This window comes from Bradyrhizobium icense (assembly GCF_001693385.1).
Classification (GTDB): domain Bacteria; phylum Pseudomonadota; class Alphaproteobacteria; order Rhizobiales; family Xanthobacteraceae; genus Bradyrhizobium; species Bradyrhizobium icense.
In genome coordinates, this window is the sequence record NZ_CP016428.1 from 1 (window position 1) to 109,243 (window position 109,243).

118 protein-coding genes, 2 tRNA genes and 1 pseudogene (1 of these 121 cut by a window edge) are annotated in these 109,243 nt (G+C 63.6%); 61 read left to right on the forward strand and 60 right to left on the reverse strand.

Features of this window, described 5'->3' with window-relative positions:
• Genes LMTR13_RS00005 through dnaQ form a run of 4 tightly spaced genes read left to right on the forward strand, consistent with a single transcriptional unit; the run spans window position 1 to window position 2,816 of the window.
• Window positions 1-840: a pyruvate, water dikinase regulatory protein gene (locus LMTR13_RS00005; RefSeq protein ID WP_065726127.1), complete on the forward strand. Its 840-nt coding sequence runs from the start codon at window positions 1-3 to the stop codon at window positions 838-840.
• Between the two features lie 10 nt (window positions 841-850).
• Window positions 851-1,459, forward strand: a complete 609-nt coding sequence (locus LMTR13_RS00010) for a Maf family protein (protein ID WP_065726128.1) — start codon at window positions 851-853, stop codon at window positions 1,457-1,459.
• 27 nt (window positions 1,460-1,486) lie between these two features.
• On the forward strand, window positions 1,487-2,086 hold the full coding sequence (gene coaE / locus LMTR13_RS00015) for a dephospho-CoA kinase (RefSeq protein WP_065726129.1): 600 nt from the start codon (window positions 1,487-1,489) through the stop codon (window positions 2,084-2,086).
• A 28-nt stretch (window positions 2,087-2,114) separates the two neighbouring features.
• Window positions 2,115-2,816 carry a DNA polymerase III subunit epsilon gene (gene dnaQ, locus LMTR13_RS00020; RefSeq protein ID WP_065726130.1) on the forward strand — a complete coding sequence of 234 codons (702 nt, stop codon included), beginning with the start codon at window positions 2,115-2,117 and terminating at the stop codon, window positions 2,814-2,816.
• A 24-nt stretch (window positions 2,817-2,840) separates the two neighbouring features.
• Here the strand turns inward: dnaQ and secB are convergent, their stop codons facing one another.
• Window positions 2,841-3,329: a protein-export chaperone SecB gene (gene secB, locus LMTR13_RS00025; protein WP_065726131.1), complete on the reverse strand. Its 489-nt coding sequence runs from the start codon at window positions 3,327-3,329 to the stop codon at window positions 2,841-2,843.
• 428 nt (window positions 3,330-3,757) lie between these two features.
• Between secB and LMTR13_RS00030 the strand changes: the two genes are divergently transcribed.
• From LMTR13_RS00030 to LMTR13_RS00040, 3 genes are read left to right on the forward strand one after another with little or no spacing between them, the layout of a single operon-like run.
• Complete coding sequence (locus LMTR13_RS00030) at window positions 3,758-4,456, forward strand: Tim44/TimA family putative adaptor protein (protein WP_065732298.1); 699 nt, start codon at window positions 3,758-3,760, stop codon at window positions 4,454-4,456.
• A complete protein-coding gene (gene mltA, locus LMTR13_RS00035; protein WP_065726132.1) occupies window positions 4,434-6,023 on the forward strand; it encodes a murein transglycosylase A in 1,590 nt (529 codons plus the stop codon). Before LMTR13_RS00030 ends, mltA begins: the two co-directional genes overlap by 23 nt.
• Window positions 6,020-6,616: a Smr/MutS family protein gene (locus LMTR13_RS00040; protein ID WP_065726133.1), complete on the forward strand. Its 597-nt coding sequence runs from the start codon at window positions 6,020-6,022 to the stop codon at window positions 6,614-6,616. The genes mltA and LMTR13_RS00040 overlap by 4 nt, the downstream gene beginning before the upstream one ends.
• Before the next feature lie 13 nt (window positions 6,617-6,629).
• On the opposite strand, the gene hslU is transcribed toward LMTR13_RS00040, so the two are convergent.
• The 4 genes from hslU to hslV all read right to left on the reverse strand — a co-directional run bounded on the left by hslU (window position 6,630) and on the right by hslV (window position 9,645).
• Window positions 6,630-7,931 (reverse strand): ATP-dependent protease ATPase subunit HslU, encoded by a 1,302-nt coding sequence (gene hslU, locus LMTR13_RS00045; RefSeq protein ID WP_065726134.1) that lies wholly within the window; start codon window positions 7,929-7,931, stop codon window positions 6,630-6,632.
• A gap of 52 nt (window positions 7,932-7,983) precedes the next feature.
• On the reverse strand, window positions 7,984-8,526 hold the full coding sequence (locus tag LMTR13_RS00050) for a DUF2585 domain-containing protein (RefSeq protein WP_418219824.1): 543 nt from the start codon (window positions 8,524-8,526) through the stop codon (window positions 7,984-7,986).
• A gap of 65 nt (window positions 8,527-8,591) precedes the next feature.
• On the reverse strand, window positions 8,592-9,077 hold the full coding sequence (locus tag LMTR13_RS00055) for a GNAT family N-acetyltransferase (RefSeq protein ID WP_065726136.1): 486 nt from the start codon (window positions 9,075-9,077) through the stop codon (window positions 8,592-8,594).
• 16 nt (window positions 9,078-9,093) lie between these two features.
• Entirely contained in the window at window positions 9,094-9,645 is a 552-nt protein-coding gene (hslV, locus tag LMTR13_RS00060) for an ATP-dependent protease subunit HslV (RefSeq protein WP_065726137.1), read from the reverse strand.
• Between the two features lie 190 nt (window positions 9,646-9,835).
• On the opposite strand from hslV, the gene hisB reads away from it, so the two are divergent.
• The 7 genes from hisB to coaA all read left to right on the forward strand — a co-directional run bounded on the left by hisB (window position 9,836) and on the right by coaA (window position 14,550).
• Window positions 9,836-10,429: an imidazoleglycerol-phosphate dehydratase HisB gene (gene hisB, locus LMTR13_RS00065; protein ID WP_065726138.1), complete on the forward strand. Its 594-nt coding sequence runs from the start codon at window positions 9,836-9,838 to the stop codon at window positions 10,427-10,429.
• Between the two features lie 38 nt (window positions 10,430-10,467).
• Window positions 10,468-11,001 (forward strand): DUF2628 domain-containing protein, encoded by a 534-nt coding sequence (locus LMTR13_RS00070; protein ID WP_065726139.1) that lies wholly within the window; start codon window positions 10,468-10,470, stop codon window positions 10,999-11,001.
• A complete protein-coding gene (gene hisH, locus LMTR13_RS00075) occupies window positions 10,998-11,648 on the forward strand; it encodes an imidazole glycerol phosphate synthase subunit HisH (RefSeq protein ID WP_065726140.1) in 651 nt (216 codons plus the stop codon). Before LMTR13_RS00070 ends, hisH begins: the two co-directional genes overlap by 4 nt.
• A complete protein-coding gene (gene hisA, locus LMTR13_RS00080; protein WP_197520979.1) occupies window positions 11,636-12,385 on the forward strand; it encodes a 1-(5-phosphoribosyl)-5-[(5-phosphoribosylamino)methylideneamino]imidazole-4-carboxamide isomerase in 750 nt (249 codons plus the stop codon). Before hisH ends, hisA begins: the two co-directional genes overlap by 13 nt.
• 10 nt (window positions 12,386-12,395) lie before the next feature.
• On the forward strand, window positions 12,396-13,172 hold the full coding sequence (gene hisF / locus LMTR13_RS00085) for an imidazole glycerol phosphate synthase subunit HisF (RefSeq protein WP_065726141.1): 777 nt from the start codon (window positions 12,396-12,398) through the stop codon (window positions 13,170-13,172).
• 82 nt (window positions 13,173-13,254) lie between these two features.
• Window positions 13,255-13,578: a phosphoribosyl-ATP diphosphatase gene (locus LMTR13_RS00090; protein ID WP_065726142.1), complete on the forward strand. Its 324-nt coding sequence runs from the start codon at window positions 13,255-13,257 to the stop codon at window positions 13,576-13,578.
• Between the two features lie 15 nt (window positions 13,579-13,593).
• Window positions 13,594-14,550, forward strand: a complete 957-nt coding sequence (coaA, locus tag LMTR13_RS00095) for a type I pantothenate kinase (RefSeq protein ID WP_065726143.1) — start codon at window positions 13,594-13,596, stop codon at window positions 14,548-14,550.
• A 59-nt stretch (window positions 14,551-14,609) separates the two neighbouring features.
• On the opposite strand, the gene LMTR13_RS00100 is transcribed toward coaA, so the two are convergent.
• The 16 genes and pseudogenes from LMTR13_RS00100 to rsmI form a co-directional block, all read right to left on the reverse strand.
• On the reverse strand, window positions 14,610-16,841 hold the full coding sequence (locus LMTR13_RS00100) for an ATP-binding protein (protein WP_065726144.1): 2,232 nt from the start codon (window positions 16,839-16,841) through the stop codon (window positions 14,610-14,612).
• A 223-nt stretch (window positions 16,842-17,064) separates the two neighbouring features.
• Entirely contained in the window at window positions 17,065-17,532 is a 468-nt protein-coding gene (locus LMTR13_RS00105) for a hypothetical protein (RefSeq protein ID WP_065726145.1), read from the reverse strand.
• Between the two features lie 249 nt (window positions 17,533-17,781).
• The gene (locus tag LMTR13_RS00110; RefSeq protein ID WP_065726146.1) at window positions 17,782-18,474 is read right to left on the reverse strand and encodes a cytochrome c3 family protein; all 693 of its coding nucleotides are present in this window, start codon (window positions 18,472-18,474) and stop codon (window positions 17,782-17,784) included.
• Between the two features lie 8 nt (window positions 18,475-18,482).
• A complete protein-coding gene (locus LMTR13_RS00115; protein ID WP_065726147.1) occupies window positions 18,483-18,980 on the reverse strand; it encodes a nitrate reductase cytochrome c-type subunit in 498 nt (165 codons plus the stop codon).
• A complete protein-coding gene (gene napA / locus LMTR13_RS00120; RefSeq protein ID WP_065726148.1) occupies window positions 18,953-21,448 on the reverse strand; it encodes a periplasmic nitrate reductase subunit alpha in 2,496 nt (831 codons plus the stop codon). The genes LMTR13_RS00115 and napA overlap by 28 nt, the downstream gene beginning before the upstream one ends.
• A 3-nt stretch (window positions 21,449-21,451) precedes the next feature.
• Complete coding sequence (locus LMTR13_RS00125; protein WP_065726149.1) at window positions 21,452-21,715, reverse strand: chaperone NapD; 264 nt, start codon at window positions 21,713-21,715, stop codon at window positions 21,452-21,454.
• A complete protein-coding gene (locus LMTR13_RS00130; protein WP_065726150.1) occupies window positions 21,712-21,993 on the reverse strand; it encodes a 4Fe-4S dicluster domain-containing protein in 282 nt (93 codons plus the stop codon). The genes LMTR13_RS00125 and LMTR13_RS00130 overlap by 4 nt, the downstream gene beginning before the upstream one ends.
• A 6-nt stretch (window positions 21,994-21,999) precedes the next feature.
• A complete protein-coding gene (gene napE, locus LMTR13_RS00135; protein ID WP_065726151.1) occupies window positions 22,000-22,197 on the reverse strand; it encodes a periplasmic nitrate reductase, NapE protein in 198 nt (65 codons plus the stop codon).
• Window positions 22,198-22,400: 203 nt separating this feature from the next.
• The gene (locus tag LMTR13_RS42085; protein ID WP_335622107.1) at window positions 22,401-22,823 is read right to left on the reverse strand and encodes a magnesium chelatase subunit ChlI family protein; all 423 of its coding nucleotides are present in this window, start codon (window positions 22,821-22,823) and stop codon (window positions 22,401-22,403) included.
• Window positions 22,812-23,886: pseudogene (locus LMTR13_RS00140) on the reverse strand (YifB family Mg chelatase-like AAA ATPase); the annotation flags it as partial. The pseudogene LMTR13_RS00140 and the gene LMTR13_RS42085, both read right to left, overlap by 12 nt.
• A 155-nt stretch (window positions 23,887-24,041) precedes the next feature.
• A complete protein-coding gene (locus LMTR13_RS00145) occupies window positions 24,042-24,224 on the reverse strand; it encodes a hypothetical protein (RefSeq protein ID WP_156795371.1) in 183 nt (60 codons plus the stop codon).
• A gap of 190 nt (window positions 24,225-24,414) precedes the next feature.
• Window positions 24,415-25,398: an MBL fold metallo-hydrolase gene (locus tag LMTR13_RS00150; protein ID WP_065726153.1), complete on the reverse strand. Its 984-nt coding sequence runs from the start codon at window positions 25,396-25,398 to the stop codon at window positions 24,415-24,417.
• Window positions 25,399-25,551: 153 nt separating this feature from the next.
• On the reverse strand, window positions 25,552-26,427 hold the full coding sequence (locus tag LMTR13_RS40150) for a hypothetical protein (protein ID WP_156795372.1): 876 nt from the start codon (window positions 26,425-26,427) through the stop codon (window positions 25,552-25,554).
• Window positions 26,428-26,730: 303 nt separating this feature from the next.
• On the reverse strand, window positions 26,731-27,678 hold the full coding sequence (gene gshB / locus LMTR13_RS00160) for a glutathione synthase (RefSeq protein WP_065726155.1): 948 nt from the start codon (window positions 27,676-27,678) through the stop codon (window positions 26,731-26,733).
• A 29-nt stretch (window positions 27,679-27,707) separates the two neighbouring features.
• Window positions 27,708-28,121 (reverse strand): YraN family protein, encoded by a 414-nt coding sequence (locus LMTR13_RS00165; protein WP_065726156.1) that lies wholly within the window; start codon window positions 28,119-28,121, stop codon window positions 27,708-27,710.
• Complete coding sequence (rsmI, locus tag LMTR13_RS00170; RefSeq protein ID WP_065726157.1) at window positions 28,108-29,073, reverse strand: 16S rRNA (cytidine(1402)-2'-O)-methyltransferase; 966 nt, start codon at window positions 29,071-29,073, stop codon at window positions 28,108-28,110. The genes LMTR13_RS00165 and rsmI overlap by 14 nt, the downstream gene beginning before the upstream one ends.
• 233 nt (window positions 29,074-29,306) lie before the next feature.
• Between rsmI and LMTR13_RS00175 the strand changes: the two genes are divergently transcribed.
• On the forward strand, window positions 29,307-30,518 hold the full coding sequence (locus LMTR13_RS00175) for a penicillin-binding protein activator (RefSeq protein ID WP_065726158.1): 1,212 nt from the start codon (window positions 29,307-29,309) through the stop codon (window positions 30,516-30,518).
• 137 nt (window positions 30,519-30,655) lie between these two features.
• Here LMTR13_RS00175 and hemW read toward each other — a convergent pair whose 3' ends face one another.
• From hemW to rph, 3 genes are read right to left on the reverse strand one after another with little or no spacing between them, the layout of a single operon-like run.
• Entirely contained in the window at window positions 30,656-31,825 is a 1,170-nt protein-coding gene (gene hemW / locus LMTR13_RS00180) for a radical SAM family heme chaperone HemW (RefSeq protein ID WP_065726159.1), read from the reverse strand.
• Complete coding sequence (gene rdgB, locus LMTR13_RS00185) at window positions 31,818-32,447, reverse strand: RdgB/HAM1 family non-canonical purine NTP pyrophosphatase (protein ID WP_065726160.1); 630 nt, start codon at window positions 32,445-32,447, stop codon at window positions 31,818-31,820. Before rdgB ends, hemW begins: the two co-directional genes overlap by 8 nt.
• A gap of 11 nt (window positions 32,448-32,458) precedes the next feature.
• The gene (gene rph / locus LMTR13_RS00190) at window positions 32,459-33,172 is read right to left on the reverse strand and encodes a ribonuclease PH (RefSeq protein WP_065726161.1); all 714 of its coding nucleotides are present in this window, start codon (window positions 33,170-33,172) and stop codon (window positions 32,459-32,461) included.
• A 277-nt stretch (window positions 33,173-33,449) separates the two neighbouring features.
• Between rph and hrcA the strand changes: the two genes are divergently transcribed.
• Entirely contained in the window at window positions 33,450-34,538 is a 1,089-nt protein-coding gene (hrcA, locus tag LMTR13_RS00195; protein WP_065726162.1) for a heat-inducible transcriptional repressor HrcA, read from the forward strand.
• Between the two features lie 118 nt (window positions 34,539-34,656).
• Window positions 34,657-35,271 (forward strand): nucleotide exchange factor GrpE, encoded by a 615-nt coding sequence (grpE, locus tag LMTR13_RS00200; protein WP_065726163.1) that lies wholly within the window; start codon window positions 34,657-34,659, stop codon window positions 35,269-35,271.
• Window positions 35,272-35,475: 204 nt separating this feature from the next.
• On the opposite strand, the gene LMTR13_RS00205 is transcribed toward grpE, so the two are convergent.
• From LMTR13_RS00205 to LMTR13_RS00220, 4 genes are all read right to left on the reverse strand, one after another.
• Window positions 35,476-35,904, reverse strand: a complete 429-nt coding sequence (locus LMTR13_RS00205) for a VOC family protein (protein WP_236843252.1) — start codon at window positions 35,902-35,904, stop codon at window positions 35,476-35,478.
• Between the two features lie 81 nt (window positions 35,905-35,985).
• Entirely contained in the window at window positions 35,986-36,837 is an 852-nt protein-coding gene (locus tag LMTR13_RS00210) for a helix-turn-helix domain-containing protein (RefSeq protein ID WP_065726165.1), read from the reverse strand.
• A gap of 31 nt (window positions 36,838-36,868) precedes the next feature.
• Complete coding sequence (gene pncA / locus LMTR13_RS00215; RefSeq protein WP_065726166.1) at window positions 36,869-37,582, reverse strand: bifunctional nicotinamidase/pyrazinamidase; 714 nt, start codon at window positions 37,580-37,582, stop codon at window positions 36,869-36,871.
• A 97-nt stretch (window positions 37,583-37,679) separates the two neighbouring features.
• Window positions 37,680-38,633 (reverse strand): hypothetical protein, encoded by a 954-nt coding sequence (locus tag LMTR13_RS00220; protein WP_065726167.1) that lies wholly within the window; start codon window positions 38,631-38,633, stop codon window positions 37,680-37,682.
• Between the two features lie 579 nt (window positions 38,634-39,212).
• On the opposite strand from LMTR13_RS00220, the gene dnaK reads away from it, so the two are divergent.
• The 8 genes from dnaK (at window position 39,213) to LMTR13_RS00260 (ending at window position 46,464) form a co-directional block, all read left to right on the forward strand.
• The gene (dnaK, locus tag LMTR13_RS00225; RefSeq protein WP_065726168.1) at window positions 39,213-41,114 is read left to right on the forward strand and encodes a molecular chaperone DnaK; all 1,902 of its coding nucleotides are present in this window, start codon (window positions 39,213-39,215) and stop codon (window positions 41,112-41,114) included.
• Window positions 41,115-41,257: 143 nt separating this feature from the next.
• Entirely contained in the window at window positions 41,258-42,391 is a 1,134-nt protein-coding gene (gene dnaJ, locus LMTR13_RS00230) for a molecular chaperone DnaJ (protein WP_065726169.1), read from the forward strand.
• A 208-nt stretch (window positions 42,392-42,599) separates the two neighbouring features.
• Complete coding sequence (locus LMTR13_RS00235) at window positions 42,600-43,199, forward strand: class I SAM-dependent methyltransferase (protein WP_065726170.1); 600 nt, start codon at window positions 42,600-42,602, stop codon at window positions 43,197-43,199.
• Window positions 43,200-43,247: 48 nt separating this feature from the next.
• Window positions 43,248-43,826: an NADPH-dependent FMN reductase gene (locus LMTR13_RS00240; protein ID WP_065726171.1), complete on the forward strand. Its 579-nt coding sequence runs from the start codon at window positions 43,248-43,250 to the stop codon at window positions 43,824-43,826.
• Between the two features lie 6 nt (window positions 43,827-43,832).
• The gene (pyrF, locus tag LMTR13_RS00245) at window positions 43,833-44,543 is read left to right on the forward strand and encodes an orotidine-5'-phosphate decarboxylase (RefSeq protein WP_065726172.1); all 711 of its coding nucleotides are present in this window, start codon (window positions 43,833-43,835) and stop codon (window positions 44,541-44,543) included.
• Between the two features lie 31 nt (window positions 44,544-44,574).
• Window positions 44,575-44,877, forward strand: coding sequence for a DUF1330 domain-containing protein (locus tag LMTR13_RS00250; RefSeq protein WP_065726173.1), 303 nt, complete (start codon window positions 44,575-44,577; stop codon window positions 44,875-44,877).
• 124 nt (window positions 44,878-45,001) lie between these two features.
• The gene (dapB, locus tag LMTR13_RS00255) at window positions 45,002-45,817 is read left to right on the forward strand and encodes a 4-hydroxy-tetrahydrodipicolinate reductase (protein WP_065726174.1); all 816 of its coding nucleotides are present in this window, start codon (window positions 45,002-45,004) and stop codon (window positions 45,815-45,817) included.
• 23 nt (window positions 45,818-45,840) lie between these two features.
• Window positions 45,841-46,464 (forward strand): 2,3-bisphosphoglycerate-dependent phosphoglycerate mutase, encoded by a 624-nt coding sequence (locus tag LMTR13_RS00260; RefSeq protein ID WP_065726175.1) that lies wholly within the window; start codon window positions 45,841-45,843, stop codon window positions 46,462-46,464.
• A 106-nt stretch (window positions 46,465-46,570) separates the two neighbouring features.
• On the opposite strand, the gene LMTR13_RS00265 is transcribed toward LMTR13_RS00260, so the two are convergent.
• Together LMTR13_RS00265 and LMTR13_RS00270 are read right to left on the reverse strand one after the other, a co-directional pair.
• A complete protein-coding gene (locus LMTR13_RS00265; protein WP_065726176.1) occupies window positions 46,571-47,467 on the reverse strand; it encodes a methylated-DNA--[protein]-cysteine S-methyltransferase in 897 nt (298 codons plus the stop codon).
• Between the two features lie 59 nt (window positions 47,468-47,526).
• Window positions 47,527-48,048 (reverse strand): DUF2244 domain-containing protein, encoded by a 522-nt coding sequence (locus tag LMTR13_RS00270; RefSeq protein WP_065726177.1) that lies wholly within the window; start codon window positions 48,046-48,048, stop codon window positions 47,527-47,529.
• Window positions 48,049-48,071: 23 nt separating this feature from the next.
• Between LMTR13_RS00270 and nth the strand changes: the two genes are divergently transcribed.
• Window positions 48,072-48,839 carry an endonuclease III gene (gene nth, locus LMTR13_RS00275; protein WP_065726178.1) on the forward strand — a complete coding sequence of 256 codons (768 nt, stop codon included), beginning with the start codon at window positions 48,072-48,074 and terminating at the stop codon, window positions 48,837-48,839.
• Between the two features lie 119 nt (window positions 48,840-48,958).
• Here nth and LMTR13_RS00280 read toward each other — a convergent pair whose 3' ends face one another.
• Complete coding sequence (locus LMTR13_RS00280; RefSeq protein ID WP_065726179.1) at window positions 48,959-49,705, reverse strand: sulfate transporter family protein; 747 nt, start codon at window positions 49,703-49,705, stop codon at window positions 48,959-48,961.
• Window positions 49,706-49,932: 227 nt separating this feature from the next.
• Between LMTR13_RS00280 and LMTR13_RS00285 the strand changes: the two genes are divergently transcribed.
• On the forward strand, window positions 49,933-51,102 hold the full coding sequence (locus LMTR13_RS00285) for a CaiB/BaiF CoA transferase family protein (protein WP_065726180.1): 1,170 nt from the start codon (window positions 49,933-49,935) through the stop codon (window positions 51,100-51,102).
• 7 nt (window positions 51,103-51,109) lie between these two features.
• Complete coding sequence (locus tag LMTR13_RS00290; RefSeq protein WP_065726181.1) at window positions 51,110-52,048, forward strand: beta/alpha barrel domain-containing protein; 939 nt, start codon at window positions 51,110-51,112, stop codon at window positions 52,046-52,048.
• A gap of 87 nt (window positions 52,049-52,135) precedes the next feature.
• On the opposite strand, the gene LMTR13_RS00295 is transcribed toward LMTR13_RS00290, so the two are convergent.
• On the reverse strand, window positions 52,136-54,538 hold the full coding sequence (locus LMTR13_RS00295; protein ID WP_269465886.1) for a heavy metal translocating P-type ATPase: 2,403 nt from the start codon (window positions 54,536-54,538) through the stop codon (window positions 52,136-52,138).
• A gap of 50 nt (window positions 54,539-54,588) precedes the next feature.
• Between LMTR13_RS00295 and LMTR13_RS00300 the strand changes: the two genes are divergently transcribed.
• Window positions 54,589-54,864: a metal-sensitive transcriptional regulator gene (locus LMTR13_RS00300; protein WP_065726183.1), complete on the forward strand. Its 276-nt coding sequence runs from the start codon at window positions 54,589-54,591 to the stop codon at window positions 54,862-54,864.
• A 74-nt stretch (window positions 54,865-54,938) separates the two neighbouring features.
• On the opposite strand, the gene nikR is transcribed toward LMTR13_RS00300, so the two are convergent.
• Window positions 54,939-55,385 (reverse strand): nickel-responsive transcriptional regulator NikR, encoded by a 447-nt coding sequence (gene nikR / locus LMTR13_RS00305; protein ID WP_065726184.1) that lies wholly within the window; start codon window positions 55,383-55,385, stop codon window positions 54,939-54,941.
• A 188-nt stretch (window positions 55,386-55,573) separates the two neighbouring features.
• Between nikR and LMTR13_RS00310 the strand changes: the two genes are divergently transcribed.
• Window positions 55,574-57,724, forward strand: coding sequence for a TonB-dependent receptor (locus LMTR13_RS00310; protein ID WP_065732300.1), 2,151 nt, complete (start codon window positions 55,574-55,576; stop codon window positions 57,722-57,724).
• Window positions 57,725-57,864: 140 nt separating this feature from the next.
• Here LMTR13_RS00310 and LMTR13_RS00315 read toward each other — a convergent pair whose 3' ends face one another.
• Window positions 57,865-58,848, reverse strand: coding sequence for a YiiX/YebB-like N1pC/P60 family cysteine hydrolase (locus LMTR13_RS00315; protein ID WP_065726185.1), 984 nt, complete (start codon window positions 58,846-58,848; stop codon window positions 57,865-57,867).
• Window positions 58,849-59,037: 189 nt separating this feature from the next.
• On the opposite strand from LMTR13_RS00315, the gene LMTR13_RS00320 reads away from it, so the two are divergent.
• Genes LMTR13_RS00320 through LMTR13_RS00335 form a run of 4 tightly spaced genes read left to right on the forward strand, consistent with a single transcriptional unit; the run spans window position 59,038 to window position 61,775 of the window.
• Window positions 59,038-60,435, forward strand: coding sequence for a flavin monoamine oxidase family protein (locus LMTR13_RS00320; RefSeq protein WP_065726186.1), 1,398 nt, complete (start codon window positions 59,038-59,040; stop codon window positions 60,433-60,435).
• Window positions 60,435-61,106 carry a Dph6-related ATP pyrophosphatase gene (locus LMTR13_RS00325; protein ID WP_065726187.1) on the forward strand — a complete coding sequence of 224 codons (672 nt, stop codon included), beginning with the start codon at window positions 60,435-60,437 and terminating at the stop codon, window positions 61,104-61,106. Before LMTR13_RS00320 ends, LMTR13_RS00325 begins: the two co-directional genes overlap by 1 nt.
• A 30-nt stretch (window positions 61,107-61,136) precedes the next feature.
• Window positions 61,137-61,379, forward strand: a complete 243-nt coding sequence (locus LMTR13_RS00330; RefSeq protein ID WP_065726188.1) for a type II toxin-antitoxin system RelE family toxin — start codon at window positions 61,137-61,139, stop codon at window positions 61,377-61,379.
• Window positions 61,380-61,388: 9 nt separating this feature from the next.
• The gene (locus LMTR13_RS00335) at window positions 61,389-61,775 is read left to right on the forward strand and encodes a helix-turn-helix domain-containing protein (RefSeq protein WP_065726189.1); all 387 of its coding nucleotides are present in this window, start codon (window positions 61,389-61,391) and stop codon (window positions 61,773-61,775) included.
• An 11-nt stretch (window positions 61,776-61,786) separates the two neighbouring features.
• Here the strand turns inward: LMTR13_RS00335 and LMTR13_RS00340 are convergent, their stop codons facing one another.
• The 6 genes from LMTR13_RS00340 to rpmI all read right to left on the reverse strand — a co-directional run bounded on the left by LMTR13_RS00340 (window position 61,787) and on the right by rpmI (window position 67,280).
• Window positions 61,787-62,557, reverse strand: a complete 771-nt coding sequence (locus LMTR13_RS00340) for a sulfite exporter TauE/SafE family protein (RefSeq protein ID WP_065726190.1) — start codon at window positions 62,555-62,557, stop codon at window positions 61,787-61,789.
• 6 nt (window positions 62,558-62,563) lie between these two features.
• Window positions 62,564-64,972 (reverse strand): phenylalanine--tRNA ligase subunit beta, encoded by a 2,409-nt coding sequence (gene pheT, locus LMTR13_RS00345; RefSeq protein ID WP_065726191.1) that lies wholly within the window; start codon window positions 64,970-64,972, stop codon window positions 62,564-62,566.
• A 9-nt stretch (window positions 64,973-64,981) separates the two neighbouring features.
• Entirely contained in the window at window positions 64,982-65,371 is a 390-nt protein-coding gene (locus tag LMTR13_RS00350; RefSeq protein ID WP_065726192.1) for an ASCH domain-containing protein, read from the reverse strand.
• A complete protein-coding gene (gene pheS, locus LMTR13_RS00355) occupies window positions 65,368-66,450 on the reverse strand; it encodes a phenylalanine--tRNA ligase subunit alpha (RefSeq protein ID WP_065732301.1) in 1,083 nt (360 codons plus the stop codon). Before pheS ends, LMTR13_RS00350 begins: the two co-directional genes overlap by 4 nt.
• Window positions 66,451-66,642: 192 nt before the next feature.
• Window positions 66,643-67,002, reverse strand: coding sequence for a 50S ribosomal protein L20 (gene rplT, locus LMTR13_RS00360; RefSeq protein WP_028347928.1), 360 nt, complete (start codon window positions 67,000-67,002; stop codon window positions 66,643-66,645).
• A gap of 77 nt (window positions 67,003-67,079) precedes the next feature.
• The gene (gene rpmI, locus LMTR13_RS00365; protein WP_008539890.1) at window positions 67,080-67,280 is read right to left on the reverse strand and encodes a 50S ribosomal protein L35; all 201 of its coding nucleotides are present in this window, start codon (window positions 67,278-67,280) and stop codon (window positions 67,080-67,082) included.
• A gap of 264 nt (window positions 67,281-67,544) precedes the next feature.
• Between rpmI and LMTR13_RS00370 the strand changes: the two genes are divergently transcribed.
• On the forward strand, window positions 67,545-67,970 hold the full coding sequence (locus tag LMTR13_RS00370; protein WP_065726193.1) for a hypothetical protein: 426 nt from the start codon (window positions 67,545-67,547) through the stop codon (window positions 67,968-67,970).
• Between the two features lie 62 nt (window positions 67,971-68,032).
• Here the strand turns inward: LMTR13_RS00370 and infC are convergent, their stop codons facing one another.
• Window positions 68,033-68,572, reverse strand: a complete 540-nt coding sequence (gene infC, locus LMTR13_RS00375; protein ID WP_028347926.1) for a translation initiation factor IF-3 — start codon at window positions 68,570-68,572, stop codon at window positions 68,033-68,035.
• A gap of 221 nt (window positions 68,573-68,793) precedes the next feature.
• On the opposite strand from infC, the gene LMTR13_RS00380 reads away from it, so the two are divergent.
• Window positions 68,794-69,588, forward strand: coding sequence for an alpha/beta hydrolase (locus LMTR13_RS00380; RefSeq protein WP_065726195.1), 795 nt, complete (start codon window positions 68,794-68,796; stop codon window positions 69,586-69,588).
• 169 nt (window positions 69,589-69,757) lie between these two features.
• Window positions 69,758-70,225 (forward strand): nuclear transport factor 2 family protein, encoded by a 468-nt coding sequence (locus LMTR13_RS00385; RefSeq protein WP_065726196.1) that lies wholly within the window; start codon window positions 69,758-69,760, stop codon window positions 70,223-70,225.
• 123 nt (window positions 70,226-70,348) lie between these two features.
• Here LMTR13_RS00385 and LMTR13_RS00390 read toward each other — a convergent pair whose 3' ends face one another.
• The 3 genes from LMTR13_RS00390 to LMTR13_RS00400 form a co-directional block, all read right to left on the reverse strand.
• Window positions 70,349-71,155, reverse strand: a complete 807-nt coding sequence (locus tag LMTR13_RS00390) for an acyl-CoA thioesterase domain-containing protein (protein WP_065726197.1) — start codon at window positions 71,153-71,155, stop codon at window positions 70,349-70,351.
• A 136-nt stretch (window positions 71,156-71,291) separates the two neighbouring features.
• Window positions 71,292-72,509, reverse strand: a complete 1,218-nt coding sequence (gene queG, locus LMTR13_RS00395) for a tRNA epoxyqueuosine(34) reductase QueG (RefSeq protein ID WP_065726198.1) — start codon at window positions 72,507-72,509, stop codon at window positions 71,292-71,294.
• Entirely contained in the window at window positions 72,458-73,150 is a 693-nt protein-coding gene (locus LMTR13_RS00400) for a glutathione S-transferase family protein (RefSeq protein ID WP_065726199.1), read from the reverse strand. Before LMTR13_RS00400 ends, queG begins: the two co-directional genes overlap by 52 nt.
• 290 nt (window positions 73,151-73,440) lie before the next feature.
• Between LMTR13_RS00400 and LMTR13_RS00405 the strand changes: the two genes are divergently transcribed.
• Window positions 73,441-74,247 (forward strand): undecaprenyl-diphosphate phosphatase, encoded by an 807-nt coding sequence (locus LMTR13_RS00405; RefSeq protein ID WP_065726200.1) that lies wholly within the window; start codon window positions 73,441-73,443, stop codon window positions 74,245-74,247.
• A gap of 47 nt (window positions 74,248-74,294) precedes the next feature.
• Here LMTR13_RS00405 and LMTR13_RS00410 read toward each other — a convergent pair whose 3' ends face one another.
• Complete coding sequence (locus LMTR13_RS00410) at window positions 74,295-75,275, reverse strand: complex I NDUFA9 subunit family protein (protein WP_065732302.1); 981 nt, start codon at window positions 75,273-75,275, stop codon at window positions 74,295-74,297.
• Between the two features lie 149 nt (window positions 75,276-75,424).
• On the opposite strand from LMTR13_RS00410, the gene LMTR13_RS00415 reads away from it, so the two are divergent.
• Window positions 75,425-75,511: transfer RNA gene (locus LMTR13_RS00415), tRNA-Leu, on the forward strand.
• An 88-nt stretch (window positions 75,512-75,599) separates the two neighbouring features.
• Here the strand turns inward: LMTR13_RS00415 and LMTR13_RS00420 are convergent.
• Complete coding sequence (locus tag LMTR13_RS00420; RefSeq protein WP_065726201.1) at window positions 75,600-75,839, reverse strand: hypothetical protein; 240 nt, start codon at window positions 75,837-75,839, stop codon at window positions 75,600-75,602.
• Between the two features lie 171 nt (window positions 75,840-76,010).
• Between LMTR13_RS00420 and LMTR13_RS41475 the strand changes: the two genes are divergently transcribed.
• The 9 genes from LMTR13_RS41475 (at window position 76,011) to LMTR13_RS00460 (ending at window position 84,822) form a co-directional block, all read left to right on the forward strand.
• Window positions 76,011-76,169 (forward strand): hypothetical protein, encoded by a 159-nt coding sequence (locus tag LMTR13_RS41475; protein WP_197520980.1) that lies wholly within the window; start codon window positions 76,011-76,013, stop codon window positions 76,167-76,169.
• A gap of 198 nt (window positions 76,170-76,367) precedes the next feature.
• Complete coding sequence (locus tag LMTR13_RS00425; RefSeq protein ID WP_065726202.1) at window positions 76,368-76,982, forward strand: ribonuclease D; 615 nt, start codon at window positions 76,368-76,370, stop codon at window positions 76,980-76,982.
• Between the two features lie 129 nt (window positions 76,983-77,111).
• A complete protein-coding gene (gene lptC / locus LMTR13_RS00430; RefSeq protein ID WP_418219746.1) occupies window positions 77,112-77,843 on the forward strand; it encodes an LPS export ABC transporter periplasmic protein LptC in 732 nt (243 codons plus the stop codon).
• A 5-nt stretch (window positions 77,844-77,848) separates the two neighbouring features.
• Complete coding sequence (locus LMTR13_RS00435; RefSeq protein WP_065726203.1) at window positions 77,849-78,523, forward strand: LptA/OstA family protein; 675 nt, start codon at window positions 77,849-77,851, stop codon at window positions 78,521-78,523.
• Window positions 78,524-78,718: 195 nt separating this feature from the next.
• The gene (gene lptB, locus LMTR13_RS00440) at window positions 78,719-79,729 is read left to right on the forward strand and encodes an LPS export ABC transporter ATP-binding protein (protein ID WP_065726204.1); all 1,011 of its coding nucleotides are present in this window, start codon (window positions 78,719-78,721) and stop codon (window positions 79,727-79,729) included.
• 206 nt (window positions 79,730-79,935) lie between these two features.
• Entirely contained in the window at window positions 79,936-81,585 is a 1,650-nt protein-coding gene (gene rpoN / locus LMTR13_RS00445; RefSeq protein WP_065726205.1) for an RNA polymerase factor sigma-54, read from the forward strand.
• A gap of 133 nt (window positions 81,586-81,718) precedes the next feature.
• Window positions 81,719-82,321, forward strand: coding sequence for a ribosome hibernation-promoting factor, HPF/YfiA family (hpf, locus tag LMTR13_RS00450; protein ID WP_065726206.1), 603 nt, complete (start codon window positions 81,719-81,721; stop codon window positions 82,319-82,321).
• A 234-nt stretch (window positions 82,322-82,555) separates the two neighbouring features.
• Window positions 82,556-83,017 carry a PTS IIA-like nitrogen regulatory protein PtsN gene (gene ptsN, locus LMTR13_RS00455; RefSeq protein WP_028347914.1) on the forward strand — a complete coding sequence of 154 codons (462 nt, stop codon included), beginning with the start codon at window positions 82,556-82,558 and terminating at the stop codon, window positions 83,015-83,017.
• A gap of 116 nt (window positions 83,018-83,133) precedes the next feature.
• Complete coding sequence (locus LMTR13_RS00460; RefSeq protein WP_065726207.1) at window positions 83,134-84,822, forward strand: methyl-accepting chemotaxis protein; 1,689 nt, start codon at window positions 83,134-83,136, stop codon at window positions 84,820-84,822.
• Between the two features lie 131 nt (window positions 84,823-84,953).
• On the opposite strand, the gene LMTR13_RS00465 is transcribed toward LMTR13_RS00460, so the two are convergent.
• The 8 genes from LMTR13_RS00465 to LMTR13_RS00500 all read right to left on the reverse strand — a co-directional run bounded on the left by LMTR13_RS00465 (window position 84,954) and on the right by LMTR13_RS00500 (window position 92,131).
• Complete coding sequence (locus tag LMTR13_RS00465; protein WP_028347912.1) at window positions 84,954-85,220, reverse strand: BQ00720 family protein; 267 nt, start codon at window positions 85,218-85,220, stop codon at window positions 84,954-84,956.
• Window positions 85,221-85,272: 52 nt separating this feature from the next.
• Entirely contained in the window at window positions 85,273-85,698 is a 426-nt protein-coding gene (locus LMTR13_RS00470; protein ID WP_057850485.1) for an Hsp20 family protein, read from the reverse strand.
• Window positions 85,699-85,946: 248 nt separating this feature from the next.
• Entirely contained in the window at window positions 85,947-87,029 is a 1,083-nt protein-coding gene (locus LMTR13_RS00475) for a sn-glycerol-3-phosphate import ATP-binding protein UgpC (RefSeq protein WP_065726208.1), read from the reverse strand.
• A 1-nt stretch (window position 87,030) separates the two neighbouring features.
• Window positions 87,031-87,879: a sn-glycerol-3-phosphate ABC transporter permease UgpE gene (gene ugpE / locus LMTR13_RS00480; protein WP_065726209.1), complete on the reverse strand. Its 849-nt coding sequence runs from the start codon at window positions 87,877-87,879 to the stop codon at window positions 87,031-87,033.
• Window positions 87,879-88,760, reverse strand: a complete 882-nt coding sequence (gene ugpA / locus LMTR13_RS00485) for a sn-glycerol-3-phosphate ABC transporter permease UgpA (protein WP_065726210.1) — start codon at window positions 88,758-88,760, stop codon at window positions 87,879-87,881. The genes ugpE and ugpA overlap by 1 nt, the downstream gene beginning before the upstream one ends.
• A gap of 83 nt (window positions 88,761-88,843) precedes the next feature.
• Window positions 88,844-90,157, reverse strand: a complete 1,314-nt coding sequence (gene ugpB / locus LMTR13_RS00490) for a sn-glycerol-3-phosphate ABC transporter substrate-binding protein UgpB (RefSeq protein ID WP_065726211.1) — start codon at window positions 90,155-90,157, stop codon at window positions 88,844-88,846.
• A 179-nt stretch (window positions 90,158-90,336) separates the two neighbouring features.
• Complete coding sequence (locus LMTR13_RS00495; RefSeq protein ID WP_065726212.1) at window positions 90,337-91,533, reverse strand: CaiB/BaiF CoA transferase family protein; 1,197 nt, start codon at window positions 91,531-91,533, stop codon at window positions 90,337-90,339.
• Window positions 91,534-91,705: 172 nt separating this feature from the next.
• Complete coding sequence (locus LMTR13_RS00500; RefSeq protein WP_065726213.1) at window positions 91,706-92,131, reverse strand: organic hydroperoxide resistance protein; 426 nt, start codon at window positions 92,129-92,131, stop codon at window positions 91,706-91,708.
• Between the two features lie 168 nt (window positions 92,132-92,299).
• Here LMTR13_RS00500 and LMTR13_RS00505 point away from each other — a divergent pair, with 168 nt between their 5' ends.
• The gene (locus LMTR13_RS00505) at window positions 92,300-92,758 is read left to right on the forward strand and encodes a MarR family winged helix-turn-helix transcriptional regulator (RefSeq protein ID WP_065726214.1); all 459 of its coding nucleotides are present in this window, start codon (window positions 92,300-92,302) and stop codon (window positions 92,756-92,758) included.
• 4 nt (window positions 92,759-92,762) lie between these two features.
• On the opposite strand, the gene LMTR13_RS00510 is transcribed toward LMTR13_RS00505, so the two are convergent.
• From LMTR13_RS00510 to LMTR13_RS00520, 3 genes are all read right to left on the reverse strand, one after another.
• Window positions 92,763-92,999 carry a GIY-YIG nuclease family protein gene (locus LMTR13_RS00510; protein ID WP_065726215.1) on the reverse strand — a complete coding sequence of 79 codons (237 nt, stop codon included), beginning with the start codon at window positions 92,997-92,999 and terminating at the stop codon, window positions 92,763-92,765.
• A 185-nt stretch (window positions 93,000-93,184) separates the two neighbouring features.
• Window positions 93,185-93,260: transfer RNA gene (locus tag LMTR13_RS00515), tRNA-Ala, on the reverse strand.
• Window positions 93,261-93,325: 65 nt separating this feature from the next.
• Window positions 93,326-93,751, reverse strand: coding sequence for a TIGR02300 family protein (locus tag LMTR13_RS00520; RefSeq protein ID WP_065726216.1), 426 nt, complete (start codon window positions 93,749-93,751; stop codon window positions 93,326-93,328).
• Between the two features lie 143 nt (window positions 93,752-93,894).
• Here LMTR13_RS00520 and aroA point away from each other — a divergent pair, with 143 nt between their 5' ends.
• The 12 genes from aroA to LMTR13_RS00585 all read left to right on the forward strand — a co-directional run bounded on the left by aroA (window position 93,895) and on the right by LMTR13_RS00585 (window position 106,725).
• Window positions 93,895-95,232 carry a 3-phosphoshikimate 1-carboxyvinyltransferase gene (gene aroA, locus LMTR13_RS00525; protein WP_065732304.1) on the forward strand — a complete coding sequence of 446 codons (1,338 nt, stop codon included), beginning with the start codon at window positions 93,895-93,897 and terminating at the stop codon, window positions 95,230-95,232.
• A 467-nt stretch (window positions 95,233-95,699) separates the two neighbouring features.
• Window positions 95,700-96,332, forward strand: coding sequence for a (d)CMP kinase (gene cmk, locus LMTR13_RS00535; RefSeq protein WP_065726218.1), 633 nt, complete (start codon window positions 95,700-95,702; stop codon window positions 96,330-96,332).
• A gap of 428 nt (window positions 96,333-96,760) precedes the next feature.
• Window positions 96,761-98,464 (forward strand): 30S ribosomal protein S1, encoded by a 1,704-nt coding sequence (gene rpsA, locus LMTR13_RS00540; RefSeq protein WP_065726219.1) that lies wholly within the window; start codon window positions 96,761-96,763, stop codon window positions 98,462-98,464.
• Window positions 98,465-98,657: 193 nt separating this feature from the next.
• The gene (gene sppA, locus LMTR13_RS00545; RefSeq protein WP_065726220.1) at window positions 98,658-99,638 is read left to right on the forward strand and encodes a signal peptide peptidase SppA; all 981 of its coding nucleotides are present in this window, start codon (window positions 98,658-98,660) and stop codon (window positions 99,636-99,638) included.
• Between the two features lie 171 nt (window positions 99,639-99,809).
• Window positions 99,810-100,115 carry an integration host factor subunit beta gene (locus LMTR13_RS00550; RefSeq protein ID WP_057844774.1) on the forward strand — a complete coding sequence of 102 codons (306 nt, stop codon included), beginning with the start codon at window positions 99,810-99,812 and terminating at the stop codon, window positions 100,113-100,115.
• A 71-nt stretch (window positions 100,116-100,186) separates the two neighbouring features.
• Window positions 100,187-100,579 carry a LapA family protein gene (locus LMTR13_RS00555; RefSeq protein ID WP_065732305.1) on the forward strand — a complete coding sequence of 131 codons (393 nt, stop codon included), beginning with the start codon at window positions 100,187-100,189 and terminating at the stop codon, window positions 100,577-100,579.
• A 62-nt stretch (window positions 100,580-100,641) separates the two neighbouring features.
• Window positions 100,642-101,301: a phosphoribosylanthranilate isomerase gene (locus LMTR13_RS00560; protein ID WP_065726221.1), complete on the forward strand. Its 660-nt coding sequence runs from the start codon at window positions 100,642-100,644 to the stop codon at window positions 101,299-101,301.
• Complete coding sequence (gene trpB / locus LMTR13_RS00565; protein ID WP_065726222.1) at window positions 101,298-102,515, forward strand: tryptophan synthase subunit beta; 1,218 nt, start codon at window positions 101,298-101,300, stop codon at window positions 102,513-102,515. The genes LMTR13_RS00560 and trpB overlap by 4 nt, the downstream gene beginning before the upstream one ends.
• On the forward strand, window positions 102,512-103,348 hold the full coding sequence (gene trpA / locus LMTR13_RS00570; RefSeq protein WP_065726223.1) for a tryptophan synthase subunit alpha: 837 nt from the start codon (window positions 102,512-102,514) through the stop codon (window positions 103,346-103,348). The genes trpB and trpA overlap by 4 nt, the downstream gene beginning before the upstream one ends.
• A 102-nt stretch (window positions 103,349-103,450) precedes the next feature.
• Complete coding sequence (accD, locus tag LMTR13_RS00575; protein ID WP_065726224.1) at window positions 103,451-104,392, forward strand: acetyl-CoA carboxylase, carboxyltransferase subunit beta; 942 nt, start codon at window positions 103,451-103,453, stop codon at window positions 104,390-104,392.
• Complete coding sequence (locus LMTR13_RS00580; RefSeq protein ID WP_065726225.1) at window positions 104,389-105,729, forward strand: bifunctional folylpolyglutamate synthase/dihydrofolate synthase; 1,341 nt, start codon at window positions 104,389-104,391, stop codon at window positions 105,727-105,729. Before accD ends, LMTR13_RS00580 begins: the two co-directional genes overlap by 4 nt.
• A 255-nt stretch (window positions 105,730-105,984) precedes the next feature.
• Complete coding sequence (locus tag LMTR13_RS00585; RefSeq protein ID WP_065726226.1) at window positions 105,985-106,725, forward strand: metallophosphoesterase family protein; 741 nt, start codon at window positions 105,985-105,987, stop codon at window positions 106,723-106,725.
• 90 nt (window positions 106,726-106,815) lie between these two features.
• On the opposite strand, the gene LMTR13_RS00590 is transcribed toward LMTR13_RS00585, so the two are convergent.
• The 3 genes from LMTR13_RS00590 to addA all read right to left on the reverse strand — a co-directional run.
• A complete protein-coding gene (locus LMTR13_RS00590) occupies window positions 106,816-107,826 on the reverse strand; it encodes an ATP-dependent DNA ligase (protein ID WP_065726227.1) in 1,011 nt (336 codons plus the stop codon).
• A 140-nt stretch (window positions 107,827-107,966) separates the two neighbouring features.
• Window positions 107,967-108,287 (reverse strand): thioredoxin, encoded by a 321-nt coding sequence (trxA, locus tag LMTR13_RS00595; RefSeq protein ID WP_016847387.1) that lies wholly within the window; start codon window positions 108,285-108,287, stop codon window positions 107,967-107,969.
• A gap of 101 nt (window positions 108,288-108,388) precedes the next feature.
• On the reverse strand, window positions 108,389-109,243 hold the 3' portion of the coding sequence (gene addA / locus LMTR13_RS00600) for a double-strand break repair helicase AddA (RefSeq protein WP_065726228.1). 2,643 nt of this gene lie beyond the right edge of the window; the window shows 855 of its 3,498 coding nt (coding positions 2,644-3,498); its start codon lies beyond the right edge, outside the window; the stop codon is at window positions 108,389-108,391.

The following is a 109,243-nucleotide window of genomic DNA, read 5'->3' on the forward strand; positions in this document are numbered from 1 at the left end:
GTGCCCACGACCGGCAACTATTTTCATCTTCATCTGGTCTCGGACTCGACCGGCGAGACGCTGATCACCGTGGCGCGCGCGGTCGCCGCGCAATATGCCAACGTGACCGCGGTCGAACATGTCTATCCGCTGGTGCGCAGCCAGAAGCAGCTCGATCGCGTGCTCGACGAGATCGAGGAAGCACCGGGCATCGTGCTCTTCACATTGCTGGAAAAGGATCTGGTCGCCCGGCTGGAAGCCAAATGCAGGGACATCAACATACCGAGCCTCTCCATCATTGGCCCGGTGATGCAGTTGTTCGAGGCCTATCTGGGCGCGGCGACGACGGGCAGGGTAGGCGCCCAGCACGTTCTGAACGCAGAATATTTCAAGCGCATCGACGCCCTGAACTATACCATGATGCACGACGACGGCCAGCATGTCGAAGGCCTGGAAGAGGCGGACGTCGTACTCGTCGGCGTGTCCCGCACCTCGAAGACGCCGACCTCCATCTATCTCGCCAACCGCGGCGTCCGTACCGCGAACGTGCCGCTGGTCCCGGGCATTCCGCTGCCGCACCAACTGCAGGCGTTGAAAAAGCCATTGGTCGTCAGCCTCCATGCGACGCCCGAGCGGCTGATCCAGGTCCGGCAAAACCGATTGCTGAGTATGGGCGCCGATACCCCCAATGATGATTACATCGATCGCCAGGCAGTGACCGATGAAGTTGCCTATGCCCGAAAACTCAGCGCCAAATTCAGCTGGGCGCAGCTCGACGTGACACGGCGTTCGATCGAGGAAACCGCCGCGGCGGTGCTGAAGCTGTTCACCGATCGGCAGCGGCAGCGATTTGCCGAATGACGCAGCCGAGATGACCATCTGGCGAGGACAACATCCGCTGATTCTTGCTTCGCAAAGCCGGGCGCGGCAGATGCTGCTTGCCAATGCCGGCATTTCCTTCGATGCCGTTCCTGCCGATATCGACGAACGATCGGTGCAGAAGAATTCGGGCCTTTCCGCGCCCGGTGAAATCGCAGGCCTCCTGGCGCGCGAGAAGGCGTGCTTCGTATCGTCGAAAAATCCCGGCCGTTATGTCGTTGGCGCCGATCAGACGCTCGCTTTGGGAAATCGGCTGTTCAGCAAGCCGGCCGGTCGTGCGCAGGCCGCAGATCAATTGCGGCTGCTTGCCGGCCAGACGCACGAGCTGTACTCCGCCGTTGCGGTTGCCCGTGACGGCAAGCTAGTGTTTTCCAACGTCAGCATTGCCAGAATGACGATGCGGCATTTGGGCGTGAGCGAGATCGAAGCCTATCTGGATCAGGCCGGGCAGGCGGTCACCACCAGCGTCGGCGCCTATCAGCTTGAAGGGCTAGGGGTGCATCTGTTCGAACGGATCGAAGGCGACCATTTCACCATTCTCGGTCTGCCGCTGTTGCCCCTCTTGGCATTCCTGCGCGGCGAGGGTTTGCTCAATGTCTAGAATCATCACTTTGGCAACGGCGATTTGATGCGGATCCTGGGACTCACCGGCTCGATCGGGATGGGGAAATCCACCACCGCAAAGCTGTTCAGCGAGGCGGGCGTTCCGGTTTACGACGCCGATGCGGCCGTTCACAAAATCTACGAAGGCGAGGCGGCGCCCGCGATCGAAGCCGCATTTCCCGGCACGACCGTTGACGGCAAGGTCGATCGCGCCAAATTGTCCGCCAAGGTGGTGCACGATCCTGCTGCGATCAAGCAGCTCGAGCAGATCGTTCATCCGATGCTCGGCGCCTCGCGCAAAAAGTTCCTCGACGACGCCGAACAATCCGGCGCGCCGGTTGTCGTGATGGACATCCCGCTGTTGTTCGAAACCGGCGGCGAGAAACGCGTCGATGCGGTGGTCGTGGTCACGACCGATCCGAAAACCCAGCGCGAACGAATTTTGGCGCGCGGCACCATGACACAGGAGGCGCTCGACGCCATTCTGGCGCGGCAGTTGCCCGATGCCGAAAAGCGCACGCGCGCGGATTTCGTGGTGGATACCTCGCATGGGCTGGACCCGGTGCGCTCGCGGATCCGCGACATTCTGGCCGAGGTCGTTAAGATGCCGCAGCGGCGAACCTGATTCGCCGAAACTTCGGTCTCTCACATCCATGCGCGAAATCGTACTCGATACCGAAACCACTGGCCTCGATCCGCTGCGCGGCGACCGCCTGGTCGAAATCGGCTGCATCGAGATATTCAACCGCATGCCGACAGGGCAGACGTTCCACCGCTACATCAATCCCGAGCGGGACATGCCGGTGGAAGCATTTAACGTGCATGGCCTGTCGACCGAGTTTCTTGCGAGCAAGCCGCTGTTCACCGAGGTGGTCGAGGAATTCCTGGAATTCATCGGCGATGCACCGCTGGTGATTCACAACGCCTCGTTCGACATCAGCTTCATCAATGCCGAGCTCGATCGCATCAAGCGGCAGCCGATTCTGCGCGAACGGCTGGTCGATACGCTGCTATTGGCGCGCCGCAAGCATCCGGGGGTGTCGAACCGGCTGGACGATCTGTGCTCTCGCTATGCGATCGACAATTCCCGCCGCACCAAGCACGGCGCGCTGCTCGACGCCGAGCTCTTGGCCGAGGTCTATATCGACCTGATCGGCGCGCGGCAGTCGCAACTGATCCTGGCGTCGGAAACCCGCATCACGGTTGCCAGCGGATTTGGCGAAACGCCGCGGCGACAGCGCGAGGTGCCGCTGGCGCCGCGAATCACGGACGAGGAGCGCGAGGCCCACCGCGCTTTCATCGCCACCTTGGGCGACAAGCCGATCTGGAACGATTTTCTGCCGGCAGCGGTCTAGCGGCGGACGAGCCGCCGCTTAGCTTTAGCTCGGCTTCGCGCCGGAAGCGGCCTGCGCCGCCGCCTGCCGCTCCATGTTCTGGCGGTAAAGGCCGACGAAATCGACGGGATCGAGCATCAGCGGCGGGAAACCGCCGTCGCGCACGGCGGTCGCGATAATCTCGCGCGCGAACGGGAACAACAGCCGCGGGCACTCGATCATGACCAGCGGATGAAGCTGTTCCTGCGGCACGTTGACGATGCGGAACACGCCCGCATAGGCGAGTTCGAAGCTGAACATCACCTTGTCGGCATTTTCTGCCTTGCCCTCGATCGAGAGCGTCACCTCAAACTCATTTTGCGCCAGATTGTTCGCCGAAACGTTGATCTGGATATTGATCGCCGGCTGCTGCTGTTGCGGCGCCAGCGAGGAGGGCGCGTTCGGATTCTCGAACGACAGGTCCTTGGTGTACTGCGCCAGCACGTTGAGCTGGGGAGGGGCCTGTTCGGGAGGCGCGCCGTTGCCGTTGGTCATGAAAATCTCTCCTGAAGCGCTCGCGAGCGCGGCCCGGGTTCGTCTGAAAATGCGTTTTCCGGGCGAGTGGCTATCATAGCCCCGGCTCATTCCACAAGGACGACGGTCCGGCGGCAGACCTGCCTGGCCGCCAATTGTGGCGGATATACCTAATACCGCCCGCCGACCGCCCGAAATGTATCCTAAATAATTGAATGTGCGTGATTTCCGGCAGCGATCGGGTTTCCCCTCGCCGCCAAAACGCGCTACAATTGGCCCGCGCCAAAACGCGCCATTGGCCGGGCGCAGTTTCATGCCTACATGCTGCAGTATGAATCGATGATGTAATCTCTGCCGTTCTCAGGGAAAACTCGTAAAAGAGCTTCTCAACAGGGAACGCTCGACCGCCGGGCCCGTTGCCGGCGCTGGAACCAGAAAGCGAATACGACGTGGATATTTACACCATCATCTTCCTGGCGCTGGCGGTCTTTATCTTCCTGCGCCTGCGCAGCGTCCTCGGACAGCGCACCGGGAGCGAGCGGCCCTATGATCGCGCCGCGCCCAATGTCGCGCAGCGGACGCAGGACAACAACGTCGTTCCCATGCCGGGCACCGTCATTGATCAGGCGCCAGCGGCGCCGAACGCCGACGTTGCGCCGGCCGATCGCTGGAAAGGCATTGCCGAGTCGGGCACGCCGCTCGCCGCGGGCCTCGACGCCATTGTTGCCCAAGACTCCTCGTTCGATCCCCGTCACTTTCTCTCCGGCGCGCGTAGCGCCTACGAGATGATCGTGCTGGCCTTCGCCAATGGCGACCGCCGGGCGCTGAAGGATCTCCTGTCCAGCGAGGTCTATGAGAGCTTCGAGGCCGTGATCAAGGATCGCGAGAAGCACGAGCAGAAAACCGAAACGCGGTTTGTTTCGATCGACAAGGCCGAGCTGGTGAGTGCGGAAGCCCGCGACCGCGCGGCGCAGCTAACGGTTCGCTTCGTGTCGCAGATGATTTCGGTCACACGCGACAAGACCGGCGGCATTGTCGATGGCAACCCCGATAAGGTCGCCGATATCACCGATGTTTGGACTTTCGCCCGCGACACGAGCTCTCGCGATCCGAACTGGAAGCTGGTTGGCACCGGAAGCGCGGGCTAAGACGCGGAGCCTTGTGGGGCTTGCGTTCGGCGTGCTCGCTTTGGCGTGCTCGATCGCGCCATCGGATGCTGCAGCAGTGCGCCATTCGCGTTCGCAAAAGCTTTCGCATCATCCGCCATCTGCCCGTCACCTCCCATATCCGCAACTTGAATTGCCGTTTCAGATTAGCGGCGGCCAGTATGCGCCGGTCGCCTGGTCCGAGATCGCGGGCTGGCGCGAGGACGATCATCTCGCCGCCTACAAGGCATTTCGCACGAGCTGCAGGCCGATAGCGGCGCAGAAAAAACCGCCCGCCGATCCGAAGGCGCTCGGCACGTCGCTGCGCGACCCCTGCCGCATCGCCAGGAGCCTCGAACTATTTGATGAGGCGAAGGCCAAGACTTTCTTCGAGGAGCACTTTCTGCCCTTGCGTATTTCGCGGCTCGGCGAAGGCGAGGGCTTTGTAACCGGCTATTATGAACCCATCGTCGACGGCTCACGGACGGAGAACGAGGTCTACAAGGTCCCGGTTTATCGCCGGCCGTCGAACCTGTTCGTTCGTGGCACCACGCAAAGCTCGGCCGGCTTGCCCAACAAGGGTCAGGTGTTCCGCAAGATCGGCCGCCGCAAGCTGGTGCCCTATTACGATCGCGCCGAGATCGAGGATGGCGCAATCGCCGGCCGCGGCCTCGAAATCTGCTGGCTGAAGGACCAGACCGACCTCTTGTTTTCGCAAATCCAGGGCTCGGCGCGGGTCAGCCTCGACGACGGCTCGACCCTTCGCATCAATTACGATGCGCATAATGGTTTTCCCTATACGCCGGTCGGCCGCATCCTGATCGAGCGCAACATCATCCCCAAGGATCAGATGTCGATGCAGAAGATCCGGGAATGGATGGAATGGAATCCTAATGAGGCCGACGAGCTGCGGCGGCAGAACAGGTCCTATGTCTTCTTCCGCGAGGTGCAGCTTTCCGACAAGGACGAGGCGGTCGGCGCCCAAGGCGTGCCGTTGACGCCGGGTCGGTCGATCGCGGTCGACAAATCCCTGCATGTCTATGGCACGCCGTTTTTCATCGAGGGCGAACTGCCGATCGAATCGGAACGATCGAAGACACCGTTTCGCCGCCTGATGATTGCGCAGGACACCGGCTCCGCCATCGTCGGGCCCGCGCGCGCCGACCTCTACTTTGGCGCCGGTCTCGACGCCGGCAAGGTATCCGGCCGCCTCCGCCACAATGCGCGCTTCGTGATCCTGGTGCCGAAGAGCCTTGATCCAGTGGCGCGTGGCCGGAAGATGCCGGTGCCCGACGAGCGACCGTCGGAGACGATCGCAAAACTGTTCCCGCAAACCGATCCGTCCAAGGATCCGAAGTATGCCGGAAAGCCGTCCGATGTCACGGCGGCGACCAATGCCAAGCCGGCAGCACAGACGGCGGCAACGCCCGCAGCGGCGCCTTCGCAAGCGCCGGCCGTTCAGGCTGCGGCGGCAAAGCCGGTGCCGCTTCCCGAGCCGCGGCCGAAGGTCGAAGCGGATTCGGCAAAGCCGCAGCCGCGTCACCTGCGCCGATATCGCCACCGTCGATGAAACGCCGGCCGTCGAGCTTGATTCCCGAACTGCCGGAGTCGCCACGCCGCAAGCGCGGCCTGAGCGAAGAGGAGCGCGCGCTGTGGGAGAGCGTCGCCAAGCAGGTCAAGCCGCTGCGCAAGCGGCACCGCGCCTCGAAACCGTCGGTCGTCTCGATGGAAGACCAGCCCAAAGCCGAGCCGAAAACTGCCGCTTCCCCGAGGCGTGTCACACCGGCGCGAATGGTTGCGCCTTCAAAGCCGGAACCACCGCCGCTGGCGCCGATCGGCCGCCGCGAACGGTCGCATCTGTCGCGCGGCCGCAAGGAGATCGACGCCAGGCTCGACCTTCATGGCATGACGCAGACGAGGGCACATCGGGCGCTGTTCGGTTTCCTGCAGCGCGCCCATCGTGACGGGCTGACCTTCGTGCTCGTCATCACCGGCAAGGGCAAGGCTGGCGCCGAGTCCGAGCGCGGCGTGCTGCGCCGTCAGGTGCCGCAATGGCTCGGCCTGCCGGAATTCCGCTCGCTGGTGGTGGGCTTCGAGGAGGCCCATGTCGGCCATGGCGGCGAGGGCGCGTTGTATGTGCGGGTGCGGCGCGCGCGTTTCTAATCTCGCTTGACGGCTACAAAATAAACCGGCTCAGATCCGAGTTCTTGGCGAGATCGCCGATATGCTTCTGCACGTATTCGGCATCGACCTTGATGGTCTCGCCATGGCGGTCCGGCGCGGCGAATGAAATCTCGTCGAGCACGCGCTCCATCACCGTCTGCAGCCGCCGCGCGCCGATATTCTCGACCGTCGAATTGACGGCGACGGCGATATCGGCCAGCGCATCGATCGCGCCGTCGGTGATATCGAGCGTCACGCCTTCGGTCTGCATCAGCGCGACATATTGCTTGATCAACGACGCCTCCGGCTCGGTCAGGATGCGCCGCATGTCGTCGCGGGTCAGCGCTTCCAGCTCGACGCGGATCGGCAGGCGTCCCTGCAATTCCGGCAACAGGTCCGAGGGCTTTGCGATATGAAACGCGCCCGAGGCGATGAACAGGACATGGTCGGTCTTGACCGCGCCGTGCTTGGTCGTGACCGTGGTGCCTTCGATCAGCGGCAGCAGGTCGCGCTGCACGCCCTCGCGCGAGACGTCGCCGCCGAGGCGGTTTTCGCGCACGCAAATCTTGTCGATCTCGTCGAGGAACACGATGCCGTTGTTCTCGACCGCTGAGATCGCCTCCAGCACCAACTGGTCATTGTCGAGCAGCTTGTCGGATTCTTCGTTGACCAGAAGCTCGTGCGAACCTTCAACCGTGAGCCGGCGGGTCTTGGTTCGCCCGCCCAGTTTGCCAAAAATGTCGCCGATCGAGATCGCGCCCATCTGCGCGCCCGGCATCCCCGGAATTTCGAACATCGGCATGCCGCCGGAGGACTGCGTCTCGATCTCGATTTCCTTGTCGTTGAGCTCGCCGGCGCGCAGCTTCTTGCGGAAGGAATCGCGGGTTGCCGGGCTGGACGCGGGTCCGACCAGCGCATCCAGCACGCGCTCTTCGGCGGCGAGCTGAGCGCGGGCCTGCACGTCCTTGCGCTTGCGCTCGCGCACCTGCACGATCGCAACCTCGACAAGGTCGCGGATGATCTGCTCGACGTCGCGGCCGACATAGCCGACCTCGGTGAACTTGGTAGCCTCGACCTTGATGAAGGGCGCGCTGGCCAATTTCGCCAGCCGCCGCGCGATCTCGGTCTTGCCGACGCCGGTGGGCCCGATCATCAGTATGTTTTTCGGCAGCACTTCCTCGCGAAGCGAACCGGTGAGTTTCAGCCGCCGCCAGCGGTTGCGCAGCGCAATTGATACGGCGCGCTTGGCGTCGGCCTGGCCGACGATGAAGCGGTCGAGTTCGGAGACGATTTCACGGGGAGAAAAGTCGGTCATGTTTCCCTAGGTAGGGGTCCAATGTTGCGAGAGCAAGCCGTAGATAAGGCCACTAAATGATCGGTGGCCCACCCTGCCATAGCTTGATCGCCTCGAAGGGGTGAATCAGCATGATGATATTGAGCGTCAGATTGTCGCGAATGTGAAGCGCCATCACGAGCTCGAACAGAAGCGCAAGGGCGACAGTAACGGCGACCGGAAGTTTCCTCGCCAGCAGGAAGCCGCCGATCATGGCGAACGTGTCGGAGACCGAGTTGACGATGGTATCGCCGAAATAGTCGAGCGAGATCGTGCCGGCGCGGTAGCGGTCGATGATCCAGTTGGAATTCTCGACCAGTTCCCAGCTACCCTCGACCAGCATGGCGATGATCAGGCGGCCGGGCCAGGCAAGGCGCGGGAACGCGAGGAAGGCCGCGCCGTAGAACAGGAAGCCGTGCAGGACGTGCGACAGCGTGTACCAGTCGGCGATGTGCTGCGAGTTCTCCGAACTCTGCACCACACCATGCCACAGCTTGACATAGCCGCAGGCGCAGATCGGAAGCCGGCCCATCGCGTACAGGGTCGCGGCCTGAAGGACGAGGATGCCGGCCGCCATCAACAGCCAGTGCCATACTGAAAGGATCCGGATGACCGGAGCTTGCTCGATGCTGCTGGTGGAGGTCATGCGTTGCGGACCATCAATAGGGCGGGACCATCGGGAGTATCGACCATACCAGCTTTTTCAAAGCCCGCCTTCGCATAGGCACGTACAGCCCGGGTATTGGCCGGATCGGGATCAGTAACGATGCGCGGCGCGCCGCGCCTCAACCGGTCCTCGACGAAGGCGCGGATGAGCGCCGAACCATGGCCGCGCTCGATCATGCCCGGCTCGCCGATGAAAAGGTCGATGCCGCGAGTGCCGCGCGGATGCTCGCCAAAGCCCGAATTCCACGCCGTCAGGTCGTAGCACTGCAGGTAGCCGAAATCGTTGCTTCCCGCCGACACGATGAACTGATCCATCGCCGGTTCATCGAGATCGCCGCTGACCAGCTCATATTGTTCGGAGGGATCGCCCCACCATTCGCGCACATGCGGTCGCGCGAGCCACTGCCGAATCAACGGCAGGTCGGCCACAGCCATCGGGCGGAAGACATATTCCGGCGCCATTGGACCGGCGGCTCCCTCAGAGCGTTTCGATCGTGACGTTCCGGTTGGTGTAGACGCAGATGTCGGCGGCGATGTCGAGCGCGCGGCGCACGATGGTCTCGGCGTCCTTGTCGGTATCGACCAGCGCGCGGGCGGCGGCCAGCGCGTAATTGCCGCCGGAGCCGATCGCCATCACGCCCGCCTCCGGCTCCAGCACGTCGCCGGTACCGGTCAGGACCAGCGAGACGTCCTTGTCGGCGACGATCATCATCGCCTCCAGGCGGCGCAGATAGCGGTCGGTCCGCCAGTCCTTGGCGAGTTCGACCGACGCCCGGGTCAACTGCCCCGGATACTGCTCGAGCTTGCTTTCCAGCCGCTCGAACAGGGTAAAGGCGTCGGCAGTGGCCCCGGCGAAGCCGCCGATCACATCGCCCTTGCCGAGTTTCCGGACCTTTTTGGCGTTGGATTTCATGACGGTCTGGCCGACCGAGACCTGGCCGTCGCCTCCGATCACCACCTTGCCGCTCTTGCGGACCGTCAAAATCGTGGTGCCGTGCCAGATCGGCAGGTTGTTTTCTGATGCTTGCATGAATTGCCCTCGTTCCCGTCAGATTTAGGGGTTGAGGGGAAGGGTTACAATCGTGCCGTTTCACTCCCGAATCCGGTCACCATGGGCCGAAGTTCAGCCCATTAAACGTCATCCCGCAGTAGCGAAGGTGACATCCGCCTGTTAAAAGGGCCGCGTTTTCGGCCCAAGCGGCCAAAGGGAAGCAGTTTTCATGCGCACAGCGTCCATCAAGCGCAAGACCAAGGAAACCGACATCGAGGTCGCGGTGAACCTCGACGGTACCGGCGTGTCCCAGGTTTCGACCGGGATCGGCTTTCTCGACCACATGCTCGATCTCTTGGCCCGGCATTCCCGCATCGATATCACGGTGAAGGCGGATGGCGATCTGCATGTCGACCACCACCATACGACCGAGGACGTCGGGATTGCGCTGGGGCAGGCGGTGAAGCAGGCGCTCGGCACCATGGCCGGCATCACGCGCTATGCCTCGATCCATATGCCGATGGACGAGACGCTGTCGCGCGTTGTCATCGACATTTCGGGCCGGCCGGTGCTGGTGTTCAAGGTGGATTTCCCGCGCGACAAGGTGGGGCAGTTCGACACCGAGCTGGTGCGCGAGTGGTTCAACGCCTTCACCATCAACGCCGGCGTGACTTTGCACGTCGAGACACTATATGGCGAGAACAGCCATCATATCGCCGAGTCCTGTTTCAAGGGTCTGGCGAGGGCGCTCCGTTCCGCGGTTGCGATCGATCCGCGCGCGGCGGGCGAGGTGCCTTCAACCAAGGGTCAGCTCGGCGGCTGATTTCTTGTTCGCGTTTTCGTTCGCGGCGGAGAGGTTCGATGCCGGTCTACACAGTGCATGCTCCCGTGGCCAATGGCGCCGATCTTCCGGCGACCGACAAGTTCGTCTTTGTCCGTGACGGCTTTCATTTCTGGGCTGCGGTCGCGAGCGTGATCTGGCTGCTGTGGCATCGGCTGTGGCTGGCGCTGATCGGCTGGATCGTTCTGATGATTGCCGTCCAGTTTGGGATGTCGGCGCTGGGCGCCAGCCGCGGTATGATCTTCACCGTCGATCTGCTGCTCGCCATCCTGATGGGCCTCGAAGCGGCCAGCCTCCGGCGCTGGACGCTGTCGCGGCGCAAATGGCGCCAGCTCGATATCGTGGTCGCCGACGATGAGGAAGCGGCCGAACACCGCTTCTTCGAACGCTGGGCGGCCAAGCAGCGCGGTCTCGCCAACGACCAATGGGCGGTCGATCGCGGCGCGCCGCCGCCGACTCGCCACGTCCCCGGGCAGTCGTTCTCGAAACCGCCGCCGCCGCTGCCGCAGGGTGGGATCATCGGGTTGTTTCCGGAGCCGGGAGGGCCGCGATGACCGTTGCGATCGTCGACTACGGCTCCGGCAATCTTCACTCGGCGGCAAAAGCCTTCGAGCGCGCCTCGCGGAGCATGGAAGATCCGCAGACGGTCATGGTCACGCGCGATCCGGATGCGGTCTACCGCGCCGATCGCATTGTGCTGCCCGGCGTCGGCGCCTTTGCCGATTGCCGCCACGGCCTCGATGCGGTGGACGGCATGCTGGAAGCGATGACCGAAGCAGTACGCGTCAAGGCGCGGCCCTTTTTTGGCATCTGCGTCGGCATGCAGTTGATGGCGACGCGCGGCAAGGAGCACGTCACGACCGACGGCTTCAACTGGATCGAGGGCGACGTCGAGAAGATTTCCCCGCGCGAGGAAAATCTGAAAATTCCGCACATGGGCTGGAACACGCTCGACCTGGTCCGCGAGCACCCGGTGCTGGAGCGCCTGCCGCTCGGGCCGAAGGGCCGCCATGCCTATTTCGTGCACTCCTATCATCTCAACGCTTCCAACGAGGCGGATGTGCTGGCGCGCGCCGATTACGGCGGGCCGGTGACGGCGGTCGTGGGCAAGGACACCGCGATCGGCACGCAGTTTCACCCCGAGAAGAGCCAACGCTTCGGCCTGGCCCTGATTTCGAACTTTTTGAAGTGGACGCCGTGATCCTCTTTCCCGCGGTCGACCTGAAAAACGGTCAGTGCGTGCGCCTCGAGCAAGGCGACATGGCGCGCGCCACCGTGTTCAACCTCGATCCCGCCGCGCAGGCCCGCGCCTTCGCCGCGCAGGGTTTCGAATATCTGCACGTCGTCGATCTCGACGGCGCCTTTGCCGGCAAGCCGATGAACGCGCTTGCCGTCGAGGCGATGCTGAAGGCGGTCACCATGCCGGTGCAGCTCGGCGGCGGCATCCGCGATCTGAAGACCGTGGAAGCCTGGCTCGACAAGGGCATCGCGCGCGTGATCATCGGTACCGCTGCGGTGCGCGATCCCGAACTGGTGAAGAGCGCGGCGAAAAAATTCCCAGGCCGTGTTGCGGTCGGGCTCGATGCGCGCGACGGCAAGGTCGCCGTCGAAGGTTGGGCCGAGACCTCGCAGGTGACCGCGCTCGAAATCGCGCAACGGTTCGAGGATGCCGGTGTCGCTGCCATCATTTTCACCGACATCGCGCGCGACGGCCTGTTGAAGGGCCTCAACCTCGATGCCACGATTGCGCTTGCAGAACGCATTTCCATTCCCGTGATCGCATCCGGCGGGTTTGCTTCCATCGAGGACGTCAAGGCGCTGCTCGAGCCGCGTGCCAAAAAGCTCGCCGGTGCCATTGCCGGCCGCGCGCTTTATGATGGGCGGCTGGATCCCGCCGCCGCTTTGACGCTGATCCGCAACGCGCGCGCCGCGGCCTAGGAGACTTCGCATGTTCAAGGTTCGCGTGATCCCCTGTCTCGACGTCAAGGACGGACGGGTGGTCAAGGGTGTCAACTTCGTTGACCTGCGCGACGCCGGCGATCCCGTCGAGGCGGCGATCGCATATGACGCGGCCGGCGCCGACGAATTATGCTTCCTCGACATCACGGCCACCCATGAGAACCGCGGCATCATGCTGGATGTCGTGCGGCGCACGGCGGAAGCCTGCTTCATGCCGTTGACGGTCGGCGGCGGAGTCCGCACCATCGAAGACATCAAGACGCTCTTGCGCTCCGGTGCCGACAAGGTCTCGATCAATTCCGCCGCGGTCTCCAATCGCGAATTCGTCAAGCAGGCGGCGGAAAAGTTCGGCGAGCAGTGCATCGTGGTCGCGATCGACGCCAAGCGGATCAAGCGCGGCGGCGGCTCCGACCGCTGGGAAATCTTCACCCATGGCGGACGCAACTCTACCGGGATCGACGCCATCGAATACGCACAGGAGGTGGTATCGCTCGGCGCCGGCGAGATCCTGTTGACCTCGATGGACCGCGACGGCACCCGCCAAGGCTTCGACCTGCCGCTGACGCAGGCCATCGCCGACAGCGTCCCCGTACCGGTCATCGCCTCCGGCGGCGTCGGCAATCTCGACCACCTGGTCGACGGCATCCGCCAGGGCCACGCCACCGCGGTGCTGGCCGCCTCGATATTCCACTTCGGCGAATTTACCATACGCCAAGCCAAGGAGCACATGGTGCGCGCCGGGCTACCGATGCGGCTCGATCCCTGACGACTCCCTGTCACAAAAGTGCTAAGTCCTTGGCCGGGACGGCGTCCGGGCCTTCGGCGGGCGCGAGTGTTGAGTTCGGTTGATGTCGCGTTTCACGATCCATGATCTGGCCGCCACCATCGATGCACGGGCCGCATCGGGAGGAGAGGCGTCCTATACCCGCAAATTGCTCGACAGGGGCGCGGAGCACTGCGCCAAGAAGCTGGGCGAGGAGGCGGTCGAGACCGTGATCGCGGCGGTCGAGGACGATCGCGGCCACCTGATCGCCGAGAGCGCCGACCTGTTGTTTCATTTGCTGGTGCTTCTGAAGGCGCGCGGCGTCAAGCTTGAAGAGGTCGAGGCCGCGCTGGCGCAGCGGACGTCGATGTCCGGGCTTGAGGAAAAGGCGTCGCGCAAGCGCGACTAGCCGAGAGGGCAGCTCATGGATATCCGGACCCCCGACCAGCAATACAATCCCTACCGCATCTTCACCCGCGAGCAATGGGCGCGGTTGCGCGACGACACGCCGATGACGCTGGAGCCGGGCGAATTCGAGCGGCTGCGTTCGATGCACGACCGCCTCGACCTGCAGGAGGTCGAGGACATCTATCTCCCTCTATCGCGCCTGCTGTCGATCTATGTCGATGCGACCGATCGGCTCTTCCGGGCGCAGCGTCAGTTTCTCGGCATTCGCGACCGCAAGGTGCCCTATATCATCGGCGTTGCCGGTTCGGTCGCGGCCGGCAAATCGACCACCGCGCGCGTGCTGCAGGCGCTCTTGGCGCGCTGGTCGCCGCGGCCCAAGGTCGACCTGGTGACGACCGACGGCTTCCTGTTTCCCAATGCCGTGCTCGAGCGGCAGGGGCTGATGCAGAAGAAGGGCTTTCCCGATAGCTACGACCTGCCGATGCTGCTGTCGTTCCTCTCCGACATCAAGGCCGGACGCCGGCCGGTGCGCGCGCCGGTCTATTCGCATCTGGTCTACGACATCGTGCCGAACGAGTGGATCGAGGTCGACCGCCCCGACATCCTGATCGTCGAGGGCGTCAACGTGCTGCAGACCGGCCGCCTGCCGCGCGACGGCAAGGCGGTGCCCGTGGTGTCCGACTTCTTCGACTTCTCCGTCTATATCGATGCCGAGGAACCGGTGCTGCGCGAATGGTATGTGCGCCGTTTCCTTGCGCTCAGGGACACTGCGTTCCACGATCCCAAATCCTACTTCCATCGCTACGCGGTGCTCTCCGACGAGGAGGCGACCGCGACCGCGATCGCGATCTGGGAGCGCACCAACCTCGCCAATCTCGAGGACAATATTTTGCCGACCCGTCCGCGCGCGACGCTGATCCTGAAAAAACGTGCCGATCATCTGGTCGAGACGGTAGCGCTGCGGCGGTTGTGATTGCTGTCGTCCCTGCGAACGCAATGCGCACGCAGGGACGACGTCGAGTCGTTTCGATCTCACGCCGCGATGTGCCGTGATGCGACCAGCCCCGCGAGCGCCTCGGCGAGTTTTTCGCGGTCGAGCGGCTTGATCAAGAATCCGTCCATGCCGGCTTCGAAGCAGGCGTAGCGATCTTCCACCAGCGTGTTGGCGGTGAGCGCAAGGATCGGCGTCCGGTTACCCGGCTCGCCGGATTCGAGGGTACGAATCCGCTTGGTGGTTTCGATGCCGTTGAGCTGCGGCATCTGGATGTCCATCAGGACGAGGTCATAGGGGCTGCCCGCGGATTTCGCCGAGAGCCAGGACTCCAGCGCCTCGGCGCCGTCGGTGGTGATGACGGCGTGATGGCCGAGCCGGCCGAGCAGCGATCGGATCAACAGCGCATTGATCTGGTTGTCCTCGGCGACCAGGATCGACAGGCCCTTGTCCGCCGCGGCCGGCGTCTCGCTCGGGTCGATGGCCGGATCCAGGCTCGGCGCGGCCACTTCCGGCGCGGCCATCAGGCGGGCCGCGAGCGAGGCCGCGCGTAGCGGCTTGACCAGATAACCGGTGAGGGCGGAAGCGGCGGACGGCTGCATTTCGTGCCGCGTCGCCGGCGTGAACATCACGATGCGCTGATTGGCATGAAGGCTTGCGGCTTCGCCGAGCCGTTCGATTTCGGCCAGCCCCAGCGCGTGATCGATCAGCACGGCGTGCCAGGGGCGCTCGGGCAGCAGGGCCTCTGCGACATCGGCGTCTGACACCATGCAGGTCTGCCCGCCCCAGCGCTGTAGCCGCCGCGCGGTCAGCGAGGCCTCGATGCTCGCGGGCGAGACCAGCATGATCGAGTGGCCGGAAAGGTCCGGCGCCGCAAAAGAGGTTTGTTCGCCGCCTGCGGCGGCAAAGGGAAGCGACACTTCGAATGTCGAGCCCGTGCCCGGCGTGCTCTCCAGCGTGATGCGGCCGCCCATGCGCTTGACGATGCGGTCGGAGATGCTGAGGCCAAGACCCGTGCCGCCATAGCTGCGGGCGATCTTGTCGTCCGCCTGCTCGAACTCGCGGAAAATCCGCTCGCGCGCCTCGGGGGCGATACCGATGCCGGTGTCGCGCACCAGGAAACTGATTTCATTGGGCCAGATGCCGGGCTCGACGATCAGCGCGACACCGCCGGTCGAGGTGAACTTGATCGCGTTGCCGGCGAGATTGAGCAGCACCTGCCTCAAGCGAGCTGCGTCGCCGATCACGTGCGTCGGCAGCCGGTCGTCGACATAGGCGGCCACCTCGATCTTCTTGGTCTCCGCGCGCGGCGCCAGCAATTCGGTGATGTCCTCGATCAGGCCCGACAAGGCGAAAGGACGATGTTCGAGATCGATCTTGCCGGCCTCGATCTTGGAATAATCCAGCAGTTCCTCGATCAGCGAGAGCAGCGCGTCGCCGGAGGTCTTCACCGCCTTGACATAGGTCGCCTGTTCCGGCGTCAGCGGCGTATCCATCAACAGGCCGCTCATGCCGATGATGCCGTTGAGCGGCGTGCGGATCTCGTGGCTCGCCATGGCGAGGAAGCGCGACTTGGCGCGGCTTGCCGCGTCCGCCTGGTCGCGGGCCTCGGTCAGCGCGCGTTCGCTCTCGGTGCGATCGGTAACGTCGCGGCCGACGCTTTGCATTTCCGCTCGCTCTCCGGCGTCGTTTCGGACGAACCCTTCGCGCCACGCGATCCAGCGCGGGCCGAGCGGCCCCTCGATCCGCTGGTCGTGAACGCGGGTGCCGTTCGGCTCGAGCGCGGTATCGCCCTGTTCGAGAACGGAAAGCGTGAAGCGGCTGCCGGTCAGCGCGTCGCGCGGCATTTGCGCCAGCTCGCAATAGGCGTCGTTGGCGTAGGTGATGTGGCCCTCGCCGTCGCGCAGAACGATCAGGTCGCCCTGCGATTCGAACAGCCGCCGGGTACGCTGCTCGGCTTCCTGCAATTCCCAGTTCCGGTCGGCCAGCGCCTCATTATGCAGCGCGACCTTGCGCATCTTCTTGCGCAGCAGGCGGAGCCGGACGCTGAACGTGGCAAGCGCGACGCAGGCGATCGCAAACAGGAAGGCGACGCCGATCGCAAAGGAGTGCGGGTCGTAGCCGGAATTTTCCGTCGTGGCTCCGGCGATGAAGCCAAAGGCGCTGCCAAACACGACCGAGAAGATCATCAAGGAGCGCAGCGCGAAGACAAGCCAGGGATGCCGGCGGCCGAAACGGCGAAAGCGAAGTTTGATCCGGAAAGTCCGCCCCATCGCCAATGACCCTGAGCTTGCTGCTTGAATTGAACCGGCTTGCTTCGCCGCCTCTCCGGGCAGACGATGCGTCGCCGATGTTGCAAAGTGCTTGAGGCTCCCAGCGCGTCATGGCCGCGATGAGAACAGGGTGAACGAAACGTTAACAGAGCATGGTCCGGACCCGGAGGGCCGCGCTCGCGCAAAGTGGAAACCGGCTTTCCGAAAAGACCATGCTCCGAATTTAGAGTAACGCCGCTTCGATGCGGTGGCGCTCGCCGCGGGCGCCGACGATCAGGGCGGCGGCATCGAGCAGCGAAAAGTTCTTCGAGGACACGAAGATCCGGTAGTCGGCTGGTCCATCCCTGGACAGATAGATCACCGGATCGGAACCCGAGGGCTTCCGGGAGATCGCAACCAGAAGCGGCGGTGCGTTGCTCTCGCAGGCGCCGGCTTCGGCCGTATCGATATCGTCGATCACCGCAAAGTCGGCCGCTTCCGCGTTGTCAGAAATCTGGACCCGCACCGTCGCACGGCCTGGATCGGCGGTGAAACTGACATACCGGTGCGCCTGCCAGGAGAGGGCGGCGATCTGGACGGAAGTGCCTGATATTTCGATGCAGGGTCGCGGACCGGCCAAAAATTCGTCGCGCGCGAACAGGGCGACAATTGCCAGCGGGATCACCGAGGCCAGGATCTTCAAACGCAACATGACACGCTACTCGCTCGCCGTAAGCCCGCGACATGGGACTTATGGTTGGCAGAGGGTAAAGGAAACTAGTTACCGCTGTGTTGACGCGGGTTGTTTTGTGTGGCGGCAGCATCCTTGATGCGAGCGAGGCGAAGGGATTTGGTGCGGCAGCAGCCGCGCGTCGAATGTTCGCTTGTGCGCGCGGCAAATCACTCGACCGAGGGCCGGTTAGCGATGTCGAGATCGCCACGTAGGCTCTGCTCGGGCGCGCTATTGTTCGGCTTCGGTGACGGCGAGGTATCGTGCAAGCTCGTCCCGCGGATTGCCGCGAAAACTCTGACGGTCCCTCAACTCGGGTGGCGCTCGCCAGCCCGGCTCGATGCCCGTCATGTCGGGCAGTTCGTGGGCGATGCCCTTGTGACAGTCGATGCAGGTCTTTTCCTTCGTGACGAGAAACTTGGAGTGGATTTCCGCAGCGCGCCGCGTCTGCTTGTCGAAGTCCATCGCCGCCGAGGAGTGGCAGTTGCGACACTCAAGGGAATCGTTGGCCTTCAGCCTCGCCCATTCGTGCTTGGCGAGCGCGAGCCGATGATCCAGAAATTTTTGCCTGGTATCAATCACGCCGAAGATCTTGCCCCAGACTTCCTTTGAGGCCTGCATCTTTCGGGCGATCTTGTCGGTCCAGTCGTGCGGAACGTGGCAGTCGGGGCAAGTCGCGCGGACTCCCGAGCGGTTCGTGAAGTGGGGGGTGTGCTGCAGCTCCTCGAACACATTGGCGCGCATTTCGTGACAGGAGGTGCAGAACTTCTCGGTGTTGGTGACCTCGAGCGCGGTGTTGAAGGCGCCCCAGAACAGCACGCCGCATACAAAGCCTCCGAGCGCGAGGAAGCCCAGGCTCAAATGCGTGCTTGGGCGGCTCGCTATCTGCCAGAACCAGATCAGGAATGCCTTGAGCCGCTGCATCGACGCTCTCACTTCTTCCCGGGTTCGACGAGCAGCATATCCTTGAAGGTGCTCGGAACCAGCGGCTGCGCATCCGTTTGCTGAACGTGGCACGCGGTGCAGAAATATCGGCGGGGTGTAACGTCGGCGAGAACCTGTCCGTCGCGGTCCATGAAGTGGGTGACGCTGATCATCGGCGCACCTGAGCCTTCAGTGAACTGCCGCCGATGGCAGTCGAGGCAGCGGTTGGTCTTGAGCGTGAGCTGATAATTATCGATGGAGTGCGGAATGATCGGCGGCTGCTCCGGATAGTTGCGCATCAGCCGCTTGTCATCCGTGACCGGCCGCGCCAAAGGCGGCGCCGGCACGTCTCCCATCGGCGCTGCGGCTCCGGTCACGCGCGGCACGATCTGCGGCGCGTTCTGGGCGTAGATCGCACCGCAGACGAATACCAGCATGCCGCCGAGCAGCGCGCCCGCTACAGGACTTCGAAAGCTCTTCAGGCCGGGATGATCTTGACCGCGCATTTCTTGAAGTCCGTCTGCTTGGAAATGGGATCGGTTGCGTCCAGCGTTACCTTGTTGATGAGCTGGCTGGCGTCGAACCAGGGAACGAAGACGACGCCGCGCGGCATCCGGTTGCGTCCCTTGGTATCCACCCGGGTTCGGATTTCGCCGCGCCGCGACACCACCCGGACCTCGGCGCCCTGATTGATGCCTCTGGCGTAAGCGTCCTCGGCATGCATGTAAACTCTGGCGCCGGGATACGCCTTGTAGAGCTCCGGCACCCGCATGGTCATCGACCCCGAGTGCCAATGTTCGAGCACGCGGCCCGTGACCAGCCAGATGTCGTATTCCTTGTCGGGCGATTCGGCCGGCGGCTCATAGGGCACCGCGAGGATTCTCGCCTTGCCGTCCTTGTTGCCGTAGAACTCGACGCCCTTGCCCTTCTTGACGTAGGGATCGAAGCCTTCGCGATAGCGCCACTTCGTTTCCTTGCCGTCGACGACGGGCCAGCGCATTCCCCGATTTTCGTGAAGCGTGTCGTAGGATGCGAGATCGTGGCCATGACCGCGGCCGAACTGGGCGTATTCCTCGAACAGGCCCTTCTGCACATAGAACCCGAAAGCCTTCGCCTCGCGGTTTTCGTACTCGGCGGGAATTTCGCTGAGCGGGAACTTGTCCACATTGCCGTTGCGAAACAGAACATCGAACAGCGTCTTGCCGCGATAATTGGGATTGGCGGCCAGTATCTGCTCCGGCCACACCTCGTCGGTGGTGAACCGCTTGGAGAACTCCATCATCTGCCAGAGGTCGGAGCGCGCCTCGCCGGGCGCATCGACAAGCTGCCGCCATACATGGGTGCGGCGTTCCGCGTTGCCGTAGGCACCTTCCTTTTCGACCCACATCGCGGCGGGGAGAACGAGATCGGCGGCCATTGCGGTGACAGTCGGATAGACGTCCGAGACGACGATGAAATTGTTCGGATTCCGGTAGCCGGGATAGGTCTCGCGCGAATTGTTCGGCGCGGCCTGCATGTTGTTGTTCACCTGAACCCAGTAAAAGTTCAGCTTGCCGTCGTGAAGCATCCGGTCCTGTTCGACCGCGTGGTAACCCGGCTTCTCCGGAATGATGCCGTGCGGGATGCGCCAGATCTCTTCCGCGTGCTTGCGGTGTTCCGGGTTGTTGACGACCATGTCGGCCGGCAGGCGGTGCGCAAAGGTGCCGACCTCGCGTGCGGTGCCGCAGGCGGACGGCTGTCCGGTCAGCGAGAACGGCGAATTGCCGGGCTCGGAGATCTTCCCCGTCAGCAGGTGCAGATTATAGAGAAGCTGGTTGGCCCATACGCCGCGGGCGTGCTGATTGAAGCCCATCGTCCAGAGCGACATCACCTTGCGCTTGGGATCCGCATAGAGTTCGGCAAGCTCCTGCAGGAAGCCGCGTTCGACTCCGGTAAGCTCCGATACTTTCGCGAGCGTGTAATCCTTCACGAAGGCGGCGTAGGCGTCGAAGTCGATCGGCTGGGTTGCGCCGGGAGCGGCCGCGCCCTTCGCCTTGACCTCGAGCGGATGATCCGCGCGCAGGCCATATCCGATATCGACGGCGCCTTTCACGAAGGTGGTGTGGTTCTTCACGAAATCCTGGTTGACCCGGCCGGTCGTGATGATGTGGTTGGCGATGTAGTTCAGGATCGCCAGATCCGTTCCGGGCTTGAACACGATCGGGATGTCGGCGAGATCAGAACTGCGGTTCGTGAATGTCGAGAGAACCGCCACTTTGACATGCGGGTAGCTCAGGCGCCGGTCGGTGAGCCGCGTCCAGAGGATCGGGTGCATCTCGGCCATGTTCGAGCCCCACAGCACGAACGCATCCGCCGCCTCGAAATCGTCATAGCAGCCCATCGGCTCGTCCGCACCGAAGGTGCGCATGAAGGCGACCGCCGCCGACGCCATGCAGTGACGCGCGTTCGGATCGAGGTTGTTGGAGCGGAAGCCGGCCCGCATCAGCTTGGTGGCGGCGTAGCCTTCGAAGACGGTCCATTGCCCCGAGCCGAACATGCCGAGCGCCGTCGGGCCCTTGTCCTTCAGCACCGCCTTGGCGCGGGCGGCCATCACATCGAAGGCTTCGTCCCAGCTCACCGGCGTCAGTTCGCCGTTCTTGTCAAAGACGCCGCCCTTCTTGCGCAGCAGCGGCGTGGTCAGGCGGTCGCCGCCATACATGATCTTGGAGAGGAAATATCCCTTGATGCAGTTCAGTCCGCGATTGACCTCGGCGAGCGTATCGCCGTGGGTCGCGACGACCTTGCCGCCCTTGACACCCACCATCACTCCGCATCCGGTGCCGCAGAAGCGGCACGGGGCCTTCGACCATTTGATCTCCAGCGATCCGACGCCGCCCGCCACCGGTTGCGCCACGGCAGGAACAGTCATGCCGGCGGCCGCGGCGGCGACAGCGGCGGCCTGCGCCTTCAACAATTCGCGTCGCGAGAGTGACATGTTCTAGTCTCCGATATCGGCAAGCCGTTCAACCTGTTCGAACACCATGTTGGCGGACAGGACGCCCTGCCAAGTTGCGATCTGGGCGAGGCGGCCGCCGAGGATTCCGCTCTCGGCCGCCTCCATCACGATGACGATCTTCGAGGCGTCGCGTTGATGGATCTCAACGTCGGGCAGGGCAGCGAGCGCGCGCAGCACCTCATCCCGGCGTTCCGGCAGCACGGAGACGACCGCGCTCGAAATGTGAATGGTGGCTTCGCCTGTCATGCGGCGTCTCCACCGTGCGCAGCGCCCAGGGTGATCGTGGCGCCCGGGCAGGCATCGACGCATTCACCGCATCCGGTGCAGACGGCTTCGTTGACGATGGCCTGCGGCGGCAATCCAATTCTGGGGCGGAAACGAATAGCCGACGCAGGACATGCATCGCCGCAGGAGCGACAGACGATGCCGGCTTCGGCGAGGCACGCGTCACCGATCAGGGCGACCGGCCTGGAGAGGAGTTGTCCGCGAAACAAGGCGCGGCGCGAGGGTCCCTGGGGTTCCATGACGCCTCATCCTCCCGGGGGGCCGGGCGGTCCCAGGATCAATTGGGACATCCAGACGAGAAAACCGTATCCGCCGACCACGCCGACCGCCACGATCGGCCAGATGAAGGCTGCGATGACGGCGAAGACGATCAGCTCAGCACGACGACCGGTCTCAGGTGCCTTGCCCGGCTGCGCATCATGTTTCGTTGACGTGTCGACCATGTAATGACCTGCCGCCTCGGATTCGAACAACCAGCGAGCCGGCTACACCTTCCCCTTGTGCCAGCTATTCTGCCGCCGTCGGACGAAGGCGACGCCATTCCAGGGCTCACTCATTGATTTGGATCAAGCGAAGAATGATAAATGATTGAATTATTTTATGCTCTTTCGGCATTCCTCGCGCCGAGCAGGGATCGTGCGATGCACTACGCCGCGCGCCGCAAATCCTCCGCCAGCGCGCGATACGAAAGTGCTTCGGCGAGATGCAACCGGCCTATCTTTTCCGCACGATCGAGGTCGGCGAGCGTGCGCGCGACGCGCAGCACGCGGTGATAGCCGCGCGCGGTCAGCTTCATGGTTTCGGCGGCGTCGCGCAAAAGTTTTTGGCCCTGCGAATCTGGTTGCGCGATCGTTTCCAGAAGCGAGGCCGGCGCTTCGGCATTGGTGCGGATATGCGGCATGCCGGCCGCGGCATAACGCGCGAGCTGGATGTCGCGCGCGGCGGCGACGCGGGCTGCGACTTCGGCCGAGCCTTCGGACGGCGGCGGCAGGATCAGGTCGGCGGCGGTCACCGCCGGCACCTCGATGCGCAGGTCGATGCGATCCATCAGCGGGCCGGAGATGCGCATCTGGTAATCCGCGGTGCAGCGGTCGACCGGTGCGCGCCTGCAGGAATAGCCGGGATCATAGGCCTGGCCGCAGCGGCACGGGTTCATCGCCGCGACCAGCATGAAGCGCGCGGGGTAGGTGACGCGGTGATTGGCGCGCGACACCGAGACCTCGCCGTTCTCCAGCGGCTGGCGCAGCGAGTCCAGGACGCGCGGATCGAACTCCGGCAATTCGTCGAGGAACAGCACGCCCTGATGCGCCAGCGAAATCTCGCCGGGTCTTGCGCGCAGGCCGCCGCGCGGTCAATGCGCCGTCGCGGATTTCGCCGGCGACGGAGGCGATCATAGATACTTCGAGAAGCTCGGATGGCGACAGCGGCGGCAGGATCGAAGGCAGCCGCGCCGCCAGCATCGACTTGCCCGCACCGGGCGAGCCGATCATCAGCAAGTGATGCCCGCCGGCCGCGGCGATCTCCAGCGCGCGCTTGGCGCTTTCCTGGCCCTTGATGTCGCGCAAGTCGAGATGCGTCGCTTCCGGCTCGTGCACTTTCGGCTGTGGCCGCGATAGCACCTGTGTGCCCTTGAAATGGTTGGCGATCTGGATAAGCGATTTGGCCGCGATGATCTGGATGTCCGGGCTCGCCCAGGCGGCTTCCGAGCCGCACGCCGCCGGGCAAATCAGTCCTTCCTCGCGCCCATTCGCCCCGATCGCCGCCGGAAGCACGCCTGCAACGGGCGCGATCGAGCCGTCGAGCCCGAGTTCGCCGAGCACGGTAAAGCCGTTGAGCGCATCCGGCGGGATCGCGCCGATCGCCGCCATCAGGCCAAGCGCGATCGGCAGATCATAATGGCTGCCTTCCTTCGGCAGATCGGCCGGCGCGAGGTTGACGATGATCCGCCGCGCGGGCAGGGCCAGCCCCGAGGCGATCAGCGCCGAGCGCACCCGCTCGCGCGCCTCGGACACCGCCTTGTCCGGCAGACCCACGATCGCAAACGCCGGCAGCCCGGGCGCGACCTGCACCTGCACGTCGACCGCGCGGGCCTCGATCCCCTCAAAAGCTACGGTAGATACCCGCGCAACCATGCTGCCCCTCTTGACGCAATCGAAGGTAGCGGGGAACCGGAGAGCAAGTCAAGAACATTAAGAGAACATCTTGCGCCTGGGGTCTGTCAGCGCACATCCTGCATCGACATACCGGTGCTCAACCGATCGTCGACATTTCGACCCGCGCTGCCTGGCTAGCGCTCCGTTCGCATGTACGGGCTGTGCTCGGAAACAAGCTTCAGCGCCGGATCATCAGCGAGAACGCGCACCGCCTCTGTCTTTGCAGGGTTCTTATTCTCGGGGATACCCCGGACGCTCCACACCGCGAGCCAGACGACGAGCATTCCGGCTCCGATTGCCACCATATCCTTGGTCATTTGCCGGGCCTCCATACTGGCTGCCAAGCGCTGAGGAAGACCAATTTCGGCGAAGCGCGATGGTTCCTAATTTGGGCCCTTTCGATGAAGGCCCCTCGACGAAGCATCTCAGCCGCACGCATGCGGGTGTGCGGCAGCACTTGGATGATCCGGGGCCGACCACCGGCCGACCCCAAATCAGGCGTCCTTCTCAGAGCTGCATGTTCATCGGCTCGGGATAATACCGGAAGCCATCGCCGTTCTTGGCGACGTGGCCGTAGCCCGGCCAGGCGAAGTGATAGGACATCACGGGAATTTTGTTGGCCGCGAGCATGTCCAGCATCTTCACCCGTGAGGCGGCCGCCTGCTTCGGATCGCTGTCGTAGGAGAACTCCATCCGCGGCTTCTCCAGCAGCAGCACCGCGTGGTGCGAGAGGTCGCCGAGGAAGCAGAAGGATTTGCCCTTCGAACTGACCATGAAGATGGTGTGGCCGACGGTGTGGCCAGGAGCCGCGAGCGCGGTGACGCCGGGCAGGAATTCCTGGTTGTCCTTGATGAAGACGATGCGGTCGCGCACCGGCATCAGGTTCTTGCGGGCGTGGATGATGAAGTCCTTCAGCGGACTGCCGAGCTTGCCTTCATCGGTCCAGAAATCGAAATCGCTCTGGGCGATGTAGACCTGCGCGTTCGGGAATAGCGGCTTGTCGTCGGCGCCGACAAGGCCGCCGATGTGATCGATATGGGCGTGCGAGCACACCACGGCGTCGATGTCCGTCGGCTTGATGCCGGCCGCCATCATGTTCTTCTGCTGCTGGCCGGTGGTCGGGCCGAATGCCTTCGAGGTGCCCATGCCGGTATCGAACAGGATCAGCTTGTCGCCGGTGTTCACGATCGGCGAGTTCTGCTCGAGCACGACGTTGTCCGGGTTGAGGAAGTTGTCGGACAGCATCTTCTTCACTTCCTCCTTCGGCACGCCGGTAAACGTGCCGGAGGGATCGCCCAGCGGCAGCGGGCCGTCGGAGACCACGGTGACTTCGGCGTCGCCGAGAACGAAACGGTGCCAGTAGGGCGTCTGCGTGCCGAGTTTTGGCGCTTTGGCCAGCGCGCTGCCGCCGAGCATCGTTGAAGCGCCAAGACCCATTCCGAGTCCAGCACCGAGCGCAAGCAAAGACCGTCGCGAAAGATTCGTCGTCATGCGTCTTCCTCCACTAATTTTATTGATTGCAGTACGTGCCCGGACGGATTCATCCGTCGCTACAGGCTGCTCCCGCTTCCCGAAATTGGCAAGTGGGATGAAGGGACACGACAGGGATGTGAAAATGCGATGACGCGCCGCGGGACCGGACAGCTACCAATCGTAGTCGTCGTACATCCACTCCCTTGGGTATCGAGGCCGCGTTCTCGCTTGCGGCGGCGACCGCTCTGGTTTGCGCAAGGTCGGAGCCGGCTGCGCCGGACGCGCTGATGCCTTGGGCGAGTTCTGCTCGGAAACCTTCGCGAGATCGCGTTTCATCTCTTCCTGGCTCGTCTTCAGCTCCCCAATGGCTTTTGCATTGTCGCTGGCCATTTGTTGCTGGTTCGCCTTGAGCTGTTCGATGTTTCGTTCCAGGTTCGCGAGGTCGCGCGCGATCGTTTGCAGCAACTGAGTCTGGTCGGGAAGCGCCGCTGTAGCTGGCGGCGGGGCGTCTTGCGGTGGTGCGGCCTGAGCCAAGGTTGGTGCTTGCGGGGGTGCTGCTTGCGGTGAGGACGCTTGCGAGGGTGCTGTCTCCGCGGCCGCCAGTTGAACGGTGGATGGAGCGGGCTGCGCGGGAACCGGCGGATTTTCCGACGGCAATGACGGAGATGAAACGGGCTGCGGCGCCCACCAGGCGACAACCTGCTTGGCTCCGCCGCCATAGGACGACTGCAAAACCAGGGCAGCGACAATGATGAACGCCGCCAGGGGCAAGGCGGCGAGGGTGCGGAGCGTCAGCCTTCCTGGTGGTGATTGCGGGCCAGGTCGCGCCGACTGCGCGGCGGGTCGGGCCGAAGGCGGATGCGCGGCATCGCGCTCCATTTTTGCGACCTGTTCAGTCAAACGCGCAAGCTGCTCATCCGCGCTTTTTATCTGTTCGTGGGCATGCGCGAGCCGTTCGTCGGCGGGCCCGATTAGGGCATCGTGGGGTTCGGTTTGTTTTAGGGCATCGTGGGGTTCGGTTTGTTTCGGAGTAGGTGTGGAGTTCATTGGCGTTCCTTTCCGTCCAATGTCATCCGAAGGTGGCCGGTCGAGCATCCGGCAGCGCTCCGTGCAGTCTTGCCCAAAGAACGGCGGCATGATGATAGGATATGGGATCACATGGCGATAGCGTCCTGTAATCCAGCGTCGCCACTCCCGGCGGCGTAGCAGAACGGTGCCGCGGCTCTCCTCGCCGGTTCCAATCGGCCGGCAGGAGGCGCACGCAATTCATCCGGCCGCATTCATCCGGCCCAGGTCCGGCCGCGTATGAGCGTGCTGCGAATGAACTGGTCGACAGCCCACGAGGGGAAATTACTTCCCGCCGCGCTTTTTCTCGATGGTATCCCAGATCTTTGCCGCGACGTCCGGTCCGCCGAGCCGCTGGATCGCGCGGATGCCGGTCGGGCAGGTCACGTTGATCTCGGTGAGGTTGCCGTCGATCACGTCGATGCCGACGAACAGCAGGCCGCGTTCGCGTAAGGCCGGGCCCAACGTGTCGCAAATCTCGCGCTCGCGCGGCGAAAGGTCGGTCGACTGCGCGGCGCCGCCGCGCACCATGTTGGAGCGGAGGTCGTCGGGAGCGGGGACGCGGTTGACGGCGCCGGCGAATTCGCCGTCGATCAGGATGATGCGCTTGTCGCCGTGCTTCACCTCGGGCAGGAAGCGCTGGATCACCCAAGGCTCCCTGAAGGTGACGGAAAACATGTCGAACAGCGAGCCGAAATTCATGTCCTGCGGCATCACGCGAAACACTGCCGCGCCGCCATGGCCGTGCAGCGGCTTCATGACGACCGCGCCATGCTCTTCGCGGAACGAATTGATTTCGTCGAGGTCGCGCGAGATCAGCGTCGGCGGCATCAGTTGAGGAAAGTTCAGCACGAACATCTTTTCCGGCGCGTTGCGCACGCTGGCGGGATCGTTGACGACCAGCGTCCTGGGATGGATTCGTTCCAGCAAATGCGTCGAGGTGATGTAGGCGATATCGAACGGCGGCTCCTGCCGCAACAGGATGACGTCGAAAGCGTTCAGCGGCTGGCGCTTGGGCTCACCGAGCGTGAAATGATTGCCGGCCTCGTCGCGCACGGTCACCACCTGCACCGGCGCCACCAACTCCTCGCCACGCAGCGATAGCTGGTCCGGCGTGAAATAGGAAAGCCCATGGCCGCGCTTTTGCGCTTCCAGCATCAGGGCGAAGGTCGAATCGCCGCGGATGTTGATACGCGCGATGGGGTCCATCTGGACGGCGACATTCAGTTTCATGAGTGAGGTCCGGGTCTCTGGAGGGAATCTTAAACGCTGGCGTCGAATGCCGCTAACAGATGGCGTGGCAGACGTCTGGGTGCAATCAGGACGGCGTCGAAACGAAGCTCGAATTCGGCATGCTCGGGATGCGCCATCAGCCAGGCCTGCGCTGCGTCGATGATGCGGGCCTGCTGGCGCGCCGTAACGGCGTAGGCGGCGTCATCGAGGCTGGCTCTGGCCTTGACCTCGATGAAGGCGACCAGATTGCGCTTCCTCGCCACCAGGTCAATCTCGCCATAGGGCGTGCGGAAGCGCTTTGCCAGGATGCGGTAGCCTTTTGCCATCAGATAGGCCGCAGCGCGGCTTTCGGCTGAAAGCCCGGTGCGAAAGGCCGCGACCCGCTCGGGGGCGGCGATTTTGGCGGTCGCATCGGGCGGCGTGGGGCCGTCAGCCTTCGCCATCGCCGCCTCGTGCTCGCCTGGGGGTTTCTTTGGCAAGCTCCAATGCGCGGGCATAGACTTCGCGGCGCGGGCGCCCCGAAAGCTCGACCGCATGCGCGACGCTGTCCTTGACGCTTTCGCGCGCCAGCGACGATCGCAGCAGATCGTCGAGGTCGTGCTGCGTCATGATATCGGCGTCCTTGCGCGGCGGGCCGATGACGAGCACGAACTCGCCGCGGGTTTCCAGCGTGCCTGCGGCTTTCGCCAGTTCTGATATCGGCGCGCGCTTGATGTCCTCGTGCAGCTTCGTGAGTTCGCGGCAGATCGCGGCGTCGCGCCCGGCCATGATCTCGGCGAGGTCGGCGAGCGTTTCCTGCACCCGGTTGCCGGATTCGAACATCACCAGCGTGGCGTCGATCCGGGAGAGTTCTGCGAGCCGACTCCGCCGCGAGACTTGTTTGGCCGGCAAAAATCCCTCGAAATAGAACCGGTCGGTGGGTAGTGCCGCGACCGAAAGTGCCGTCAGCACCGAGGATGCACCGGGCACCGCGATCACGGCATGGCCGGCTGCAGAGACCTCGCGCACCAGCTTGAAGCCGGGGTCGGAGATCAGTGGCGTGCCGGCGTCCGACACCAGCGCGATCGAAGCGCCCTGCGCCAGCCGCTCCAGGATTTTCGGCCTTGCCATCGCCGCGTTGTGCTCGTGATATGGCTTGAGTTCCGCCGAGATCGCATAGCGTTCGACCAGGCGGCGGGTGATGCGGGTGTCCTCGCAGGCGATGATGTCGACGCCGGCCAGGGTCTCCAGCGCGCGCAAGGTGATGTCGCCGAGATTGCCGATCGGGGTCGCCACCAGATAGAGACCGGGAACCGGCTTCGGAGCATTCAGAGTGTGGCCGCCAATCAAAAAAGTTCTGTTGGCCGAACCCGGTTCGGTATCAGAGCCATAGCTTGAACTGGGCTTTGCGCGCATCGTGACAATCTAAAGGGGTCTTGGAGCAAGCGCTATATCTGGCTGGGACGGCGGCAAAAACCGGAGTTCCCCGCGGCCAGCGATGTGTGGCGAGATCGTAATCCTTTTGTTTTGGTTAACTAATCCTCGACAATATGCAGAATCCCGAATGTAGGGTTCAGTAGCGGTTCAGGTGCTTCGGCCCAGAAAGCCGGAATCCTGACCGACGGCGGTCGGTCAAGAGAAGAGACAGAATGGTAGGCCCGCTCAATCGTAAGCCCGGATCCTCGGTTCCGTGCCCGTCAAGCCCGACCCGGCGGACGGCACTTGGCCTTATTCTCGGGGCACCGCTGCTCGGCGCCTGCGCCGGCGGCCAGGTTTCCAGCCCGTTCGGCCCGTCCGCGCCCGAGGGGCCGCCGGGCCCGCAGCAACAGCCGCTTGCGGTTGGCACCGGGCAGGTCAAGGTCGGCCTGATCCTGCCGCTCTCGGCTGCCGGCAATGCCGGCGTCGCCGCGCAATCGATGAAGAATGCGGCCGAGATGGCGCTGGCGGAATTCCAGAACCCGAACATTCAGCTTCTGATCAAGGACGACAGCGGCAGTCCGCAGGGCGCCCAGCAGGTGACCCAGCAGGCGCTCGACGAAGGCGTGGAAATCATTCTGGGGCCGCTGTTTGCGGCATCGGTGCCGGCGACCGCGCAACTGACGCGGGCGCGCGGCATTTCGGTGATCGCGTTCTCGACCGATTCCAGCGTGGCCGGCCGCGGTGTTTACCTCCTGAGCTTCCTGCCGGAGTCCGACGTCAACCGGATCGTCGATTATTCCGCCAGCATCGGAAAGCGGTCGTTTGCGGCGCTGTTGCCCGACAATGCCTATGGCAATGTGGTGGAAGCGGCGTTCAAGCAGGCAGCCGGCCGCAAGGGGCGCATCGTCGCCTTCGAGAAATACACCGCCGATCGCGCCGGGGCGGCGCGGACGGTGGCGCAGTCGCTCGGCTCGGCGGACGCGCTGTTCATCGCCGACGACGGCGAATCCGTCGTGGCGACGGCGGACGCCCTGACCGCTGCGGGCGCGAACTTGCGCAACATCCAGTTGCTCGGCACGGGGCTCTGGGACAATCCGCGCGTCTATGCGAACGCGACGCTGCAGGGCGGGCTCTATGCCGCGCCCGATCCGTCGGGTTTCCGCGCCTTCTCCGGCCGCTACCGCGCCAAATACGGCACGGACCCCGTGCGCACCGCAACGCTCGCTTACGATGCCGTCGCGCTGGTTGCTGCGCTGTCGAAGCAGCAGGGCGGCCAACGCTTTGCGCCAGAGACGCTGACTAACCCGTCCGGCTTCGCCGGTACCGACGGCCTGTTCCGCTTCCGCTCCGACGGCACCAACGAGCGCGGCCTTGCCGTGATGAAGGTCGCCAGCGGCGGCAGCACGCCGGTCGCCGGTTCGCCGAAGAGTTTTGGGGCGTGATCTCTCGTCGCCCCTGCGACCCGTCTACGCCGAAGGCTTCGCCAGGGTAGGAGCGAGGGGCGCCCATAGCCACCATCGTTGTTTTTGAGAGAAGCCGTCGCCGCTTGTGCCTCTTGCGGTCGCAGGAACGACGGCTGTCACGCGGCGAGATCCGCCACCACCGCGTCCAGCACCGGAAAACCGTCCTTCGTCACGCGCAGCCTGCCATCCGTATCGACAGTGATCGCGCCTTCCTCGCGCAGCACGGCGATGCGATGCGGATCGAGCGTGCGGCCTGACAATGCCGCATAACGTTCGGGATCGATGCCTTCGGCGAGGCGCAATCCCATCAGCAAAAATTCATCGGCGCGTTCTTCGCTGTTGAGGTAGTCGTCGGTGACGACGCCGTGGCCGTTGGCCTCGACGCGCATCAACCAGGCTTCCGGGCGCTTCTCGGTCGCGGTCGCGTGTCGCGCGCCGTCGATGTCGAGGCGGCCATGTGCGCCGGGGCCGATGCCGGCATATTCCTCGCCGCGCCAGTAGACGAGATTGTGCTGGCATTCCGCCCCTTCACGGGCGTGATTGGAAATCTCGTAGGCCGGCAAGCCATGATGTGCGCAGACTTCCTGCGTCACGTCGTACAGCGCACGCGCCACCGCCTCGTCTGGTGTCTTGAGTTTGCCCGCCGCGTGCAGGCCGAAGAACGGCGTGCCTTCCTCGATGGTGAGTTGGTAGAGCGAGAGATGCTCGGCGGCTTCAGAGATCGCGAGCTTCAGTTCATCCGCCCACATCTGCGGAGTCTGGTCGGGGCGGGCGTAGATCAGGTCGAATGAGTAGCGGTCGAACGCAGTGCGCGCGATCGCGACCGCATCGAGCGCCTCGCGCGCAGTATGCAGCCGTCCGAGCGCCTTCAGCGAGGCGTCGTCGAGCGCCTGTACGCCAAGCGAGACGCGATTGACGCCGGCTGCGCGGTAGCCGCGAAACCGCGTCGCTTCCACGCTGGTGGGGTTGGCTTCGAGCGTGACCTCGACATTGCCGGCGACGCGCCAGTGCTTGCCGATCGCATCCAAAATCGCGGCGACGGTCTGCGGCTGCATCAAGGACGGCGTGCCGCCGCCGAGAAAGATCGACGTCACGGTCCGCCCCGGTGCGCGCGCCGCCGTGGTTTCGATCTCTCGCGCGAACGCGCGCGCAAAACGTTGCTCGTCGATGGGTGCGTGGCGGACGTGGCTGTTGAAATCGCAATAGGGGCATTTCGACAGGCAGAACGGCCAGTGCACGTAGACGCCGAAGGCGTCCTTGGGGCGGGGGCGCTCGCGACTAGCCAAGGCAGATCTCCGCCAGTTTGACGAAAGCCCGTGCCCGGTGCGACAGGCCCAGTCCGAGCGGCGGCAGCCCGTGCTTTTCGATCGAACTCATCTCGCCAAAGGTCCGCGTATGCCCGTCGGGCAGGAATGCCGGATCATAGCCGAAACCGGCGGTGCCGCGCGGCGGCCAGACCAGGGTTCCATCGGCGCGGGCCTCGACCTCTTCGAGATGGCCGTCGGGCCAGGCGACGCAGAGCGCGGAAACGAAATGCGCCTTGCGTTTCTCGGGCGTGGTCGCGCCGCGCTCCTGCAACAGGCGCTCGATCCTTGTCATCGCCGCCATGAAATCCTTGCCCTCGCCCGCCCAGCGCGCCGAATAGATTCCCGGCGCGCCATCGAGCGCATCGACCACGAGGCCGGAATCATCGGCAAAGGCCGGCAATTGCGCGGCCTTCGCCGCCGCGATCGCCTTGATTGACGCGTTGGCCCGAAACGTCTTGCCGGTCTCTACCGGTTCGCCGAGGCCCAGTTCGCCCGCGGAGACCGCCTCAACCCCGTGCGGCGCCAGCAATTCCCGCATCTCGGCAAGTTTGCCGGGATTATGGGTCGCGATCACGAGCCGGCCGGTGATTCGACGGTGCATGTGCGATCAGACTACGCGACGGCCAGCTTCTGCAAGTCCACCAGGCGCGCGACACCCTTGCGCGCCAGTTCCATCAGCGCCAGGAACTCGTCTTGCGAAAACGGCGTCTTCTCGGCGGTGCCCTGTACCTCGATGATGCGGCCGTCGCCGGTCATGACGAAATTGGCATCGGTCTCGGCCTCGGAATCCTCGGCATAGTCGAGGTCGAGCACCGGCGTGCCCTGATAGATACCGCAGGAGATCGCGGCGACATTGTCGCGCAGCACGTTGGCTTTCAGCATGTTGCGGTTCTTCATCCAGCCGATGCAGTCGGCCAGCGCCACCCAGGCGCCGGTGATCGAGGCTGTGCGGGTGCCGCCATCGGCCTGGATCACGTCGCAATCCACCGTAATCTGACGCTCGCCGAGCGCTTCGAGGTCGACGGCTGCGCGCAAGGAGCGGCCGATCAGCCGCTGGATCTCGACCGTGCGCCCGCCCTGCTTGCCGGCCGCCGCCTCGCGGCGGGTACGCTCCAAGGTGGCGCGCGGCAGCATGCCGTATTCGGCCGTGACCCAGCCGCGGCCCTGCCCCTTCAACCAGGGCGGCAGCCGTTCTTCCAGCGTAGCGGTGACCAGCACATGGGTGTCGCCGAACTTCACCATGCAGGAACCTTCGGCATATTTGACCACGCCGCGTTCCAGCGACACGGGGCGCAACTGATCGGGCGCACGGCGGCTCGGCCGCATGAGAAATCCTTTCGAAAGTCGACGAAAATTCGTTCGCGGGTGCTTGTAGGAGGGGGAACGGGCAGCGGCAAGGGCTTTTGCCCTTGGGGGTAGAGGTTCGGTTCTGAATCAATCAGAACCGAACCTCTACCTTCTTGTTTTGACGCGTTTTCTTTACCCGAACCGGCGCCACCCCGGATCAAATCCGAGGGCATGCCTCGCTCGAAAACGCTATGCGAAGCGGACGCTTGTCATCGGCCCGCCGGATCGACAAATTAGGGGTATCAGGGAGTTAACAGTGGCCCACCACGATCCGATTGGCCTGATCGCGCCGCATGCGGGGCTCGCCCAGCTCAACGAGCGCTCGCGCGATATTTTTCGTCAAATCGTCGAGAGTTATCTCGCGACCGGCGAACCGGTTGGTTCGCGCAACATTTCGCGTCTGATCGCGGTGCCGCTGTCGCCGGCTTCGGTCCGCAATGTGATGTCGGATCTCGAGGCGCTCGGCTTGATCTATGCGCCGCATACCTCGGCCGGCCGCCTGCCCACCGAACTCGGCCTGCGCTTCTTCGTCGACGCCTTGATGCAGGTCGGCGATCTCACCGAGCCCGAGCGGGAATCGATCCAGAGCCAGCTTGCCTCCGTCGGCCGGGCGCAATCGGTCGAGGCGGCGCTCGGCGAGGCGCTGACGCGGCTGTCCGGCCTGACGCGGGCGGCTGCGGTGGTGCTGACCGCGAAATCCAATTCGCGGCTGAAGCACATCGAATTCGTCCGCCTGGAGCCGGAGCGCGCGCTGGTCGTGCTGGTCGGCGAAGACGGGCAGGTCGAAAACCGCGTGCTGGCGCTGCCGCCCGGCGTGCCTTCGTCGGCGCTGACGGAAGCGAGCAATTTTCTCAATGCGCGGATTCGCGGCCGTACGCTCGCCGAAGCGCGGCTCGAACTCGAAACCGCGATGGCGCAGAGCCGCATCGAGCTCGACCAACTGACGCAGAAGGTGATCGAGGCGGGCATCGCAAGCTGGTCGGGCGGCGAAAACGAGGACCGGCAATTGATCGTGCGCGGCCACGCCAACCTGCTGGAAGATTTGCACGCGCTGGAAGATCTCGAACGCGTCAAATCGCTGTTCGACGATCTCGAGACCAAGCGCGGCGTGATCGATCTGCTCGGCCGCGCCGAGCGCGCCGAAGGCGTGCGGATCTTCATCGGATCGGAGAACAAGTTGTTCTCGCTGTCCGGTTCCTCCACCATCATCGCGCCCTATGGCGACGCGTCGGGTCGCATCGTCGGCGTTCTCGGCGTGATCGGGCCGACCCGGCTGAACTATGCAAGGGTAATTCCAACGGTGGATTACGCCGCCCGGATCGTCAGCCGGATGCTGGGCGGCTGATCCGCCACGAATCGACCCCAATCCTGGCTGGTTGCGCTTGATTTTCGGCCCCTAAAGCACGATATCCCGCTCAGCAAATCCCCATCGAACCAGAACCGTTTTTTGAGAAGGCAGTCTTATGACCGATCCCAACCGGCCGAGTGATGACGCGGTGAACCCGGCCAACCAGACCGGCGAGCCCGTGGTCTCAAAACCCTACATCATGCCCGACGATCCCGAGGAAGGATCGGTCGAGGCGTTGATGAAGGAAGCGGCGGAAGCGCGCGACAAGATGCTCCGCACGCTGGCGGAGATGGAAAACCTGCGCAAGCGCACTGCCAAGGAAGTCGCCGACGCGCGCGCCTATGGCATCACCGGCTTCGCCCGCGACATTCTCGAAATCGCCGACAATCTGCAGCGCGCGCTCGATGCCATGCCGGCCGAAACCAAGGCCAGCGCCGATCCGGCGCTGAAGGCCTTCATCGAAGGCGTCGAGCTGACTGAGCGCTCGCTGCTGAACACGCTGGAGAAGAACGGCGTCAAGAAGTTCGATCCGTCGGGCGAGAAATTCGATCCCAATTTCCAGCAGGCGATGTACGAAGTGCCCGACCCTTCCGTTCCCGCAGGAACAGTGGTTCAGGTCGTGCAGGCCGGCTTCATGATCGGCGAACGCGTGCTGCGCCCGGCACTCGTCGGTGTGTCGAAAGGTGGCGCCAAGGCAGCGCCGGCCACTGCTCCCTCAGAGCAAAGCTAGCATCTCGTGTCCCGGACGCGGTGCGGCGTGAAACGCCGCTGCGCAGAGGCGGGACCCAAGCCGCAGCGTATGGACCCCGGATCAGCAGCGCACCACGCCGCATGCGCGGCGCGCTGCGCAGCATCCGGGGAACGCCCACAATAGGCGTTACAAAAACTGGATTCATCGGGCGCCCGACTGAATGCGCTCGACGCTGGCCTGCGCTTACAGCGGCTTCTCGTCCGCGTTCGGCCGGTACGTGCCAAAATTCCAGAGATTGCCTTCCGGATCCCGGCAGGCGAAATTGCGGCTGCCATAATCCGTATCGTGCAGTTCCATCTCGATCTTGACTCCGGAAGCCTTCACCTTGGCGTACAGCCCATCCGGATCGTCGACCGCGACGTAGAGCGCGTCGGTGCGGCGGCCATTGATATCGCCGACCAGTTTGCCGTATTCGTCGTCACTGCATTGGCCGAGCATCAGGAGCGAGGAGCCGTAGGCAAGTTCGGCATGTTGCACCGTGTCGCCGTTGCGGTAGATGACGCGTTCGGTGAAGCCGATCACGTCTTTCAGCCAGCCGATCATGGCCTCGTCATTCCGACAGCGCATCGTCGGATAGATGCGCGGCGCTTCGTTTTCGCTTCGTTGGGTCACGGAAAAACTCCTTGCGGACTGTTGCTGCGCCATTGTGCGCACGCACGGCAGTGTCGGCTTGAAGATTTGTTACCAGAGTGGTCAGGCGTCCAGTGCGTCCAGCGAGCGCAGCAGGCGGCTGTCAGTCAGCGCCAGCCGGTGGGCCCAGGCCGTTGGCGGTTCGCCGGCAAGGGTTGAAAATTCGCGGACGAGATGCGCCTGGTCGGCATAGCCGCTTTCGGCCGCTATCCCTGCCCAGCCGCTTGCCGCTCCCCTCCGCGCCAGTCGGCACGCTTCATGAAAGCGCATCATGCGGGCAACCGGCTTCGGCGCCAGACCAATCTCCGTTCGGAAGCGATCGACCAAATGCTTGCGGCTCCAGCCGATCTCTCTTGCAAGCGCAGCGATGCGCACGCCGCCCGTGCTGCGTGCCAGCCGTCCATAGGCGAAAGCGATCTCGGGCGAAGGCCGATGGCTGGCACGGCCTGCAACAAAATCCTCGACCAGATCGAAGCGATCCTGCCAGCGGGCTATAGCACCGAGCCGATCGCGCAGCTCACGCCCTTCGCGGCCCAGCACGTCGCCGATGTCGACCATGCGCGCGGCGAGATCGACGACGGCGCCGCCAAAGAAGCGATAGGCGCCGAGCGGCGTGAAATCGACCTGCACGCATTCGGCGCCGCCATCGGATTCGATATGAACCGGGCCGGCATAAAGCCCGGCGGCGAAGCTCGGCTGCCGGTCGGCGGCGTCAGGCTCGCGCCCGAGCGCAATCAGGAACGGCGTGCCGAAGCTGATGATCAGCGGCACCACCAGGCCGGCGGCTTCGCGCTGGACAAACCGGCCGCGCGCCGTTTCGCGATAACCGGTCATGCCAGTGATCAGGCCCGCGATGCGCTGTGACGGCGCACGACGGATTATCTCGAACGCGAATGGAGCCGCTGGACCTGACATCCCAAGCCTCTGAACTGGGCGAACGAACGCGCTAGCCTGCGATGTCCCCCGACTGAATGCGCTTGACGCCCGCCTTGGTCATGTCGGCCCAGGCTTGTGCGAGCGAGCCCTGGGTGTCGATGCCGCGGCAGGCGTCCTCGATCACATAGGTCTCGAAGCCCGCCTTGCGAGCGTCGAGCGCGCTCCATGCCACGCAGAAGTCGGTGGCGAGGCCGGCGAGGAAAACCCGCTTCACCTCGCGCGCCTTCAGGTAGGCGGCGAGCCCCGTCGTGGTCTTGCCGTCGGCCTCGGTGAAGGCCGAATAGCTGTCGATTCCCTTGTGAAATCCCTTGCGGATGACGAGGCCGGCATGCGGGATCGAAAGGTCCTTCGACAGCGAGGCGCTCTCGGTGCCCTGCACGCAGTGCTCGGGCCACAGCACCTGCCTGCCGTAGGGTAGATCGATGGTTTCGAACGGCTTCCGGCCGGAATGGGATGTGGCGAACGAGATATGGCCCGGCGTGTGCCAGTCCTGCGTCAGCACCACATTGGCAAAACTCTCGGCGATGCGGTTGATGACGGGAACGACCTGATCGCCGTCATTGACCGCGAGGCTGCCGCCGGGCAGAAAATCGTTCTGCACGTCGATGACGAGCAGCGCGGATGCGTCGTCAGGTTCGATCGGTGCGTTCCAAAGCGCCGTTGGAGCGAGGGCAGCGATGGACGTCGCACTGAGCGCTGTCAGAACCAGCCAGCGATCGAGCATCGTGCTTCTCCCGGTTGTGAACCCGACGGGGAAAGGCTAGTTCCACGCATGTGCGAACGAAAGCCCGAAATTGCGGCGCGGCCCGCAAATTTCGCGATCAGGTCCGCGGATGGATTCCGTCGCGCACGGCGCGGAATCGTGGAAAGGCCTTGGTCCAGTCGTCGCGCGGCGAAGAGCCGATGATGCGCATCGAGGTCTGCGAGCCGAACCGCAGCCACTGCACGATCGTCACCGGCGTGTTGTCCTTGCCGCTGATGGCATCGATGCGCGTCTCGTAGCCGGGCTGGCCATCGATGCGGACCGGCTCGGACATCGTGATGCGCCCGTCGCGTACGCCGGGAATGGTTGTCGCGATCTGCTGGGCAAAGCGGCCGCGATCGTCAGGCGATGCCGCCGTCGAGCCGATCAGGCCGATGATCATGAAGGGCGCGATCTCGAAGCCTTTCTTTTCGTCGCTGTCGGAAAGGATCAGGGCCGCTCCCGGCGCCAGTGTGCGGACGTTCTTGAAGCTCGAGAGTTCGCTGATCTTGAACGGCATCAGCCCGAGCTGCTCGTCGATCGGCACCTCGTTGCGGATCACGGCGGATGCAAACATCTGGCGCACGGCATCGTCGGTATAGATCTTCGAGGCGTTCTCCGGCACCTGCACGGCGACGTAGCCCGAGAAGGTGGGGCCGGGCAGGATCATGGAATAGCGGCGCACGTTGGTGGCGCCGTCCTTGGCATTTTCGGCGGTGTAGTAGGCGAGTCCCGCTTTGGTCTCGATGCTCTCCGGCTTGATGCCGCCAGTGCCGCCGGGATTGGCCTTGAAGGCATTGGCGACCTCGCCATAGGCTTCCGCGGGCAGGTCCGCGACCAGCACCTTGACGCCCTTATCCTCGGTCTCGAAGCCGATGAAGGATTTGGCCTTGTTGAGGCCGACCAGCGGCGTCATGCCGACCCTGGCGCCCGGCGGAAAGACCGGATCGGCGGCAAACGCGGAAGCGGCAACGGCAGAAGATATGGCGGCGACGATCAGGGCAACCGCAGCGAAGTAGCGAAGGGGCTTCATGGAGGATCTACCGGGTTTGCATGGAGGCCGCTCAGTGGGCCGGACGATGCAGCGCGTGGAATCTCTAGTCGTATCTCTGGGCCTGTTGGGTACGACAGCGTCGTTCCAGTCGGCCCGCTTTTAGCGGTTTTGACGTCCCTGCAACAGGGCTGGGTAGGCGTCCGTTCCCCCGTTACGTTCCGATATCTCGGCTTTTTTGCGGGTTTCTGCCCGGTCTTCGGGCTCTTTTTGAGGCGCCTCCAGCGGCCAAATACCGCTCCCCCTCGGACGCGTCCCGAGCCCACTCGATAGGCCGATACCCAATTGCTGCGCAACGTCTCCGCGGCGCGATCGACGAGCGGCCTTGCCGATTTCTTAATCGCGCTCCGGGCACAGGCCCCGAGCCGCCCGGGTTGACACATTCTTCCAAACGTCAGGCTTTTCAGGCCCTAAGCTTGCGTTCGGTCCTTGCAGGCCTAACCCACCCTCCTATATGAGGCTCACCGTCGCAATATCGCGAGTATTTGAACGTTGGGGGTTCGGTTAGGTGCGCCGTCCAGGGCCCAGCCAACCTGCCGCAAAAAGAAGGATATGAGGACCATGGGAAAGGTCATTGGGATCGATCTCGGCACCACGAATTCGTGCGTCGCCGTAATGGATGGCAAGACTGCAAAAGTCATCGAGAACGCGGAAGGCATGCGCACCACGCCTTCGATCGTTGCCGTCACCGATGACGGCGAGCGCCTCGTCGGCCAGCCCGCCAAGCGCCAGGCGGTGACCAATCCCGAGCGGACGTTCTTCGCGGTGAAGCGCCTGATCGGCCGCCGCTACGACGACCCGATGGTCGAGAAGGACAAGAAGCTCGTTCCCTACAAGATCGTCAAGGCATCGAACGGCGACGCCTGGGTCGAAGCCGACGGCAAGACCTATTCGCCCTCGCAGGTCTCCGCCTTCATCCTGCAGAAGATGAAGGAGACCGCGGAAGCCCATCTCGGGCAGAAGGTCGAGCAGGCCGTCATCACCGTCCCCGCCTACTTCAACGACGCGCAGCGTCAGGCCACCAAGGACGCCGGCAAGATCGCCGGTCTCGAAGTGCTGCGCATCATCAACGAGCCGACGGCGGCAGCGCTCGCCTACGGTCTCGACAAATCGAAATCCGGCACGATTGCGGTTTACGACCTCGGCGGCGGCACCTTCGACGTCTCGATTTTGGAAATCGGCGACGGCGTGTTCGAGGTGAAGTCGACCAATGGCGATACCTTCCTCGGCGGTGAAGATTTCGACATGCGCCTGGTCGGTTATCTCGCCGATGAATTCCAGAAGGAGCAGGGCATCAACCTGCGCAACGACAAGCTCGCCCTGCAGCGCCTGAAGGAGGCCGCTGAAAAGGCCAAGATCGAGCTGTCCTCGACGACGCAGACCGAAATCAACCTGCCCTTCATCACGGCGGACCAGACCGGGCCGAAGCATCTGACGATGAAGTTGACGCGCGCCAAGTTCGAAGCTCTGGTCGACGATCTCGTCCAGAAGACCATCGAGCCGTGCCGCAAGGCGCTGAAGGACGCAGGCCTCACCGCCGCCGAAATCGGCGAGGTGGTGCTGGTCGGCGGCATGACCCGCATGCCGAAGGTCCAGGAAGTCGTGAAGCAGTTGTTCGGCAAGGAGCCGCACAAGGGCGTCAACCCGGATGAAGTCGTCGCCATCGGTGCGGCGATTCAGGCCGGCGTGCTGCAGGGTGACGTCAAGGACGTGCTGTTGCTCGACGTGACGCCGCTGTCGCTCGGCATCGAGACGCTGGGTGGCGTGTTCACCCGCATCATCGACCGCAACACCACGATCCCGACCAAGAAGAGCCAGGTGTTCTCGACCGCCGAGGACAACCAGAACGCCGTCACCATCCGCGTCTTCCAGGGCGAGCGTGAAATGGCGGCCGACAACAAGGTGCTCGGTCAGTTCGACCTGATGGGCATTCCGCCGGCGCCGCGCGGCATGCCGCAGATCGAGGTCACCTTCGACATCGACGCCAACGGCATCGTCAACGTCTCGGCCAGGGACAAGGCGACCGGCAAGGAGCAGCAGATCCGGATTCAGGCATCCGGCGGCCTGTCGGAGGCCGACATCCAGAAGATGGTCAAGGACGCCGAAGCCAATGCGGCCGAGGACAAGAAGCGCCGCGAGGCTGTCGACGCCAAGAACCATGCCGACGCACTGGTGCATTCCACCGAGAAGGCGCTGGCCGAACACGGTTCGAAGGTCGAGGAAAGCGAGCGCCGCGCCATCGAGGACGCCGTCAGCGATCTGAAGGAAGCGCTGAAGGGCGACGACGCCGAGGCCATCAAGGCCAAGACCAACACGCTGGCGCAGGCTTCGATGAAGCTCGGCGAGGCCATGTACAAGCAGCAGGCCGAGGCGGACGCCAAGCGGGATGCTGCCAAGGATGACGTGGTCGACGCGGAGTTCACCGAGGTCGACGACGACAAGAACAACAAGAAGTCGGCATAAGCGGGCTTTCGATCATGACCCTCATCCAAAAGAGCGCACGGCTCGCGTTCGATGGGTGGGGGTCATTTTTCTTTAAGCCGATGGCGGCATCTTCGATTGAAGGTGCTTTCGGCATGAAGACGAATTTCGGGCGGGTTTGACTGATGTCCACCAAGCGCTGCTACTACGAAACCCTGGAAGTCGAGCGGAACGCGGACGAATCCAAGCTCAAGTCGGCCTTCCGCAAGCTCGCGATGAAATGGCATCCGGACAGGAATCCAGGCGATGCCGCCAGCGAAATTAAATTCAAGGAAATCAACGAGGCCTATGAAGTCCTGAAAGACGGCGAGAAGCGCGCCGCCTATGACCGCTACGGCCACGCCGCGTTCGAGCAAGGCATGGGCGGTGGCGGTCCTGGATTCGGTGCGGGCTTTGCCTCGTCGTTCTCTGATATTTTCGAGGACCTGTTCGGCATGGCCGGGCAGCGCGGGCGCGGCGGCGGACGCGAGCGCGGCGCCGATCTGCGCTACAACATGGAAATCACGCTGGAGGAAGCCTACCTCGGCAAGACCGCGCAGATCGAGATTCCGGTCTCGGTCACCTGCGAGCCCTGTTCGGGCACCGGCGCCAAGGCCGGCACCAAGCCGAAGACCTGCGCGATGTGCGGCGGCGCCGGCCGCGTCCGTCAGGCCCAGGGCTTCTTCACGCTGGAGCGGACCTGCCCCGGCTGTCAGGGCCGCGGCCAGATGATCGAGGACGCCTGCCCGAATTGCTCGGGCACGGGACGGGTGACGCGCGACCGCACGCTGTCGGTCAACATTCCGCAGGGGGTCGAGGACGGCACGCGTATCCGGCTGGCCGGCGAAGGCGAGGCCGGCGTCCGCGGCGGCCCGCCCGGCGACCTCTACATTTTCCTGTCGCTGGCGACCCACGAATTCTTCCAGCGCGATGGCGCCGATTTGCACTGCCGGGTTCCGATCTCGATGGTCGCGGCCGCACTCGGCGGCGAATTTGAGGTGCCCACCATCGACAAGGGCAAGACCAAGGTGAAGGTGCCGGCGGGAACGCAGTCCGGCCGCCGTTTCCGCATTGCATCAAAGGGCATGCCGGTGCTGCGCTCGCGCCAGACCGGCGATATGTATGTCCAGGTTATGGTCGAAACGCCGCAGAATCTGACCAAGAAGCAGCAGGAACTGCTCGCCGAATTCGAAAAGCTGTCCTCCGGGGCAACCCAGCCGGAGGCGCTGGGCTTCTTCACCAAGGTCAAAGACTTCTTCGGCTCCCGCGCGGGCTCCTGAACCCTACGCATGTCGCCCGGGCGAGCGCAGTTCCTCGCCTGTCAGTCATGATTCATTCAGCTTGCACAGTGTGTTATCGCCGGATCGCGGGGACTTCGGCGCGGCCGACGCATTACCGTTTGGCTTGACCGTATCCCCGTCGACCTATACGTGTTTATGACTGTTTTCTGACATCCCCGCTCGTGGGCGGGTCCCGCCTGGTAGCGACATGCCTTTGCAATCGTCCGTGCGTGCGTTGAAGAAGCCTCGTCTCGACGATGAGGTGCGCTTCCTTCGGTCATGGATTGAAAAGCCGCTGCACATGGGCGCGGTGATGCCGTCGAGCAAAGTGCTCGCCCGCACCATGGCGCAATATGTCGACGTCTTGTCCGAAGGACCGGTCGTCGAACTTGGGCCCGGGACCGGCGCGATCACCAACGCGCTGATCGAACACGGTGTCGATCAGAAGCGGCTCGTGCTGGTCGAATATAATCCGGGCTTCTGCGCGCTGCTGCGCGACCGCTATCCTCAGGCCAAGGTCGTGCAGGGCGATGCCTATACGCTCCGCGCTTCGCTTGGAGATGCGCTGGATGCGCCGGCGTCTGCCGTGATCTCCGGCCTGCCGCTCGTGACAAAACCGATGCTGACCCGCCTGAAGCTGATCCGCGACGCCTTCATGGCGCTTGCGCCCGGCGCGCCCTTCATACAGTTCACCTATTCGGTCGCTCCGCCGATCCCGAAATCGCTGCCGGGCGTGTCCACAGAAGCTTCCGAGCGGATCTGGATGAACCTTCCGCCCGCCCGGGTCTGGGTGTATCGCAAGGGCTAAGCCGCCCGCTGTCGCGCGGCCGGTTAGCCCCGAGTGCGATTTCCAAGTATGTCCGCGCTGAAAATCCTTGTGATCCCAGGATCGCTCCGCACCGGCTCGCTCAATGCGAGGCTGGCGGCCGTCGCTGCGCACGAGCTGGCGCAGGCGGGCGCGGAAGTCACCCGCATCTCCCTGGTTGATTTCCCGCTGCCGATCTATGACGGCGATCTGCAGGCGAAATCGGGTGTGCCAAAAAACGCGGTCAACCTCAAGCGCATGATGGCGGCCCATCACGGCGTGCTGATGGTGACGCCGGAATACAATTCCTCGGTGCCGGCGCTGGTGAAAAATACCATCGACTGGGTGAGCCGGGTGCAGGACGCGCACGAGACCCGCGGCCAGGTGTTTCGCGATCGGGTGTTTGCGATTGCGTCGGCTTCCGGTAATCGGCTCGGCGGCGCCCGCGCGCTGGCCGCGCTGCGGCTGATCCTGTCGGCGTGTCATGCAACCGTGATACCGAACCAGTTCGCGCTGGCGTTCGCCGAGGATGCCTATGACGAGATGGACCGCCTGAAGAACGCCGCTGATGCCGAGGGGCTGAAAGCTCTGGTGCGGCAGTTGATCGATATTTCCCAACGCATGATGTGAGGTGACATGCAGCCAGCCGACATCGATCCGAAGGACCGCCTGATCGTCGCGCTCGATTTGCCCGGGGTGACTGAAGCGGAAGCGATGATTGCGCGGCTCGGCGACAGCGTGAGCTTCTACAAAATCGGCTATCAGCTCGCCTATGCCGGCGGATTGCCGCTGGCGCAGCAACTGGCGAAATCAGGCAAGAAGGTTTTTATCGATCTCAAGCTGCACGACATCGGCAATACGGTGGCGCGCGGCGTCGAGAGCGTGGCGAAGCTCGGCGCGACCTTCCTCACCGTGCATGCTTATCCGCAGACCATGAAAGCCGCGGTTGAGGCGCGCCAAGGCTCGGGTCTGAAGATTCTCGCCGTTACCGTGCTGACCTCTTATGACGACGGCGACCTGCACGCCGCCGGCTATCGTCTCAACGTCTCCGATCTGGTCGAGGCGCGGGCCCAGCAGGCGCAGGTGCTCGGCGTCGACGGCCTCGTCAGCTCGCCGGAAGAGGCGGCCGCGTTGCGCAAGATCGTCGGCCACCAGATGAACCTGGTGACGCCGGGCATCCGCCCTGCAGGGGCTGCGACCGGCGACCAGAAGCGCATCATGACACCGGCGCGGGCGATTGCCGCGGGTGCAGACTATCTGGTGGTCGGACGGCCGGTGACGGAAGCGGCCGATCCCAAGGCGGCGGCGGACGCTATTCAGGCGGAAATCAAGCAGGCGTTGGTATAGTAGAATTGGCGGCAAGAAACGGAGAAGTGAGATGGCCAAGGGATACTGGATCGGACGTGTCGACGTGAACAATGACGAGGGCTACAAGCCCTATGCTGCGGCCAATCTCGCAATCTTCAAGAAATTCGGCGGGCGCTATGTCGTCCGCGGCGGCCAGTTTACCGCGGTCGAAGGCCAATGCCGCTCGCGCAATGTGGTGATCGAATTCGACAGCTATGAGAAAGCGCTGGCCTGCTACAATTCGCCGGAATACCAGGACAACATCAAGGTGCGGCAGCCGCACTCGATCGCTGAGCTCATCGTCATCGAGGGCTATGACGGTCCGCAGCCCTGAGCAGGCCGGAATGTCGATTTCCTTCCGTTGTGCCCGGGACTAGCCTGGCCACGACGGCTGATAGGGCCCCGGTCGGTTGCCGGAACGGCCTCGTCCCGCTATAGGGCGTGCAGAGGTAAAAGCCATGGCCGATATGCGATTGATCGTAGCGGGGGCCGGCGGCCGGATGGGCCGCGCGCTGGTGCGCGTCATTTCGGAAACGCCGGGCACGGTTCTGGCCGGCGCGCTGGAAGCGCCGGGCTCGGAACTTCTGGGCAAGGATGCCGGCGTGCTCGCGGGTCTGCCGGCCAATGGCGTCATGTTGTCGGCCGACCTCTGGACATTGTCTGCCAATGCCGACGGCATTCTGGATTTCACCGTGCCGGCCGCCACCATCGCCAATGTCGCGATCGCCGCCGAACGCGGACTCGTGCACATCGTCGGAACCACCGGCCTGTCGGTCTCGGACATGGCGGTCATCAAGAGCGTCACCTCGCGCGCGGTCGTCGTGCAGTCCGGCAATATGAGCCTCGGCATCAATCTGCTCGCCGCGTTGGTCAAGCGCGTCGCGCAGTCGCTGGACGAAAGTTTCGATATCGAAATCGTCGAGATGCACCACAAGGCCAAGATCGACGCGCCCTCGGGCACCGCCTTCCTGCTCGGTGAAGCCGCCGCGGCCGGCCGCGGCATCGACCTGCACGCCCGCTCCGCGCGCGGCCGCGACGGGCATACCGGCGCGCGGCGGCCGGGCGACATCGGCTTTGCCGCACTGCGCGGCGGCACCGTCACCGGCGATCACAGCGTGATCTTCGCAGGTCCGATGGAGCGGATCGAACTGACCCACCGCGCCGAGGACCGGACCATGTTCGCGCAGGGCGCCGTCAAGGCGGCGCTGTGGGCGCGGGGCAAGGCACCGGGCTTCTACACGATGACCGACGTGCTCGGGTTGGCCGACTTCTAACCATCGAAAAACGGAATCCTGGAATGAGCGATCGTCTTCTCGTGCTCGTGCGGCACGGCCAGAGCGACTGGAATTTGAAGAACCTGTTCACCGGCTGGAAGGACCCCGACCTCTCCGAACTCGGTATCTCCGAGGCAAAGGAGGCCGGCCGCAAGTTGAAGGCGCAGGGACTGACGTTCGATGTCGCGTTCACGTCCGTCCTGACGCGCGCTCAGCATACGCTGAAGCTGATGCTCGCCGAGATTGGGCAGACCGGGCTGCCGACCAAATGCGATCTGGCGCTCAACGAACGCGATTACGGCGACCTGTCGGGACTCAACAAGGATGACGCCCGCAAGAAGTGGGGCGAGGAACAGGTCTTGATCTGGCGCCGCTCCTACGACGTGCCGCCGCCCGGCGGCGAAAGCCTCAAGGATACGCTGGCACGCACGCTACCCTATTACGTGCAGGAGATTCTGCCCGGCGTACTGCGCGGCGAACGCACGCTGGTCGCCGCCCACGGCAATTCGCTGCGCGCGCTGATCATGGTGCTGGAGAAGCTGACGCCCGAGCAGATCCTGAAGCGTGAACTCGCGACCGGTGCGCCGGTGATCTACCGGCTCAATGCCGATTCGACGGTCGCGTCGAAGCTCGATCTGGCGGCTTGAGGGCAGATTGTAGGGGTGGGAAAACGTGCACTTGCGCCGTGCCCATCATCTATCCGCATCATCAGCCTGAATGGTGGGCACGCTTCGCTTTGCCCACCCTACAACGTCAATGCAATCCGACTTGCCCGGCTTCCCAGCCGAGCATCGCCTGCTTGCGCGTGATGCCCCAGTGATAGCCGGTTAGCGCGCCGCCCTTGCCGAGCGCGCGATGGCAGGGCACCACGAACGACACCGGGTTGCGGCCGACCGCGGCGCCGACCGCGCGCGAGGCTTTCGGGCTTTTGATCTTGGTGGCGATGTCGGAATAACAGACCGCGCGGCCCATCGGGATCTTCAACAGCGTCTCCCACACCCGCACCTCGAAATCGGTGCCGATCAGCACCACGCGCAGCGGCTGGTCCGGCCGCCACAGCCGCGTATCGAAGATGCGTTGTGCGAGGCCGACGGTGCCGTCATGGTCCTCGACATAGGTCGCATTCGGCCAGCGCCGCTTCATGTCGGCGAACGCCGTCGGCTCGTCGCCGGGATCGGCGAAGGCTAGTCCCGCAAGGCCCCGCTCGCTCGCGATCACGATCGCGGTGCCGAACGGCGAGGCATGGAAACCGTAACGCAGCGTCATACCGGCGCCGCCGTTTTTCCATTCGCCCGGCGACATCGCTTCATGGGTGACGAAGAGATCATGCAGCCGGCCCGGGCCTGACAGCCCCGAGTCGAGCGCGGCATCGAGCACGCTCGCGGAACCGCGCAACAAGCCCTTCGCATGATCCAGGGTAAGCGCCTGCATAAAGGCCTTCGGCGTCAGCCCGGCCCAGCGGCGAAACAGATGGTGCAACTCGTCCGGCGTCACGGCGGCGGCATCCGCCATCGCCTCGATGGTTGGCTGCGTGCGCCAGTGTTCCGAGATGAACGCGATGGCGCGGCGCACCGAGTCGTAATCGCGCAGCGCGGCCGCGTGATGGAGGCCCGGCTTGGCCAGGCGCTGGTCTTGTATGGCTGATATCATCTTGGGGTCTGATTTAGGGCGCATACGGCCTCCAAACCACCCGATTTCTGACAAGCACCTCAAGCCACCGGATTATAGGTTGGCCCGCGCTTGGCGACCTGTAATGCAGCCAGTAAGGCTTTGGCAAAGCTGGCTTTTTCGTCGGGACCCAGAACCTGGCCGATCGACAGCCGGCGGCCGCGGGAGACCAGATAGATTCGCTCGATGCCGAACTCCGGGTCGCCGGTCTGCTCCAACTGTACCCAGAGCGGGTTGCACGACCATTCCATCAAATGGCCGCGATGGCTGACCCGCCGGACGCGCAACTCCGTTGGCGTCACCATGATGTCCTCGGTGGCATCAGCGCTGCGAAAATTGACCCGGAACGCCCAGTAGATCACCAGCGCGTCGAGGCCGAAGAAGCCGACCACTGGCCAGGCGCCCATCAGCAAAAATGCGATGCCGGCAACAAAGCTCACGCCACTGATGAAAATCATCAGCACCAAAAAGCCGGTGCGGTTGAGCGAGCGATGCGGCGTCACCCGCGCCGAAAACAGCGTCGGCTGGTCAAGCTCCGGATCAAAGTCGTTGCCTGCGGTCATCGCGTATCAGTATATCCCCGATCATGGCCAAAATCATCCGCGCTTCCGGCGCCAAGACCAGTGTTTCGTCCGTGCCGAAGAAGCCGACGAAGAAGGGCACCAAGGCACTGCCCAGGGCGAAGAAGTCGCCGAAGCCGAAGCCTCTGAAGTCAAAACAGTGGACATCAGCCGAAATCGAGGAGGCATTCAGCCGGTTTCGCAAGGCCAATCCGGAGCCGAAGGGGGAGCTCGAACATCTCAACCCCTACACGCTGCTGGTGGCGGTGGTGCTGTCGGCGCAGGCGACCGATGCCGGCGTCAACAAGGCGACGCGCGCGCTGTTTGCGGCGGCCGATACGCCGGAGAAGATGCTGGCGCTCGGCGAAGAGAAGTTGCGTGACTATATCAGGACCATCGGCCTCTATCGCACCAAAGCGAAAAACGTCATCGCGCTATCGCAAAAGCTGATCGACGAATTCGGCGGCGAGGTGCCGCGCACGCGGGCCGAAATCGAGTCGCTGCCTGGCGCCGGCCGCAAGACGGCCAACGTCGTGCTCAACATGGCCTATGGCGAACACACGATGGCAGTGGACACGCATGTGTTTCGCGTCGGCAACCGGACGGGACTAGCGCCAGGCAACACGCCACTCGAAGTCGAATTGGGATTGGAGAAGGTGATCCCGTCCGAATTCATGCTGCACGCCCATCACTGGCTGATTCTGCATGGGCGCTATACGTGCCTGTCGCGCAAGCCGCGCTGCGAGGTGTGTCTGATCAACGATCTGTGTCGCTGGCCGGAAAAGACGGTGTAGGGGTGCGGCGCAATGCCCATGCCGTCATTGCGAGGAGCGAAGCGACGAAGCAATCCATCTATCCCCGCGTGGAGAGGTGGATTGCTTCGCTTCGCTCGCAATGACGGGCTTGAGGCGCCCTAGGCAACCGGCATCTTCCGCGCCGGTTCGATCAACTCCGGCCGCGGGCCGGAGAGGCGCTTGTGCATGTGGACCATGAAGGCCATGCCGAACAGCGGCGTCGCCAGATTGACGATCGGGATCGACACGAACGCTGCTATGAACAGGCCGGCGGTGAACACGGTCGCCGCATTGTCCTTGCGCATCGCCTTGGCTTCCGCTGGCGGCCGAAAGCGCATTGCGGCGAGTTCGAAATATTCGCGGCCCAACAGCCAGGCGGTGGCGATGAAGAAAATGAGAAAGCCTGCGCCGGCAAACAGCACGAAAGGCAGCGCGATCAGATAGACCAAGATGGTCAACAGCGCCGTCTTGATGCCCTCGGGGATCGCGACGCCGAGCGGCAGCGCGTCGCCGGGACGCTCCACCGGATAATGCTCGCGCTCGACATGTTCGGCGACATCGTCGACGAACACGCTCGCAACCAGCGAGGTGACCGCCGGCATCAAGAAGATCCCGCCGAGCACGACGCCAAGGCCGGCCGCGATCGAGATGATCCAGGAAAGGATATTGAGCGACGTGTGGAAGCCCGGGCCGAGCATCGCCTCGGCCCAGACTTCGCCGTACTCAGCGAACCAGCTCAATGCGCGCTGCAAGCCGATGGCCAGCACCGTAATCAGCACCAGCGCCATCCCGATCGAGCGCCACAGGATGGTACGCATCGGCGGCGACAGGATTTGCGAAAGCGCCTTGACGGCGGCGTCCAACATGGCGGTTCAACCTCTCGTGAGAAACCCTCGCGAGAAGTAGATATGCCGGAGCGCTTCGGCAAGAGCTTGCTCTGGTGTCTGGCGACGGCGCGACGAGCCTGGCGCCGCATGAATTGCATTTGCGTTATGCAACAGCGGGCTTGCCGTTCGACAGATTACATTTTCCCAATGTGCTGCGAAGGCCTAGTGTAGGCACAAAAGATCGGCTTGTACGGGAGAGAACTACAATGACCGGGACGGGACTGCCGCTTGACGGTGTGAGGGTCGTCGAGATGACCCATATGGTGATGGGCCCGACCTGTGGCATGATCCTCGCCCAGTTGGGCGCGGAGGTCATCAAGGTCGAGCCGCCAGCCGGCGACAAGACCCGCATCCTCGGCGGCATGGGAACCTCGTTCTTTCCGCTGTTCAACCGGGGCAAGCGCAGCGTGGTGCTCGATTTCGCTTACGCCGAAGACCGCGAGATGATGCACCGGCTGCTCGAAAGCGCCGACGTGTTTCTTGAGAATTTTCGCGACGGTCAGCTCGATAAGCAGGGGCTCGGGCCTGAGGAGCTGCGCCGCAGGCACCCGCATCTGATCGTCGTCGGCCACAAGGGGTTTCTGTCTGGTCCGTACGAGCACCGTCCGGCACTCGACGAGGTCGTGCAGATGATGTCGGGATTGGCCGCCATGACCGGCACCCGCGACAAGCCGCAGCGCGTCGGCTCCTCCGCCAACGACATTATGGGCGGCATGTTCGGCGCGATCGCCATTCTCGCTGCACTCTATCAGAAGCGCGGCGGCAACGAGGACGGCGCCGATATCCGCATCGGCCTGTTCGAGAACTGCCTGTTCCTGGTCGCTCAGCACATGGTCGAATATGAGATGACCGGCCGAAAGCCGCGCTCGATGCCGGAACGGGAGCACGCCTGGCCGATCTACGACATCTTCGACACCGCCGATGGCGATCGTATCTTCATCGGCGTCGTCACCGAGGGGCACTGGTGGAGTTTTTGCCGGGAGTTCGGGCTGCAGGAGCTCGCCGACGATCCGACGCTTGGCAATACCACCGACCGGATTCTGGCGCGCGGGAGAATCATTCCGCGTGTCACCGAAGTGATCAAGGGCTGGAAGATCGCCGATTTGTCTGCAAGGCTCGATGCGCTGAACATCGCCTATTCACCGATCAACCGCCCCGAGGACCTTTTGCGCGACCCTCACGTATTGCGCCCCGGCGGGCTCGTCCAGAACTTCAATGCCGACGGTGCGCCATTCCGCGTTCCGGCGTTGCCGGTGGAATGGAACGGCGGCAATATCGGCGAAGGGTTGAAGGTGCCGGTGCTGGGCGCCGACACCGAGGCCGTTCGCGCCGAACTCGAAAAGAAAAAGCTCTCTTCAACCGACAACGCCGCATGAGGCTGCCATGACCCGCGTCCAGCAAATCTATCCCGACAACAGGATCGTCCTGCGCGAGGTGGGACTGCGCGACGGCCTGCAGCTGGTGAAGACGTTTCCGTCAACGTCCGCCAAGCAGCGCTGGATGCGGGACGAATATGCCGCGGGCGTGCGCCATTTCGAGGTCGGCTCGTTCCTGCCGGCGAAGACCTTTCCGCAGTTCGCCGACGTCGGGGACATCATCCAGACGGTGGCGTCGCTGCCCGGCGCCTATGGCATCGCGCTGACGCTGAACGAGCGCGGGGTCAACGAGGCGCTGGCTTCAGGCGTCGCCGAAGTGGCGACGGTGGTGTCAGCGACCGAGGAACACAGCCAGGCCAACGCCAACCGTTCGCGCGAATCGGCCATCGCAAACGTCAAGCGGCTCTGCGAGTTGCGCGACGCCAGCGCGCACAAGCCGGTGGTGAACTCGGCGATCTCGATGGCGCTGGGCTGCTCGATCGTAGGTCCGGTCGATCCGAAGGAGGTGTTGCGGCTGACGGAAAAACTGTTTGAGGCCGGCGTCGACATGGTCGCGATTGCCGACACGGTGGGTTATGCCGGGCCGAAGCAGGTCGGCGAACTGACCGCGGCTGCGGTGAAAATTGCTGGCGCGAGGCCGATCTGCATCCACCTGCACGATACCCGCGGCATGGGCATCGCCAACGCCTCCGCCGCGCTCGACGCCGGCGCGCGTGTGCTCGACGGATCGCTGGGCGGCCTCGGCGGCTGCCCGTTCGCGCCGGGCGCGACCGGCAATGTCGTTTTCGAGGACCTCGTGTTCCTGTGCGAGAGCAAGGGATTTGCCACCGGCATCGACATCGAGAAGCTGATCGCGGTGCGCGGCGTCCTGAAATCGGAAATGCCGGATGAGGCGCTGTATGGCGGTCTGGCACGCGCTGGATTGCCGCGCGGGAAGGCAGCGTGATCTAGCACCTGCCTGGGTGGGCCGTGTCCCGGACGCGGTGCAGCGCCTCTTAGGCGATGCGCCCCATCCGGGGAACGCATGACGCAACTACAGCCGCGTCATCCGCAATCGCAGCGCGTTGCCGACGACGCTCACGGACGATAGCGCCATTGCCGCCGCCGCGATGATCGGCGACAGCAATAGCCCGAACGTGGGATAGAGAATGCCGGCGGCGATCGGGATGCCGGCGGCGTTGTAGATGAAGGCGAAGAACAGGTTCTGCCTGATGTTGCGCATGGTCGCCTGCGACAGGCGGCGGGCGCGGACGATGCCGCCGAGGTCTCCCTTCAGCAACGTGACGCCGGCGCTTTCCATTGCGACATCCGTTCCTGTGCCCATCGCAATGCCGACTTCGGCCGCCGCGAGCGCCGGCGCATCGTTGACGCCGTCGCCGGCCATCGCAACGATCTTTCCGGCTTTCTGCAGTTTTGCGACCACGGCGCTCTTCTGATCGGGCAGCACTTCCGCCTCGACATCGGCGATACCAAGGCCGCGCGCGACGGCGTTTGCTGTGGTCTTGTTGTCGCCGGTCAGCATGATCACCTTGATGCCTTCGGCAGCCAGCGCCTTCAGTGCGTCAGGGGTCGATGCCTTCACCGGGTCGGCGATAGCGAACAATCCCGCGAGTTTGCCATCAACCGCCATGTTGATCACGGTCGCGCCATCGCCACGCAGGCGCTCGCCCTCATCGTTCAACGCGCTGGCGTCAATGCCGAGGGACTGCAGGAAATTCCTATTGCCGAGCACGATGGTCTTGCCGTCGACCTTGCCGGTGGCGCCCTTGCCGGTCGGCGAGTCGAATGCCTCGACCTTGCCGAGATCGAGATTGCGCTCTTTGGCCGACCGCACGATGGCGTCCGCCAGCGGGTGTTCGCTGGCGCGCTCGACGCTCGCCGCCAGCCGCAAAAGCTCTACTTCTTCGAATCCCGCGGCAGAAACGATGGCGACCACCTTCGGCTTGCCTTCGGTCAGCGTGCCCGTCTTGTCGACCACCAGCGTGTCGACCTTCTCCATGCGCTCCAGCGCTTCGGCGTTCTTGATCAGCACGCCGGCCTGCGCGCCGCGGCCGACGCCGACCATGATCGACATCGGCGTGGCGAGGCCGAGCGCGCAGGGGCAGGCGATGATGAGGACGCTGACGGCGGCGACCAGGCCGAATGCCATGCGCGGCTCCGGCCCGAACCAGGTCCAGGCGCCGAATGCGAGCAGCGCCACGACGATGACGACGGGCACGAACCAGCCGGAGACCTGATCGGCCAGCCGCTGGATCGGCGCGCGGGAGCGCTGCGCGTCCGCCACCATCTTGACGATCTGCGACAGCAGCGTGTCGCGCCCGACCTTGTCGGCGCGCATTATGAAGCCGCCGGACTGGTTGAGCGTGCCGGCAATGACCTTGCTGCCGGGCTCCTTGGTCACCGGCATGGATTCGCCTGTGACCAGCGACTCGTCGAGCGAGGAGCGGCCTTCGAGGATGACGCCGTCCACCGGCACCTTTTCGCCCGGCCGGACCCGCAATTTGTCGCCCACCGCCAACGCGTCGATCTCGACCTCGTGATCGGCGCCGTCGTCGCCGATGCGGCGGGCGGTCTTCGGCGCAAGCTGCAGCAGCGCCTTGATCGCGCCTGAGGTCGCTTCGCGGGCACGCAATTCGAGCACCTGGCCGAGCAGCACGAGCACGGTGATGACTGCGGCGGCTTCGAAATAGACCGCGACCGCGCCGCCATGGCCGCGGAAGGTGGCCGGGAAGATGTCGGGCGCAACGGTGCCGATCGCGCTGTAGACATAAGCTACGCCCGTCCCCATCGCGATCAGCGTGAACATGTTGAGATTGCGCGTCACGAGCGACTGCCAGCCGCGCACGAAGAACGGCCAGCCGGCCCAGAGCACGACGGGGGTGGCGAACGCGAACTGAATCCAGTTCGACAGCGTCGGGTCCACCCAGCCATGAGCACCGACAAGATGGGTGCCCATTTCGAGGACGATGGCCGGCAGGGAAAGCACCAGGCCGATCCAGAAGCGGCGCGTCATGTCGGCGAGTTCCGGATTGGGGGGCGCATCGAGGCTTGCCACCTCCGGCTCCAGCGCCATGCCGCAGATCGGGCAGCTTCCGGGCCCGACCTGGCGGATCTCCGGGTGCATTGGGCAGGTGTAGATCGTGCCCTCCGGCACCGCTGCCTTCGGTCTCTTGTCCTTCTCAAGGTAAGCGGCGGGATCGGCGGCGAATTTGGTCCGGCAGCCGGCCGAGCAGAAATGAAAGGTTTCGCCGTGATGGTCGAAGCGGTGCTTGCTGGTCGCAGGATTCACGGTCATGCCGCAAACGGGATCGCGCACGGTCGCCGCACCGTCGGCGCGATGGCTGTGATCGGCGTGGTCGTGTCCGGCATGGTTATGCCCGCCGCAGCAGCCGCTCCTTGATACGCCATTTCGATCGGCGTTTTCATTCTTGTTCATCATCGTCTCCGGCACTTGAAACCTATACCCTGTAGGGGTATATAAGCCGCATGCGAAAAGACATCAAGGCATCCTGTCAGAAACGCCTCAGCCGGATCGAAGGCCAGGTTCGCGGCCTGTCACGAATGGTTGACGAGGACCGCTACTGCATCGACATCGTCACCCAGATCTCCGCCGTCCGGGCTGCGTTGCGGCGCGTCGAGGAGGAGGTATTGCGGGATCACGTGGCGCACTGCGTCGAGCACGCCATCACCAGCGGCAACAAGGCCGAGCAGCGCGAAAAGATCGCCGAACTGATGGACGTGATCAGCCGTTCCGACCGGTAGCATCGGCACCAAGTCCTTTGAGGTCGCCGACTATCTCGCCAGGGCCAACCGCGCGCCTTGATCCAGATCAGTCGTCAGTCGTGCCGGTGGCCATGTTTGCGCAACCGCGGCTTTTTGTCCGGGGTCGTCGGAATCATCACCACGCGGCCGTAGCGCACGCCGCGCTCGGCGATGACGTGATCGGCCAGGTGCCGGACCTCGCCGCTTGCGCCCTTCAGTGCCGTCACTTCCATACAACTATCGTCGTCGAGGTGTACATGCAGCGTCGCCAGCGATAGATCGTGGCGGCCGTGGAAATTCTGCACCAGCCGCTTTGAGAGGTCGCGCGCGGCATGATCGTAGACATAGACCAGCGCGGCAACGCATTGGCCTGATGGCGTCGCGCTCTCGGCACTTTGTTGCAGGCCGGCGCGGGCGAGATCGCGGATGATCTCGGAGCGGTTCTGATAGCCGCGGGCTTCCGCCGCCGCGTCGATCTCGGCGAGCAGCTCGTCTTCGATCGTGATCGTAATCCGTTGCATGGAAAATTCCGTTCTGGCTGCAGTATGATATTTCTATTGTATCGTCATACTGCGCTTGCTAGCGTGAAGCGCCGGGTTAAGTCGAGCTGATGCGGTCGCGCGCCGATTGTAGCAGTTATCATGCGGGGGCATGAGCGTTGCGTCGATCTGCTTTGGGGGCATTTTCCGCCGCCGCATCGCTGCTCGCGATGGTGTCGCCTGCAGACGCGCAGAGCGTAGCTGCCGCGGCGGCCGGCCAGCTTCCTGCTGTGACCATAAATCCTCCCGAAGTGCGTCCGCGCAACCGGGCCAGGCCGCCCCGCCGTCAACAAGCCTCGCAAAATCCAGCCGCCGTTCAACCGAGCGCACCTGTTCTGCTGCCCGCCAGCGGCGGCGTGACCTCCGGCTCCGCGACGGCGGGACCGACATACTTGCAACCGACCGCAGCCAGCGCCACGACGATCGGCGGCGCGGAAGTGAACGCCCGGCCTTTTTCGCGCGTCGGTGAGGCGTTGGAGGTGGTGCCCGGGCTGATCGTCACCCAGCATTCCGGCGAGGGCAAAGCCAACCAATATTTTCTGCGCGGCTTCAATCTCGACCACGGCACCGATCTCGCCATCAGCGTCGACGGCATGCCGGTCAACATGCCGACCCACGGCCACGGCCAGGGCTATGCCGATATCAATTTTCTGATTCCGGAGCTGGTGCAATCCGTCAATGTCCGCAAGGGGCCTTACTTCGCCGACCAGGGTGACTTCGCGTCCGCGGGCGCAGTTGCCATCGACTATGTCAACAGACTGCCGAAGAACGTTGCCGAACTGACGTTCGGCAGTTTCGGCTATCGCCGCGCGCTGGCGGCGGGATCGACGGCGGTCGGCGCAGGCACTCTGCTCAGCGCGTTCGAAGGCGTCGCATATAATGGTCCTTGGGACGTGCCCGACAATGTGCGCAAGCTCAACGGCGTGTTGCGCTACAGCCAGGGCACCGCCACCGACGGGCTTACGCTCTCGGCGATGGCCTATTCCAACGGCTGGAATTCGACCGACCAGGTGGCGCAGCGCGCGATCGACCAGGGAATCATCGGCCGGTTCGGGACGCTCGATCCGACCGATGGCGGCGTCTCGAGCCGATTTTCGCTGTCGAGCAACTGGGCGCAGTCGAGCGCTTATGGACAGAGCAAGATCAACGCCTATGTGATCAACTCGTCGCTGCGGCTCTACAACAATTTCACCTATTTTCTCGACGATCCCGTCAATGGAGACCAGTTCAGCCAGATGGACCGGCGCACGGTCTATGGGCTCAATGCCAGCCATGCCTTCGACATGCGCATAGGCGGCGTCGAAACGCAGACCCGTGTCGGGTTGCAGACGCGCAGCGATGATATCCATGTCGGCCTGTTCAAGACATTGCAGCGCGAGACGCTTTCGACCGTTCGTGAGGACAGCGTCAGCGAAGGCAATGTCGGCCTGTGGGCCGACACGACGGCGCGCTGGACCGACTGGCTGCGTACCACGGTCGGCATCCGCGAGGATTATTTTGCAGGCCGCGTCACGAGCGATACGCCGCAAAACTCCGCCCATGCGCAGGCGTCGATGACGAGCCCCAAAGCCGGCATCGTGCTGGGTCCGTGGTACAAGACCGAATTCTACGGCAATGCCGGTTACGGCCTGCACTCCAACGACATCAGAGGCGCGACCATCGCCGTCGATCCGATCGACAAGGTGACGCCGCAGGATCGCGTGCCGCTGCTGGTTCGCTCGAAGGGGGCTGAGATCGGCATCCGCACCAAAGCGATCCGGGATCTCACAAGCTCGCTTGCGGTGTTCGTGCTGGATTTCGATTCCGAGCTGCTGTTCGTCGGCGATGCCGGCACCACTGAGCCGAGCCGGCCCAGCCGGCGCGTCGGCGTGGAATGGACCAACCAATATCAGATGCTGCCGTGGATGCGGCTCGATCTCGATGTCGCCTACACCCGCGCCCGCTTCACCGACTTCGATCCTGCCGAAGATTTCATCCCGGGTGCGCCGGCATGGGTCGCGAGCGGCGGCGTGACATTCGGCGGCGAGGCCGGCTGGTTCGGCGCGCTGCGGGGGCGCTATTTCGGCCCGCGTCCCCTGATCGAGGACGGCAGCGCCCGTTCGCAATCATCGCTGATCTTCAACGCGCGCGCCGGCTACAAATTCGACAATGGCTTGCGGCTGCAGTTCGACGTGCTCAATCTCTTCAATGCGAAGACCAACCAGATCGAATACTACTATCTGTCGCGGCTGCCGGGCGAGCCGATCGGTGGCGTGGCCGATCGTCACGTGCATCCGGCCGAGCCGCTCGCGGTGCGACTGACGCTGGCGGGGAGGTTTTAGATTGCAGGGTGGGCAAAGGCGCTTTTGCGCCGTGTCCACCATCTTTCCGGATTGTTTGGTTTGGACGGTGGACACGCGGAGCCTGTCATCGGGCGCGCATTCGCGCGACCCGGTGGCTTTGCCCACCCTGCAATCCGTCGCTACGCCATCATCGCCGATGTCCACGGCCTCATGCGGCGCTCCGGCGGGCGGACCGGGACGTATTCGACGGCGAGATAATGTTCCGAGATGGTGACACGTTCGACCATCGTCGCACCGACAGTCACTTCTTCAGCCTCAGCCGGAACCGGCGTCTCTTCGTCAATCTCTTCAGGAACAAGCGGCGGCGACTTGACCTCTGGAAACACACCGAATTCGCCCGCTACCTCCGGGAGCGGCTTCTGCTTGTCGGCCCAGTGCAGGGCCGTGTAGTCGAAGCCGTGCACAATGGTGGGTTTGACGACTTCGAAATAGGGCGAGATGTCGAAATCGCGCGGCATGTAGAGCGAGGAATCGCGGATATGCAGGATTTCGCGCCGGGCCTTTCGCGAGGCGGCACGGGTAATCTTCGGCAGGATCGGGTAGCGCACGGCGTCAAACGCCTGCGCAATCAGCGCCGAGCAGATGATCTTGGTGGGATCGCCGGAGCCGAACGCGATCATGCGCCGCCGCCAGCGCTGCGGCACCGGCAGCGGAATCAGATAGCGCATCAGGTCGACGATGTTCTTGGTGTCGTAGCCGAAGCCGATACGGTTGATGGCGTAGCGGCACACCGTGGTGCGGTCCTCGTAGGACAGGCCGATCGGCCGACAGATGCGGGTGTGATAGGGAAAATATTTCGACAGCGGCGCAGAGGTGACGCCCTCGCCGATATTGGCCTCGATCAGCACGTGCGGCTCGCCGTCTGGCTCGGTGGCGCCGTCAACCGGGCCGACATAGAGCGCGCCATGCGACCAGGTGGACTGCGTGAGGTATTTGATAATGCCGGAGATGCGGTTGTTTCCTTCGACCAGCAGCACGTCGCCGGGCTGGATGACGCCGCGCAAATGTTCGGGGTCGCTGGGCGTGAACGGCTCATAGCCCGGTACTTCCTTTTGAAGGTAGCGGGCAATCAACTGGCCGATCGTGTCGAGCATTACGCCCATGAAACTCCCCCAGAGCGGCTTTTCTTCCGCTTTTTTTGTTTCCTTATCATGGTCGCAAGCCGTTTCAATTTAGTTCATGCGATCGGCGGATCAATCATGATTGATTTACCATGAGTGTTGCTGCCTCCCGTGAGATACGGCACAGTTCGCTAGCTGTTCTCGCGCCCTTCAGGTCCTGGAACCCAAGACATGACAATGACCCGCCGCACCTTCCTGTCGGCGTCCGCAGGCCTGGCGGCGGTTCCGGTTTTGTCTGGAGCGCGTGCGGGGGCCGCACCCTTGCCGCGGGACGCCGACATCGTGGTGATCGGCGCGGGTGCTGCCGGCATTGCTGCGGCGCGGCGGATCATGGCGGCGAACCGCAGGGTGATCGTGGTGGAGGCGGCGAGCCAGATAGGCGGCCGCTGCCAGACCGACGCTTCGACTTTCGACGTGCCGTTCGATCGCGGCGCGCGCTGGATGCACAATCCCGAGACCAATCCGATGATCAAGCTGGCGCGCGCCGCGGGTCTCGAGATCACGAGCGCGCCCTTCGGCCAGAAGATCCGCATCGGCCGCCGTAATGCCCGCGCCGGCGAGACCGAACAGTTTTTGGCGGCGCTGGTGCGCGCCAACCGCGCCATCGACGACGCCGCGCGGCGGTTCGATGTTTCCTGCGCATCTGTGCTGCCGAAAGATCTCGGCGACTGGGCGGACACGGCCGAATTCGTGCTGGGGGCCAGCTTCTCCGGCAAGGATCTGCAAGACGTTTCGGTCGGCGACAAGTCGCGCGCGCAGGACCGCAATACCGCGATCGGCTGCCGCCAGGGATTGGGTACGCTGATCGCAAAACTCGGCGAGCAGGTTCCGGTGGCGCTGTCGACACCGGCCAACCGGATTTCCTGGAGCAACCGCGACGTCATGGTGGAAACACCTGCCGGAAAGATCCTCGCCCGCGCTGCCGTCGTTACAGTGTCGAGTAACGTGCTGGCAGCGGGCAATATCAAGTTCGCGCCCGACATCCCGAAGCGCATGCTCGACGCCGCTTCGAAACTCAGTCTCGGCAGCTACGACCGGATCGCGCTGCAGATGTTGGGCAATCCGCTCGGCCTCGCCCGCGACGACGTCGTCATCGAGCAGAGCAATTCGACGAAGACGGCGCTGATATCAGCCAATATCGGCGGCTCGTCGCTCTGCACCCTCGATGTCGGCGGCTCGTTCGGCCGCGATCTTTCAGCGCAGGGCGAGAGCGCGATGGTAGCGTTTGCTGTGGAATGGCTGACGAAGCTGTACGGTAGCGAGGTGGCCGCCGCGGTGACGAAATCGAGCGCGACGCGCTGGAATGCCGCGCCGTTCGCGCTCGGCGCGATGTCGGCAGCCGGTCCCGGCGGGCAGTCCTCGCGAAAGGTTTTGACCGAGCCGATCGGCTGCATGTATCTCGCCGGCGAAGCCACTCATGAAACGCTGTGGGGAACGATCGACGGCGCCTGGGAGAGCGGCGAACGCGCGGCAGAGGCGGCATTGCGGCGGATCGGCGCCTTGAAGGGCCCCGAGCCGGAGACGCGGCCGGCGAAGCGACGGCGGCGCGCACCGTCTCCGAGCAACTAATGGCCCGTCCCAAGGCACTGATCTCCTGGTCGAGCGGCAAGGACTCGGCGTTCGCGCTACATGAAGTGCTGCGCGCCGGCGAATTCGAGGTCGTCGGCGCGCTGACCACGGTGACCGAGACGTTCGGCCGCGTCTCGATCCACGGCGTGCGGCAGGAGATCTTGCAGGCGCAATGCGAGGCCGCCGGCCTGCCGCAGCGGATCGTGCCGATACCCTATCCCTGTCCGAACGAGATTTACGAGGCGCGGATGGGCGAGGCGGTCGCGCAAGCGGTTGCCGACGGTGTCACGCACATGATCTTCGGCGATCTGTTTCTGGCCGACATCCGCGCCTATCGCGAACAGAAGCTGGCAGGCACTGGTATCACGCCAATATTCCCGCTCTGGGAACGGCCAACGCCGGAGCTCGCGCGAGCGATGATCGCGAGCGGGCTGGAGGCGCATGTCGCTACCGTCGATGTCAAGAAGATGCCGGCGAAGTTTGCGGGCCGCAAATTCGACGCAAGCTTGTTGGCCGATCTGCCTGCTGGCGTCGATCCTTGCGGCGAGAACGGCGAGTTTCACACTTGCGTGGTGGCAGGGCCGATGTTTTCGCAGCGGCTGGCGGTCAAGACCGGCGAACGCATCGAGCGCGATGGTTACGCCTATTGCGATTTCATTTTTCAGACTTGATTCGAATATCGCGATGTGCGATATTTCTCCATGAAGCCTGTTGCCTTCACCGCTGCGAGCGCACGCCAATGGGCAAAGCTATCTCCTGATATTCGCCGCCGGATCGATAGGCGGCTGACGGAGTTTGCCGAAAACGGGCGCGGCGATGTGAAGCGTCTCAAAGGGCGCGATGGCATGCGCCTTCGGGTCGGCGACTGGCGCGTGATCTTCTACGAGGATCAGGAAACGATAGTTGTCGCTGCTGTGGGGCACCGGCGAGAAATTTACGACTGAGAGGACATCATGAGCGTTCGATTTCAGAAGACCCCGCGCGGGGAAGTCGCAATTCTTCCGAAAAAGGATTACGAGCTTCTGGTCGCGAAGGCAGCAGAAGTCGACGAAGATGCGGGCACCGCGCGTATTGTCGCGAGAGCGCGCAAGGAAATTGCCGGCGGTGCGCCGCTACTCCCGAAAGATGTTGTCGACCGCATCGCTAATGGAGAGAATCCCGTACGGGCCCTGCGCGAATGGCGCGACGTCACTCAGATGTATCTCTCATTCAAGACCAACCTGAGCCAGAGCTATATTTCGGATATTGAAAACGGCCGGCGGACAGGCACGGCAGCGGCTCTTCGGCTCATTGCCAACGTACTAAACGTGCCGCTCGATCTGCTCGTTCAGGAAGACTGATCCGCTTTCAATCATCGCAACACTCCATCCAGCGCCGGCAGGCCGAAGATCACCGCCGCCGCGATCAGCGCGTAACAGATCGAGCGGAATACGGTCTCGCTGGCCTTGCCGAACAGCGAGGCGCCGAACCAGACGCCGAAGCCGTAGACGGGGCCGACCACCAGCGCGAATTTGATCGCATCCATCGTGATCAGTCCGGTCGCGGCGTAGCTGACGGCGGAGAAGAAGTCCGACGCGCCGAAGAACAGCACGATGTTGGCGCGCGCGATCACGGAAGGAATCGGCCGGCCGAGCCAGTAGCCGACGATCGGCGGCCCGCCGGTCTGGGCCAGCCCGCTGCAAAAACCCGATAGGCCGCCGATGCCGATCGAGACCGCCGCATGATCCTTGCCGCGATAGCGCCACCCCGAGAGCAGAAGCAACAGCAGAGCGAACACGAAGACGGAAATGATCCAGCGCGTCGTCACCGGCTCTAGCCGGCTCAGGAAATAGGTGCCGATCGGCACACCGATCAGCGCGCCGGTTACCATGATGGCGGTCGCCTTGCGGTCGGCCTTCTCCCACGCGTTCGGCAGCAGCGGCGCGGCGGCGACGAAATCGATGATCAGCAACAGCGCGGCCACCAGCCGCGGGTCGGCAATCGAGCTGGCCAGCGGCATGAAAATCAGCGCCGAGCCGAACCCGGAAAAACCGCGTGCCGTTCCCGAGACGAAGGCGACCGCGCAAATCGCGAGGGCGGCGTTAAGGCTGATATCAGCCGGAATAAGCGCCGCCGGATTCATGCGGCGTCATCCCCGCAAGGTTCCGCCGGTCTTCTTCGTCACCTCGGCCACGAGCTTCGCCGCCACTGCATCGATCTCCTGATCCGTCAGCGTCTTCTCGCGCGGCTGAATCGTCACGGCGATCGCAATCGACTTCTTGGCCGGATCGATGCCCTTGCCTTCATAGACGTCGAATACGGCTACATCGGTGATCAGCTTCTTGTCTGCGCCTTGCGCAGCGCGCACGATATCGCCGGCCTTCACGGTGCGATCGACGATGAAGGCAAAATCGCGCGACACCGGCTGGAACGCGGAGAGTTCGAGCAGCGGCTTGGCGCGGGTCGGCTTCTTCTTGGCATCGGGAATGCGGTCGAGGATGACTTCGAATGCGATCATCGGGCCATCGGCGCCGAGCGCTTCCAGCGCGCGCGGATGCAGTTCGCCGAAATAGCCGAGCACGTTCTGCGGGCCGATCTGGATCGTGCCGGAACGGCCGGGATGCAGCCACGCGGGACCACCGGGAACGATCTGCAACGCCTGCATCGGCGCTCCGGCAGCAGCCAGCACGGCGAACGCATCGGCCTTGGCGTCGAGCGCATCTGCTATGGCCGAGCCGGACCAGTGCCGGCCCATGCCGTTTGAGGACGCAAAGCCGTGGCGTACGCCTGAGGCTGCGACGAACTGGTTGTCCGGCTTGTCGCCCTTGAAGATCTGTCCGACCTCGAACAGCGCGACGTCGGAGTAGCCGCGGTTGGCGTTGGCCTGCGCCGCGGCGACGAGGCCCGGCAGCAGGCTCGGCCGCATGTCGGACATGTCGGACGCGATCGGGTTTGCGAGCACGAGCTCGGCCTGGCCGCCGCCGAACAACTCGGCATGCGGTTTGGAGATGAACGACCACGTCACGGCCTCCACCATGCCGCGCGCTGCCAGTGCGCGTTTGGCGCGACGGGTGCGGTTCTGGATTGTAGTCAGGACTGATTTTCGGGCGTCGTCGCCGCGCTCGAACGCCGTCATCGGCACCTTGTCGACGCCGACGATACGCACGACTTCCTCGACGATGTCGGCCTTGCCGTGCACGTCGGTGCGCCAGGAGGGAACCGCGACCTTCACCACCGGGCCGCTGCCGGCGACCATGAAGCCGAGATGGCCGAGGATGCGCCGCATCTCGACCAGCGGCACCTCGATTCCCGCCAGACGTTTGACCTCGCTCAGCGGGAAATCGATGATGCGATCGTCGCCGAACGCATTGCCGACGACCACGGTCTCCGACGGCGTACCGCCGCAGAGCTCCATCGCCATTTTGGTCGCAAGCTCGATCCCGGGCACCATGAAGGCCGGATCGACGCCGCGCTCGAAGCGGTAGCGCGCGTCCGAATTGATGCCGAGCTTGCGCCCGGTCTGCGCGATGTTGATCTCATTCCACAGCGCCGATTCGATCAGCACGTCTGATGTATTCTCGTCGCAGCCGGAGGTCTCGCCGCCCATGATGCCGGCGAGCGATTCGACGCCGTGCTCGTCGGATATCACGCAGATCGAGGGATCGAGCGTGTAGGTGCGGCCGTCGAGCGCCAGCAGGCTTTCGCCTTCTTTGGCGCGGCGTACGGTGAGATTGCCCGTCACCTTCCTGGCGTCGAACACATGCAGCGGCCGGGCGCGGTCATAGGTCATGAAGTTGGTGATGTCGACCAGCGCATTGATCGGCCGCAGCCCGATCGAGGTCAGCCGCTTCTGCAGCCAGTCCGGAGAGGGACCGTTCTTGACGCCGCGCACCAGCCGCAGCGCGAAGCCCGGGCACAGCGTGGCATCTTCCACCGTCAGTTTCACCGGACAGGGGAATTCGCCCTTGACCGGCTTGATGCCGGGGTCGATGAACTTGCCCATATCGGCGGCGGAGAGGTCGCGCGCGATGCCGTGTACGCCGGTGCAATCCTGGCGATTCGGCGTCAGGTTGATTTCGAGCACGGGATCGCCGAGGCCTGCCCATTCGGCATAGCCCTTGCCGATCGGGGCGTCGGCCGGCAATTCCATGATGCCGTCATGGTCCTCGGAAAGCTGCAGTTCGGCCGCCGAGCACAGCATGCCGCGGCTCTCGACGCCCCGGATCGTGCCGACGCCGAGCGTGATGTTCTTGCCCGGGATGAACGTACCGGGCGGCGAGAACACGCTGACGAGCCCAGCGCGCGCATTCGGCGCGCCGCAAACCACCTGCACCGGCGCAGCACCATCGCCGGTGTCGACCATGCAGACCCGCAGACGATCGGCATTGGGATGCTGCTCGGCCGAGATCACCCGCGCGATGGAGAATGGCGCAAGCGCCTTGCCCTTGTCCTCGATGCTCTCGACCTCGAGCCCGATCATGGTGAGCTTGTCGGCAAGCTTTTCCAGCGGCTCGTCGGTGTCGAGATGTTCCTTCAGCCAGGAGAGCGTGAATTTCATGGTGCGTTCCTAGAAAACCTCAACCAGCCGGAAGCGTTCGCACATCAGCATCATGTCTTCGCGAAACTTGCCTTGCCGGCCGAAATAGGTGCGGTGTGCCTTGCGCCAATAGGCGAGGCTGCGGTCGCCTTCGCCTTCTTCGTACGCAAAGGCAGCATCGACTTCGCCGAACCGGCGGTAGGTGACGTCGGCGGTTTCGATCACGCAACGCGGCGTGCCGCGTCCATCGACCACGATCCAGCGTTCGCCCGGCGTCGACGTGTTCGGCTCGTCCTCGGTGGAGCAGGTCGCGGTCTTCACGCCCTTGATCACGAGGTCGAGCAACTCGTCCGCCAGCCTTGGCCCGTCGCCGAAGGCGAAGGATCGCAAACCCTGATATTTCGCAGGGACAGCACTCACGTGCTCAATCCCCCCGCGAGCGTCGGGACGTCGAGCGGCTTGAAGCCGTAATGCGAAAGCCAGCGCACGTCGCTTTCGAACAATTGCCGCAAGTCGGCGATGCCGTATTTCAGCATCGCGATGCGGTCGATGCCCATGCCCCAGGCGAAGCCCTGGTAGACGTCGGGATCGATGCCGCAGGCGCGCAGCACGTTTGGATGCACCATGCCGCAGCCAAGAATCTCCAGCCAGTCCTCGCCCTCGCCGAAACGGATCTCGCCCTTGTCGCGCCGGCATTGGATGTCGACTTCGAGCGAAGGCTCGGTGAACGGGAAGAACGACGGCCGGAACCGCATGTTGATGTGGTCGACCTCGAAGAACGCCTTGCAGAACTCGTGCAGGATCCATTTGAGGTGGCCGAGATGCGAGCCCTTGTCGATGACGAGGCCCTCGACCTGATGGAATTGCGGCGTATGGGTCGCATCCGAATCGATGCGATAGGTGCGGCCCGGGCAAACCACGCGGATCGGCGGCTTCTGCGACAACATTGTGCGCACCTGCACCGGCGAGGTGTGGGTACGCAGCAGCATGCGCGAACCGTCTTCCTTCGGATTGAAGAAGAACGTGTCGTGCATCTCCCGCGCCGGATGACCCTCGGGAAAGTTCAGTTTTGTGAAATTGTAATCGTCGGTCTCGATATCGGGGCCTTCGGCGATCGAAAATCCCATGTCGGCGAAGATCGTGTTGACCTCCTCGAACACCTGGCTCAGCGGATGGATGCGACCCTGTTCGGCCGCCGCCTCCCGCAGCGGCAGCGTAACGTCGATGGTCTCGGAGGCAAGCCGGGTGTCGAGCGCCGCCGATTTCAGGATGTCGCGGCGTGCGGTGAGCGCCTGCGTAACCTTGTCCTTGGCGAGGTTGATCGCCGCGCCTTGCGTCTTGCGCTCGTCCGGCGACATCTTGCCCAGCGTCGCGAGCAGCGCGGAGATCGAACCCTTCTTGCCGAGCGCCGCGACGCGCACGGCTTCGAGCGCAGCTTCGTCGCCGGCAGCGGCGATATCGGAGAGAATGGATTTTTCGAGTGTGGCGAGGTCGGACATGGCGACGGTACCTTTGAGGAACGCGTGCTCGCAGTCCAAACGGGACCGTCATGATCCGCGAAGGCGGATGATCCAGTAACCCCCGGAGTCAAAATGTCGGTCGGTCGTTACTGGATGCCCCGCCCCAGTGCGCAATGGCGCACAAGGCGGGGCATGACACCGGAATTGCAAGAACGCCGCAGCGATTGCGAATTAGGCCGCCAGCGCGGCCTTGGCCTTTTCGGCGATCGCCTGGAACGCCGCCGGCTCGTTGATGGCGAGATCCGACAGCACCTTGCGATCCACCGTGATGCCCGACTTCGAGAGGCCGTTGATGAAGACGCTGTAGGTCATGCCGTACGGGCGCACAGCGGCATTGAGACGCTGGATCCAGAGCGCGCGGAAGGTGCGCTTCTTGCGCTTGCGGTCGCGGAACGCATATTGGCCGGCCTTCTCGACCGCGGCCTTGGCGGCGCGGATGGTGTTCTTGCGGCGGCCGTAAAAACCCTTGGCGGCCTTGTAGACTTTCTTGTGCTTGGCGTGGGCGGTCACACCGCGTTTGACGCGAGACATGACTGATATCCTTGATCAGAACTAAGATGACGGGATCGCCGCGCGGGCGCGGCTCGGCTGCTGTGGCGTGAACGCGATCAGGCGTTCGGCAAGAAGTACTTCTTGACGTTGTCGCCGTCGGTCTTGAACAGCACGCGGGTGCCGCGGAGCTGACGAATCTGCTTCTTCGTCCGCTTGATCATGCCGTGGCGCTTGCCGCGCTGGGCATGCATCACTTTGCCGGTGGCAGTCACCTTGAAGCGCTTTTTAGCGCCTGACTTGGTCTTCAGCTTGGGCATTTGGCTCTCCTGTGGCCGCAGAAAAACGCGCCCGCGGGGCGCTTTTGCGGCTTAAAATGCTCGTTAGAGCGTTGAAAGTGCTCAGGTTTTCCCCAAAAAGCGAGGCAACCCGCACGGACATCGACACGGCAGCCCTTGATCAGCCGGGCGATGAAGGTCGGGCTTATGGCAGAGGAAACGCCAAATGGCAACGATGAACCGCGGGGGGCGGTGCCGCTACTTACGCCGTGATGTCGTCAATCACCTCGGTGCGGAGCAGGAAGAATGACCCGATTTCAGCGATCGATTGCCTGTCTTAACGTGTTTCCCGGCCTGCGCTCCCTGTGCTGGCTTCCCGTATTCGCAGCGCTTGCCGCGGTGGCCGCGCCCGGTGGTGCCGATGCCGCCACCAGAAGGGCCGCAGGCGTCTATGATGGCACCTGGAACGTGATCTTCGCCACCACGCGGGGCAATTGCAGTTCCGGGTACAGCGTCCCGTTTACTGTCGCCGGTAACCGCGTGTTATCGGCCGGCGGCGGCCGGGTTTCCGGTTCGGTCAATCGCACCGGCGCGGTTGCGGTCAAGGTTTCCGTTGGCGCCTCCAAGGCCAGCGGCGGCGGCCGGCTCGCCGGCACCAATGGTGCGGGCGCATGGAGCGGCATCATCACCGGCGACCGCTGCAGCGGCACCTGGCAGGCCACGCGGACCTGATCGCTCGCAAAGCAAACGGCCCGCCGGATCCGACGGGCCGCTCTCAATTCCGCTCACTCACATCAACGCGGCGCCAGCACCATCACGACCTGGCGCCCCTCGAACCTGGCATCCTGCTCGACCTTGGCGAACTCGGCAACGTCCGCCTTGACCTTGTCCAGGAGCTTGGTGCCGATTTCCTGGTGCGCCATTTCGCGGCCACGGTAGCGCAAGGTGATCTTGACCTTGTCGCCTTCCTCGAAGAACCGCTGCATGGCGCGCATCTTCACGTCGTAGTCGTGATCGTCGATCATCGGCCGCAGCTTGATCTCCTTGATCTCGACGATCTTCTGCTTCTTGCGCGCCTCGGCGGCTTTCTTCTGTGCCGAATACTTGAACTTCCCGTAGTCCATAATCTTACAGACGGGAGGATTGTTGTTCGGCGAAATCTCGACGAGATCCATGCCCGCCTCGAGGGCCATCTTGATGGCGACCACGGTCTCGACCGTTCCGTGGTTGGTGCCGTTCTGATCGATCAGCTGGATCTGCGCGTTGCGAATATCATCGTTGGTGCGCGGCCCGTCTTTGGTTGCAGCGGGCGGGGCTCTGTTGGGACGGCGAATGGGTAACTCTCCAAAGTTGTGAAAGAAGGGCGGTAGTTTGAAGCAATACGCTGAAGACAGCAAGCGAACTCACGGTCTGCGCCCGAAAACCGTCAAATGCGAGGCATTTCGGTCACGTCCGGCAAATATAGCGCGGCGGCCTGATCCGCAAGCGCCGGGCGGTCGCGCTTGACCCATGAAGCGCGCTCGCGGACAAAGCCGTGGGCAAGAGTGACAGATCCATGACCAATTCAGCGACAATCGACCAGGAACCGGCCCTTATCGAGGTGGGAGAGGGCGATGGCCGCCGCCGGATCGCGGTGCGCGCCCGTGCCGGCAGCGGGCCCGGGCTGTTCTGGCTCGGTGGCTTCAATTCCGACATGCGGGGCACCAAGGCGCTCGCGCTGGACGCCTGGGCCGCGGAACACGGCCGGGCTTGTATTAGATTCGATTATTCCGGCCATGGCGAATCAGGCGGCGCTTTCATCGACGGCACCATCGGGCGCTGGCTGGAAGAGAGCGTTGCGGTATTCGAGCAGTTCTGCCGGGGCTCGCAGGTCGTGATCGGCTCATCGATGGGGGGCTGGATGGCGCTCCTGCTGGCGCGCGCTATTGCCAACCGTGAGGCCAGGCAGGCGAATCTCGCCGGGCTGGTGCTGATCGCGCCGGCGCCGGACTTTACCGAGCAATTGATGTGGAACGGCTTCTCCGACGAGATTCGCGAGGAGATCACGACCAAGGGCGTGTGGATGCGGCCGTCGGAGTATGATGATGGCGCGCCCTATCCGATCACGCGCGCACTGATCGAAGAGGGGCGGAATCACCTGCTGCTCGGCAGCGCCATCGACGTGGGGTGCCCGGTCCGCATCCTGCAGGGCGCGCAGGACCCGGACGTGCCCTGGCAGCATGCCTTCGCGCTGGCGCACCGGTTGCCGGCCGAAGACGTGGTGTTGACCATGATTCAGGACGGCGATCACCGCTTGTCGCGCCCGCAGGACATCGCGCGGATTCTCGCGGCCGTGGCGGAGATGGGGTGAGTTCTCGCCGCAACCACGGTGTCATCGTCCGCCACCGTGTTCGCGCGAACGCGCGCCCGATGACAGGCTCCAGCGGATGATTCAGTACGCCGCGCCTATCGATTAACGTCGCATTCTCTGGAATACTGGATGCCCCGCTTTCGCGGGGCATGACGACCGGAGATAAACGATGAACACTTCCACCATGCTCCGCGCCTTCTGCGACGCCGTCGAGCAGCGCAACAGCAAGGCCTTTGCGGAACTGTTCACCGAGGACGGCGTCTATCACGACGTTTTCTACGGCGCATTCGCCGGCCGCGCGAAAATCGCAGGCATGATCGACGACTGGTTCTATCGCACGGCCACCGATTTCCGCTGGGACATGCACGACCCCGTCAGCGACGGCGAGACGCTCTATGCGCGTTACACCTTCAGCTACCGCTCGACGCTGCCGGAAGCGCAAGGTGCACGCGCGATGTTCGAGGGGGTCGCGATCATGCGGCTGCGCGACGGCAAGATCGTGGAATATCACGAGGTCGCCAACACCGCGCCGGCGTTCGCCGATCTCAAATTTGCGCCGGAGCGGATTGCCAAGATCGTGGCTAAGCAGGGCGCGGCGCTGAAGGCGCGGCCGGAGATGAAGCGGCATCTGGAGTGACGCCCTCTCTGTTTGTCATCGTCCGCGAAGGCGGACGATCCAGTACGCCGCGGCTTCTCGGTTTTGCTCCGCGCTCTCTGGAATACCGGATGCCCCGCTTTCGCGGGGCATGACAATTTTGCGCTACGGCGGCGGCACGTTTGTCATCGGCTTGCGCTGCGCCAATGCCGCGACCGTCGATGTTCCGATCGGCCCATGCTCGTCATAGAGCCAGCACTCGCCGATCGCGATGCCGTCGGTGGCGTGATGGTTCACCACGTCGAAGCCGATCCATGGCGTCACGGGAAGGCGGTGCAGATACAGCGTGACGTCGCTGTTGATGTAACCCAACCCCTGATCGCCGGCATTGGCGAAGGGGCTGGCGAAATCGGCGCCCGTGGCGACATGCACGAAGGGCGACATCGGCACGCCCTCGACGAGTTCGCGCACCTCGCTCATCCACAGACGCCGCGGCCCGAGCGAACCCATGTGGCCGACGATCGGCCGCGTGGTCCATTTGCCGTTCATGCCGAGCCTGGGATCCGTCGGCTTTGGAATGTCCGCGGGCTTCGGCGCATCCCAGTCCGGCGGCGACCAGACATTGCCCGGCGCGTTTTCCGTCTTGCGCAATAACTGGCAGGAGGCGCGCGCCATGCTGGTGCCGCCGGAGAAGAACTCGGCCTCCACCACCCTGATGCGCATGCCGTCGCGGACAAGCTTGGTCGTGACCTCGATCGGCGTCGTGACGTTTGGCAGGCGGAACATGTCGACGGTAAGCCGCGCCGGCACGAACTCGCTGGAGCCGTGGCGCTGCTCGATCACGTGCGCAAGCAGGCCGATGACGACACGGCCGTGCAATGAATTGGTGTCCCAAGGGCCGTTCGAAACGGGCGTGGGCGTGAAGGTGTCGTTGATGCGGTTGTGCGTGAAGAACGGCTGGTTTTTTGTCATGGCCGGCGACCATGGCGGATTTCACTCCACCTGTCATCGTCCGCGAAAGCGGACGATCCAGTACGCCGCGGCATATCACCTTATCCGAGGTGTCTCGGAGTACTGGATGCCCGCCGGAGCCTGTCATCGGGCTCGCCTACGGCGAGGCCCGGTGGCGGGGCATGACGGAGGAGATTAGATCCCACTCCTCAAGCACGGTTTCGTCCGTCTCGCTGCCTATCGCCTTCGCAGCCAGCGCCTCGAATCGCTCCCGATTCACCAATTGCGACATCGCCCACACCGCCGCGCCGCGCACCAGCGGGCTTGCATCGTCCAGCAATCGCTCCGCCTCGCTCGCCAGCGACGGCTGCTCCGCATTGCCGATCGCGATCAGCACGTTGCGGACAAAGCGGTCGCGGCCGATGCGCTTGACCGGCGATTTCGAAAACAGCGCGCGGAAGGCGGCGTCGTCGAGCCGCGCCAGCTCCGCCAGCGACGGCGCACGCAATTCCGCGCGCGCGGCGAGTTTCGTCTCGCGGCCCTGTTGCGCGAACTTGTTCCACGGGCACACCGCGAGGCAATCGTCGCAGCCATAGATGCGGTTGCCGATGCTTTTGCGAAATTCGTGCGGGATCGGGCCCTTGTTCTCGATCGTCAGGTAGGAAATGCAGCGCCGCGCATCGAGCTTGTAGGGCGCCGGGAAAGCCGCCGTCGGGCAGATTTCCTGGCAGGCGTTGCAGGAGCCGCAATGATCGGTGTCGACGGTGTCGCGCGGCAGGTCGGATGCGGTGAAGATGGCGCCGAGGAACAGCCATGAGCCGAATTCGCGCGAGACGAGATTGGTGTGCTTGCCTTGCCAGCCCAGTCCCGCCGCCTGCGCCAGCGGCTTTTCCATTACCGCTGCGGTGTCGATGAACACTTTCACTTCCTCGCCCGATGCCGCGACCAGCCACCGCGCCAGCGTTTTCAGGCGCTTCTTGATGACGTCGTGATAGTCGTCGCCCTGGGCATAGGCGGAGATCGCGCCGCGTGTGCGCTTTTCGAGAAGCGCGAGCGGATCGTCATCGGGTCCGTAATTGAAGCCGAGCATGATGATTGACCGCACGCCCGGCCACAGCACGCGCGGATCCATCCGCCGCTCGGGTTGCGCCGCGAGCCAGTCCATGTCGCCATGTGCGCCGGCATCGAGGAATTCGCGGAAATATTTTCCGGCATTGCCGATCGCGTCGGGATCGGTGACGCCGATGCAGTCGAAACCGAGCGCCTTCGCTTCGCGCACGAGCGCGGACTTCAGATCGGCAGCGGCAAGTTTGACGCCCTGGTTCAGAAGTCGAGGTCCACGTAGGTCCGCGACGCCGGTACCCCCGCCAGCCATTCGCTCAGGAGCGGGCGGAACGACGGGCGGGATTTCACCCGCGCGTACCACATCTTTGCCGCTTCGTCCTCGCTCCATGGCACATCGCCCAGATAATCGATCGCCGAAAGGTGCGCCGCGGCGGCGAGATCCGCGTAGGTCAGCCGGTCGCCGGCGAGGAAATTCCGCGTCTGCGCCAGCCAGCCGATATAGGCCAGATGATAGCGCACATTGGCCTTGGCCGCGCGGATCACATCGGCCGCCGGCGCGCCGCCGCCATTTTCCTCGCTCATGAAACGCTTATAGATGCGCTCGGTCACCAGCGGATTCGATGCCTCCTCGAAGAATTTCTCGTTGAACCACGCCATCAGCCGGCGCACCTCGACGCGCTCCGCCATCGAGGCCGGCAACAGCCGGCGCTCGCCGGCTTCCAGGCCGTGCGTCTCGTCGAGATATTCGGCGATGATTCCTGCGCCGGGGATCGGCGGAAAGCCGTCAGCCATCAACACCGGCGTGGTGCCCGCGGGATTGAGCACGAGAAACCCTTCGCGCCGCTCCCAGGCCCGCTCTTCCACCAGGCGCAGGTCGAGGCCATGTTCGCCCAGCACCAGGCGAATGAAGCGCGAATGCGGACAGAACGGATGGTGATAGAGCGTGTACATGAAATCCTTGAACAATTCGCGGCGACGCTCAAGGAACCCGAGCGGTCAAGCCGCGTCATGCGAATCGCGACACTGGAGCCTATTCGGTTCTGCCTCAAATCAGAACCGAATAGGCTCTAGCCCTTGTTTTGACGCGTTTTGTTTGCGCGAACCGGGATTCAGTTCGCTCGAAAACGCTATAGCCAAGCCGGCGCAGGAGGCAACCTGTCTTTGGCGTTTTTTTGCGATTGCGGCATCGGGATGAATAGGCGAGAAGGGCGCGATTTTTCCAGCCAAAATGGACCCACATCATGATGTCGGATGTAGTGAAGGCGGTGATTCTCGGCATCATCGAGGGCGTCACGGAATTCCTGCCGGTTTCGTCGACGGGCCATATGCTGGTCGCGCAGCGCTTCTTCGGCCTCGGCGAGGGCGCCTTCTGGCAGAGTTTTGTGATTCTGATTCAGCTCGGCGCGATCCTCGCCATCGTCATGCTCTATTTCGTCAAATTGTCGCGCGTCGCGCTCGGCATGTTCACCAATCCCGACGACCGGCGATTCGTGATCGGCGTTTTGCTGGCGTTTCTGCCTGCGGTGATCGTCGGCCTGGTTGCCGGCAAGTACATCAAGGAGTTTCTCTTCAATCCGTGGGTGGTATGCTTCACGCTGATCGCCGGCGGCGCAATTCTGTTGTGGGTCGATCAACTCTATCTCAAGCCGACGCAGCATGACGCCACGCGCTATCCGCTATTGATGTATCTGTGGATCGGCATCGCGCAATGCGTGGCCATGATCCCGGGCGTGTCACGCTCCGGCGCCAGCATCGTGGCGGCGATGCTGCTCGGCGGTGACAAGCGATCGGCCGCGGAATTTTCGTTCTTTCTCGCGATCCCGACCATGGTCGGCGCGTTCGCCTACGATTTCTACAAGAACCGCGCCGAGATGACGACCGATCACATCGGCATCGTCGCGATCGGCTTCGTGGTCTCATTCATTACTGCGGCGATCGTGGTGAAGACGTTCCTCACCTACGTCACCCGCCACGGATTCACGTTCTTTGCGTGGTGGCGCGTCGTCATCGGCATGCTCGGCCTGATCGCGCTGGCGCTGGGGAAATAGGCTCTCTCCGTCGTCTCCGCGAACGAATGCAGGCACGACGAAGAAATCTACGCGCTCTTCCTCTGAAACTGCCCGGCGGCGCGGAAGCGCCAGAGATATTGCGGGGCGATCGCTTCCATCGCTTCCGGCGTGATGCCGAGCCCTTGCAGCGTCAGACCGGCCGCCTTGGCGCCGTCCGACACGACATTGTCGACTTGCAGCATCGCCACCTGGTCCGGCGTCAGGTTCAACGGACCCGGCGCGAATTGCAGGAATAGCGCCTTTAGCCTCGCCAGCCCGAACGGCAGCGAAACCAGCATGCGCTTGCGCTCAGTGATCTTGAGGATGATTTCCATGATCTCGCGCATGGTCAGCACATCCGGCCCGCCGAGCTCATAGGTCGCGCCCGGCTTGGTCTTGCCCTCGGCGGCGTCGGCGACCGCGTTGGCGACGTCGGCGACATAGGCCGGCTGCACCCGCGTCTCGCCGCCGCCGATCAGCGGCAGGAAGGGCGATATCCGGGCGAGCGACGCAAAGCGGTTGGTGAATTGATCCTCGGGCCCGAACAGCAGCGACGGCCGCAGGATCGTGGCGGACGGCGCTGCCGCCAGCACGGCCTTCTCGCCCGCCGCCTTGGAGCGAAAGTAGGCCGATGGCGAATTCTCGTCGGCGCCGATCGCCGATACATGCACCATCTCCGCGCCGATCGCGCTGGCGGCCCTGGCGATGGTTTCGGCGCCTTTGGTCTGCACCGCGTCGAAAGTCTGCGCGCCGCTCTCGGCCAGGGTGCCGACCAGGTTGACCACGGTTTCGGAACCGCGCATCACCGCCTCCACCGAAGCCGGATAGCGCAGATTGGCCTGCACGGGGTGGATCTGGCCGACCCGGCCGAGCGGCTGCAGGTGCCCCGCCAGTTCGGGCCGCCGCACCGCCACCCGAATCCGATAGCCGCGCTTGGCCAGCGCCCGGACCACGTTTCGCCCCAGAAAGCCCGATCCGCCAAACACCGTGATGAGCGTTTCCAGGTTCGCTGCCGCATGCGATGTCATCGGGGTCAATTCCTGCCGGTCAAATTCGAAGATATCGGTGGGATTTAGCGGATTCGCGATACGCCAACCCGGCTCCGCTGTACAGCGGATTTCGGATGGCATTGAAGCGATTTGACAAGCGCGTGACCGATCCTTACTAACCCGCCCGGGCCCAGGTGGCGGAATTGGTAGACGCGCTGGCTTCAGGTGCCAGTGGCTTCACGGCCGTGAAGGTTCGAGTCCTTTCCTGGGCACCATTGCCCATGCCCGAGCGAGTTGAGACGCCCGCTGGCGCCAAGCCCCGGGCAGTGAATCCCGACTTGCAATGGCGATATGTTGCTGACCTTAGGCGGTTGGATCCGAATCGGATGCCGTGTGTCCGTCCGGGCCACGACTGAACACGCCGTAATCGCTCGACTTCGCCCCGTCGCCGTTGGCGGTAAGCACCGTCAGCCCGAGTTTCAGCAGTTCGCGAACGGCCGCTGCTCGCGTCGGCATTCGGTGTTTGAAGCGAAAATCGTCAACTGCGGTCAGTTCATCCGGCGAAAGCATGACCTGTAGTCGTTCACCACGAATGTCGGACATCGCTGTGACCCAAACTGAGTGGATTGAGCAATTTACTCAATGCGCACGATTGGTGTTGGTTCCAACAAGCAAGACTCAGCTGTCAAATTAGTTAAATACATCAGTAAAAACAACGTGTTAATGGTTGAACTGGGCCCGCGCGGGCGCATTCTTTAGTCTCGGAGAATAGGCATGACCGAGAACATCAAGCTGCCGCGCAAGCTGTCGGAGGAGCGGGAGCAGCCACCGCCCCGCCGGCCGAGCCATGCGCACGTCATCGAAAATCTCGACCGCTGGGCCAACAGTCCGGAGCTTCAGCCGCCGAAATCACCCGACGGGAAGACGACCTAATCGGTCCTGCATCCCCCAGCAACCTGCAGAGGCGGCAATGCTTCGCCTCGCGCGAAGCGGGCGATGGCCTGACTAGCGGGCGAAATCACCGCGAAGTCCGCAATTCCCGTTCTATAAGCTGTGGTCGGCCGCTCGCCTCCGGCGGCTCAGGGCGCTAGTGTCTCGGTCGAATCGACTAAAGACACGAGGCTTTCTTTCATGACCATCCGCCTGCATCGCGGCGACCTGCCCGATCTGTCCCGCTACAAGGACTCGGTTGCGATCGATACCGAGACCATGGGACTCAATCCGCACCGCGACCGGCTCTGCGTGGTGCAGATGTCGAACGGCGACGGCAGCGCCGATGTTATCCAGATTCCACAAGGCCATACCGATGCGCCGAACCTGAAGGCGCTGCTGGCCAATCCGAACATCACCAAGATCTTCCACTTCGCGCGATTCGATGTCGCGGTGCTGTACAAGACCTTCGGCGTGATGCCGCAGCCGGTCTACTGCACCAAGATCGCCTCGCGGCTGAGCCGCACCTATACCGACCGGCACGGCCTGAAGGATCTTGTGCGCGAGGTGCTCAACATCGATCTGTCGAAACAGCAGCAGTCGAGCGACTGGGGATCAGCTAGCCTGAGCGAGGCGCAGCTCGCCTATGCCGCCTCCGACGTACTGCATCTGCATGGCCTTCGCGAGCGGCTCGATGCCATGCTGGCGCGCGAGGAGCGCACGGCGATGGCGCAAGCCTGTTTCGACTTCCTGCCGACTAGGGCCAAGCTCGATTTGAGCGGCTGGGAGGCCGAGGACATCTTCGCGCATTCGTGACCGGGACCATTTGAAGCGCCGATTACCGGCTTCCGCCCCGTTTCGGTCACACTCATCGCGAGTGTCCGGGCTGCATAATCCCGCGATTGCGGGTAGGATGACGCTGTCTTGGGCGTCTTTGGAGCCGCGGTGAACCCGATACAAAACCCAGCCTTTGCCACCGGAATGGAGGCCCGCTTTGCCGCGGCCGCCCGCCATAGCCGGATGGTGCGGGTGCTGCGGGTCGCGGTCCCGACGGCTGTGGCGCTGGCGATGGCCGTCATCATCATCATCGCTTTCTTCAACCCGTTCCGCATCACCGGGCTCTCGAAGCTGCCGGTCGATATGGGCAATCTCGTCGTGTCAGGCACCAAGATCACGATGGAGACGCCGCACCTTGCCGGCTTCTCCACCGACCAGCGGCCGTACGAATTGTGGGCCAAGGCGGCGATCCAGGATTTGTCTGCCCCCGATCACGTCGAACTGCAGACGCTGCGGGCCAAGGTCATGATGGAGGACAAGAGCACGGTGACGATGGATGCCCGCACGGGATTTTTCGACAGCAAGCAGCAGATGCTGGACCTGCGCAAGGATATCTTCCTGCAATCCTCCACCGGCTACGAAGCCAAACTCTCGCAAGCCTATATCGACATCAACAAGGGGACGGTGACGTCGGACGAACATGTCGACGTCAAATTGCTGAATGGTACGCTGACTGCCGACAAGCTCAGGATCCTCGACAGCGGCGAGGTGGTGCGCTTCGAGGGCAACGTCGTGATGAATCTGATCATGGAAAGCCCTCCGGCACCTGCTCCTGAGCCTGAGCCGCAGACGGCGCCGAAGACGCGGTCCATCAGCGGCAAGTCCGCCAACACGAAATGATTTCGATGATGCAGTTGTTCTCGCGCAGTCTTGCGGCAGTAGCGCTTGCGCTTGCGTTGACCGCCTCCGGTGACGCCTTCGCGCAGGGCGCCATGTCGGGCGTGCCGAATGCGATGCAGGGCTTTTCGCAAAACCGCGATCAGCCGATTCAGATCGAGGCGGCGTCGCTCGAGATGCGCGACAAGAAAAAGGAGGCGACCTTCTCCGGAAACGTGAAGGTCGTGCAGGGCGACACCACCATGACCTCGAAGTCGCTGGTGGTGTTCTACGACTCCGGCCCGGCATCGGACGCGCCGCCCGCTGCGCCCAAGGGATCGAAATCCGGCTCGATGCAGTCCGCGAGCCCCGGGCCTGGTGGCAGCTCGTCGATCCGCCGGCTTGAAGCCAAGGGCTCCGTCGTGGTCACGCAGAAGGATCAGGTCGTGACCGGCGAGACCGCGATCTTCGACACGCGGGCCAATCTCATCACCATGGTGGGCGGGGTCGTGCTCACCCAGTGCAAGAATGTGCTCCGCGGCGATCGCCTCAAGGTCGACATGACGACCGGCGTGTCGCGCGTCGAATCCGACAGCGGCAAGGTGCAGGGCATGTTCATCCAGGGAGAGAATTGCGGGTCGGGATCGGGCGGTGCGAAGCCCGCTCCGGTCCAGATACCCTCGCTGATCCCCGGCAAAAAATAAGACAGATCAGCGCCTTAAGGATTATTTGGGGCGGCCACGGTTGAAGCCGGTAGCGCGAGCCTGTATCTACTGGGCAGGGCGCACGGCGGGGTGTTTCGCTGGGCAGGGGACATCCATTCATTCATGGTTCGCTAGCGAAGCGATTCGCCGGCGGGCACGTCGCGGAATCACCGTGAAAGGCTTAAGCGAAGCGGGATGGTGGATTTATTCGGCATGTTCCGTCGACGCCCCGCGAAACGCGGCCCTGTGGGCTTTGCGCGTTCGCGCGAGGACATCACCGCGCTCGGCGATTCCTTCGGCGACATGCTTGCGAGCCCGGTGCGCGATACACCGCCAATGGCGCGCTCCGCCGCACTGCCCGGGCTGGAATTGCCGCAGCCGGATCCCACCGTAGAACCGCCGCGTGGGGAGAGGCCGCGTTCCCGCGCACAGGCGCCTCGTCCCAAGGCCAATGGCGGCGAAGCCCCGCGCCTGATCAAGCGGCCCGGCTTCCTCGCTGTGCATAGCGTGGAAAAGAGTTTCGGCACGCGCCAGGTCGTGCGCGGCGTCAGCATCTATGTTCGCCGCGGCGAGGCGGTCGGTCTGCTCGGCCCGAACGGCGCCGGCAAGACCACGGTGTTCTACATGATCACCGGGCTGATCAAGGCGGATCGCGGCGCCATCGAACTCGATGGTCACGACGTGACGCAACTGCCGATGTATCAGCGCGCGCGGCTCGGCATCGGTTATCTGCCGCAGGAGGCCTCGATCTTTCGCGGCCTCACCGTCGAACAGAATATTCGTGCCGTGCTCGAGGTCGTCGAACCCAACCGCAAGAAGCGCGAAGCCGAACTCAACTCGCTGCTCGACGAATTCAACATCACGCGCTTGCGCAAATCGCCATCGATCGCGCTCTCCGGCGGTGAGCGCCGCCGCGTCGAAATCGCGCGCGCGCTGGCAACGCGCCCGAACTACATGCTGCTCGACGAACCCTTTGCCGGCATCGATCCGATCGCGGTCGGCGATATTCAGGACCTCGTCCGTCACCTCACCAACCGCGGCATCGGCGTCCTGATCACCGACCACAATGTGCGGGAAACGCTCGGCCTGACCGACCGCGCCTATATCGTCTATGCCGGGCAGATCCTGACCGAGGGCAGTCCGGAAGAGATCGTCAACGATCCGGATGTACGCCGTCTTTACCTTGGCGAGGAATTCCGACTGTAGCGCATGCCCCGCCAATGCATCGACGGTTCGGTGTTAAGGTATTGCGCTTATTCAGGAAACTGTGGGCGCCGGGGACCCGAAACCAGCTTCCGTTGCTGCTGGTCGCGCCATAGCCCAATTTTCCCGCGCGTCAAGCCGTGTACAAGGGCTTTGGACTAATATAAGCAAGAATCGGACCAACTTTTTATGGATCGGTTCTTGGCTCCATGGCGCTGACGCAAAGACTCGAGTTCCGCCAGTCGCAGTCGCTGGTGATGACGCCGCAATTGATGCAGGCGATCAAGCTGCTGCAACTGTCGAATCTCGACCTCTCGGCTTTCGTCGAGGAGGAATTGGAGCGCAATCCGCTGCTGGAGCGGGCCAGCGACGGCCCCGAACCCCCGGTTGCAGGCGAGCCGGTATCCGAGCGCGCCGAGTTCTCCGATTCCGGCAGCTTTGGCGACGAAGGCGGCAGCGATGCCTCCGATATGGCCGCAGGCGCGGGCGGCGAGACCTTCGAGCCCGGCCAGGAGGACTGGCTGAACCGCGAGCTCGGCAGCCGCACCGAGATCGAGCAGACGCTCGACACCCCGCTCGACAACGTCTTTTCCGAAGAGCCGGCGGAAGCGGCCGCGCGCGCCGCACAGGACGCGGCGCCGACCGCCTACACCGAATGGGGCGGAGGCGCCTCCAACGACGACGAATACAATCTGGAAGCCTTCGTCGCTGCCGAGGTGACGCTATCCAGCCACCTCGCCGAACAACTCGCGGTGGCCTTCAGCGCGCCGGCGCAGCGCATGATCGGGCAGTACCTTATCGATCTGGTCGACGATGCCGGCTATCTGCCGCCGGATCTGGGGCAGGCCGCCGAGCGGCTGGGAGCCTCGCAGGCAGATGTCGATACCGTGCTCGCGGTGCTGCAGAAGTTCGATCCGCCCGGTGTCTGCGCGCGGAACCTGAGCGAATGCCTCGCGATCCAGCTCCGCGAACTCGACCGCTACGACCCGGCCATGCAGGCGCTCGTGGAGAATCTCGATCTGCTGGCGAGGCGCGACATTGCGTCTTTGCGCAAACTTTGCGGGGTCGACGACGAAGACATCACCGACATGATCGGCGAGATCCGGCGTCTCGATCCGAAGCCCGGCCTCAAGTTCGGCTCGGCGCGTACGCAGACCATGGTGCCCGACGTCTATGTGCGGCCCGGCCCGGACGGCGGATGGCATGTCGAACTCAACAGCGACACCTTGCCGCGTGTGCTGGTCAATCAGGTCTATTTCACCGAGCTGTCGAAGACGATCCGCAAGGACGGCGACAAATCCTATTTCAGCGACTGCCTGCAGAATGCGACCTGGCTGGTGCGCGCACTCGATCAGCGCGCCCGCACCATCCTGAAGGTCGCCACCGAAATCGTCCGCCAGCAGGACGGATTCTTCACCCATGGCGTCGCGCATCTGCGGCCGCTGAATCTGAAAGCGGTAGCAGACGCGATACAGATGCATGAATCCACGGTGTCGCGGGTCACCGCCAACAAATACATGGCGACCAATCGCGGCAGTTTCGAGCTGAAATATTTCTTCACCGCCTCGATTGCGTCGGCCGATGGCGGCGAAGCGCATTCGGCGGAGGCGGTCCGTCACCACATCAAGCAATTGATCGATGCGGAAGCGCCGAGTGCGATCCTTTCCGACGATACGATCGTGGAACGATTGCGCGAATCCGGCATTGATATCGCCCGCCGCACGGTCGCGAAGTACCGCGAAGCCATGCGCATTCCTTCCTCGGTCCAGCGCCGCCGCGACAAACAAAGTATGCTCGGTAACGCACTTTCAGCCCCCGCCACCTCCTCCGACCGATCCCGCGATACGGCGCCGGCCTGATTGCGTTCGCGTCAAATCGCGATAGTCTCGGTTCCCGCCAGAGCATGATCCAGGAAAGGGAGGCTACCGGTTCATCGACAGGACTCACCCTCCAACCAAACCAGAGTAGTCGAGGCATCAAGCGAGGCATCAAATGACCCTTCGAATCTCCGGGAAGAGCATCAGCATCGGCGAGGCGCTTCGTTCGCGCGTCAACGAGCGCACCGATGAGGTCCTGCGGAAATATTTCGACGGCAATTATTCAGGCCACATCACACTGAGCAAGGATGGGTTTGGCTTTCGCACCGATTGCGCGCTGCATCTGGACTCCGGGATTACGCTGGAAGCCGACTCCAACGCCACCGACGCCTATGCCAGCGCCGACCAGGCGCTCTTGATGATCGAGAAGCGCCTGCGCCGCTACAAGAGCCGGCTGAAGGACCGTTCCGCCCGCAAGGCCTATGCTGCCTCCGCAGCGCTGGCGGAGATCGACGGTCCGATGCTCGATGCGCCGAGCTATGTGATCGAGGCGCCGGCGGAAGGCGACGAGGAGGTCACATCCTTTAGCCCCGTCATCATCGCCGAGGCGACCACGTCGCTGAAGCGGCTTTCGGTCAGCGAGGCGGTCATGGAACTCGATCTGACCGGAGCCGCCTGCATCGTATTTCAGCACGGGTCCAGCGGCCGGGTGAACATCATTTACCGCCGGCCGGACGGCAATGTCGGCTGGATCGATCCTCCCTCGGTTACCCCCTGAGATCTATACCCGATGGCATTGACGCCCCGATTGGCCCTCCCTATGGTCCGCCGCTTCTTAAGTATAGGGGGTGCAGGAACTGGCCCTTCGGGAGTTGGCACCGCGCGTGCGTTGGAGTAGAAGCCGTGCAAATCGGGACCCAGGCTTAACCCCGCCTCCCGCCGCATCTTCTTGACGCCCCGGTTCTAGAACCTATCTCGCAACCTGACGGTTAAATTCACCTCGGAACGCCCCATGACGATTACCGATCTGGTCGCACCCGAGGCGATTCTCCCCGCATTGAAGGTCATCAGCAAGAAACAGGCGCTGCAGGAACTGGCCGCGCGTGCTTCCGCCCTGACCGGCCAGAACGAACGCTCGGTATTCGAGGTGCTGCTGCAGCGGGAGAAGCTCGGCACCACCGCCGTTGGCTATGGTGTTGCCATTCCGCACGGCAAGCTGCCGAAGCTGGAAAAGCTGTTTGGGCTGTTTGCACGCCTGGAACGCCCGATCGATTTCGAGGCGATGGACGGCCAGCCGGTCGACTTGATCTTCCTGCTGCTGGCCCCGGAAGGCGCCGGCGCCGATCATTTGAAGGCACTGGCGCGGATCGCGCGCCTGTTGCGCGACCAGGACGTCGCCAAGAAGCTCCGCGCCTCCCGCGATGCCCAGGCGATCTATTCGGTGTTGGCGTTGCCGCCGGCAAGCGCCGCGTAGTGCCTCGCGAGGAACGGCGGTTCTTCGCCCGGTGGTAGAGCAGCTAAACGCAATTTTAAGCTAAATGGCAGTTATTTGGTCCGCTGGGATTTTTCCTCTGCCCGGAGAACATTGCCATGACGCTGCGGCTGACGATTTCGCGCGCGATATTGATTTTTGGTTTGGTCACTGCATTGGGCCTTGGTGCCGTGATTGCCACCAGTGTTTACGGGCTGTCGCAACTCAAGGTCGGCGGCCCGCTCTACAATCAGATCAAGCTCGGCAATGACCTCATCGCCGACATCCTGCCGCCGCCGGAGTATGTCATCGAGGCCTATCTCGAAGCCACGCTCGTGCTGCACGATCCGGCCAAGCTTTCGGCGCATCGCGACCGTATTGCGCAGCTCAAGAAGGAATATGACGAGCGCCACGATTTCTGGGTCAAATCCGATCTCGATCCGGTGCTGAAGGCGAAGCTCGTGGAGAAATCCCATAACGAAGTGCGGCGCTTCTGGACCGCGATCCAGGAAGGTTTGCTGCCGGCGTTGTCCAAGAACGACAGTGCCGCGGCGGCAAAATCCTATGCGGAGATCGCCGCACGTTATGCCGCGCACCGCGCCATCATCGACGACATCGTCAAGCAGGCCAACGACCGGAATGCGGCGACGGAGGTCGCGGCGACGGGCCGCGTCAGCACATTCACGTGGCTGCTGTGGGGCGTTTCGGCCGTGGTGTTTTTCATCATCGGCGCTGGCATTTTCGGCGTGGCATTCGGCGTCATTCGCCCGATTGCGGAAATGACTAACGTGATGAAGGGCCTTGCCGCGGGCGACCTCAATGTCTCGGTCCCGGCGCTCAGCCGCGGCGACGAAGTCGGCGCCATGGCGCGGGCGGTTCAGGTCTTCAAGGAAAACGCGCTCCGCGTTCGCTCGATGGAATCGGAACAGGCCAGCCTGAAGCTGAAGGCGGAAGGCGACCGCAAGGCCGCGATGCAGCAGATGGCCGATGGCTTCGATGCCGCCATCGGAAAGATCATCCAGACCGTATCGACCGCCTCGTCCGAACTCGAATCATCGGCCGGCAAGCTGACCAAGACTGCCGAAGTGACCCAGATGCTCTCGGCAACCGTCGCCTCCGCGTCGGAGCAATCCTCGGCCAACGCGCAGTCAGCGGCGGCGGCCGCGGACCAGATGGCCTCGTCGGTGTCCGAGATCAGCCGCCAGGTTCAGGATTCGCACAAGATATCCCGCGAGGCGGTCAGCCAGGTCGAGCAGACCAACGCGCGGATTGCCGATCTCGCGCAGTCCGCCAGCCGGATCGGCGAAGTGGTCAAGATGATCAGTGCGGTCGCCGAGCAGACCAACTTGCTGGCGCTGAACGCCACGATCGAAGCGGCGCGCGCCGGCGAGGCGGGACGTGGATTTGCCGTCGTCGCATCCGAGGTCAAGGCGCTTGCCGCGCAGACCGCGAAAGCGACCGAGGAAATCAGCGGGCAGATCGGCCAGATGCAATCGGCGACCAATCAGTCGGTGTCGGCGATTCAGGAAATCGGCGGCACGATCGGCCGCATCGCGGAGATCTCGCAGGCGATCGCGGCAGCCGTGGAAGAGCAGGGCGCAGCAACCCAGGAAATCTCGCGCAACGTGCAGCAGGCGGCGCAGGGCGCCACGCAGGTCGCGGGCAGCATCACCGATGTCAACCGCGGCGCGACCGATACCGGCGCGGCATCGACGCATGTGCACGGTCTGGCCCGCTCGCTATTGGGGCAGAGCAATCACCTCAAGGGCGAAGTGGAGAAATTCCTCTCGACCGTGCGCGCTGCCTAGGCGGATTGGATTTGCATTAACGAAGATACGCGGGCGATGCCCGCGTATCCGAAACCCTCTTCTCGCACTCACCCGGCATCAGATCAGCCGATGCGGGCGAAGCTGCGTCAGTGACAGCAGCAAGTGCTGCGTCAGTGCACGCTGACGGCCTGAAGCTCGTTGCTCCATGCGTTGGCGATCGCAGCTTCCCGGCTGTCGGTCAGCATGATCGGCGTGCCGTCGGCGGCATGCAGCGCGAACAGTTTCAGTCCCGGCGCGATTTTCGGCGCCTGCGGAAACAATCCCGGCACGTCCTCGGAACGGACTTGTTTCACATAGGCGATATGGCCTTCACCAAGATGGGCCAGCGCCTCAACGGAAACCTTTTCGGATTCGAAGGTCACACTCACATCACTCATGGTCTCGACTCCTCTGGAGACTAAGCGGTCGAGTCCGCTCCTTGTTCCACTATTATTCGTGCTCATTGATAGCGATTGTCTTAACGACCCTTTCAGGTTCTGGCCTGGCAAGATCGATCGACAACAGCCCGTTTTTCAGATCCGCGCCCAGCACCAACATTCCCTCCGCCAGCACGAACGTGCGCTGGAAGTGGCGCGCGGCGATGCCGCGGTGGATGTATTGCCGAGCCTTGTCGTCCTGCTGGCGGCCCCGGATCACGAGCTGGTTTTCCTCAATGGTCACATCGAGTTGGTCACGGGTAAATCCCGCCACCGCCAGCGTGATGCGCAGCCGTTCGGGCTGGCCGTTGGCACGGTCACACCGCTCGATGTTGTAGGGAGGATAACCGTCGGCGCCTTTGACGACTCGATCGAGCGCACGCTCGATTTCGTCGAACCCAAGCAGGAACGGACTGGATAACGAAGGAACACGAGACATCACAAAGTCCTCTCGAAGCGACTTTGAGGGGCCCTTGCGGCGCCCCATTCAACCGGCCGGCCGACTCGCCGCCCGGTCAAGGAACAATATGGGGGTGATTTGGGGAGGGTTCAAGCGCCTCTGAACGCAGGGTAAATCGGCGGTAGCGGAGTTTTCCACCGTCATGCCGGGCGCGAAGCGAACCCGGAATATCGAGATTCCCCGATGTGCAATGGCACATCTGAGGTCTGGTCCTTCGAACCATCCGCTCAGACCCGCTTCCGTCCATCGGCGGTAAAAAGATGCAGCTTGTCGGGTGCGGCAACCGCCCTGATTCGCTCGCCGATGGCGGGACCGACGGCGCCGGGAACGCGCACGATGATTTCCCCCGGCGGCAGTTCGCCGGGCGTGGCGGCCACTCCCTGCATCTCCTGCTGCCTCGTGCCGTAGACGAAGGTCTCGGCGCCGACGCGCTCGATCGCCTCCACCGTAAGGCCGAGCGCTACGCCACCCGACACCGCTTCGTTCGAGATGACGAAGTCCTCGGGCCGGATGCCGATGATGCCGGCTTCGGCGGCACGGGCATCGCTGGCCAGTTGCGATTTCAATTCGGAGCGCAGCGGCATCAGGTTCATCGGCGGCGCGCCGATGAAGGAGGCCACGAAGGTGGTGGCGGGCCTCTGGTAGATCTCCAGCGGATTGCCGATCTGTTCGACCTCCCCGCCATTCATGACCACCAGAATATCGGCCAGCGTCATCGCCTCGAGCTGGTCGTGGGTGACGTAGATCGATGTCGTGGACAGCCGGCGCTGCAATTTGCGGATTTCGACCCGCATGGCGATACGCAGCTTCGCATCGAGATTCGACAGCGGCTCGTCGAACAGGAACACCTTTGGCTGCCGCACGATGGCGCGGCCCATCGCCACGCGTTGGCGCTGGCCGCCCGACAATTGCCGCGGCTTGCGGTCGAGCATCGCGCTGAGCTCGAGAATGCGCGCGGCTTCCGCGACCCGCGTCTTGATCTCGCCCTCGGCCATGCGGCGGTTGCGCAGGCCGTAGGCCATGTTGTTGTAGACGGTCATGTGCGGATAGAGCGCGTAGTTCTGGAACACCATGGCGATGTCGCGCTCGGCGGGCTCGATCTGGTTGACGATGCGCCCGCCGATATCAATCTCGCCGCCGGTGATGGTCTCCAGCCCCGCGACCATGCGCAAGAGCGTGGATTTGCCGCAGCCGGAAGGGCCGACCAGCACGCAGAACTGGCCGTCGCCGACCTCGAAATCGATGCCCTTGATGGCCTCGAAGCCGCCAAGGTAGGTTTTGCGGACGTTGCGGAGCGTTACGTTGGCCATTTCACTTTTCCGTCTGGACCAGGCCGCGCACGAACAGCCGCTGCATGAATATGACGACCGCGACCGGCGGCAGCATGGCGAGGACCGCGGTCGCCATCGCGAGCTGCCATTCGGCGAGCTCGTCTGTCGTCACCAGCATCTTCTTGATGCCAATCACGATGGTCTGCATCGAATCCTGCGTCGTGATCAAAAGCGGCCAGAGATATTGATTCCAGCCATAGATGAACTGGATCACGAACAGCGCGGCCATGGTCGTCACCGACAGCGGCAAGAGCGTATCCCAAAAGAAGCGGAAGGGTCCGGCGCCGTCGATCCGCGAGGCTTCCAGCAGTTCGTCCGGCACCGTCATGAAGAATTGTCGGAACAGAAGCGTGCCGGTGGCGGATGCAATCAGCGGCAGGATGAGGCCGGCATAGGTGTTGAGCAGGCGCAAGTCCGCGGCCACCTTGTAGGTCGGGTAGATGCGCACTTCGACCGGGAGCATCAGCGTGATGAAGATGATCCAGAACGCCGTCTTGCGGAACGGAAAGCGGAAATAGACCACTGCGTAAGCGGACAGGATCGAGATGAAAATCTTGCCGACCGCAATACCGATCGCCGAGACGAAGGAATTGATCAGCATGTTAGCCACCGGCTCGCGGCTGGTGCGCGCGCCGCCGACGAAGATGGCGCGGTAGTAATTTTCCAGCGTCTGCGCGCCCGGCGTCGCCGGCATGTGGCCGCCGACCACGGTCGCCGCGTCATGGGTCGAGGCGATCAGCGCGAGATAAACCGGGAAAGCGACGATGAACACGCCAAGCGTCAGGATGGCGTAGGCGATGAAATCGGTGAGCGGGCGGTGCTCGACCATCAGTACTGCACCTTGCGTTCGACATAGCGGAACTGGATCGCGGTCAGCGCGATCACGATGACCATCAGCACGACCGACTGTGCCGCCGAGCCGCCGAGATCGCCGCCGAGCCTTCCGTCGGCGTAGACCTTGTAGACCATGGTGGTGGTGGCGCCGGCCGGTCCGCCGCCGGTGACGGCGTCTATGATGCCGAACGTATCGAAGAAGACGTAGACGACGTTGACCACCAGCAGGAAGAACGTCGTCGGCGACAGCAGCGGGAAGATGATGGTCCAGAACCGGCGCATCGGCCCGGCGCCGTCGATGGCGCCGGCCTCGATCACGCTCCTCGGGATCGATTGCAGGCCGGCCAGGAAGAACAGGAAATTGTAGGATATCTGCTTCCACACCGACGCCATCACCACCAGCATCATGGCGTGGTTCTCGTTAAGCAGCGGATTCCAGTCGAGGCCCATGCCGCGCAGCGGACGCGCCAGCATGCCGAGCGAAGGTTGGAACATGAAGAACCAGAGCACGCCGGCCACCGCGGGCGCCACCGCATAGGGCCAGATCATCAGCGTCTTGTAAGCGGGCGCGGCCTTCAGGTTCTTGTCGGCCTGGGTCGCGAACAACAGTGCGATCGAGAGCGACAGCGCCGCAACCAGCGTCGAGAAGACCACCGTCGTCAGCATCGACCGGTAGTATTCCGGCTGAGCAAACAACGCCTGATAATTTTCCAGACCGACATATTCGGAGACGAGGCCGAACGCGTCCTCGCGCAGGAACGACTGCCAGATCGCCTGGCTTGCCGGCCAATAGAAGAAAACAACCGTGACGACGAGTTGCGGCAGCAGCAGCAAATAGGGCAGCAGGCGGTTATTGAAGACGGTGGACTTTTCCATTCAGGCGTCGCGGTCTTACCGGTGATGCAAGCGCTCCCTCCCGGGTTTCAGGAGGGAGCGCCGGTAGCCTAGTTCAGCTTCGCCTACTTTGCAGTCTTCTCGAAGGCGCGCAACATCGCATTGCCGCGAGAGACGGCGGCATCGAGGGCTTCCTTCGCGCTCTTCTTGCCGGCCAGCGCCGCCTCGATTTCCTCTGACCAGAGGTCGCGCATCTGCACCATGTTGCCGAAGCGCAGGCCGCGCGAATTCTCGGTCGGCTCCTTGTTGGTGAGTTCCTTCAAGGGCGTCTGCAGGGTCGGGTTCTTCTCGTAGAAGCCGTCCTTGATCGACTTTTCGTAGGCCGCCTTGGTGATCGGCAGATAGCCGGACTCCTGGTGGAGCTTGGCCTGCCGGTTGGTATCCGACAGGAAGGTGAAGAACTTTGCGACACCCTTGTATTCGTCCGGCTTCTTGCCGCCCATCACCCAGAGCGATGCGCCGCCGATGATCGAGTTCTGCGGGGCGCCGGCGACGTCAGGGTAATAGGGCATCGGCGCCGACGTGAAGTCGAACTTGGCCGTGCCTTTGGCGGTGGCGTAGTAGCCCGACGAGGTCAGGAAGATCGCGCATTCGCCGGAGCCGAAGCGGGCCTCGTTGGTGCTGGTGCGCCCGCCATAGTCGTAGGTCTTGTCCTTCTGCAGATCGACCAGGTTCTGCAGATGCTTCACGTGCAGCGGCGAGTTGAACTTCAGCTCGGTATCGAAACCGTCGAGGCCGTTGGCCTTGGTGCCGATCGGCACGTTGTGCCAGGCCGAGAACTGCTCGATATGCACCCAGCTCGCCCAGGCGTTGGAGAAACCGCAGGTCGCATGCCCCGCCGCTTTCAGCTTCTTGGCGGCGTCGAACACTTCCGGCCAGGTCTTCGGGATTTCGGTGATACCGGCCTTCTTCAATTCATCCTTGTTGATCCACATCACCGTCGATGAGGAATTGAAGGGGAACGAAAGCATGTCTCCCTTGGAGGTCGAGTAGTAGCCTGTGATGGTCGGCAGGTACGCCTTGGGATCGAACGGCTCGCCGGCATCCTTCATGAGCTGGTAGACCGGCTTGATGGCACCGGTGGCGCTCATCATGGTGGCGGTGCCGACCTCGAACACCTGCATGATGTGCGGCGCGTTGCCGGCGCGGAACGCGGCGATGCCGGCATTCATGGTGTCGGGATAGCTGCCCTTGTAGGACGGCACGACCTTGTAGTCGGACTGGCTGGCGTTGAACTCTTCGGCGAGCTTGTTGACGATGTCGTTGTTGCCGCCGGTCATGGCGTGCCACCACTGTATCTCTGTCACAGCGTAGGCAGGCGTTGCGAGCGCCAGCGCAGCAGAAACTGCCGCGGCTGCGCCGATTTGTCGAAATGCCATGTAATTCCTCCAGGTTGGGGTCGTCATCTTCGTTTCGCGCGATAACAGCGCCGGATGACGTGCAAATGACCGTATAAGCGAAAGGATGCTAGTGGGAAAGCGTGTGGCTGGGGAAGCCGGAAAATAGGCGAAGGGCAAACGGTAGCCGTCGCCCCTGCGGTTCGCAGGGGCGACGATGTTTAGCGTTTGCGTTCGGAGCCGCAGACCGCGCCCGTGGCGACCAGCGCCTCGATCTCGCCCGTGGAATAGCCGAACTCGCCTAGCACCTCTGATGTGTGCTGGCTGAATTTCGGCGGCGTGCGGCGCAGGCTGGGCTTGGTCCGCTCCAGCCGGATCGGGGAGGCGACGCCCTTGTACCAGTCCTTTTCAATGATATCGCCGCGATGCAGCGTATGCGGATTGGTCAGCGCCTGGTCGATCTTCTGCACCGGACCGGCCGGCAGGCCCGCCGCCAGCAGCCGATTGCAGAGCGGTTCGGCCTCGTGCTGGCTGAACACGGCGGCGAGCTCGACGCGCAGCGCGTCGCGGTTGGCAATGCGGTCCTTGTTCCGGGCAAAGCGGGGATCGGTACCGAGCTCGGGCTTGCCGATTTCCTTGGCGAGCTTGCGGAAGGTGCCGTCATTGCCGACGCCGATGAAGATATTGTCCGTCTTGGTCGGAAAGATCGCGTAAGGAACGAGGTTCGGGTGCTCGTTGCCGGTGAGCGACGGCGGTTTGCCATGCATGAAATAATTGGCGGTGTGCGGATGCATGATCGCCAGGCCGGTCTCGTACAGCGTGGTTTCGAGAAACTGGCCCAGCCCCGAACGCTGCCGCTCCGACAGCGCCATCAGGATACCGATCGCCGCGTATAGCCCGGTGGTAATGTCGACCAGCGGAACGCCGATCCGCATCGGCCCGCTTTCCGGCGAGCCGGTCGCCGCGATCATGCCGGTCATGGCCTGGATGATCGCGTCATAGCCGGGATTGCCGCCGCGCGGGCCGTCGGCGCCGAAGCCGGAAATCCGGCAATGCACCAGTTTTGGAAACTTCGCGCGCAAGACGTCGTTGCCGATGCCCCATTTGTCGAGCGTGCCCGGCTTGAAATTCTCGATCAGGACGTCGGCCGTCTCCAACAGCTTCATCAGCACCGCACGCCCATTTTCGGACGCGAGGTCGAGGCCGATCGAGCGCTTGTTGCGGTTGATGCCGACGAAATAGGCCGCGTCCTCTTCATGGAAGGGAGGACCCCAGTCGCGCACTTCGTCGCCGGCCGGCGGTTCAACCTTGATCACGTCGGCGCCGTGGTCGGCGAGGATTTGCGTGCAATAGGGGCCGCCGAGCACGCGCGTCAGATCGATCACGCGCAGGCCGGTCATTGCGCCGGGAGAACTCATGGAGAAGACCTTCGCTCAGGGTGAAAATGGAGCCTTGAGCTAGCGGTCTTCGGGCGCGGCGGCAATGGCGTCTCGCGCACAGGCGCATGACGCGGTCGCCGTAGCACGAACTGGAAATTCCGCCGGACGAACGGCCCGCCGATATCAGCGGCGGGCCGCTGGTGCATCGTCGTCAGACAACGGTCAGGCGGACGTCGACATTGCCGCGCGTGGCGTTGGAATAGGGGCACACCTGGTGGGCCTTCGCGACGAGGGCTTCCGCTTCTGCCTTGGGAACGCCGGGCAGGGAGACGGCGAGTTCGACGTCGAGGCCAAAGCCGCCCGCCGAACGCGGGCCGATGCCGACTGTAGAGGTTACAGTAGCGTCCGCGGGCACCTTCGGGCCGCCCTGCGAGGCGACGAATTTCATCGCGCCGATGAAGCAGGCGGCATAGCCGGCCGCGAACAACTGCTCGGGATTGTTGCCGGCGCCACCGCCGCCGCCGAGTTCTTTCGGTGTGGCGAGCTTGACGTCGAGCGCGCCATCGAGGGTGGCGGCGTGGCCATCGCGGCCGCCGGTGGCCTTGGCGCTGGTCTTGTAGAGCACGTTCACTGACATGTCGGTCTCCCCTTGGGTTTGCCGTTTCGATGGATCGTGTATTGCACACAATTAGATTGTGCGCAATTGAAATTGTTTGCAGAGGCCGCAATTAAATTGTATGCAATTGAAATCAAGCGCTTACGCCCCTGATTTGGGTGGCAGGCGCTGTCCGTTGACGAGGTTGTGATGGCCAGAAAACACGCGGCCGACCTGCCGCTGAGACTCGATAATCAGCTCTGCTTTGCGGTGTACTCCACCGCGCACGCGTTCAACCGCGTCTACAAGCCGTTGCTCGACCGGCTGGGCCTGACGTACCCGCAATACCTGGTCATGCTGGTGCTGTGGGAGCGCGATGGCGTGCCGCTCAAGGACATCGGCGAGCGGCTGCACCTGGACTCCGGCACGCTGACGCCGCTGCTCAAGAGGTTGGAGGCGGCCGAACTGATCAAGCGGACACGTAGCACCGAGGACGAGCGGCAGGTGCGGATCGCGCTGACACCGAAAGGCGAGGCGCTGCGGGAGAAAGCGAGAACCGTGCCGCAGGCGATCCTGGCGGCGTCAGCCTGCTCGGTCGGCGAACTCGTGGCGATGAAGAACGAGATCGTCGCGCTGCGCGATCGATTGAATGCGGTGGTGGGGGAGTAGGGGGCTAGAGGCGTTTTCTGGCGAAAGCGCGGCCGGAGGCTGACTTCAGGTATTTCTCGAAGGCGATGGCCTGAGCTGCGTCGCTGAACGCGACGTAGGTCTTGATTCGCCAGGGCCCGTGCTTCGACGTGTGCGGGACTTCTCCAGCATTGTGCTTGGCCAGTCGCGCGCGCAGGTCGTCGGTAATGCCGACATAGAAGTGTTCGGAATCGAGGCTTTCAAGAATGTAGACGTATTTCATTGGCTGCCCTGCTGTTGGCCGTTGAGGAGGCCTTCGCAGGATATCGCTTTCCGAGCAGCCTATCAGTATGCTCGGATAGAGCCCGGCTTCGCCCTTCGGGCTACGCCGCGGCAGCCTTCGCTTGCTTCGCTACGATAGAGCGCGGCGTGGCTTGCCGAGCCGTAGCTTGCGAAGCAAGCGAAGGCTGGTGGAGCCAGGCGGGATCGAACCGCCGACCTCTTGCATGCCATGCAAGCGCTCTCCCAGCTGAGCTATGGCCCCTTAAGAATCGCGCGCCTCAATTCGGCGTGCGGGCAACGACCCTGAACCACAGTTTAGGGCCGATCTCAAGTCTCTTCGTCACCTCCGACGTCGCCGATGATGTCGGTGACGTCCTCATCGCCCTCCTCCTCGTCGGGAATGAAGGTGGAATCGTCGTCGTCATCGTCCTCGATGGTCTCGTCGATCTCGATATCGTCTTCCGATTCGGGAACCACGGCCTTGACCTTGCCGGTATTCTCCTCGGCATCGGCCTCCTCGAGCGAGACCAACTCTTCGGCCTCGGCGGCCTCCGGCATATCGGCGGCGGCGGTAGCCGACGCGGCGGCTGCAGCGCGCGCGGCATCGCCACGGGCGGCCCGCGGCGGTGCGATCGGGGCAATCGGAACGACCTCGCCGGTGTAGGGCGAAATCACCGGGCTCTTGTTCAGGTCATAGAACTTCTTACCCGTCGTCGGGCAAATACGCTTGGTTCCGAGATCGGATTTGGCCACGTGTGGATCCTGGGAAATTCTGAAAAACGGTGCTTCACTTGGCTAGTTGAGAGGCCGGTGTCAATAGCGCTTTGAAGCATTTGAGGGCCGCGTGACGCCGTGTGGTCCATGTGATACTGCCGCCCGCGCAGAGGACCACGATCTTGACCCATTCAACCACCCCCACCCCACTGGAATCCCGCTCCAGCGGCCCCCTGGCAGGGAAAGTCCGCGTTCCCGGCGACAAGTCGATTTCGCACCGCGCTCTCATCCTGGGGGCGCTTTCGGTCGGCGAAACCAGGATCTCCGGCCTCCTCGAGGGCGAGGACGTCCTCAATACTGCCAAATCGATGCAGGCGCTGGGCGCCCAGGTCGAGCGAACGGGCCCCTTTGCCTGGCAGGTCAGGGGGGTCGGCGTGGCAGGCTTCGCCCAGCCGGCTTCCCCGCTCGATTTCGGCAATTCCGGTACCGGGTGCCGGCTGGTGATGGGGGCCGTGGCGGGCTGCCCGATCACGGCCGTGTTCGATGGCGACGCCTCGCTGCGCTCCCGCCCGATGCGCCGGATCCTCGATCCCCTGGAACTGATGGGGGCCAGAGCCGGGGAGACCAAGGAAGGTGGCCGCCTGCCGCTGACGCTGCATGGCGCCCGCGATCCGGTGCCGATCCTGTATTGTACGCCGGTGGCCTCGGCGCAGATCAAGTCGGCGGTGCTGCTGGCAGGGCTCGCTGCGCCGGGCGTCACCACCGTCATCGAGCAGGAAGCCAGCCGCGACCATACCGAGCTGATGCTGAAACATTTCGGCGCAGAAATCGTCTCAGTCAGGGAAGGCAACCACGGCCGCAAGATCGCGCTCACGGGCCAGCCCGAACTGCACGGTGCCGAGGTCGTGGTGCCCGCCGATCCGTCCTCGGCGGCATTTCCGATCGTGGCGGCGCTGATCGTCGGGGGTTCCGATGTGACCTTCTCCGACGTCATGACCAACCCGTTGCGCACCGGCCTGCTCACGACGCTGCGCGAAATGGGCGCCGCCATCGAGGAAAGCGAGGTCCGCGGCGACGGCGGCGAGCCGATGGCCCGCTTGCGCGTGCGCGCCTCAAAACTGCGCGGCGTCGAAGTGCCGCCGGAGCGCGCGCCCTCGATGATCGACGAGTATCTGGTGCTCGCGGTCGCAGCCTCCTTTGCCGAAGGCACCACCATTATGCGCGGCCTGCAGGAGTTGCGCGTCAAGGAATCCGACCGATTGGAGGCGACCGCCGACATGCTGCGCGTCAACGGCGTCAGGGTCGAGATCGCGGGCGATGATTTGATCGTCGAGGGCCGCGGCCACGTGCCCGGCGGCGGTCTGGTCGCCACGCACATGGACCACCGCATCGCCATGTCGGCGCTGGTGATGGGGCTCGCAGCCGACAAGCCGGTCAAGGTCGACGACACCGCCTTCATCGCCACCAGCTTTCCGGATTTCATTCCGATGATGCGCTTGCTGGGGGCTGAGTTTTCATGAGAGTGTGCATTGCGCCAAGTGAGGAGCAAGCCAAGTGATAGACTCTCTTGCGCAGGCGGTCGCACGCATTAACCTTGGAGAACCCTACTTCGTAGTCCTCCCGGAATTTCACGATCGCTTCGTGGCTACAACAGACGTGGATGTCCGCGCTGCCATGTTAGCTGAAGCACCGCTGTTAACTGGCGATCGCCGGCTCGATGCTATGGTAGGGGCGATCGCTCACTATCTGGCTGGCCGATATAAGCTAGCGGGTATTCCCAGATGGACGAGCAATCCCTCCAGGAGGCTCGAAAAGCCGTGGCATACGAGTTCCATCGGTGTCGATTGGAGACGTGAGTATTTGAGCGATGGGATGCGCGAGTATCTGACCTTCAGTAGTCCAGCCGAATTCGCATCGCGCAATATCTTCACAGAAGAGCGTCCGCTGCAACGCTCTCTTGGCACTCAATCGACAACCGAGCATTAGCATGATCATCGCCATCGACGGGCCGGCAGCGTCCGGCAAGGGTACGCTCGGTAAGCGGCTCGCGCATCATTACGGCTATCGCCACCTCGACACCGGCGTGATCTATCGTGCGGTGGCGAAGGCGCTGCTGGACGAGGGCTTTGATCTGACCGACGAGGCGCGGGCGGTCGCTGTCGCGATGGAGCTCGATCCCGAAAAATTCGGCCATCCCGAGCTCAAGACGCAACGGATCGGCGATGCCGCCTCGGTGGTATCGGCGATCCCCAGCGTGCGCGAGGCTCTCGTCAATTTTCAGCGCCAGTTCGCGGCCGATCCGCCGGGCGCCGTGCTCGACGGGCGGGACATCGGAACCGTGATCTGTCCGGATGCCGATGTGAAGATTTTCGTGGTCGCCGATCCGCAGGTGCGGGCCCGCCGCCGGACGCTGGAAGCCCGCGCGCGGGGCGAGGAGGCCGACGAGGCGGCGGTGCTGGCCGATATTCTCAAGCGCGACGAGCGGGACCGCAATCGCGCCGCCGCCCCGCTCAAGGCGGCCGACGACGCCCATGTCCTGGATAATTCCAATCTCGACATCGAGGCCGGCGTTCGCGCCGCGATTGCCATCGTCGAGGCCATCCGCGCTCAACGGAAATAGGGCAGGATTCGTCCTCTCACGGTGGCCTGAAACGGGCGCAAATCGGGCATTTCCGGCTTGCCGAAAATGGCCCGTGGGGCTATATCCACGGCCATCCGGGCCGCCATCGATGAGATCAGGGCTGTCCGAGCGGGCCGGCCGGAGGTTTGAACCTCCCGCCGTTATTGGAGGAAAGCCCGCTCCAGGTTCTTGAAGTCGATATACTCGTTTCAGGCTCCGGATTTCTGACGCTACGCGCACTCTTCCGCTGAACCGGTACTCGCTTTTGCGGATGCGCGACATCAAACGTATCGAACGTGCAGGCATGCTGCCGGCCCGCTTTTGCGCCCTCCGCAAATGCGGTCGTCAGGGTTTGCGGACCCCTGACACTTCACGCGCGATGCGCCCTTTAACCCGAACGGCCGGCAATATCCCGCATTGGAGAACAAATGGCTTCGACTACTGCTGCTTCTTATAATCCGACCCGCGACGATTTCGCTGCGATGCTGGACGAGTCCTTTGCCGGCGGCAATCTGCAGGAAAGCTCCGTCATCAAGGGCAAGGTGGTTGCAATTGAAAAGGACATGGCCGTCATCGACGTCGGCCTGAAGACCGAGGGCCGCGTGGCGCTGCGCGAATTCGCCGGCCCCGGCCGTGAAAGCGATCTCAAGGTCGGCGACGAGGTCGAGGTGTTCCTCGACCGCATCGAGAATGCGCTCGGCGAAGCCGTGCTGTCGCGCGACAAGGCGCGCCGCGAGGAAAGCTGGGGCAAGCTCGAGAAGGCCTTCAACAACAACGAGAAGGTTCACGGCGTCATCTTCAACCAGGTCAAGGGCGGCTTTACCGTCGATCTCGATGGCGCAGTTGCCTTCCTGCCGCGCTCGCAGGTCGATATCCGCCCGATCCGCGACGTCGCGCCGCTGATGAACAATTCGCAGCCGTTCCAGATTCTCAAGATGGATCGCCGCCGCGGCAACATCGTGGTGTCGCGCCGCACGGTTCTCGAAGAGACCCGCGCCGAGCAGCGCCAGGAGCTGGTGCAGAACCTCGAAGAAGGTCAGGTGATCGACGGCGTGGTGAAGAACATCACCGATTACGGTGCGTTCGTTGATCTCGGCGGCATCGACGGCCTGCTTCACGTCACCGATATCGCCTGGCGGCGGGTCAATCACCCGACCGAAGTGCTGACCATCGGCCAGACCGTGAAGGTCAAGATCATCAAGATCAACCACGAGACCCACCGCATTTCGCTCGGCATGAAGCAGTTGCTCGACGATCCGTGGCAGGGCATCGAGGCGAAGTATCCGCTGAACGCGCGCTTCACCGGCCGCGTCACCAACATCACCGACTACGGCGCGTTCGTCGAACTGGAGCCGGGCATCGAAGGCCTGATCCACGTCTCGGAAATGTCGTGGACCAAGAAGAACATGCACCCCGGCAAGATCGTTTCGACCTCGCAGGAAGTCGAAGTGCAGGTGCTCGAGGTCGATTCGGTCAAGCGCCGCATCTCGCTCGGCCTCAAGCAGACCATGCGTAACCCCTGGGAAGTCTTCATCGAGAAATTCCCGGTCGGTTCGATGGTCGAAGGCGAGGTCAAGAACAAGACCGAGTTCGGCCTCTTCCTCGGTCTCGAAGGCGACGTCGACGGCATGGTTCACCTGTCCGACCTCGACTGGAAGCTTCCGGGCGAGCAGGTCATCGACAACTTCAAGAAGGGCGACATGGTCAAGGCCGTGGTGCTCGACGTCGATGTCGAAAAGGAACGCATCTCGCTTGGCGTCAAGCAGCTCGAAGGCGACCCCTTCGCAGAACCCGGCGACGTCAAGAAGGGCGCGGTCGTGACCTGCGAAGTGCTCGAGGTGAAGGAAGCCGGCATCGAGGTGAAGATCTCGGGCACCGACTTCACCACCTTCATCAAGCGCTCCGAGCTGGCCCGCGACCGCAACGATCAGCGCGCCGAACGTTTCGCCGTCGGCGAGAAGGTCGATGCGCGCGTGATCCAGTTCGACAAGAAGGCCCGCAAGGTGCAGGTCTCGATCAAGGCGCTGGAAGTCGCCGAAGAAAAGGAAGCCATCGCGCAGTACGGCTCCTCCGATTCGGGAGCGACGCTGGGCGATATTCTCGGCACCGCGCTCAAGAACCGCGAGAAGTAAGCGTTCGCTTATTGGCTGCGACATCAGGCCCCGGTTTCGACCGGGGCCTTTTTGTTTTCCCTTCTCCCACAAGGGAAGAAGGGAAGAAGCCGGGGTCTTGTTTTCTTCATATTGCGTCGCAATTGATGTATTCAGATAACGCTTCGCTAGCGCTGCGAATGCAAAACGGCCGGGATATTTCAGGAGAATTTCGATGTCGCTCGATTCGGACGTGATCGTCGATCGCCGCAGGATCCGCCGGAAGCTGACGTTCTGGCGGCTGGTGGCCGGCCTTGTCACGATCGCCGCGATCGTCACCTTTGGCGCGATCGCGACAACGCGCGGGCCGGCTGTGCTGACGCCATCGGGATCGATCGCGCGTGTCAATATCGAAGGGCTGATCCGCAGCGACCAGCAGCGCGTCCAGGCGCTGGAGCGGCTGGAGAAATCGAGCCATGCTGCGGTTATCGTGCACATCAACTCGCCGGGCGGCACGACGGCCGGTTCCGAGCAGCTCCACGAGGCGCTGGTCCGGCTTAAGGCCAAAAAGCCGCTGGTGGTGGTGGTCGAGGGGCTGGCCGCTTCAGGCGGTTATATCGCGGCCATGGCCGCCGATCACATCGTCGCCCGGCAGAGCTCGCTGGTCGGTTCGATCGGCGTGCTGTTTCAATTTCCGAATTTCACGGAGCTGATGAAGACCGTGGGCGTCAAGGTCGAGGAGGTGAAATCCTCGCCGTTGAAGGCTGCGCCCAACGGGTTCGAGCCGACCAGTCCTGAAGCGCGCGCGGCGCTGGATGCGCTGGTGAAGGATTCCTATGCCTGGTTCCGCGGCCTGGTGAAGGAGCGACGCCGCATGGATGACGCGCTACTCGAAAAGGTCGCAGACGGTCGCGTCTTTACCGGCCGCCAGGCGGTCGAACTGAAGCTGGTCGATCAGCTCGGCGATGAAAAAGCAGCCGTCGCGTGGCTGGTTGCCGAGAAGAAGATCAAGAGCGATCTGCCCGTGCGTGACTACAAGCTGAATCCGCAGTTTGGCGACCTGACGTTTCTGCGGGCGGCGGCCACCATCGCGTTCGATGCGCTCGGCTTGAGTTCCATCGCGCGCCAGATCGAGCAGGCTGGCGTGGCGCAGGCGGTCGACCAGCTCTCGCTCGACGGGATGCTGGCATTGTGGCGCCCCGCAGCCCCCAATTGAGCCGCAGCGGCTGCCTTCCGCCACGTTCTCCCGCATTGCGGGTGTTGTCACAAACCGCTTCCGGGCGGTTTGTCACGCCATTTCGCGTTGCCCAAAAGTGATTTAGCGTCTTGACAGTTCAAGGCATTTTCACGGAAATGGATATCCGCACGACCCCGGATCCCAACGTCGATGATCAAATCCGAACTTGTTCAGCGCATCGCCGAGCACAACCCGCACCTCTATCAGCGGGATGTGGAGAACATTGTGAACGCGATCCTCGATGAGATCGTCGCAGCGCTAGCGCGCGGCGACCGTGTCGAGCTGCGTGGCTTCGGCGCCTTTTCGGTCAAGCATCGCCCGGCACGGGCGGGGCGCAATCCGCGCACCGGCGCCCATGTGCCGGTCGACCAGAAGAGCGTCCCGTTCTTCAAGACGGGCAAAGAAATGCGCGAGCGGCTGAACCGCGACAACGGCTCGCCCGAGGCCGGCGCGTAAGCAATTTTTTCGATTTGTAGCCGTGTTGCGGGTCTCGTGCCCGCCTTTCTCCATCACGACGAGAGATGGTCATGCGAAAGTTCTTCACGGCGCTGGTCGTCATTCCCCTCGGCCTGATCTTCGTCGTCTTTGCGGTCGCCAACCGCCATTTCGTCACGGTGTCGTTCGATCCCTTCAATTCGACCGATCCGGCGATTGCGGTGAGCATGCCGCTGTTCGTCGTGATCATCACGGTGGCCATTCTGGGGGTAGCGGCGGGCGGCGTGGCGACCTGGTTCCGCCAGCGCCACTGGCGCCGGGCGGCGCGCCACCACGAGGCGGATGCCCGCCGGGCCCGGGCGGAAGCGGCCGATTTACGGGCCGCGGCAGCGGTTTCCCGGGCCGATCAGCAACGGCTTCCGGCGCCGTCCCAGTACGGCTTCTACGGGGCCACCGGGCGAGACAAGCAGGGCGCGACGTTGTAGAACCCGCCCCGTCAACTTGTTCCAATCGGCCATGGCGGCCTTAGACCCGCCCCTGAGAGACCATGTCCCTGCTCGTCAAAATTTGTGGCCTGTCCACACGCGAGACGCTCGACACAGCGCTCGAGGCAGGTGCCGACATGGTGGGGTTCGTATTCTTCTCCCCGTCGCCGCGTCATCTCAGCCTCGAGACCGCGCGCGAACTCGGCCGGGAGGTCAAGGGCCGCGCCGCCAAGGTGGCATTGACTGTCGATGCCGACGACGCGACGCTTGAAAATATCGTCGAGACCCTGCGGCCGGAACTGCTGCAATTGCACGGCAAGGAAACCATCGCGCGTGTGCGCGACATCAAGGCGAAGTTCTCGCTACCGGTCATGAAGGTGATCGCGGTCGAGACCTCGGCCGATCTCGCCGCGCTGCCCGGCTATGCGAGCGTTGCCGATCGTATCCTGTTCGATGCCCGTGCGCCGAAGGGCGCCACGCGCCCCGGCGGGTTAGGGGCCGTGTTCGATTGGCACCTTCTGGAAAAGCTCGATCTCAAGCTGCCCTTCATGGTCTCGGGCGGGCTCAGCGCCGACAATGTCGCCGAGGCGGTCCGTGTCAGCCGCGCCGGCGGCGTTGATGTGTCCTCCGGCGTCGAAAGTTCGCCCGGCGTCAAGGATCCCGAGCTGATCCGCAATTTCATTCGCGCCGCGCGCGCCACCGAAGAACTGATGGTCCGATGAATCCACGTCTTCCCAATTCCTTACGCACGGGTCCCGACGAGCGCGGGCATTTTGGCAATTTCGGCGGTCGCTTCGTCGCCGAAACGCTCATGCCGCTGATCCTCGACCTGGAAAAAGCCTATGCGGCGGCCAAGGCCGATCCGGCATTCCAGGCTGAGATGAACGGCTATCTCAAGGACTATGTCGGCCGGCCATCACCGCTCTATTTCGCCGAGCGGCTCACCGAACATCTCGGCGGCGCCAGGATTTATCTGAAGCGCGAAGAGCTGAACCATACCGGCTCGCACAAGGTGAACAACGTGCTCGGCCAGATCATGGTCGCGCGCCGCATGGGCAAGAAGCGCATCATCGCCGAGACAGGCGCCGGCCAGCACGGCGTCGCCACCGCGACGCTGTGCGCGCGCTTTGGTCTCGAATGCGTGGTCTATATGGGCGCGGTGGACGTCGCCCGTCAGGCGCCGAACGTGTTCCGCATGGAGATGTTGGGCGCCAAGGTCGTGCCGGTGCAGTCGGGCACGCGCACGCTGAAGGACGCGATGAACGAGGCGCTGCGCGACTGGGTTACCAACGTGCACAACACCTTCTACTGCATCGGCACGGTGGCGGGCCCGCATCCCTATCCGATGATGGTACGCGACTTCCAGTCGGTGATCGGCGAGGAAACGCGCAAGCAGATGCAGGAGGCCGAAGGCCGGTTGCCGGATTCGCTGGTCGCCTGCATCGGCGGCGGCTCCAACGCGATGGGCCTGTTTCATCCCTTCCTGGACGATCCCTCGGTCGAAATTTTTGGCGTCGAAGCGGCGGGCCATGGCCTGACGCAACTGCATGCCGCCTCGATCGCCGGCGGCCGGCCCGGCGTGCTGCACGGCAACCGCACCTATCTCTTGATGGACGATGACGGCCAGATCCAGGACGCGCATTCGATTTCGGCGGGGCTCGACTATCCCGGCATCGGCCCGGAGCATTCCTGGCTGCACGAGACCGGCCGCGTCACCTATCTTTCCGCGACCGACGACGAAGCGCTCGCCGCCTTCATGCTGCTGTCGCGGCTGGAGGGCATTCCCCCCGCGCTGGAATCTGCGCATGCGATCGCCAAGGTCACGGAGCTCGCGCCGAAGCGGCCGAAGGAGCATCTGATGGTGGTCAATCTTTCCGGCCGTGGCGACAAGGACATTCCGCAGATCACGGAGATTCTGAAAGGCAGGAAGCAGTGACCACCCGCATCGACGCACGCTTTGCCGAACTCGCAAAAGAAGGCCGCTCGGCGCTGGTCACCTTCCTGATGGCCGGCGATCCCGATCCGAAGACTTCGCTCGACATCGTCAAGGCGCTGCCCAAGGCGGGCGCCGATATCATCGAAATCGGCATGCCCTTCACCGATCCGATGGCGGACGGTCCGTCGATCCAGGCTGCGGGCCTGCGCGCGCTCAAGGGCGGCATGACCCTTAAGAAGACGCTCGAAATGGTGCGCGGTTTCCGCAAGGAGGACGACACCACGCCGCTGGTGCTGATGGGTTATTACAATCCGATCTATATTTATGGAGTCGACAAGTTCCTTAACGACGCCAGGACCGCCGGCGTCGATGGCCTGATCATCGTCGACCTGCCGCCGGAGGAGGACGATGAGCTCTGCATTCCCGCGCTGAAGGCCGGGCTCAACTTCATTCGCCTGGCGACTCCCACAACTGACGACAAACGCCTGCCCGCCGTGCTCGCGAACACCTCCGGCTTTGTCTACTACGTCTCGATCACCGGCATCACCGGCGCCGCGGCGGCCGATTCGAAGGTGGTCGGCGATGCGGTGGCCCGTATCAAACGCCACACCAAGCTTCCGGTGTGCGTCGGCTTCGGCATACGCACCCCGCAGGCGGCGCGCAGGATTGCCGAGAAGGCCAATGGCGTCGTGGTCGGCACCGCCCTGGTCGATGCCTTGCGCGACAGCCTCGACACCCAGGGGCAGGCGACCACCAAGACGGTGGCTGCCGTGGCCGATCTCGTGGCATCGCTGGCGCAGGGCGTCCGGGGCGCGAAGCAGGCCGCGGAATAAGCCACAATTTGCGTGGAAATAGGCGTTAACCGCGGCTTGCCGGATTCAGGCCAGGCCGCCATATATCCAGTCAATGCGTCTAGCCGCATTTCGGAGCGAACCATGAATTGGCTCACCAATGTCGTCCGGCCGAAAATCCGCAACATCCTGCGTCGCGAGACGCCGGAGAATTTGTGGATCAAGTGCCCGGATTCCGGGCAGCTTGTGTTCTACAAGGACGTCGAGGCCAACCAGTTCGTCATCCCCGGTTCGAACTACCACATGCGCATGGGCGCGGTGGCGCGGCTGAAGTCGATCTTCGACAACGAGACTTGGTACGACATCGCGTTGCCCGAGGTCACGGCCGATCCTCTGAAGTTTCGCGACGAGCGCAAATACGCGGACCGCATCAAGGACGCGCGCGCCAAGACCGGGCTGAACGACGCCATCAAGGTCGGCTACGGCAAACTCGAGGGCGCCGGCGTCGTCATCGCGGTGCAGGATTTCGATTTCATGGGCGGTTCGCTCGGCATGGCCGCGGGCGAAGCGATCGTGCGCGGGCTCGAGCTTGCGGTTGAAAAGAAGTCGCCGTTCATCGTGTTCGCGGCCTCCGGCGGGGCGCGCATGCAGGAAGGCATCCTGTCGCTGATGCAGATGCCGCGTACTACCGTCGGCGTGCAGATGCTGCGGGAAGCGAAACTGCCCTACATCGTGGTGCTGACCAATCCGACCACCGGCGGCGTCACCGCATCCTACGCCATGCTGGGCGACGTGCAGATCGCCGAGCCCGGCGCCCTGATCGGCTTTGCCGGCGCGCGCGTGATCGAACAGACAATCCGTGAAAAACTGCCGGAAGGTTTCCAGCGCGCCGAATATCTGCTCGACCACGGCATGATCGACATGGTCGTGCATCGCCACGAGATGCGTTCGACGCTGGCGCGGCTGTGCCGTCTCCTGACCAGATCGCCGCCGCTCGAAGCAGCCTCGAAGCCTTTGCCGCAGGTCACGGACCCCGTCCAGATCGTCTCAAGCCCGGAAGCCGTGCCGGCTGCGCCCCACGCGTGAACCTGCCTGCCGCCAGACCCCAGCCGCTCGGTGAGTTGATCGCGCGGCTGTCTGCCTTGCATCCGAAGCGGATCGACCTCAGCCTCGATCGGATGCACCGCCTGCTGGCGCGGCTCGATCATCCCGAACGGCTGCTGCCGCCGGTGATCCATGTCGCCGGCACCAATGGCAAGGGCTCTACCATCGCTTATCTGCGCGCGATACTGGAGGCCGCAGGCCTGCGCGTGCACGTCTTCACATCGCCTTACCTGGTCAGGATCAACGAATGCTTCCGTCTCGGCGAGAAGGGCGGCGGCCGGCTGGCTGATGATGGTGAGTTGCGCCGGGTGCTGGAGCATTGCGAGCAGGTCAACGCGGGCGATCCGATCACGATTTTCGAGATGGAGACCGCGGCGGCGTTTTGCCTGTTCGCAGAGCATGACGCCGATGTCGTGCTGCTGGAAACGGGTCTCGGCGGCAGGTTAGATGCCACCAACGTCATCGATCGCCCGATTGCTGTCGTCATCACGCCGGTCAGCATGGACCACACCGAATTTCTCGGTAACTCGCTGACGGTGATCGCCGGCGAGAAAGCCGCCATCGTCAAGCGCGGCGCGCCGGTGATCTGCGCCGAGCAGGCGCCGGAGGCAATGGCGGTGATCGAGGCGCAGGCCAACCGCATGCGCGCGCCGTTGCACGCGGCCGGGCAGCAATGGCATGTCGGCGTCGAGCGCGGGCGGCTGGTCTATCAGGACGAGCGCGGCCTGATGGATCTTGCGGCGCCAAAGCTGTTCGGGCGGCATCAATTCGATAATGCGGGCCTTGCCATCGCGACGCTGCGCGCGATCGAGGCGTTCCGGATCGGGATGGGCGCATTCGAGGCCGGCATCGTTGGCGCCGAATGGCCGGCGCGCATGCAGCGCCTGGTTTCGGGCGCGCTGGTCGATCAGGGCCCGAAGGGGTGCGAGATCTGGCTCGACGGCGGACACAACGCCGAAGGCGGCCGCGTTGCCGCTGCGGCGCTCGGCGATCTCGAAGAGCGGGTGTCGCGGCCCTTGGTGGTGATCGCGGGCATGATGGCGAACAAGGATGCCGGCGCGTTTCTGGCCAATTTCGCAGGACTGACGCGGCACATCGTGGCGGTGTCGATTCCCGGGCGCGACAATGCGATGCCGCCGGACCGGCTGGCGGATGCGGCGCGCGCGCTCGGCATGCGCGTTGAAAATGCGGCAAGTGTCGAAGCCGCGCTGCACGCGCTGGCGCGTCTCGCTTACGAAGTGCCGCCGCGGATTCTGATTACCGGCTCGCTCTACCTCGCCGGCCACGTGCTCGCCATCAACGGCACGCCGCCGGCCTAGTGTCCCACAAAATTAAATGACCGCTGGAATTGCTTCCAGCGGCCGCCCGGGAAGAAATATCGATTGCTTATGAACTAGCCAGCCCCGGTGTTTGCAAATTCTAGCCAACTCGCTTTGACGCTGCGAGTCGGAACCCAAGCTCCGCAATAGAAGTAAGCATAATGTTGCAGGCTGGTTTCACCCAAATGAGGTAGATGGCGCAGCATCGTTCTTGCAAGGCCGTACGACGATCACCTGCCAAAAGCTGGACTCCCCATGCGTTTTGCCGCCCTTGCCGACGTGCACGGAAACTATCTCGCCCTGGAAGCCGTGCTGGCCGACATCCGCGCGGAAGGAATTGGCGATATCGTCAATCTCGGCGACATGGCGAGCGGTCCGCTTGATGCGCGGCTCACCATGGATGCGCTGATGGCGCTCGACGCCGTTCACGTACTCGGCAATCATGACCGCTATCTGATCGACCGGCCACCGGAGAAGATGGGATCATGGGACCGGCCGGCGCACGCGCAGCTCGAAGAGCGCCATCTCGATTGGCTTCGCGCGGTGCCGAAGACGGCCGTGTTTCGCGATCGGGTCTTCCTCTGCCATGCCACCCCTGAGCATGACGAGGTCTACTGGCTGGAAACGGTGTTGCCCGACGGCACCGTGCGAATGTCATCGCTGGATCAAATCGAGGAGCGCGGGCGGGGCGTCACGCAGTCCCTGATCCTATGCGCGCACACCCATCTTGCCCGCGCGGTCAGGCTTCGCGATGGTCGATTGATCGTCAACCCCGGCAGCGTCGGCTCGCCCGGCTATCGCGACGTGTATCCCTTTCCGCATGTCGTCGAAGCCGGCACGCCGGATGCGCGCTATGCTATCCTCGAACTTGCTGATGGCGCCTGGCGCGTCACCTTCCGCCATGTGCCGTATGATCACGAAGCGATGGCCGCGCTGGCGCGACAGAACGGTCAGGCAGAACTCGCGAACGCGCTGGCGACAGGATGGATCAGATAAGCGATGCCTGTAGCCCGGATGGAGCGAAGCGAAATCCGGATTCGCGCCGCAAACACAGACCCGCTTCGCTTCACCCGGGCGACGCCCGCTTCACTTCAGCAGCTTGATCGGGTCGGCAGCTTTCTGCTTGAGCTGATCGAAGGTGCATTGCCGCGGGGCCTTGTCAGGCCGCCAGCGCAGGATGGAGGTGCCGTGGCGGAATCGCCCGCCGCTGAAATGATCGTAGCAAATCTCGATCACGAGCTTTGGTTTCAGCGGACACCACTTTGCCGATCGCTCGGTCGACCACCGGCTCAGCCCGCCCGGCGCATTGCCGGTGAAGCCGGGCGGCGCGATCAGCCGTTCGAGCCGATATGTCAGCGCCGGTCTGTCCGCCTGCTTGATCGCGGAGGTGAAGCCGACATGATGCAGGCGACCCTCATCGTCATAGAGGCCGAGCAGCAGCGAGCCGACGACCCTGCGGTTCGCGATTTTATTGGTGGCGTAACGGAAGCCGCCGACGACGCAATCGGCGCTGCGGAACTTCTTGATCTTCTGCATGCCGTCGCGGTTGCCGGCCTGATACGGCAGGTCGACGCGCTTGGCGATTACGCCATCTGAACCGCCGCCGGCTTGCTTGAGCCATTTCTGGGCGGTGGTGTAGCTCGTGCTGACCGGAGACAAGCGAAACGTCGGACTGGATTTGAACTGCGCTTTCGCAAATGCTTCCAGCGCCGGCCGGCGCATCTGCAAAGGCGATGCGGCGAGCTTCTTGTCCGCGGCGGTCGCCAGCAGGTCGAAGGCGATAAACAGCGCCGGCGTCTCTTCCGATAGCTTTTTCACCCGGCTCGCGGCGGGATGTATCCGCTGCAGCAGATCGTCGAACGAAAACGCCTTGCCATGCGGCACGACGATTTCGCCGTCGAGCAGGAAGCTGGTCGCCTTCAATGCAAGCGCGGCGCGAACCAGTTCGGGAAAATAGCGGGCGAGATCCTCGCCGGACTTGGAGCGAAGGTCGACCAGATCTCCCTGGCGCGACAGCAGGCAACGAAAGCCGTCCCATTTCGGCTCGTACTGCCATTCCGCGCCGCGCGGGATGACATCGACCGAGCGGGCCTCCATTGCCGCAAGGGGGGCGGGGCGCCGACGAGCCTTTCCGGACGGCAGGCTCAAGAACCCTTCAACGCGAGACATACCGTCTCAACGCAAACGGCCGGCTATTCGCCGGCCGTTGTCGAAAATTTATTGTCCGAAGACGGCGATCAGACCGCCGCGGTGATCCACTGCTGCAGCTTCGCCTTTGGCGCGGCGCCGACCTGGCGGGAGGCCATCTCGCCGCCCTTGAAGATCATCAGGGTCGGAATCGACATCACGCCGTATTTCGAGGCCGTCTTCGGGCTCTCGTCGACGTTCAGCTTCACGATCTTGACCTTGTCGCCCATCGCGCCGGAAATCTCGTCGAGCGCAGGCGCGATCATGCGGCAGGGGCCGCACCATTCGGCCCAGAAATCGACGACCACCGGCCCGGTCGCCTTGAGCACTTCGGCTTCGAAATCGGCGTCAGAAACCTTGCCAACGGCCATCGGAATTACCTCTCGGTTAGAAATTAAGGGGCGCGGTCAAGAATCGCGCCCGGGATGATAGTGGCAAACCTATGAACGCGCTTCCGCCGGGTCAAGCGCGGTCACGCCGAGATGATGGATGCCAGCTCAGCCTCCAGCGCGGAAGCGGAAATCTCCATCAATTCAGCGGTTTCAGTCCAAAGCAGCGCCGTGCGAACCGGCCGCTGGGGATAAAGCTTCCCGAGCATCGCCCGGTACAGCGCGAGCTGCCGGACATAGCCCCTCGGCGCCTCCTCGGGCCGGCTCGGCGGGGCATGGTTGGTCTTGAAATCGACGATCAGGACCTCGCGCTCAGTCACTAGGAGGCGGTCGATCTGCCCGGATACCAGCGCCGGCCGTCCGCCCGGCCGCTCCAGCCGTCCGACGATCGAGACTTCAGCGCGGCTGCCAGGGGCAAACACCGGGGCAAACCGCGCATCGGCGATCAAGGCGAGCGTGCTTTCGGCCAGCATTTGCCGCTCCTCGTCGGTCCAACCATCGGCATTGCGGGCCAGATAGGTCAGCGCGGCCTCGCGGCGGCGCTCGGCGGCGACATCGGGCAGCGATTGCAGGAGCCGGTGCACCAGCGTGCCGCGCTGTAGAGCACGGGCACGCTGCGTGAGCGACTCCGCCGTCCGTACCGGGTGTTGCTCGCTGTTTGCCGGGTCCGAGGGCCGCAACAGACTTTCCGGGGAAACTTCGGACTGCGCCGGCGTCAGCAGCCAGGTGGGCAGCACGATCGGCGCCGCTGGGGATGATCCAGCAGGCGGAGCGGTGGAGGGCGCGGTCTCCTCGGGTCGCGTATAGCGCTTTACCCGGCCTATGGCGGTCTCGATCTCCTGAAGCTGCAAGGTGGAGCCGGCGAGCCCTTTGGTGATCAGATCGTACCAGGACAGCGGCCGGACACTCTTCATGTTGCCGGGCATGCAGCCGCCAAC

What these genes read in the sequence shown, in the direction of transcription:
- LMTR13_RS00010 (WP_065726128.1), top strand. Translation starts at nt 851, where the DNA reads ATGACCATCTGGCGAGGACAACATCCGCTGATTCTTGCTTCGCAAAGC.
- coaE (WP_065726129.1), top strand. Translation starts at nt 1,487, where the DNA reads ATGCGGATCCTGGGACTCACCGGCTCGATCGGGATGGGGAAATCCACC.
- dnaQ (WP_065726130.1), top strand. Translation starts at nt 2,115, where the DNA reads ATGCGCGAAATCGTACTCGATACCGAAACCACTGGCCTCGATCCGCTG.
- secB (WP_065726131.1), bottom strand. Translation starts at nt 3,329, where the DNA reads ATGACCAACGGCAACGGCGCGCCTCCCGAACAGGCCCCTCCCCAGCTC.
- LMTR13_RS00040 (WP_065726133.1), top strand. Translation starts at nt 6,020, where the DNA reads ATGAAACGCCGGCCGTCGAGCTTGATTCCCGAACTGCCGGAGTCGCCA.
- hslU (WP_065726134.1), bottom strand. Translation starts at nt 7,931, where the DNA reads ATGACCGACTTTTCTCCCCGTGAAATCGTCTCCGAACTCGACCGCTTC.
- LMTR13_RS00050 (WP_418219824.1), bottom strand. Translation starts at nt 8,526, where the DNA reads ATGGCGGCCGGCATCCTCGTCCTTCAGGCCGCGACCCTGTACGCGATG.
- LMTR13_RS00055 (WP_065726136.1), bottom strand. Translation starts at nt 9,077, where the DNA reads ATGGCGCCGGAATATGTCTTCCGCCCGATGGCTGTGGCCGACCTGCCG.
- hslV (WP_065726137.1), bottom strand. Translation starts at nt 9,645, where the DNA reads ATGCAAGCATCAGAAAACAACCTGCCGATCTGGCACGGCACCACGATT.
- hisB (WP_065726138.1), top strand. Translation starts at nt 9,836, where the DNA reads ATGCGCACAGCGTCCATCAAGCGCAAGACCAAGGAAACCGACATCGAG.
- LMTR13_RS00070 (WP_065726139.1), top strand. Translation starts at nt 10,468, where the DNA reads ATGCCGGTCTACACAGTGCATGCTCCCGTGGCCAATGGCGCCGATCTT.
- hisH (WP_065726140.1), top strand. Translation starts at nt 10,998, where the DNA reads ATGACCGTTGCGATCGTCGACTACGGCTCCGGCAATCTTCACTCGGCG.
- hisF (WP_065726141.1), top strand. Translation starts at nt 12,396, where the DNA reads ATGTTCAAGGTTCGCGTGATCCCCTGTCTCGACGTCAAGGACGGACGG.
- LMTR13_RS00090 (WP_065726142.1), top strand. Translation starts at nt 13,255, where the DNA reads ATGTCGCGTTTCACGATCCATGATCTGGCCGCCACCATCGATGCACGG.
- coaA (WP_065726143.1), top strand. Translation starts at nt 13,594, where the DNA reads ATGGATATCCGGACCCCCGACCAGCAATACAATCCCTACCGCATCTTC.
- LMTR13_RS00100 (WP_065726144.1), bottom strand. Translation starts at nt 16,841, where the DNA reads ATGGGGCGGACTTTCCGGATCAAACTTCGCTTTCGCCGTTTCGGCCGC.
- LMTR13_RS00105 (WP_065726145.1), bottom strand. Translation starts at nt 17,532, where the DNA reads ATGTTGCGTTTGAAGATCCTGGCCTCGGTGATCCCGCTGGCAATTGTC.
- LMTR13_RS00110 (WP_065726146.1), bottom strand. Translation starts at nt 18,474, where the DNA reads ATGCAGCGGCTCAAGGCATTCCTGATCTGGTTCTGGCAGATAGCGAGC.
- LMTR13_RS00115 (WP_065726147.1), bottom strand. Translation starts at nt 18,980, where the DNA reads ATGCGCGGTCAAGATCATCCCGGCCTGAAGAGCTTTCGAAGTCCTGTA.
- napA (WP_065726148.1), bottom strand. Translation starts at nt 21,448, where the DNA reads ATGTCACTCTCGCGACGCGAATTGTTGAAGGCGCAGGCCGCCGCTGTC.
- LMTR13_RS00125 (WP_065726149.1), bottom strand. Translation starts at nt 21,715, where the DNA reads ATGACAGGCGAAGCCACCATTCACATTTCGAGCGCGGTCGTCTCCGTG.
- LMTR13_RS00130 (WP_065726150.1), bottom strand. Translation starts at nt 21,993, where the DNA reads ATGGAACCCCAGGGACCCTCGCGCCGCGCCTTGTTTCGCGGACAACTC.
- napE (WP_065726151.1), bottom strand. Translation starts at nt 22,197, where the DNA reads ATGGTCGACACGTCAACGAAACATGATGCGCAGCCGGGCAAGGCACCT.
- LMTR13_RS42085 (WP_335622107.1), bottom strand. Translation starts at nt 22,823, where the DNA reads ATGCGCATCTCCGGCCCGCTGATGGATCGCATCGACCTGCGCATCGAG.
- LMTR13_RS00145 (WP_156795371.1), bottom strand. Translation starts at nt 24,224, where the DNA reads ATGACCAAGGATATGGTGGCAATCGGAGCCGGAATGCTCGTCGTCTGG.
- LMTR13_RS00150 (WP_065726153.1), bottom strand. Translation starts at nt 25,398, where the DNA reads ATGACGACGAATCTTTCGCGACGGTCTTTGCTTGCGCTCGGTGCTGGA.
- LMTR13_RS40150 (WP_156795372.1), bottom strand. Translation starts at nt 26,427, where the DNA reads ATGAACTCCACACCTACTCCGAAACAAACCGAACCCCACGATGCCCTA.
- gshB (WP_065726155.1), bottom strand. Translation starts at nt 27,678, where the DNA reads ATGAAACTGAATGTCGCCGTCCAGATGGACCCCATCGCGCGTATCAAC.
- LMTR13_RS00165 (WP_065726156.1), bottom strand. Translation starts at nt 28,121, where the DNA reads ATGGCGAAGGCTGACGGCCCCACGCCGCCCGATGCGACCGCCAAAATC.
- rsmI (WP_065726157.1), bottom strand. Translation starts at nt 29,073, where the DNA reads ATGCGCGCAAAGCCCAGTTCAAGCTATGGCTCTGATACCGAACCGGGT.
- LMTR13_RS00175 (WP_065726158.1), top strand. Translation starts at nt 29,307, where the DNA reads ATGGTAGGCCCGCTCAATCGTAAGCCCGGATCCTCGGTTCCGTGCCCG.
- rdgB (WP_065726160.1), bottom strand. Translation starts at nt 32,447, where the DNA reads ATGCACCGTCGAATCACCGGCCGGCTCGTGATCGCGACCCATAATCCC.
- rph (WP_065726161.1), bottom strand. Translation starts at nt 33,172, where the DNA reads ATGCGGCCGAGCCGCCGTGCGCCCGATCAGTTGCGCCCCGTGTCGCTG.
- grpE (WP_065726163.1), top strand. Translation starts at nt 34,657, where the DNA reads ATGACCGATCCCAACCGGCCGAGTGATGACGCGGTGAACCCGGCCAAC.
- LMTR13_RS00210 (WP_065726165.1), bottom strand. Translation starts at nt 36,837, where the DNA reads ATGTCAGGTCCAGCGGCTCCATTCGCGTTCGAGATAATCCGTCGTGCG.
- pncA (WP_065726166.1), bottom strand. Translation starts at nt 37,582, where the DNA reads ATGCTCGATCGCTGGCTGGTTCTGACAGCGCTCAGTGCGACGTCCATC.
- LMTR13_RS00220 (WP_065726167.1), bottom strand. Translation starts at nt 38,633, where the DNA reads ATGAAGCCCCTTCGCTACTTCGCTGCGGTTGCCCTGATCGTCGCCGCC.
- dnaK (WP_065726168.1), top strand. Translation starts at nt 39,213, where the DNA reads ATGGGAAAGGTCATTGGGATCGATCTCGGCACCACGAATTCGTGCGTC.
- dnaJ (WP_065726169.1), top strand. Translation starts at nt 41,258, where the DNA reads ATGTCCACCAAGCGCTGCTACTACGAAACCCTGGAAGTCGAGCGGAAC.
- LMTR13_RS00235 (WP_065726170.1), top strand. Translation starts at nt 42,600, where the DNA reads ATGCCTTTGCAATCGTCCGTGCGTGCGTTGAAGAAGCCTCGTCTCGAC.
- LMTR13_RS00240 (WP_065726171.1), top strand. Translation starts at nt 43,248, where the DNA reads ATGTCCGCGCTGAAAATCCTTGTGATCCCAGGATCGCTCCGCACCGGC.
- pyrF (WP_065726172.1), top strand. Translation starts at nt 43,833, where the DNA reads ATGCAGCCAGCCGACATCGATCCGAAGGACCGCCTGATCGTCGCGCTC.
- LMTR13_RS00250 (WP_065726173.1), top strand. Translation starts at nt 44,575, where the DNA reads ATGGCCAAGGGATACTGGATCGGACGTGTCGACGTGAACAATGACGAG.
- dapB (WP_065726174.1), top strand. Translation starts at nt 45,002, where the DNA reads ATGGCCGATATGCGATTGATCGTAGCGGGGGCCGGCGGCCGGATGGGC.
- LMTR13_RS00260 (WP_065726175.1), top strand. Translation starts at nt 45,841, where the DNA reads ATGAGCGATCGTCTTCTCGTGCTCGTGCGGCACGGCCAGAGCGACTGG.
- LMTR13_RS00265 (WP_065726176.1), bottom strand. Translation starts at nt 47,467, where the DNA reads ATGATATCAGCCATACAAGACCAGCGCCTGGCCAAGCCGGGCCTCCAT.
- LMTR13_RS00270 (WP_065726177.1), bottom strand. Translation starts at nt 48,048, where the DNA reads ATGACCGCAGGCAACGACTTTGATCCGGAGCTTGACCAGCCGACGCTG.
- nth (WP_065726178.1), top strand. Translation starts at nt 48,072, where the DNA reads ATGGCCAAAATCATCCGCGCTTCCGGCGCCAAGACCAGTGTTTCGTCC.
- LMTR13_RS00280 (WP_065726179.1), bottom strand. Translation starts at nt 49,705, where the DNA reads ATGTTGGACGCCGCCGTCAAGGCGCTTTCGCAAATCCTGTCGCCGCCG.
- LMTR13_RS00285 (WP_065726180.1), top strand. Translation starts at nt 49,933, where the DNA reads ATGACCGGGACGGGACTGCCGCTTGACGGTGTGAGGGTCGTCGAGATG.
- LMTR13_RS00290 (WP_065726181.1), top strand. Translation starts at nt 51,110, where the DNA reads ATGACCCGCGTCCAGCAAATCTATCCCGACAACAGGATCGTCCTGCGC.
- LMTR13_RS00295 (WP_269465886.1), bottom strand. Translation starts at nt 54,538, where the DNA reads ATGAACAAGAATGAAAACGCCGATCGAAATGGCGTATCAAGGAGCGGC.
- LMTR13_RS00300 (WP_065726183.1), top strand. Translation starts at nt 54,589, where the DNA reads ATGCGAAAAGACATCAAGGCATCCTGTCAGAAACGCCTCAGCCGGATC.
- nikR (WP_065726184.1), bottom strand. Translation starts at nt 55,385, where the DNA reads ATGCAACGGATTACGATCACGATCGAAGACGAGCTGCTCGCCGAGATC.
- LMTR13_RS00310 (WP_065732300.1), top strand. Translation starts at nt 55,574, where the DNA reads ATGGTGTCGCCTGCAGACGCGCAGAGCGTAGCTGCCGCGGCGGCCGGC.
- LMTR13_RS00315 (WP_065726185.1), bottom strand. Translation starts at nt 58,848, where the DNA reads ATGGGCGTAATGCTCGACACGATCGGCCAGTTGATTGCCCGCTACCTT.
- LMTR13_RS00320 (WP_065726186.1), top strand. Translation starts at nt 59,038, where the DNA reads ATGACAATGACCCGCCGCACCTTCCTGTCGGCGTCCGCAGGCCTGGCG.
- LMTR13_RS00325 (WP_065726187.1), top strand. Translation starts at nt 60,435, where the DNA reads ATGGCCCGTCCCAAGGCACTGATCTCCTGGTCGAGCGGCAAGGACTCG.
- LMTR13_RS00330 (WP_065726188.1), top strand. Translation starts at nt 61,137, where the DNA reads ATGAAGCCTGTTGCCTTCACCGCTGCGAGCGCACGCCAATGGGCAAAG.
- LMTR13_RS00335 (WP_065726189.1), top strand. Translation starts at nt 61,389, where the DNA reads ATGAGCGTTCGATTTCAGAAGACCCCGCGCGGGGAAGTCGCAATTCTT.
- LMTR13_RS00340 (WP_065726190.1), bottom strand. Translation starts at nt 62,557, where the DNA reads ATGAATCCGGCGGCGCTTATTCCGGCTGATATCAGCCTTAACGCCGCC.
- pheT (WP_065726191.1), bottom strand. Translation starts at nt 64,972, where the DNA reads ATGAAATTCACGCTCTCCTGGCTGAAGGAACATCTCGACACCGACGAG.
- pheS (WP_065732301.1), bottom strand. Translation starts at nt 66,450, where the DNA reads ATGTCCGACCTCGCCACACTCGAAAAATCCATTCTCTCCGATATCGCC.
- rplT (WP_028347928.1), bottom strand. Translation starts at nt 67,002, where the DNA reads ATGTCTCGCGTCAAACGCGGTGTGACCGCCCACGCCAAGCACAAGAAA.
- rpmI (WP_008539890.1), bottom strand. Translation starts at nt 67,280, where the DNA reads ATGCCCAAGCTGAAGACCAAGTCAGGCGCTAAAAAGCGCTTCAAGGTG.
- LMTR13_RS00370 (WP_065726193.1), top strand. Translation starts at nt 67,545, where the DNA reads ATGACCCGATTTCAGCGATCGATTGCCTGTCTTAACGTGTTTCCCGGC.
- LMTR13_RS00380 (WP_065726195.1), top strand. Translation starts at nt 68,794, where the DNA reads ATGACCAATTCAGCGACAATCGACCAGGAACCGGCCCTTATCGAGGTG.
- LMTR13_RS00385 (WP_065726196.1), top strand. Translation starts at nt 69,758, where the DNA reads ATGAACACTTCCACCATGCTCCGCGCCTTCTGCGACGCCGTCGAGCAG.
- LMTR13_RS00390 (WP_065726197.1), bottom strand. Translation starts at nt 71,155, where the DNA reads ATGACAAAAAACCAGCCGTTCTTCACGCACAACCGCATCAACGACACC.
- queG (WP_065726198.1), bottom strand. Translation starts at nt 72,509, where the DNA reads ATGGCTGGCGGGGGTACCGGCGTCGCGGACCTACGTGGACCTCGACTT.
- LMTR13_RS00400 (WP_065726199.1), bottom strand. Translation starts at nt 73,150, where the DNA reads ATGTACACGCTCTATCACCATCCGTTCTGTCCGCATTCGCGCTTCATT.
- LMTR13_RS00405 (WP_065726200.1), top strand. Translation starts at nt 73,441, where the DNA reads ATGATGTCGGATGTAGTGAAGGCGGTGATTCTCGGCATCATCGAGGGC.
- LMTR13_RS00410 (WP_065732302.1), bottom strand. Translation starts at nt 75,275, where the DNA reads ATGACATCGCATGCGGCAGCGAACCTGGAAACGCTCATCACGGTGTTT.
- LMTR13_RS00420 (WP_065726201.1), bottom strand. Translation starts at nt 75,839, where the DNA reads ATGTCCGACATTCGTGGTGAACGACTACAGGTCATGCTTTCGCCGGAT.
- LMTR13_RS41475 (WP_197520980.1), top strand. Translation starts at nt 76,011, where the DNA reads ATGACCGAGAACATCAAGCTGCCGCGCAAGCTGTCGGAGGAGCGGGAG.
- LMTR13_RS00425 (WP_065726202.1), top strand. Translation starts at nt 76,368, where the DNA reads ATGACCATCCGCCTGCATCGCGGCGACCTGCCCGATCTGTCCCGCTAC.
- LMTR13_RS00435 (WP_065726203.1), top strand. Translation starts at nt 77,849, where the DNA reads ATGATGCAGTTGTTCTCGCGCAGTCTTGCGGCAGTAGCGCTTGCGCTT.
- lptB (WP_065726204.1), top strand. Translation starts at nt 78,719, where the DNA reads ATGGTGGATTTATTCGGCATGTTCCGTCGACGCCCCGCGAAACGCGGC.
- rpoN (WP_065726205.1), top strand. Translation starts at nt 79,936, where the DNA reads ATGGCGCTGACGCAAAGACTCGAGTTCCGCCAGTCGCAGTCGCTGGTG.
- hpf (WP_065726206.1), top strand. Translation starts at nt 81,719, where the DNA reads ATGACCCTTCGAATCTCCGGGAAGAGCATCAGCATCGGCGAGGCGCTT.
- ptsN (WP_028347914.1), top strand. Translation starts at nt 82,556, where the DNA reads ATGACGATTACCGATCTGGTCGCACCCGAGGCGATTCTCCCCGCATTG.
- LMTR13_RS00460 (WP_065726207.1), top strand. Translation starts at nt 83,134, where the DNA reads ATGACGCTGCGGCTGACGATTTCGCGCGCGATATTGATTTTTGGTTTG.
- LMTR13_RS00465 (WP_028347912.1), bottom strand. Translation starts at nt 85,220, where the DNA reads ATGAGTGATGTGAGTGTGACCTTCGAATCCGAAAAGGTTTCCGTTGAG.
- LMTR13_RS00470 (WP_057850485.1), bottom strand. Translation starts at nt 85,698, where the DNA reads ATGTCTCGTGTTCCTTCGTTATCCAGTCCGTTCCTGCTTGGGTTCGAC.
- LMTR13_RS00475 (WP_065726208.1), bottom strand. Translation starts at nt 87,029, where the DNA reads ATGGCCAACGTAACGCTCCGCAACGTCCGCAAAACCTACCTTGGCGGC.
- ugpE (WP_065726209.1), bottom strand. Translation starts at nt 87,879, where the DNA reads ATGGTCGAGCACCGCCCGCTCACCGATTTCATCGCCTACGCCATCCTG.
- ugpA (WP_065726210.1), bottom strand. Translation starts at nt 88,760, where the DNA reads ATGGAAAAGTCCACCGTCTTCAATAACCGCCTGCTGCCCTATTTGCTG.
- ugpB (WP_065726211.1), bottom strand. Translation starts at nt 90,157, where the DNA reads ATGGCATTTCGACAAATCGGCGCAGCCGCGGCAGTTTCTGCTGCGCTG.
- LMTR13_RS00495 (WP_065726212.1), bottom strand. Translation starts at nt 91,533, where the DNA reads ATGAGTTCTCCCGGCGCAATGACCGGCCTGCGCGTGATCGATCTGACG.
- LMTR13_RS00500 (WP_065726213.1), bottom strand. Translation starts at nt 92,131, where the DNA reads ATGTCAGTGAACGTGCTCTACAAGACCAGCGCCAAGGCCACCGGCGGC.
- LMTR13_RS00505 (WP_065726214.1), top strand. Translation starts at nt 92,300, where the DNA reads ATGGCCAGAAAACACGCGGCCGACCTGCCGCTGAGACTCGATAATCAG.
- LMTR13_RS00510 (WP_065726215.1), bottom strand. Translation starts at nt 92,999, where the DNA reads ATGAAATACGTCTACATTCTTGAAAGCCTCGATTCCGAACACTTCTAT.
- cmk (WP_065726218.1), top strand. Translation starts at nt 95,700, where the DNA reads ATGATCATCGCCATCGACGGGCCGGCAGCGTCCGGCAAGGGTACGCTC.
- rpsA (WP_065726219.1), top strand. Translation starts at nt 96,761, where the DNA reads ATGGCTTCGACTACTGCTGCTTCTTATAATCCGACCCGCGACGATTTC.
- sppA (WP_065726220.1), top strand. Translation starts at nt 98,658, where the DNA reads ATGTCGCTCGATTCGGACGTGATCGTCGATCGCCGCAGGATCCGCCGG.
- LMTR13_RS00550 (WP_057844774.1), top strand. Translation starts at nt 99,810, where the DNA reads ATGATCAAATCCGAACTTGTTCAGCGCATCGCCGAGCACAACCCGCAC.
- LMTR13_RS00555 (WP_065732305.1), top strand. Translation starts at nt 100,187, where the DNA reads ATGCGAAAGTTCTTCACGGCGCTGGTCGTCATTCCCCTCGGCCTGATC.
- LMTR13_RS00560 (WP_065726221.1), top strand. Translation starts at nt 100,642, where the DNA reads ATGTCCCTGCTCGTCAAAATTTGTGGCCTGTCCACACGCGAGACGCTC.
- trpB (WP_065726222.1), top strand. Translation starts at nt 101,298, where the DNA reads ATGAATCCACGTCTTCCCAATTCCTTACGCACGGGTCCCGACGAGCGC.
- accD (WP_065726224.1), top strand. Translation starts at nt 103,451, where the DNA reads ATGAATTGGCTCACCAATGTCGTCCGGCCGAAAATCCGCAACATCCTG.
- LMTR13_RS00585 (WP_065726226.1), top strand. Translation starts at nt 105,985, where the DNA reads ATGCGTTTTGCCGCCCTTGCCGACGTGCACGGAAACTATCTCGCCCTG.
- LMTR13_RS00590 (WP_065726227.1), bottom strand. Translation starts at nt 107,826, where the DNA reads ATGGAGGCCCGCTCGGTCGATGTCATCCCGCGCGGCGCGGAATGGCAG.
- trxA (WP_016847387.1), bottom strand. Translation starts at nt 108,287, where the DNA reads ATGGCCGTTGGCAAGGTTTCTGACGCCGATTTCGAAGCCGAAGTGCTC.